At 70.2% G+C, this 113,420-nt stretch carries 105 protein-coding genes and 2 riboswitches (2 of these 107 cut by a window edge); of the genes, 39 read left to right on the top strand and 66 right to left on the bottom strand.

The window, feature by feature from the left end:
- Positions 1-391 carry the start of a sugar ABC transporter ATP-binding protein gene (locus ABZS69_RS03835; RefSeq protein WP_355365966.1) on the bottom strand. Its footprint begins 1,112 nt before the window's first position, so 391 of the gene's 1,503 nt are visible here — the first part of the coding sequence; the start codon lies at positions 389-391; its stop codon lies off the left edge, out of view.
- 90 nt (positions 392-481) lie between these two features.
- On the opposite strand from ABZS69_RS03835, the gene ABZS69_RS03840 reads away from it, so the two are divergent.
- A complete protein-coding gene (locus tag ABZS69_RS03840; RefSeq protein ID WP_355365969.1) occupies positions 482-1,462 on the top strand; it encodes a hypothetical protein in 981 nt (326 codons plus the stop codon).
- 78 nt (positions 1,463-1,540) lie between these two features.
- On the opposite strand, the gene ABZS69_RS03845 is transcribed toward ABZS69_RS03840, so the two are convergent.
- The 4 genes from ABZS69_RS03845 to ABZS69_RS03860 all read right to left on the bottom strand — a co-directional run bounded on the left by ABZS69_RS03845 (position 1,541) and on the right by ABZS69_RS03860 (position 4,720).
- Positions 1,541-2,680, bottom strand: a complete 1,140-nt coding sequence (locus tag ABZS69_RS03845; RefSeq protein ID WP_355365972.1) for a monooxygenase — start codon at positions 2,678-2,680, stop codon at positions 1,541-1,543.
- A gap of 115 nt (positions 2,681-2,795) precedes the next feature.
- A complete protein-coding gene (locus ABZS69_RS03850) occupies positions 2,796-3,464 on the bottom strand; it encodes a hypothetical protein (RefSeq protein WP_355365975.1) in 669 nt (222 codons plus the stop codon).
- Between the two features lie 6 nt (positions 3,465-3,470).
- Positions 3,471-4,403: a hypothetical protein gene (locus tag ABZS69_RS03855; RefSeq protein ID WP_355365978.1), complete on the bottom strand. Its 933-nt coding sequence runs from the start codon at positions 4,401-4,403 to the stop codon at positions 3,471-3,473.
- Complete coding sequence (locus ABZS69_RS03860; protein WP_355365980.1) at positions 4,400-4,720, bottom strand: hypothetical protein; 321 nt, start codon at positions 4,718-4,720, stop codon at positions 4,400-4,402. Before ABZS69_RS03860 ends, ABZS69_RS03855 begins: the two co-directional genes overlap by 4 nt.
- A gap of 140 nt (positions 4,721-4,860) precedes the next feature.
- On the opposite strand from ABZS69_RS03860, the gene ABZS69_RS03865 reads away from it, so the two are divergent.
- Positions 4,861-5,247, top strand: coding sequence for a YbaB/EbfC family nucleoid-associated protein (locus tag ABZS69_RS03865; protein ID WP_355365983.1), 387 nt, complete (start codon positions 4,861-4,863; stop codon positions 5,245-5,247).
- A gap of 14 nt (positions 5,248-5,261) precedes the next feature.
- A complete protein-coding gene (locus ABZS69_RS03870) occupies positions 5,262-5,639 on the top strand; it encodes a YbaB/EbfC family nucleoid-associated protein (protein ID WP_355365986.1) in 378 nt (125 codons plus the stop codon).
- 41 nt (positions 5,640-5,680) lie between these two features.
- On the opposite strand, the gene ABZS69_RS03875 is transcribed toward ABZS69_RS03870, so the two are convergent.
- Positions 5,681-6,760: a histidine kinase gene (locus tag ABZS69_RS03875; RefSeq protein ID WP_355365989.1), complete on the bottom strand. Its 1,080-nt coding sequence runs from the start codon at positions 6,758-6,760 to the stop codon at positions 5,681-5,683.
- Between the two features lie 92 nt (positions 6,761-6,852).
- Positions 6,853-8,796, bottom strand: coding sequence for a family 10 glycosylhydrolase (locus ABZS69_RS03880; protein WP_355365992.1), 1,944 nt, complete (start codon positions 8,794-8,796; stop codon positions 6,853-6,855).
- A 267-nt stretch (positions 8,797-9,063) separates the two neighbouring features.
- On the opposite strand from ABZS69_RS03880, the gene ABZS69_RS03885 reads away from it, so the two are divergent.
- The gene (locus ABZS69_RS03885) at positions 9,064-10,578 is read left to right on the top strand and encodes an N-acetylmuramoyl-L-alanine amidase (RefSeq protein WP_355365995.1); all 1,515 of its coding nucleotides are present in this window, start codon (positions 9,064-9,066) and stop codon (positions 10,576-10,578) included.
- 59 nt (positions 10,579-10,637) lie between these two features.
- Here ABZS69_RS03885 and ABZS69_RS03890 read toward each other — a convergent pair whose 3' ends face one another.
- From ABZS69_RS03890 to ABZS69_RS03910, 5 genes are all read right to left on the bottom strand, one after another.
- Positions 10,638-11,396, bottom strand: coding sequence for an SDR family oxidoreductase (locus ABZS69_RS03890; RefSeq protein ID WP_355365998.1), 759 nt, complete (start codon positions 11,394-11,396; stop codon positions 10,638-10,640).
- A gap of 20 nt (positions 11,397-11,416) precedes the next feature.
- Positions 11,417-11,995, bottom strand: coding sequence for a TetR family transcriptional regulator (locus tag ABZS69_RS03895; RefSeq protein WP_355366001.1), 579 nt, complete (start codon positions 11,993-11,995; stop codon positions 11,417-11,419).
- A gap of 37 nt (positions 11,996-12,032) precedes the next feature.
- Entirely contained in the window at positions 12,033-13,253 is a 1,221-nt protein-coding gene (locus ABZS69_RS03900; RefSeq protein WP_355366004.1) for a hypothetical protein, read from the bottom strand.
- Positions 13,250-13,759 (bottom strand): SigE family RNA polymerase sigma factor, encoded by a 510-nt coding sequence (locus ABZS69_RS03905; protein WP_355366007.1) that lies wholly within the window; start codon positions 13,757-13,759, stop codon positions 13,250-13,252. The genes ABZS69_RS03900 and ABZS69_RS03905 overlap by 4 nt, the downstream gene beginning before the upstream one ends.
- Before the next feature lie 72 nt (positions 13,760-13,831).
- Positions 13,832-15,367 (bottom strand): IucA/IucC family C-terminal-domain containing protein, encoded by a 1,536-nt coding sequence (locus tag ABZS69_RS03910; protein WP_355366010.1) that lies wholly within the window; start codon positions 15,365-15,367, stop codon positions 13,832-13,834.
- Between the two features lie 81 nt (positions 15,368-15,448).
- Here ABZS69_RS03910 and ABZS69_RS03915 point away from each other — a divergent pair, with 81 nt between their 5' ends.
- Positions 15,449-16,948, top strand: a complete 1,500-nt coding sequence (locus ABZS69_RS03915; protein WP_355366013.1) for an IucA/IucC family protein — start codon at positions 15,449-15,451, stop codon at positions 16,946-16,948.
- 4 nt (positions 16,949-16,952) lie between these two features.
- On the opposite strand, the gene ABZS69_RS03920 is transcribed toward ABZS69_RS03915, so the two are convergent.
- Complete coding sequence (locus tag ABZS69_RS03920; RefSeq protein WP_355366016.1) at positions 16,953-18,041, bottom strand: sialidase family protein; 1,089 nt, start codon at positions 18,039-18,041, stop codon at positions 16,953-16,955.
- 168 nt (positions 18,042-18,209) lie between these two features.
- Between ABZS69_RS03920 and ABZS69_RS03925 the strand changes: the two genes are divergently transcribed.
- Complete coding sequence (locus ABZS69_RS03925; RefSeq protein ID WP_355366019.1) at positions 18,210-19,616, top strand: NAD(P)/FAD-dependent oxidoreductase; 1,407 nt, start codon at positions 18,210-18,212, stop codon at positions 19,614-19,616.
- A 22-nt stretch (positions 19,617-19,638) separates the two neighbouring features.
- Here ABZS69_RS03925 and ABZS69_RS03930 read toward each other — a convergent pair whose 3' ends face one another.
- The 4 genes from ABZS69_RS03930 to ABZS69_RS03945 are packed head-to-tail and all read right to left on the bottom strand — an operon-like array spanning position 19,639 to position 22,938.
- Positions 19,639-20,061, bottom strand: a complete 423-nt coding sequence (locus tag ABZS69_RS03930) for an STAS domain-containing protein (protein ID WP_355366022.1) — start codon at positions 20,059-20,061, stop codon at positions 19,639-19,641.
- A gap of 50 nt (positions 20,062-20,111) precedes the next feature.
- Entirely contained in the window at positions 20,112-20,609 is a 498-nt protein-coding gene (locus ABZS69_RS03935) for a MarR family transcriptional regulator (RefSeq protein WP_355366025.1), read from the bottom strand.
- A 41-nt stretch (positions 20,610-20,650) separates the two neighbouring features.
- A complete protein-coding gene (locus ABZS69_RS03940) occupies positions 20,651-21,649 on the bottom strand; it encodes a hypothetical protein (protein ID WP_355366028.1) in 999 nt (332 codons plus the stop codon).
- Positions 21,646-22,938 carry a hypothetical protein gene (locus tag ABZS69_RS03945; protein WP_355366031.1) on the bottom strand — a complete coding sequence of 431 codons (1,293 nt, stop codon included), beginning with the start codon at positions 22,936-22,938 and terminating at the stop codon, positions 21,646-21,648. Before ABZS69_RS03945 ends, ABZS69_RS03940 begins: the two co-directional genes overlap by 4 nt.
- Positions 22,939-23,234: 296 nt before the next feature.
- On the opposite strand from ABZS69_RS03945, the gene ABZS69_RS03950 reads away from it, so the two are divergent.
- The 5 genes from ABZS69_RS03950 to ABZS69_RS03970 all read left to right on the top strand — a co-directional run bounded on the left by ABZS69_RS03950 (position 23,235) and on the right by ABZS69_RS03970 (position 29,618).
- Positions 23,235-25,373: a transglycosylase domain-containing protein gene (locus ABZS69_RS03950; protein ID WP_355366034.1), complete on the top strand. Its 2,139-nt coding sequence runs from the start codon at positions 23,235-23,237 to the stop codon at positions 25,371-25,373.
- A gap of 201 nt (positions 25,374-25,574) precedes the next feature.
- On the top strand, positions 25,575-26,546 hold the full coding sequence (locus ABZS69_RS03955; RefSeq protein ID WP_355366037.1) for a LacI family DNA-binding transcriptional regulator: 972 nt from the start codon (positions 25,575-25,577) through the stop codon (positions 26,544-26,546).
- Positions 26,533-27,795, top strand: a complete 1,263-nt coding sequence (locus tag ABZS69_RS03960) for a serine/threonine-protein kinase (protein ID WP_355366040.1) — start codon at positions 26,533-26,535, stop codon at positions 27,793-27,795. The genes ABZS69_RS03955 and ABZS69_RS03960 overlap by 14 nt, the downstream gene beginning before the upstream one ends.
- 243 nt (positions 27,796-28,038) lie before the next feature.
- Positions 28,039-29,094, top strand: a complete 1,056-nt coding sequence (locus ABZS69_RS03965) for a lytic polysaccharide monooxygenase (RefSeq protein WP_355366043.1) — start codon at positions 28,039-28,041, stop codon at positions 29,092-29,094.
- On the top strand, positions 29,091-29,618 hold the full coding sequence (locus ABZS69_RS03970) for a hypothetical protein (RefSeq protein ID WP_355366046.1): 528 nt from the start codon (positions 29,091-29,093) through the stop codon (positions 29,616-29,618). The genes ABZS69_RS03965 and ABZS69_RS03970 overlap by 4 nt, the downstream gene beginning before the upstream one ends.
- A gap of 114 nt (positions 29,619-29,732) precedes the next feature.
- Here ABZS69_RS03970 and ABZS69_RS03975 read toward each other — a convergent pair whose 3' ends face one another.
- The 3 genes from ABZS69_RS03975 to ABZS69_RS03985 form a co-directional block, all read right to left on the bottom strand.
- Positions 29,733-31,316 carry a cellulase family glycosylhydrolase gene (locus ABZS69_RS03975; protein ID WP_355366049.1) on the bottom strand — a complete coding sequence of 528 codons (1,584 nt, stop codon included), beginning with the start codon at positions 31,314-31,316 and terminating at the stop codon, positions 29,733-29,735.
- A gap of 65 nt (positions 31,317-31,381) precedes the next feature.
- Positions 31,382-33,877, bottom strand: coding sequence for a glycoside hydrolase family 9 protein (locus ABZS69_RS03980; RefSeq protein ID WP_355366911.1), 2,496 nt, complete (start codon positions 33,875-33,877; stop codon positions 31,382-31,384).
- A gap of 8 nt (positions 33,878-33,885) precedes the next feature.
- Positions 33,886-36,831, bottom strand: coding sequence for a glycoside hydrolase family 48 protein (locus ABZS69_RS03985; protein WP_355366052.1), 2,946 nt, complete (start codon positions 36,829-36,831; stop codon positions 33,886-33,888).
- Positions 36,832-37,097: 266 nt separating this feature from the next.
- Between ABZS69_RS03985 and ABZS69_RS03990 the strand changes: the two genes are divergently transcribed.
- Entirely contained in the window at positions 37,098-39,452 is a 2,355-nt protein-coding gene (locus ABZS69_RS03990; protein WP_355366055.1) for a glycoside hydrolase family 6 protein, read from the top strand.
- Between the two features lie 129 nt (positions 39,453-39,581).
- Here the strand turns inward: ABZS69_RS03990 and ABZS69_RS03995 are convergent, their stop codons facing one another.
- The 5 genes from ABZS69_RS03995 to ABZS69_RS04015 form a co-directional block, all read right to left on the bottom strand.
- The gene (locus ABZS69_RS03995) at positions 39,582-39,977 is read right to left on the bottom strand and encodes a DUF1992 domain-containing protein (protein ID WP_355366058.1); all 396 of its coding nucleotides are present in this window, start codon (positions 39,975-39,977) and stop codon (positions 39,582-39,584) included.
- A 10-nt stretch (positions 39,978-39,987) separates the two neighbouring features.
- Entirely contained in the window at positions 39,988-40,887 is a 900-nt protein-coding gene (folP, locus tag ABZS69_RS04000) for a dihydropteroate synthase (protein ID WP_355366061.1), read from the bottom strand.
- Between the two features lie 45 nt (positions 40,888-40,932).
- Positions 40,933-41,403, bottom strand: a complete 471-nt coding sequence (locus ABZS69_RS04005) for an ATP-binding protein (RefSeq protein ID WP_355366064.1) — start codon at positions 41,401-41,403, stop codon at positions 40,933-40,935.
- A gap of 84 nt (positions 41,404-41,487) precedes the next feature.
- Positions 41,488-42,543, bottom strand: coding sequence for an NAD-dependent epimerase/dehydratase family protein (locus ABZS69_RS04010; protein ID WP_355366067.1), 1,056 nt, complete (start codon positions 42,541-42,543; stop codon positions 41,488-41,490).
- Between the two features lie 52 nt (positions 42,544-42,595).
- Entirely contained in the window at positions 42,596-43,777 is a 1,182-nt protein-coding gene (locus tag ABZS69_RS04015; RefSeq protein WP_355366070.1) for a zinc-dependent alcohol dehydrogenase, read from the bottom strand.
- Between the two features lie 209 nt (positions 43,778-43,986).
- On the opposite strand from ABZS69_RS04015, the gene ABZS69_RS04020 reads away from it, so the two are divergent.
- The 4 genes from ABZS69_RS04020 to ABZS69_RS04035 all read left to right on the top strand — a co-directional run bounded on the left by ABZS69_RS04020 (position 43,987) and on the right by ABZS69_RS04035 (position 49,649).
- Entirely contained in the window at positions 43,987-45,030 is a 1,044-nt protein-coding gene (locus tag ABZS69_RS04020; protein ID WP_355366072.1) for a polyprenyl synthetase family protein, read from the top strand.
- A gap of 12 nt (positions 45,031-45,042) precedes the next feature.
- A complete protein-coding gene (locus ABZS69_RS04025) occupies positions 45,043-45,984 on the top strand; it encodes a 4-hydroxy-3-methylbut-2-enyl diphosphate reductase (protein ID WP_355366075.1) in 942 nt (313 codons plus the stop codon).
- A gap of 30 nt (positions 45,985-46,014) precedes the next feature.
- Positions 46,015-47,433, top strand: a complete 1,419-nt coding sequence (locus ABZS69_RS04030) for a family 2B encapsulin nanocompartment shell protein (protein WP_355366078.1) — start codon at positions 46,015-46,017, stop codon at positions 47,431-47,433.
- A 68-nt stretch (positions 47,434-47,501) separates the two neighbouring features.
- Positions 47,502-49,649 carry a terpene synthase family protein gene (locus ABZS69_RS04035; protein ID WP_355366081.1) on the top strand — a complete coding sequence of 716 codons (2,148 nt, stop codon included), beginning with the start codon at positions 47,502-47,504 and terminating at the stop codon, positions 49,647-49,649.
- Here ABZS69_RS04035 and ABZS69_RS04040 read toward each other — a convergent pair.
- Both ABZS69_RS04040 and ABZS69_RS04045 read right to left on the bottom strand, forming a co-directional pair.
- Positions 49,634-49,975, bottom strand: coding sequence for an STAS domain-containing protein (locus tag ABZS69_RS04040; RefSeq protein ID WP_355366084.1), 342 nt, complete (start codon positions 49,973-49,975; stop codon positions 49,634-49,636). The genes ABZS69_RS04035 and ABZS69_RS04040 overlap by 16 nt on opposite strands.
- Positions 49,976-50,258: 283 nt before the next feature.
- Positions 50,259-50,525: a hypothetical protein gene (locus tag ABZS69_RS04045; protein ID WP_355366087.1), complete on the bottom strand. Its 267-nt coding sequence runs from the start codon at positions 50,523-50,525 to the stop codon at positions 50,259-50,261.
- A gap of 452 nt (positions 50,526-50,977) precedes the next feature.
- Here ABZS69_RS04045 and ABZS69_RS04050 point away from each other — a divergent pair, with 452 nt between their 5' ends.
- Complete coding sequence (locus ABZS69_RS04050) at positions 50,978-51,475, top strand: C40 family peptidase (RefSeq protein ID WP_355366090.1); 498 nt, start codon at positions 50,978-50,980, stop codon at positions 51,473-51,475.
- Between the two features lie 182 nt (positions 51,476-51,657).
- Here the strand turns inward: ABZS69_RS04050 and ABZS69_RS04055 are convergent, their stop codons facing one another.
- Positions 51,658-51,924: a hypothetical protein gene (locus tag ABZS69_RS04055; RefSeq protein ID WP_355366093.1), complete on the bottom strand. Its 267-nt coding sequence runs from the start codon at positions 51,922-51,924 to the stop codon at positions 51,658-51,660.
- A gap of 406 nt (positions 51,925-52,330) precedes the next feature.
- On the opposite strand from ABZS69_RS04055, the gene ABZS69_RS04060 reads away from it, so the two are divergent.
- A complete protein-coding gene (locus ABZS69_RS04060; RefSeq protein WP_355366096.1) occupies positions 52,331-52,795 on the top strand; it encodes a hypothetical protein in 465 nt (154 codons plus the stop codon).
- Between the two features lie 187 nt (positions 52,796-52,982).
- Here the strand turns inward: ABZS69_RS04060 and ABZS69_RS04065 are convergent, their stop codons facing one another.
- Together ABZS69_RS04065 and ABZS69_RS04070 are read right to left on the bottom strand one after the other, a co-directional pair.
- Positions 52,983-53,441: a MarR family winged helix-turn-helix transcriptional regulator gene (locus ABZS69_RS04065; RefSeq protein WP_355366099.1), complete on the bottom strand. Its 459-nt coding sequence runs from the start codon at positions 53,439-53,441 to the stop codon at positions 52,983-52,985.
- Positions 53,438-54,055 carry a type 1 glutamine amidotransferase family protein gene (locus ABZS69_RS04070; RefSeq protein WP_355366102.1) on the bottom strand — a complete coding sequence of 206 codons (618 nt, stop codon included), beginning with the start codon at positions 54,053-54,055 and terminating at the stop codon, positions 53,438-53,440. Before ABZS69_RS04070 ends, ABZS69_RS04065 begins: the two co-directional genes overlap by 4 nt.
- 61 nt (positions 54,056-54,116) lie before the next feature.
- On the opposite strand from ABZS69_RS04070, the gene ABZS69_RS04075 reads away from it, so the two are divergent.
- Both ABZS69_RS04075 and ABZS69_RS04080 read left to right on the top strand, forming a co-directional pair.
- Positions 54,117-55,463, top strand: a complete 1,347-nt coding sequence (locus tag ABZS69_RS04075; RefSeq protein ID WP_355366105.1) for an NERD domain-containing protein — start codon at positions 54,117-54,119, stop codon at positions 55,461-55,463.
- The gene (locus tag ABZS69_RS04080; RefSeq protein WP_355366108.1) at positions 55,460-55,978 is read left to right on the top strand and encodes a GNAT family protein; all 519 of its coding nucleotides are present in this window, start codon (positions 55,460-55,462) and stop codon (positions 55,976-55,978) included. The genes ABZS69_RS04075 and ABZS69_RS04080 overlap by 4 nt, the downstream gene beginning before the upstream one ends.
- On the opposite strand, the gene ABZS69_RS04085 is transcribed toward ABZS69_RS04080, so the two are convergent.
- Positions 55,975-58,677 carry a BTAD domain-containing putative transcriptional regulator gene (locus ABZS69_RS04085; protein WP_355366113.1) on the bottom strand — a complete coding sequence of 901 codons (2,703 nt, stop codon included), beginning with the start codon at positions 58,675-58,677 and terminating at the stop codon, positions 55,975-55,977. The genes ABZS69_RS04080 and ABZS69_RS04085 overlap by 4 nt on opposite strands.
- A gap of 109 nt (positions 58,678-58,786) precedes the next feature.
- On the opposite strand from ABZS69_RS04085, the gene ABZS69_RS04090 reads away from it, so the two are divergent.
- Positions 58,787-59,683, top strand: coding sequence for a M23 family metallopeptidase (locus ABZS69_RS04090; protein ID WP_355366116.1), 897 nt, complete (start codon positions 58,787-58,789; stop codon positions 59,681-59,683).
- Positions 59,684-59,742: 59 nt separating this feature from the next.
- On the opposite strand, the gene ABZS69_RS04095 is transcribed toward ABZS69_RS04090, so the two are convergent.
- Positions 59,743-60,549, bottom strand: coding sequence for an FKBP-type peptidyl-prolyl cis-trans isomerase (locus ABZS69_RS04095; RefSeq protein WP_355366119.1), 807 nt, complete (start codon positions 60,547-60,549; stop codon positions 59,743-59,745).
- Positions 60,550-60,663: 114 nt separating this feature from the next.
- Between ABZS69_RS04095 and ABZS69_RS04100 the strand changes: the two genes are divergently transcribed.
- The gene (locus ABZS69_RS04100; protein ID WP_355366122.1) at positions 60,664-61,695 is read left to right on the top strand and encodes a DUF2293 domain-containing protein; all 1,032 of its coding nucleotides are present in this window, start codon (positions 60,664-60,666) and stop codon (positions 61,693-61,695) included.
- On the top strand, positions 61,692-62,072 hold the full coding sequence (locus ABZS69_RS04105; RefSeq protein ID WP_355366125.1) for an MmcQ/YjbR family DNA-binding protein: 381 nt from the start codon (positions 61,692-61,694) through the stop codon (positions 62,070-62,072). Before ABZS69_RS04100 ends, ABZS69_RS04105 begins: the two co-directional genes overlap by 4 nt.
- Here ABZS69_RS04105 and kynU read toward each other — a convergent pair.
- From kynU to ABZS69_RS04130, 5 genes are read right to left on the bottom strand one after another with little or no spacing between them, the layout of a single operon-like run.
- Positions 62,065-63,261, bottom strand: a complete 1,197-nt coding sequence (kynU, locus tag ABZS69_RS04110) for a kynureninase (RefSeq protein ID WP_355366914.1) — start codon at positions 63,259-63,261, stop codon at positions 62,065-62,067. The two genes, ABZS69_RS04105 and kynU, sit on opposite strands and share 8 nt — an antisense overlap.
- Positions 63,262-64,350 carry an ABC transporter substrate-binding protein gene (locus ABZS69_RS04115; RefSeq protein WP_355366128.1) on the bottom strand — a complete coding sequence of 363 codons (1,089 nt, stop codon included), beginning with the start codon at positions 64,348-64,350 and terminating at the stop codon, positions 63,262-63,264.
- Positions 64,351-64,379: 29 nt separating this feature from the next.
- Entirely contained in the window at positions 64,380-64,811 is a 432-nt protein-coding gene (locus ABZS69_RS04120) for a RidA family protein (protein ID WP_355366131.1), read from the bottom strand.
- Positions 64,808-65,605, bottom strand: a complete 798-nt coding sequence (locus ABZS69_RS04125; RefSeq protein ID WP_355366134.1) for a fumarylacetoacetate hydrolase family protein — start codon at positions 65,603-65,605, stop codon at positions 64,808-64,810. Before ABZS69_RS04125 ends, ABZS69_RS04120 begins: the two co-directional genes overlap by 4 nt.
- Positions 65,598-67,007, bottom strand: a complete 1,410-nt coding sequence (locus ABZS69_RS04130) for an aldehyde dehydrogenase family protein (protein ID WP_355366137.1) — start codon at positions 67,005-67,007, stop codon at positions 65,598-65,600. The genes ABZS69_RS04125 and ABZS69_RS04130 overlap by 8 nt, the downstream gene beginning before the upstream one ends.
- A 125-nt stretch (positions 67,008-67,132) precedes the next feature.
- On the opposite strand from ABZS69_RS04130, the gene ABZS69_RS04135 reads away from it, so the two are divergent.
- The 3 genes from ABZS69_RS04135 (at position 67,133) to ABZS69_RS04145 (ending at position 69,334) form a co-directional block, all read left to right on the top strand.
- Positions 67,133-67,846 carry a dienelactone hydrolase family protein gene (locus tag ABZS69_RS04135; protein ID WP_355366140.1) on the top strand — a complete coding sequence of 238 codons (714 nt, stop codon included), beginning with the start codon at positions 67,133-67,135 and terminating at the stop codon, positions 67,844-67,846.
- Between the two features lie 40 nt (positions 67,847-67,886).
- Entirely contained in the window at positions 67,887-68,429 is a 543-nt protein-coding gene (locus tag ABZS69_RS04140; RefSeq protein WP_355366143.1) for a VanZ family protein, read from the top strand.
- A 152-nt stretch (positions 68,430-68,581) separates the two neighbouring features.
- Positions 68,582-69,334 (top strand): GntR family transcriptional regulator, encoded by a 753-nt coding sequence (locus ABZS69_RS04145; RefSeq protein ID WP_355366146.1) that lies wholly within the window; start codon positions 68,582-68,584, stop codon positions 69,332-69,334.
- Between the two features lie 628 nt (positions 69,335-69,962).
- Here ABZS69_RS04145 and ABZS69_RS04150 read toward each other — a convergent pair.
- Positions 69,963-70,934, bottom strand: a complete 972-nt coding sequence (locus ABZS69_RS04150) for a hypothetical protein (protein ID WP_355366149.1) — start codon at positions 70,932-70,934, stop codon at positions 69,963-69,965.
- A gap of 150 nt (positions 70,935-71,084) precedes the next feature.
- On the opposite strand from ABZS69_RS04150, the gene ABZS69_RS04155 reads away from it, so the two are divergent.
- Positions 71,085-71,606: a gamma carbonic anhydrase family protein gene (locus ABZS69_RS04155; protein WP_355366152.1), complete on the top strand. Its 522-nt coding sequence runs from the start codon at positions 71,085-71,087 to the stop codon at positions 71,604-71,606.
- Here ABZS69_RS04155 and ABZS69_RS04160 read toward each other — a convergent pair.
- On the bottom strand, positions 71,578-72,480 hold the full coding sequence (locus ABZS69_RS04160) for a hypothetical protein (RefSeq protein ID WP_355366155.1): 903 nt from the start codon (positions 72,478-72,480) through the stop codon (positions 71,578-71,580). The two genes, ABZS69_RS04155 and ABZS69_RS04160, sit on opposite strands and share 29 nt — an antisense overlap.
- 53 nt (positions 72,481-72,533) lie before the next feature.
- Here ABZS69_RS04160 and ABZS69_RS04165 point away from each other — a divergent pair, with 53 nt between their 5' ends.
- On the top strand, positions 72,534-73,859 hold the full coding sequence (locus ABZS69_RS04165; RefSeq protein ID WP_355366158.1) for a hypothetical protein: 1,326 nt from the start codon (positions 72,534-72,536) through the stop codon (positions 73,857-73,859).
- Positions 73,860-74,341: 482 nt separating this feature from the next.
- Here the strand turns inward: ABZS69_RS04165 and ABZS69_RS04170 are convergent, their stop codons facing one another.
- From ABZS69_RS04170 to ABZS69_RS04200, 7 genes are all read right to left on the bottom strand, one after another.
- Complete coding sequence (locus tag ABZS69_RS04170; protein ID WP_138670633.1) at positions 74,342-74,623, bottom strand: metal-sensitive transcriptional regulator; 282 nt, start codon at positions 74,621-74,623, stop codon at positions 74,342-74,344.
- 42 nt (positions 74,624-74,665) lie between these two features.
- A complete protein-coding gene (locus tag ABZS69_RS04175) occupies positions 74,666-75,733 on the bottom strand; it encodes a glycosyltransferase (protein ID WP_355366161.1) in 1,068 nt (355 codons plus the stop codon).
- Positions 75,730-76,536 carry a hypothetical protein gene (locus ABZS69_RS04180; RefSeq protein ID WP_355366917.1) on the bottom strand — a complete coding sequence of 269 codons (807 nt, stop codon included), beginning with the start codon at positions 76,534-76,536 and terminating at the stop codon, positions 75,730-75,732. Before ABZS69_RS04180 ends, ABZS69_RS04175 begins: the two co-directional genes overlap by 4 nt.
- 148 nt (positions 76,537-76,684) lie before the next feature.
- A complete protein-coding gene (locus ABZS69_RS04185; protein WP_355366164.1) occupies positions 76,685-78,790 on the bottom strand; it encodes a (Fe-S)-binding protein in 2,106 nt (701 codons plus the stop codon).
- A gap of 138 nt (positions 78,791-78,928) precedes the next feature.
- Positions 78,929-79,513, bottom strand: coding sequence for a TetR family transcriptional regulator (locus tag ABZS69_RS04190; protein ID WP_355366167.1), 585 nt, complete (start codon positions 79,511-79,513; stop codon positions 78,929-78,931).
- Positions 79,510-80,280, bottom strand: a complete 771-nt coding sequence (locus ABZS69_RS04195; RefSeq protein WP_355366170.1) for a class I SAM-dependent methyltransferase — start codon at positions 80,278-80,280, stop codon at positions 79,510-79,512. The genes ABZS69_RS04190 and ABZS69_RS04195 overlap by 4 nt, the downstream gene beginning before the upstream one ends.
- Entirely contained in the window at positions 80,277-81,086 is an 810-nt protein-coding gene (locus tag ABZS69_RS04200) for a sugar phosphate isomerase/epimerase (RefSeq protein ID WP_355366173.1), read from the bottom strand. The genes ABZS69_RS04195 and ABZS69_RS04200 overlap by 4 nt, the downstream gene beginning before the upstream one ends.
- A gap of 84 nt (positions 81,087-81,170) precedes the next feature.
- On the opposite strand from ABZS69_RS04200, the gene ABZS69_RS04205 reads away from it, so the two are divergent.
- The 5 genes from ABZS69_RS04205 to disA all read left to right on the top strand — a co-directional run bounded on the left by ABZS69_RS04205 (position 81,171) and on the right by disA (position 85,309).
- A complete protein-coding gene (locus tag ABZS69_RS04205; RefSeq protein ID WP_355366176.1) occupies positions 81,171-81,869 on the top strand; it encodes a class I SAM-dependent methyltransferase in 699 nt (232 codons plus the stop codon).
- 181 nt (positions 81,870-82,050) lie between these two features.
- Entirely contained in the window at positions 82,051-82,419 is a 369-nt protein-coding gene (locus tag ABZS69_RS04210; RefSeq protein WP_355366179.1) for a MerR family transcriptional regulator, read from the top strand.
- Positions 82,420-82,421: 2 nt separating this feature from the next.
- On the top strand, positions 82,422-82,727 hold the full coding sequence (trxA, locus tag ABZS69_RS04215) for a thioredoxin (RefSeq protein WP_355366182.1): 306 nt from the start codon (positions 82,422-82,424) through the stop codon (positions 82,725-82,727).
- Positions 82,728-82,785: 58 nt separating this feature from the next.
- Positions 82,786-84,192, top strand: a complete 1,407-nt coding sequence (gene radA / locus ABZS69_RS04220; protein WP_355366185.1) for a DNA repair protein RadA — start codon at positions 82,786-82,788, stop codon at positions 84,190-84,192.
- A 40-nt stretch (positions 84,193-84,232) separates the two neighbouring features.
- Positions 84,233-85,309 (top strand): DNA integrity scanning diadenylate cyclase DisA, encoded by a 1,077-nt coding sequence (gene disA, locus ABZS69_RS04225; RefSeq protein WP_355366188.1) that lies wholly within the window; start codon positions 84,233-84,235, stop codon positions 85,307-85,309.
- A gap of 126 nt (positions 85,310-85,435) precedes the next feature.
- Here the strand turns inward: disA and ABZS69_RS04230 are convergent, their stop codons facing one another.
- Together ABZS69_RS04230 and ABZS69_RS04235 are read right to left on the bottom strand one after the other, a co-directional pair.
- Positions 85,436-85,960 carry a hypothetical protein gene (locus tag ABZS69_RS04230; protein WP_355366191.1) on the bottom strand — a complete coding sequence of 175 codons (525 nt, stop codon included), beginning with the start codon at positions 85,958-85,960 and terminating at the stop codon, positions 85,436-85,438.
- 96 nt (positions 85,961-86,056) lie between these two features.
- Positions 86,057-86,731, bottom strand: coding sequence for a hypothetical protein (locus tag ABZS69_RS04235; protein ID WP_355366194.1), 675 nt, complete (start codon positions 86,729-86,731; stop codon positions 86,057-86,059).
- Between the two features lie 79 nt (positions 86,732-86,810).
- Here ABZS69_RS04235 and ABZS69_RS04240 point away from each other — a divergent pair, with 79 nt between their 5' ends.
- Positions 86,811-87,692 (top strand): A/G-specific adenine glycosylase, encoded by an 882-nt coding sequence (locus ABZS69_RS04240; RefSeq protein ID WP_355366197.1) that lies wholly within the window; start codon positions 86,811-86,813, stop codon positions 87,690-87,692.
- Here ABZS69_RS04240 and ABZS69_RS04245 read toward each other — a convergent pair.
- The gene (locus ABZS69_RS04245) at positions 87,685-88,101 is read right to left on the bottom strand and encodes a cupin (RefSeq protein ID WP_355366200.1); all 417 of its coding nucleotides are present in this window, start codon (positions 88,099-88,101) and stop codon (positions 87,685-87,687) included. The two genes, ABZS69_RS04240 and ABZS69_RS04245, sit on opposite strands and share 8 nt — an antisense overlap.
- Positions 88,102-88,161: 60 nt before the next feature.
- Here ABZS69_RS04245 and ABZS69_RS04250 point away from each other — a divergent pair, with 60 nt between their 5' ends.
- A complete protein-coding gene (locus ABZS69_RS04250) occupies positions 88,162-88,626 on the top strand; it encodes a MarR family winged helix-turn-helix transcriptional regulator (RefSeq protein ID WP_355366203.1) in 465 nt (154 codons plus the stop codon).
- A gap of 314 nt (positions 88,627-88,940) precedes the next feature.
- Here ABZS69_RS04250 and ABZS69_RS04255 read toward each other — a convergent pair whose 3' ends face one another.
- From ABZS69_RS04255 to ABZS69_RS04280, 6 genes are all read right to left on the bottom strand, one after another.
- Entirely contained in the window at positions 88,941-89,879 is a 939-nt protein-coding gene (locus ABZS69_RS04255) for a TIM barrel protein (protein ID WP_355366206.1), read from the bottom strand.
- Between the two features lie 717 nt (positions 89,880-90,596).
- A complete protein-coding gene (locus ABZS69_RS04260; protein WP_355366209.1) occupies positions 90,597-93,098 on the bottom strand; it encodes an ATP-dependent Clp protease ATP-binding subunit in 2,502 nt (833 codons plus the stop codon).
- 1,095 nt (positions 93,099-94,193) lie between these two features.
- Positions 94,194-94,526 carry an Lsr2 family protein gene (locus tag ABZS69_RS04265; RefSeq protein ID WP_355366212.1) on the bottom strand — a complete coding sequence of 111 codons (333 nt, stop codon included), beginning with the start codon at positions 94,524-94,526 and terminating at the stop codon, positions 94,194-94,196.
- 515 nt (positions 94,527-95,041) lie between these two features.
- Positions 95,042-95,530: an RDD family protein gene (locus ABZS69_RS04270; RefSeq protein ID WP_355366215.1), complete on the bottom strand. Its 489-nt coding sequence runs from the start codon at positions 95,528-95,530 to the stop codon at positions 95,042-95,044.
- A gap of 110 nt (positions 95,531-95,640) precedes the next feature.
- The gene (locus ABZS69_RS04275; protein WP_355366218.1) at positions 95,641-97,038 is read right to left on the bottom strand and encodes an RDD family protein; all 1,398 of its coding nucleotides are present in this window, start codon (positions 97,036-97,038) and stop codon (positions 95,641-95,643) included.
- A gap of 85 nt (positions 97,039-97,123) precedes the next feature.
- Complete coding sequence (locus ABZS69_RS04280) at positions 97,124-97,693, bottom strand: amino-acid N-acetyltransferase (protein ID WP_355366221.1); 570 nt, start codon at positions 97,691-97,693, stop codon at positions 97,124-97,126.
- 276 nt (positions 97,694-97,969) lie between these two features.
- Positions 97,970-98,119: riboswitch (cyclic di-AMP (ydaO/yuaA leader) on the top strand.
- A 5-nt stretch (positions 98,120-98,124) separates the two neighbouring features.
- On the opposite strand from ABZS69_RS04280, the gene ABZS69_RS04285 reads away from it, so the two are divergent.
- The gene (locus ABZS69_RS04285; RefSeq protein WP_355366224.1) at positions 98,125-99,165 is read left to right on the top strand and encodes a C40 family peptidase; all 1,041 of its coding nucleotides are present in this window, start codon (positions 98,125-98,127) and stop codon (positions 99,163-99,165) included.
- 26 nt (positions 99,166-99,191) lie between these two features.
- Here ABZS69_RS04285 and ABZS69_RS04290 read toward each other — a convergent pair whose 3' ends face one another.
- The 3 genes from ABZS69_RS04290 to lysX all read right to left on the bottom strand — a co-directional run bounded on the left by ABZS69_RS04290 (position 99,192) and on the right by lysX (position 102,061).
- Entirely contained in the window at positions 99,192-99,404 is a 213-nt protein-coding gene (locus ABZS69_RS04290) for a LuxR C-terminal-related transcriptional regulator (RefSeq protein ID WP_043615366.1), read from the bottom strand.
- A gap of 662 nt (positions 99,405-100,066) precedes the next feature.
- On the bottom strand, positions 100,067-100,468 hold the full coding sequence (locus ABZS69_RS04295; RefSeq protein WP_355366227.1) for a helix-turn-helix domain-containing protein: 402 nt from the start codon (positions 100,466-100,468) through the stop codon (positions 100,067-100,069).
- Positions 100,469-100,579: 111 nt separating this feature from the next.
- On the bottom strand, positions 100,580-102,061 hold the full coding sequence (gene lysX, locus ABZS69_RS04300) for a bifunctional lysylphosphatidylglycerol synthetase/lysine--tRNA ligase LysX (protein ID WP_355366230.1): 1,482 nt from the start codon (positions 102,059-102,061) through the stop codon (positions 100,580-100,582).
- A 147-nt stretch (positions 102,062-102,208) separates the two neighbouring features.
- Here lysX and ABZS69_RS04305 point away from each other — a divergent pair, with 147 nt between their 5' ends.
- A complete protein-coding gene (locus ABZS69_RS04305; RefSeq protein WP_355366233.1) occupies positions 102,209-102,700 on the top strand; it encodes a hypothetical protein in 492 nt (163 codons plus the stop codon).
- Positions 102,701-102,754: 54 nt separating this feature from the next.
- On the opposite strand, the gene ABZS69_RS04310 is transcribed toward ABZS69_RS04305, so the two are convergent.
- The 6 genes from ABZS69_RS04310 to ABZS69_RS04335 all read right to left on the bottom strand — a co-directional run bounded on the left by ABZS69_RS04310 (position 102,755) and on the right by ABZS69_RS04335 (position 109,073).
- A complete protein-coding gene (locus tag ABZS69_RS04310; RefSeq protein WP_355366236.1) occupies positions 102,755-103,537 on the bottom strand; it encodes a type III pantothenate kinase in 783 nt (260 codons plus the stop codon).
- Between the two features lie 3 nt (positions 103,538-103,540).
- Entirely contained in the window at positions 103,541-106,066 is a 2,526-nt protein-coding gene (locus ABZS69_RS04315) for an L-aspartate oxidase (protein WP_355366239.1), read from the bottom strand.
- A gap of 63 nt (positions 106,067-106,129) precedes the next feature.
- Positions 106,130-106,636, bottom strand: coding sequence for a DUF6624 domain-containing protein (locus ABZS69_RS04320; RefSeq protein ID WP_355366242.1), 507 nt, complete (start codon positions 106,634-106,636; stop codon positions 106,130-106,132).
- A gap of 19 nt (positions 106,637-106,655) precedes the next feature.
- Entirely contained in the window at positions 106,656-107,492 is an 837-nt protein-coding gene (gene panC, locus ABZS69_RS04325; protein ID WP_355366244.1) for a pantoate--beta-alanine ligase, read from the bottom strand.
- A gap of 23 nt (positions 107,493-107,515) precedes the next feature.
- Positions 107,516-108,406: a DUF2520 domain-containing protein gene (locus tag ABZS69_RS04330; RefSeq protein ID WP_355366246.1), complete on the bottom strand. Its 891-nt coding sequence runs from the start codon at positions 108,404-108,406 to the stop codon at positions 107,516-107,518.
- Between the two features lie 439 nt (positions 108,407-108,845).
- Positions 108,846-109,073, bottom strand: coding sequence for a chaplin family protein (locus ABZS69_RS04335; protein ID WP_355366248.1), 228 nt, complete (start codon positions 109,071-109,073; stop codon positions 108,846-108,848).
- Positions 109,074-109,260: 187 nt separating this feature from the next.
- On the opposite strand from ABZS69_RS04335, the gene ABZS69_RS04340 reads away from it, so the two are divergent.
- Positions 109,261-110,223, top strand: a complete 963-nt coding sequence (locus tag ABZS69_RS04340) for an SAM-dependent methyltransferase (protein WP_355366251.1) — start codon at positions 109,261-109,263, stop codon at positions 110,221-110,223.
- Here ABZS69_RS04340 and ABZS69_RS04345 read toward each other — a convergent pair.
- Together ABZS69_RS04345 and ABZS69_RS04350 are read right to left on the bottom strand one after the other, a co-directional pair.
- On the bottom strand, positions 110,207-111,400 hold the full coding sequence (locus tag ABZS69_RS04345) for a cytochrome P450 (protein WP_355366254.1): 1,194 nt from the start codon (positions 111,398-111,400) through the stop codon (positions 110,207-110,209). The two genes, ABZS69_RS04340 and ABZS69_RS04345, sit on opposite strands and share 17 nt — an antisense overlap.
- Positions 111,401-111,409: 9 nt before the next feature.
- The gene (locus ABZS69_RS04350) at positions 111,410-112,150 is read right to left on the bottom strand and encodes a TerC family protein (protein WP_355366257.1); all 741 of its coding nucleotides are present in this window, start codon (positions 112,148-112,150) and stop codon (positions 111,410-111,412) included.
- Positions 112,151-112,262: 112 nt separating this feature from the next.
- Positions 112,263-112,378: riboswitch (SAM riboswitch) on the top strand.
- Between the two features lie 45 nt (positions 112,379-112,423).
- Here ABZS69_RS04350 and ABZS69_RS04355 point away from each other — a divergent pair.
- Positions 112,424-113,420, top strand: the 5' portion of a protein-coding gene (locus ABZS69_RS04355; protein WP_355366260.1) for an aminotransferase class V-fold PLP-dependent enzyme. 296 nt of this gene lie beyond the right edge of the window; 997 of the gene's 1,293 nt are visible here — the first part of the coding sequence; it begins with the start codon at positions 112,424-112,426; its stop codon lies off the right edge, out of view.

Consider the following 113,420-nt stretch of genomic DNA (forward strand, 5'->3'; position numbering starts at 1 on the left):
CGCCGACCCGGTCCAGGAGGCCCTGGGCCTGCCGCTCCATGCGCCCGGTGGCCACGAACCCGAACCTGCGCGGCGGGCGGCCGAGCGCGAGGTTCTCGGCGACCGAGAGCTGGGGGACCAGGTTGAGCTCCTGGTAGATGGTGGAGATCCCCAGCCGCCGCGCGTCGCCCGCGGTGCGGAGGCGCACCGGGTGACCGTCCATCAGGACCCGGCCCGCGTCTGGGTGGTAGGCGCCCGAGAGAATCTTGATCAGCGTGCTCTTGCCCGCGCCGTTCTCGCCCAGCAGGACGTGCACCTCGCCGGTGCGCAGGCTCAGGTCCACGCCGTCGAGGGCGACCACGCCGGGGAAGGTCTTGCGCAGCCCCTCGGCCTTGAGAATCTCCTCGCTCACGTGGTGGTCCCTATCCGCTCACGAGGCCGCCGAACCCAACGAAAGCCCAGGTCAGGGTTATTGTCCTGCTGGCTGGGGAGTGAGGATGGGATGACGTCCCACGCCTCGCGACTCCGCATCGGGGTGCCCGTTTCCCTGTCGGGGAAGCACGCCCGTTTCGGCGTGCAGGTCCAGATCGGGCTGGAAGTGTGGCAGTCCCTCGACCCGTCCGTGGAGCTGGTCGTCGAGGACGACCACAGCGAGCCCGGCTCCCTGGACGTCGTGCTCCCCCGGCTGGCCGGGCAGTGCGACCTGCTGCTGGGGCCGTACTCGACGCAGCTCATGGGGCGGGCGGGCCGCATCGGCGCGGCGCTCGACCGGCTGATCTGGAACCACGGCGGTTCGGGGGACGACGTGCAGGCGGCCAACCCCGGGCACGTCGTCTCCGTCCAGACGCCGGCCGGCCGCTACGCCGAGCCGTTCGTCCGCCATCTCGCGGAGAGCGGCGACCTCAGCCCGCTCCGGATCGTGAGCGGCAAGGGGCGCTTCGCCCTGCAGGTCGCGGAGGGCGCCGCGCGGACCGCGCACGAGGTGGGCATCCCGGTGGTCCTCGGCGGCCCGGTGGAGGACTCCTGGAATCTCTTCTGCGCCGGGACCTTCGACGAGGACGTCGAGGTGGTCCGGCGGGCCCGCCGCCCGCGGGTCGTCTGCGCCGTGGCCGCCGGGGTGCGGGAGTTCGGCCCGGCCGTCGGCGACCCGCGCGGGATCTACGGCGTCGGCCAGTGGTTCCCCGGCAGCGGGGGCGAGGTGGCCATCGGGGTCTCCGAGGGGGAGTTCGTCGCCGCCTACGAGAAGAGGACCGGCGTGCCGCCGAACTACCTCGCCGTCCAGGGGGTCGCCGCCGCGATCATCGCGACGCACTGCGCCGTCCGGGCGGGCGGCACCGGGCGGGAAGAGCTGTGGTCGGCCGCCGCCGGCCTGGAGACGGCCACCCTGTTCGGCGACTTCGCGATCGACCCGGGCACCGGCCTGCAGACCGGGCACCGGGCGGTGCTCACGCGATGGGAGGAGCAGGGGCCCGTCGCCGTCTGAGGGGGGTGTATCCCCGCCGCCGGGGCGAACCCGGCAGCGGGGCGTTCTCTCTCCGCTCGCCGCCTCGGCAAGGGAAGGTCACGCGGCGCCGGGCGTCACGACGGCGATGCCCAGGCACATCTCGTCGCTGGTCCCGTCGCCCCACACCACGTACCGGGGCGGCAGCTTCTGCAGCTGGGGCAGCTGGGCGCGCAGGCCCGCGTCGTGCGTGCACGTCACCCGTACGACGTCGCCCCGCTTGACCGTGACGGGCTTGGGCAGGACCCGCAGCGCCTGGTCGTCGAAGTTGTACTCGGGCACGTCCAGGAGCGTCTGCGCCTTCGCGGTGCCGGGGTTGAGCTCGACCTTGATGGAGCGGCCGAGCAGGTGCATGTGGCCCGCCATGGCCTGCACCGTGGCGGTGCCCTCGACGGGCATGTCGCAGTGCTGGGTCGGCCCCGGTTTGGTCGGGCCGCAGTACTTGCCGAGGATCGCCACCTGCTTCGTGAGCTCCTCGCCGAACCTGGCGCCGACGTCCTTGACCGCGGCGGCCCGGTCGCAGAGCGGTCCCGACTCCTTCGGCGTGCAGGGCAGCTCGACCGGGGCCTGGAACAGGGCGGTCTCCAAGGGCTGCAGGGTCTGGTCCGTCACGCGGAGGCGGATGCCCGAGCGGTCGGTGCCCGGCTTGCCCTCCACGCCCAGCAGGTTGTAGTGGACCTGCATGACAAGCCGGCTGCCCGGCGGCAGCTCGTAGCCGTACTTGGGGTTGAGCAGCGTCTCGCTGGTGCCGGGGGCCCAGTGCGCCACCCACGCGGAGTCGCCGACGCCGTCGTCGCCGAAGCACGTCCAGCCCTGGCCGGGGCTGCGCTCGTCGATGGCGCGCGCCTGGGCGGCGCGCTCGGGGGCGACCCTGAAGAAGATCGCGTGGTGGACGAGGTCGAGGTTCTGGGGCTGGAACTGGGCGCCGGTCAGGAACACCTTGCCCGTCAGCTTGGGGTCGATGAGGAAGCAGCGGTAGTCGTCCGTGCCTCCGTTGGGCGGGTTCGGCGTGTACGGCTCCGCCATCGTGAGGTTGACGAACCGTTCACCGGCCCGCAGCGGGGCCGCCGCCGCCGTGGCCTTGGCGGCGTGTCCCGTATGACCGGTGTGAGTGGCCGGGGGGACAGTGCCCCCGGCCCCGCACGAGGCGAGCAGAACGACCGCGAGAAGGAGCACGGCCGTCCGGGCGAGTCGATTCATAGGTCAACACTCGCCCGCGGAGCGGCTCCGGGGCATCCTTCCACAGGACGCTTCCGATCGTTCCCTGGTAGGACTCCGGCATCCGACCCAGGTCTCCCCCTGGGACGGGGCAGGCTCAGTCCGACCCGCTCAGCCACCTCTGGGCGAACGTACGGATCTCCTCGTCCTCCGCGTTGACCGCGTGCTCCAAGAGGCCCGTGTCCTCCTCGGACAGGCGCCCGGCGGCCGCCGCGGCGAACAGCCGGGCCGTCGGGTCGGGCCCTTCGAGCCGGGCGAGGACCTCACGCGGGTCGGGCTCCTCGTCGTCCAGGCGGACCAGCCATCCGGCCAGTTCCTTGACCGGACCGGCCTGCAGGTTCGCCGCCCCGGCCGCCAGCTGGTCCGTCGAGGCGGAGGCCAGGAAACCGAGCACCTGCCAGCGGACGCCGGTGTCGTAGTCCGTGCTCAGGTTGATGACCCGCGCGATGGCCGGGCCGTGCCGGGCCTCGCCGTTGACCAGGACGACTTCGACCGCGTAGAACCGCACCTGGGCGGACGGGTGGGCGAGCAGGACGGGGATCTCGTCCATCATCGGGGCGGCGAGCTCTCCCAGCTCCGACAGCAACCAGGTCGCCGTCCGCACGGCCGCGTCGTCGCCGCTGTGCAGGAGCCCGGCGAGGTTCCCGACAGGGTATCCGTCGTACAGCTCGCCCAGCAGGTCGTTGGCCGCCGGCCCGACGACGTCGTCCTCGCGCGAATGCGCGCGGATGCGCTGGATCAGGTCGTCGCCAGTTTGCGTCTGCATCGGCTGTTACTTTCCCCCCAGGAAGCGCTTGAGCATGCCAATTGCCCCCTTCTCCTCTTCAACCCTGTGCACGTGCCCTGCATCGCCGTCGTTGTACCACTTCAGCTGCAGCTCCCGTTCACTGACGCTCTGTTCCAGTTTTGCCTTGAGCGCCTCCGCCTCCTCTTTCGTCATGTTGTCCGTGTTTTTGGGGACTTTTCCATGGAATTTGATTCCGTCGCTGTCGCTCCAGCCGCCACGGCCCCCACCGCGGCCCCCGCCGCCCCGCCTTCCCCCGCGGGCCATCTGGGCCATGCCGTCCTGGACGGAACGGGGGCCCGACGTGCCCGGCCGGAGCGGGACGGTCCGCCCGCCCGCCCCCGCGAGCGCCGGGCGCGGCCCGCCCGGACCTCCGGGACGGCGCAGGTCGTCGAGGACGCGGCGCATGGGATCGGTGATGCGGCGGCGCACGATGGGGGCGATGACCTTGCCGGTGCCCTCGCTGCCCTCGCGCAGGATCTTCCCGACGACCTTGCGGCGCATGAGCACGCGCGCGGTGGCGGCGGTCACTCCCAGCGCCCCGCCGAACGCCAGCAGCCTGGTCAGTTCGACCGAGGTGTAGACCGCCTGGGTGCCCGCCGCGACCTTCACCGCCGACACCACCGCCGCGGCGCCTTCGAGCACCGCGGGAGCCAGCTTCAGCGCGGCGTTGGCCTGGGCGACGTGGCCGTTCTGCCCCGCCCCCGTGCGATCCCAGTGGCCCTGCATGGCGGCGGCGGACTCGCCTCGGTAGACCTGCTGCGTGGCGCGTACCGACGAGTCGGCCCCCGCCGCGGCGGGCACCGAGTTCGCGTGGGCCAGGCGCACCGCGCCGCCCTCCCGCCTGGCGTCGTCCTCGTCGAAGGTCGGGTACGGCCCGAGCATCTGCATGACCCCGGCGGCCTCCGGGGGAAGCGTCACACCCACGTGCGGCCCAGGTTCTGCACGGCCTCGACGTTGGCGGCCTCGGTCTCGCCGGTGTTCTTCACCACGGCCTGCAGGCCCTCGCCGGTCGCGGCCATCTCCTGGGAGAGCCCGGAGAGCGCGGCCATGGACACCGCGCGGGATTCGGCGTACGTGCTGGTGAAAACGGCGAAGAGGCCGTCGTCCCCCCAGGACGACACGCCATCCCCACGTCCGTGCATCGGCGCGAGAGCCGCGCCGTAGTCCTCCCCGTGGGTCCTGATCCGGGAGGCTTCCTGCCCCACCGCCCCCAGAGCTATCTCAAGTCCCGTCATGCCAAATGACCATATAGGGGCATATCGCCGCACGTGCAACAGTTCTTGTTAATGAGACCTACATCGCTCAGTAATGATCTTGTCGGTGTATGTCTAGACTTGGCGGCCTGGTTTCCTCTCCTGACCACCCGGAGGTCGCCATGTCCGTCCCCTCACCCGACCACGACGCCGAATACCTGGAGGAGTACGCCGCCCAGGGCCAGCGGGTCATCCGCGACCTGCGCGCGGCGCAGGCCGCGATCCGGCAGGTGGAGGGCCTGGCCAGGAGCAAGGACGGGCTGCTGGAGGCGGCCGCCGACGGCCAGGGCGGGCTGACACGCCTGCGCATCGACCCGCGCGTTCTGCGGCTCGACGAGGCGACGTTCGGACGCGAGGTGACCGCCGTGCTCCAGGCGGCCCAGGAGGACGCGGCCCGCAAGGCGCAGGAGATCGCGGACGAGGCCATGGGGGCCGCGGACCTGCCCGAACCCCTCGACGAGACGTTCGTACGCCAGCGGGTCGAGCAGGCCGCCCGCGATCTTCTCTAGGCTCGGAGGCAAGCGTGTACCGCCATCCCTACGACCCGGCCGACATCAGGGAACAGGACCTGGACGAGGTCGCCCGGCAGGGTGAGCAGTTGCTGGGCTGGCTCGAAGCCGCCCAGGAGGACCTCGACAAGATCGTCGGCACCGGCGAGGCGGCCTCCGGCCAGGTCAAGGCGATGGTCGACGTCAACGGGCGCGTCCTGAACGTCCGGTACGGCCCTCGCGCGACCCGCCTGGGCAGCCAGGAGCTGGCCGAGCAGACGCTCGCCGCGGTGGGCGAGGCGTGCGCGGACGCCCAGCGCCAGACCCACGCCCTCATGCGCGAGGCCCTGCCCGGCTACGACCCCGCGGAGGCGAACGCCCAGTTCGAGCGCCTGCTGAACGGCTGGAGCTGACCCGTCGGCTCACCCCGTCGTTGACGCGGGCGCAGGGAACGTCACGCGGGCGTAGGGAACGTCGCCTCGACGCGGAAGCCGCCGTCCCGGTCCTTCCCGGTCTCCAGGGTGCCGCCCACCAGCTCCACCTGCCGCCGCAGGTCCGGCAGCCCCATCCCGGGCCCGGCGCCGCCGACCCAGGCGTCCGGCTGGCCGGGGGTGTTGCGCACGGCGATCCGTACCGACCCCGGGAGATAACGCACCCGCACCCGCGCCTCCGCCCCGGGCGCGTGCTTGCGGACGTTGGTGAGGGCCTCCTCGACCATCAGGTACGCGGTACGCCCCACCACGCCCGAGACGGGCACCGGCGTGCCGTCCACCACCAGCTCGGCCGGCACGCCCGCGCAGGCCGACTCGGTCACCAGCGGCCGCAGGTCGGGCAGCGGCAGCCCCAGGTCGAACCCCTCCCCGGTGCCGCGCCGCAGCAGCGCCACCATGTGGCGCAGCTCGTCCAGCGCCTCGAACCCCGTCGCCCGGATCTCCTCCGCCGCCGCCCTCGCGCGCTCGTCACCTGACGCCATGGCGAGCACCCCGGCCTGCAGGACCATCCGGCTGACCCGGTGGGTCACGACGTCGTGCATCTCGCCCGCCAGCCGTTCGCGCTCGACCCGCTGGGCCCGCTCCGCCAGCTCGCGGCGCAGGCGCTCCCTGACGGCCACGTACATGCCGTACAGGGTGGCCAGGGCGAGCGCCGTCTCGGTGCGCAGGATCAGCGGGAGGCGGTCGGGGAGGGACAGGACGGCCAAGGCCAGGATGATCACCGGCAGCCAGCGCTGGATGCCGCGGTATCGCCCCGCCGCGTACGCCATCGCGCCGTACGCGGCGAAGGCGCACGTCGGCGGCCAGATCGGCGCGCCGTCCGGCAACGGCACGTGCCAGATCACGGAGAGCACGGGCAGGGCGATCGCCGTGCCCGCGCTGACCCAGGCGACGGTGAGCGGCGCCCGGCGCGTCCAGAGCACCGGCACCGCCGCCGCGAGCAGGACCACGAGGACCGGGCCGGTGTAGCCGGTCGCCAGCGTCAAGCCTCCCGCGGCCAGGACCGCGACCGCGTCGATCGGCCGCGGACGGACACCGTCCACCGGCTCATCGTACGATCACGCACCGGCCCTGCCCAGCCTCCAACCGGGTCCCTCCAACCGGGTCCCTCCAACCGACCCTCCAACCGACTGGGTCAGGTCTTGGTGATGCGGACGGCGTCGGCGATGACGTACCCCGTCCCCGAGGTCCACCGGCTCACCCCGACCACGTTGTACGTGCCCGCCGCCAGCGTGTACGTGCCCAGCACCCGCCACTGCCCGCCGCCGGTGCGCTGGTCCACGGTGACCGTCTGGTTCCCGCCGGAGGCGGCCACGATGTACGGCGTCGCGCTGTTGTAACCGGCGTCGGCGGGATGCCACACCTCGACCCGATACGTACCGGCGCTGGGGATGGTCGTCTGGTACCAGGCGGGATCGCTGGCCGAGACGGGGTTGGCGAAGCGGTAGTCGGTGCCGTGCAGCTGCCCGGAGAAGGCGGAGGTGCCCCAGTTCGTACTGGCGGTGAAGCCCGCGTCCGAGTTGTCGATCACGACGCTGAACGCGTCGCCGGACGACCCCACGGGCTTGCCCGCGCTGGGCTGGCTCTCCTGGTTCGTGCGGTTGAGCGCGGTCACGTAGTAGGTGAACGCCCCGGTGGCGGCGGCCGGGTCGGTGAACGACGTCTTCCTGGTCGTCGTGACCAGGTTCCGGGCGTCGGCGAAGAAGCACGGGTCCGCGGCCGACTGCGACCCGCTCACCCGGTACACCGCGTAGGAGGTGCCCGAGCCCGTCCACGCGAGCTGGACGCCGCCCGAGCCCTGGGTGGCCGAGGTGATCGCGGGCGCCGCCGGCGCCGCCGCCGAGCCGCGGGCGGGCAGCAGCGCGGGCCGGGTGTAGTGGGCGTTCATCACGCGGGTGAACGACCCGATCCGGTCCGCCTTGACGTCCTTCGCGCTGAAGTAGATGTCCCCGGCCACCTCGGGATGCCGCCGGTTGTCGGTCAGGTGGTCGCTCAGCTCCGCCGGGTCCTGCCAGGCGGCGTCCTGCCCGGAGGCTCCGGCGCGGTAGGCGGCCTGGCCGACCACGAGCTGCACACCGGTGCCCCGCACCTGGTCGGACCACCAGGCGGTGAGCACCTCGTAGGCGGCGGCGGAGAAGCCGATGTGCCAGTAGATCTGGGGCGCGATGTAGTCCACCCAGCCCTGCTTGACCCACTTGCGGCTGTCGGCGTAGATCGCGTCGTACGACTGCAGCCCGGACGTACGCGAGCCCAACGCGTCGGTCCCGGAGTTGCGCCAGATGCCGAACGGGCTGATCCCGAACGACACGTGCGGCTTCGCGGTGTGAATGCGCTGGCCCAGCTCCTGCACGAGCAGGTTGACGTTGTTGCGCCGCCAGTCCGCGACGTTGCCGAACCCGCCGCCGTACTGGGCGAAGGTGCTCGCGTCTGGGATGGTCTGGCCGTCGACCGGATAGGGGTAGAAGTAGTCGTCGAGGTGCACGCCGTCCACGTCGTACTTGGAGACGGCGTCCATGATCGCGTCCTGGATGAAGGCGCGTACCGCCGGGATGCCCGGGTTGTAGTAGAGCTTCCCGCCGTACGCGAAGCGCCAGTCGGGGTGTTGCCGCGCCGGGTGCGTGGCCACGAGCTTGTTCGGGTCGGCGTGGTTCGCGATCCGGTACGGGTTGAACCACGCGTGGAACTCCAGGTTGCGGGCATGCGCCTCGTTGACCATGAAGGCCAGCGGGTCGTACCCGGGGTTCCCGCCCTGGGTGCCGCTCAGCCACTCCGACCACGGCTCGAACGGCGACGGCCAGAACGCGTCGGCCGTGGGCCTGATCTGCACGACCACGGCGTTCATGCGCTTCTGCACGGCCAGGTCCAGCCACGCCTTGAACTCGGCCTGCTGCTTCGCCGCGCTCAGCCCGGTGGCGCTGGGCCAGTCGATGTTCGCGACCGACGAGATCCACATGGCCCTGAGCTGGCGTTTCGGAGTGGCCGGGTCGGTCGTGCAGGCGGCTGCGGCGGCGGAGGAGGTGGAGGTCACGAGATGGGCGAGTACGGCGAGGGCCGCGAGAGCGGTGCGCAGCGCGATCACGAAAAGAAGTTTCAGCGTCTTCAGATAAAAGCGCAACAGTCTTCACAACTTCGGAGGGGCCCAATCTCGGGACTCCGCACCGCGCCATGCCAGGCGGGACCGAACCACCGCCGTCAAGGGGGAGAAAAGTTTCACCTAACACGCCAGTAATGTCAATTATCGACATAAGTCAGGACGTGCCATACGGTGGGCGCGTCTAGCGGTCCACCGGAGGTAGCGGTCCCGCGCGCCTACGGTGCACGCGCTTACCACCAACGAGGAGCACCCATGACTCTCGTCCGCACGCGATTAGCGGCCCTTGCCACCTCGATCCTCGCCGTCGTCCTCATCTCCGCAGGCCAGCCCGCCCTGGCGGTGGCCAAGGACAGCCCGCTCCAGGCGGCGTTCGCCAAGGCGGCCGCCGCGCAGGACGTCCCGCGCGACGTGCTCGTCGCGCTCGCCTACGCCGAGACCCACCTCGACGGTCACAAGGGCGAGCCCAGCGCCAGCGGCGGATACGGCGTGATGCACCTGGTCAGCAATCCGACCAACCACTCGCTCGAGAAGGCCGCCGAGCTGACCAAGCTCCCGGTCGACAAGCTGAAGGCCGACGACGAGGCGAACATCCTCGGCGGCGCGGCCGTGCTGCGTGCCCACGCCGACGGGCTGGGCCTCGACGAGACGGCCAGGAAGGACGCCGGGCGCTGGTACCAGGCCGTGGCCAAGTACGGCAACGCCTCCTCGCCCGAGCTGGCCCGCCTCTACGCCGACGCCGTGTACGAGCAGCTCGGCCTCGGCATCGACATCCGCGGCGTCCAGGTCAAGCCGCAGGAGATCACCGCCGACCGCGGCGAGCTCGCCAAGGCCCGCCAGCTGAACGCGCAGGCCGAAGTGGCCAGCCCCGACTACCCGCCGGCCGCGTGGGTGGCCGCCAGCTCCAGCAACTACACCGCCTCCAGCCGCCCGTCGGCCTACGCCATCGACCGGGTGATCATCCACGTCACCCAGGGCTCGTACGCCGGCACCATCTCCTGGTTCCAGAACTCCGCCGCGCAGGTCTCCGCCCACTACGTGGTCAAGTCCTCCAACGGCGCCATCACCCAGATGGTGCGTGACAAGGACATCGCCTGGCACGCCGGCAACTGGAGCTACAACACCAGGTCCATCGGCATCGAGCACGAGGGCTTCGTCGACGACGCCTCGTGGTTCACCGACGCGATGTACCGGGCTTCCGCGGCCCTGACCAAGGCCATCTGCGACAAGTACGGCATCCCGAAGGACCGCAGCCACATCATCGGCCACAACCAGGTCCCGGGCGCGACCCACACCGACCCGGGTTCGAACTGGAACTGGACCACGTACATGAACTACGTGACCGGTGGCGGCACCCCGTCGTGGTCGACGACCATCGACAACACCACCTCCGGCCAGTTCACCGCCAGCGCCAACTGGGGCACCTCCACCTACTCCAGCCAGCGCTACGGCGACGACTACCGCTTCGCCGACCCGGTCGCCTCCAGCGACCCGGCCTGGTACTCGGCGACCATCCCCAGCGCGGGGACGTACCGGGTCGAGGTCTGGTATCCGGATGATCCCGGGTACAACAGCTCGGCGCCGTACATCGTGGCGGCGTCGGGCGGCAACCAGACCGTCTACGTCGACCAGCGTTCCGGTGGAGGGGCCTGGAAGAGCCTGGGCACCTTCTCGCTCAACGCCGGCACGTACAACGCCGTCGGCGTGAGCCGCTGGACCTCGGGCACGGGCTACGTCATCGCCGACGCGGTCCGCATCAGCCGGGTCTGAACCCTTTCATGCGGCTCGCGCCCTTCATCGGGGGGCGCGAGCCGTACTGCTGCCCCGGTTCAGGCGGTGGCGCCGCCGTCGATCACGTGGTCCTGGCCCACGACGAAGCTCGACTCCGGCGCCGACAGCCACAGGGCCGCCGCGGCGACCTCCTCGGGCGTGGCGACCCGGCCGATCGGCAGCGCGCCCCGCATGCGCTCGTCCCGCTCCTCCCGGGTCTCGCCGGGCCGCGTGGCCATGGGCGAGTCGATCGGGCCGGGGCTGACGGCGTTGATCCGTACGCCGTCGGCGATGTGGTCGCGGGCCGCGGTGCGGGTCAGGTAGCTCACCCCGGCCTTCGAGGCCGCGTACGCGGCGGCCCCCGGCAACCGCCAGTGCGCGCCGAGGTTGGAGGCCACGTTGACGATGGTCCCGCCGCCGTTGGCGCGCATGTGGGCGATCTCGTGCTTCATCGACAGGAACACGCCCTTGAGGTTCACGGCGAGCGCGGTGTCCCAGACCTCCTCGTCGTAGTCGGCCAGCGGGGCGAGCATGCCGAAGACGCCGGCCGCGTTGAGCGCGACGTCGAGCCCGCCGTGGCGGGAGACCGCGGCCTCGACCATGGCGGCGACCTCCGCCGACCGGGTGACGTCCACGGCGAACGCGCTCGCCCGCCCGCCCCGCTCCTCGATCAGCTTCACGACCTCGGCCAGCCTGGCCTGGTCGCGCCCCGCGACCAGCACGGCAGCGCCCTCACCCGCGTACGCCAGCGCCGCGGCCCGTCCCAGGACCCCGCTCGCACCGGTCACCAGGGCGACCTTGCCTTCAAAACGACTCATCTATTCGATACCAATCGTTCTCAAATTTGGACGGCCACCATGGCCTGGTCGACCGCGTCACGCAGGCGGCGCGGATCGGGGTCGGCCCTGCCGAGCACCCTGATGCCCTGGAGCAGCACGAGCAGGAACCTGGCCAGCGCGTACGGGTCCTTGCCCGCCGGGATCTCGCCCTGGGCGCGCGCCCTGACCAGGGTGGCGGCGAGCACGGCCTCCAGCCCCGCCCAGCTCTCCGTCACCTTGCGGGACACGGCGGCGTCGCGCGCGGCGAACTCCACCGCCGTGTTCACCACCATGCAGCCCCGTCGCAGCTCGTCGGCCAGGCATTCCGCGACGTAGGAGTCGAGGAAGGCCCGGACGGCGGGCAGCGCGGGCCCCGGCCTGGCCAGCCGCTCGACCACGTTGTGCTGGTCCAGGTAGCGCTCCAGGGCCTTCAGGTAGAGCTCGCGCTTGCCGCCGAAGGTGCCGTAGATGCTCGCCCGCGCGATCCCGAGGTGCTCCACGAGGTCCGCCATCGACGTCGCCTCGTATCCGCGCTCCCAGAACAGCTCCAGAGCCTTCTGCAACGCGACCTCGGGATCGAACTCCTTGCTCCTCGCCACGGCACCAAGCTAGCACATTCGAGAACGATCGATCCAGTTATCTGGGGGTGAGCACCCACCGCCAGGAGCCGTCCTGGTCGGACCGGCGGTTCGCGCCGAGCTGCGTCGTCCGCTGACCGTCCACGCTGACCAGGACCAGCCCGTTGTTGAACTCGCTCTCGCACGACCCGGCGCACCCCATGGCGATGACGTTGTCGTCGTCGGCCCAGGCGTGCAGCTGCAGCACCCGCTGCCGCCCGACGGCCTGGCCCGTACCCACGTCCGTGATCTTGGTCGGCAGGCCGTCGGGGCCCAGGACCAGCCGGCCGTTCGGGGAGAGCGCCGAGATACGCGAGTAGTTCACGTACCGGTCGCCCTGGGGCGCCTGCGCCGGCTCGCCGTCGAGGGTGTAGAAGACCCGGTCCGGAGTGGTGCTGGTAGGCGCCCAGAGCAGCGTGCCGTCCAGGCTCCAGCTGAGGTCCTGGCGGCCGTTGACGTTGAAGGGCTTGTCGTCGTTGTGCAACCCGTCGCCCATCGGCGGCAGCTCGTGGTAGTCGGCCGTGCCCGCCTCGACGTCGACGATGTAGTAGCCGGTACGGGGGCTGTTCCCCATCGAGGCCGCCTGGTCGCCCTTCCCCTGCAGGATGTCCGGGTAGCCGGAGTACGCCGTGGCCAGGACCTTGGTGCCGTCGGGGGACCAGGCGACCGACCCCACCGGGTGCTCCAGGTCGATCCACTTGAGGATCTGCCGGGTGTTCAGGTCGAGGATGCCCAGCCGCCTGCTGATCAGCTCCCCCTCCAGCACGGCGGCGACCTGCAGCCCGGGGGCCACGTCCACCCAGACGTACGAGGTCTCCTCATAGCCGTCGGTCCGCGGGTCGTACAGCGACCACGTGCGCAGGACCCGTTGCTCGTTGTCCGAGACCTGCTCCCGCCGGACGGTGTTGTACGCGGACACGGCCATGCGTCCCGCGGCGATCAGCTTGACCGGCGGGCTGTGCTCCGTGTCGGTCCGCACGTCGGTCGGCGCGGGTGACGGGCGCGGGGGCAGCGTGACGCCGGTGGCCGCGCGCATGGTGGCCTGCGGGTCGCGCACGTCCGGCCCGGTGCCGCGCAGGCCCACGGCGAACACCGCGACCGCCGTCACCAGCCCCACGGCCAGCACCGCCATGCCGACGGGCTTCCAGGCGCGCCTCCGCAGCGCCCGGTCCGCCAGATCGTGCGGCACCTTGGTCTCGTCGGCCCACTCCCGCAAAGTGTCGCGAAGCAGGTTCGTCACTTGGCCACCTCCAGTTCCTGGGCCAGTTCGGGGGCGATCTCGCGCAGGCGGGCCAGCGACCTGTGCGCCGTGCTCCTGACCGTTCCGACGGAGCAGCCCAGCGCCCGCGCCACTTCCTGCTCGGGCAGGTCCTCGAAATACCGCAGCACCAGCACGGTGCGCTGCCGCGCCGTGAGCCGCGCCAGCGCCGACCTCAGCACCATGCGCAGCTCGCTCTGGTGGTTGAGGTCCCGCTCGGCCGGCTCGGGCAGCGCCGCCTGCACGACCTCGCCGCGCCGCGTGCTCGCCCGCCACCAGCTGATCTGCTGGCGGTACATGATCTGCTTGGCGTACGCCTCGGGCGCCTCCACCCGCCGCCACTTGGCCGCCAGCTTCGCCAGCGCGGTCTGCACCAGGTCCTCGGCCGCGTGCTGGTCACCGCCGGTGAGCAGGAACCCGAGCCGCATGAGTGCGGGAGAGCGTGCTGAGACGAACTCGCGGAAACGTCGCTCGTCCGCGGCGTCCACGATCACCTCCAGGGATAGACGTCACCCTCTCAGACGCCTCCCCGCGGCCCCGCTATGCGTCCCGGCGCCGGGTCACTGAGCCAGCGGGTTGGGCACGGGCACGGCCCTCATGTCACCGCCCCCGGCGTTCAGCCAGCGCAGCAGCAGGTTGGCCTTGGCCGGGATGTGCGTGGCGGCCAGCAGATCGCGCAGTTGGTCGGGGTCGCCGTGGTCCTTGGCGCACCCGGTGAACACGGTCCTGGCCCGTGCCCACAGCTCCCCCCTCATCCCGGGGTGGCGCTCGGCGAGGGCTCCCGCGATCTCGCAGAGGTTGTTGGTCACCAAGCAGTACACCAGCCGCTCCCACGCCTGCACCCCGCCGACGCCCTTCAGCAGCGGGTGCCGCTCCGCGACGAGCTTGACGCCCTCGTGGTCGCGGAGGACGGCCTGCGCGGGAAACCCCTGCTCGTCCACCGCGATCAGCACGTTCTGCAGGTGGCACTCCAGCATGACCCCGTGGCGGAAATAGGCGTGCAGGAGCGGGGGCACCACGTGGTCGAGGTAGCGTTCCCACCACACGAGCGCCTGTTCCTCGCCCAACCCGTCGAGCGGGTTGCCGGGGAAGCCCTCGCTGATCCCCGCCGCGAGCAGCACCGTCAGCCCCGGGCGCACGTGCTCGCGCAGCCCGTCGCGGACGATCACCGCCAGCGCCTCGCCGCCGTCCCCGTCCAGCTCGGCGCTGCGGTAGCCGCGGTCGCGCAGCACGGCGGGGCGCGCCACGTGGTCGGGCAGGTCCTCGAACGCCTGCCCGACGACGTCGGCGACCGCGCTCAGCCTGGCCAGGTCGCGCAGCCACAGCCGCCGCACGTCGTTCGTGATCCGCACGTCCAGGCTGAACTTGCAGAACAGGTCCAGCTCGGGCAGGTACACCGTGCGGATCGACGAGGTCGGCGACGCGAGCACCCGGGCGACGCCCACCTGGCGCAGCGGCGGGCCGCCCAGCAGCTCCAGCTGCCAGGGATGCGCGGGCAGCAGCGCCAGGCCGTCGCCGGGAGGCGGCCCCAGCCGGTCGAGCGCGTCCGTCTCCCCCACCTCCACCAGTTGCCCGGCCGGCACGCCGAGCAGCGGCAGCGCGAAGCTCGCGTACGCCTCCGGCGAGTACGGGAGCCAGGCGGCGGGCCCGGACCCGCCGCGGGCCTTGGGCGCGGGGTGGTAGCGATGGCCGGCGACGAGGGCCTGTTCGGAGCGCAGGTAGAGGTCAGCGGGCGGCGTCGCGGCCCGCCTGGCGGCCAGCAGGGCCACCATGACGTCCCGGCTGTGGGTGATCTCGGCGGGCAGCGAGTCGTTGTCGACCCCGGTCCCCGCACGCAGTTCGGCGGCCGTCAGCTCGACCAGGTCGTCCAGCGAGAGCGGGCGCCAGCCGCCGGGCGTCCGCTGCTCGGCCCGGTCCGGGAACCGCCCTCCGGCGACGCGCAGGACCTGATCGGTCGCGGGCAGCAGGAAAGCGCCGGCCCGCGCGGGCCGGGCGACTTCGCGGATCAGGCAGTTGAGCAGTGCCGTAGTCGCGAGGTTCGCGGCGTCTGTCTGTACCTCTCGCGGGAGAGGAAGAAGGCCGTCGGTAGGAGCCATGGCGACCTTATCCCTACCCTTTGTCCCTATTGGTGCCAACAGGGTAGCTACTGGGCGTGTTTCCTGGAAATGGTGGGAATTATGAGGCGTTGGGAGGCGGAATTCGCGGCCGACCTTTCCCTGGTGCGCCCGGAGCTCTCGGCGGCGTACAACGCGGCCCTCCCGGACGCGCGGGCCGCCGTACTCGGCCGCCTCTGGCGCAGCCTCCTCTACGAACCGCTCCCCGGGCTCCTGCGGGGACGGGCCCGCGTCGAGCTGGCGGACGGCCGCGTGCTCACCGGGCCGGCGCGGGAGCCGTACGACCTCGGGGGCGAGCCGGCGCTCTGGCTGGACGGCCACCCCTATACCCACCCCGCCGAGCTGCTGGCCGCCCTCGGCCTGACCGGCACCGCCGAGCTGGTCGAGGACCTGGACAACAGTGTGGCCTCGCTGGCGCTGTCCCGCGCGGAGCCCGCCCGCGTCCCGGCCACCCCCGAGGAGTACGAGCAGAGCGTGGTGGACGGCCATCCGTACCACCCGGGCTGCCGCAGCCGCCCCGGCGTCTCCGTGGCGGAGCAGCTCGCGTACATGCCGGAGCACCGCGCCGTCGTCCGCCTGGACCTGCTCGCGCTGCCCGCCGCGGACTGCCTGGTCTCTGGCCCGTGGCCGGCCGCGCTCATGGACGGCGACCGGCTCCTGCTCCCCGTGCACCCCTGGCAGAGCGCCCACGTCCTGCCCGCGCTGGGCCTGCGGCCGCACGTCACGGGCGCCGTCCCGGCCCGCCCGCTGATGTCCGTACGGACCCTCGCCCCCCTCGACGGCGGCCCGCACGTCAAGACGGCCTTCAGCACCCGGATGACCTCCGGCGTCAGGGACATCTCCCCCGGCTCGGTCCGCGACTGCGTCCACCTGTCGGACCTGCTCTCCACCCTGTCCGCCCGGCTGGGCGGGCGGCTCGGCATCGCCCGCTACCTGGCCGGCGCCGCCGGGAAGGTGAACGGCGAGCACAGCCCCGACGTGTCCGCCATGCTCCGCGAGCCGACCGGGAACGCGATCCCCGTCGGGGCCGTCACCCGCGCGACGGTGCGGGACCCGGCGGCCTGGCTGGCCGCGTTCGCCCGCCTGGTCTGGCGGGAGGCCCTGGGCCTGCTGGCGCTCGGCGTGGCGCTGGAGGCGCACGGCCAGAACCTGCTGGTCGAGCTCGACCGGGACGGCCTCCCGTGCCGGCTGGTCTACCGCGACCTGGCCGACGTCAGGATCAGCCCGGCCCGGCTCGCCCGCAACGGGATCGAGGTGCCACCGGTCAGCGCCAGGCTGCTCACGGACGACCCGGGGACGCTGCACGCCAAGCTCTTCGGCGGGCTCGTCGGCACCACGTTCAGCAGCCTGATCGCGCTGTTCTGCCAGGGCGACCGGGCCGCCGAGTCCCGGCTGTGGGACGTCGTGGCCAAGGCCGCCCGCTCCGCGGAGTTCGCGTGCGCCGAGGACCGCGAGGCCCTGTTCGGCCCGCATCTCACGGTCAAGGCCCACCTGCTGTCCCGCCTGGAGGGCGCGCCGCCCGGTGACAGCTGGACCAGGCTGCCCAACCCGCTCGGCGCGTGAGGAGTCAGGGGGCGAGCTCGGCGATGGGGAGGCGGCGGAAGGCGATGCTCTCGTACGCGCCGAAGTCGCCGGTCTCGAACAGCAGGCCCACCGTGTCCCCGTCGACCCGGACCAGGTCGGAGTAGGCGGCCGGCAGGCCCGACACCGTGTGCGCGACCCGCCAGGTCACGCCCAGGTCGTCGCTGGCGCGTACCGTCATCAGGGCCCGCGCGTCCGGGGCGGCCGGGCCCGAGAACAGGAGCACGTCCGGCGACGAGCACCACAGCGTGCTGCTCTCCACCACCGGCCCCACCAGCCCCGCCTGCGGCCGGAAGGGCAGCATGAGCGTCTGTCCGCCGTCGGCGGAGTAGGCGTCGGCCCTGGTGCCCGGGGCGGTGGACTCGGTGCGCGTGTTGAGGTAGAGGCGGCCGTCGGGCAGCTCGGTCGCCGTGGTCTCGTTGACGTTGATGTACCCGTCCGGGTTGTCGTCGACGTACCCGATGCGCCAGGTCTGGCCGCCGTCGTCGCTCAGCAGCCCGTGACCGCCGTTGTACTTGCCCTCGGTCCCGTTGTCGGCCCCGGAGGGCGGCAGCGAGTGGTTGGCGGGCACCACGATCCGGCCGCTGCGCAGCGCGACGGCGTGCCCGGGAGCGGTCGCGTACCAGCGCCACTCGGAGCGCTTCACGCTGCCGGTGATCTCACGGGGCGCCGGCCAGGTGACCCCGTCGTCCGAGCTGACCTGCACGAACACCCGCCGCCCGTCGGCCGCCGCCACCTGGCCGCGCCTGATCTTGTCCTCGGTGGCCTGCGGCCCCTGCCGGACGAAGACGAGCACGATCCGGCCGTCGGCCAGCGCCGCCGGCGCGGGGTTGCCCGCGGTGCCCCGGCGCGACTCCGTGGCGACCACCTGCAGGGGCCCCCACGTCCTGCCGCCGTCCGTGGACCTCCTGAGCACGACGTCGATGTGACCGGAGTCGCCGGCCGAGGCATGCCGCCCCTCCGCGAACGCCAGCACGGTGCCCGCCTTCGTCACCACCGCCGCTGGGATCCGGTACGTGTTGTAGCCGTCCGTCCGCTGCCGGTACGGCACCGACGTCGGGTAACGATCCGCCATGCGGGCACGCTACGACCCCTGGGTGAACGACACGTGAAGACGAATGTGACAGGCGGTGGAGGGGGGATGTAAGCGACAGAGGAGGCGCCGAACGGCCCGTCTTGAGCGAAGTCCCGGCGGAGGGCATGAAAGAGTTCATCTCATATAGCGAGTGCTTCTGGAGGCGTGGTGGCTGACGAGTTCGACGTCATCGTGATCGGTGCCGGTCCCGCCGGCGAGAACGTCGTTGACCGGGCCGTCCGCGGCGGCCTGACCGCGGCGATCGTGGAGGACCGGCTGGCCGGCGGCGAGTGCGCCTACTGGGCGTGCGTCCCGAGCAAGGCGCTGCTGCGGCCGGTCGACCTGATGGGCGAGGTGGCGCGGGTCCCCGGGCTCTCGCTGGGCCCCGTCGACGCGGAGGCCGTGCTGGCCCGGCGCGACGAGACCGTCTCGAACTACAACGACGCCGGGCAGGTGCAGTGGATCGAGAGCGTGCCGGCCGAGTTCGTCCGCGGGCACGGGCGGCTCGACGGCCCCAAGCGCGTACGCGTCACCACCGAGGACGGCGGCGAGCGGGTGCTGACCGCCCGGCAGGCCGTCGTCCTGGCCACCGGCAGCACGGCCGCCCTCCCCCGGGTCCCCGGGCTGGTCGAGGCGGAGCCCTGGACCAGCCACGAGGTGACCGCGGCCCGCGCCGTCCCCGAGCGGCTGGCCGTGCTCGGCGGCGGCGTGGTCGCCTGCGAGATGGCCCAGGCCATGCACGGTCTCGGCGCGCGGCAGACCACCGTGCTGGTACGCGGCGGCGGGCTGCTGGCCAGGATGGAGCCGTTCGCGGGCGAGCTGGTGGCCGAGTCGTTCGCGGAGGCGGGCATCGAGGTGCGCACCCGTACCGACGCCGTCAGGATCGAGCGCCCCGAGCCCGGTGGGAAGGTGACGGTCCACCTGTCCGAGGGGCCCCCGGTGGAGGCGGACGAGCTGCTGGTCGCGACCGGCCGCCGGCCCGCCACCGGCACCGTGGGCCTGAGCACGGTCGGCCTGGCCGACGGCGCGTACGTCGAGGTGGACGACAGCATGCGGGCGACCGGCGTCCCCGGGGGCTGGCTGTACGCCGTCGGCGACGTCAACGGGCGCGCGCTGCTCACGCACATGGGCAAGTACCAGGCCAGGATCTGCGGCGACGTGATCGCTGCACGGGCGCGTGGCGACGAGCTGCCCGCGATGCGGGATCTGGCCGACGGGTTCGGCGCGCCGCAGGTCGTCTTCACCGACCCGCAGGTCTGCGCGGTCGGCAGGACCGAGGCGGTGGCCCGGGAGGACGGGTTCCGGGTGCGCGTGGTGGACTACGACCTGGGGTCGGTCACCGGGGCCTACCTGCTGGGCGACGGCTACCGCGGCCGGGCCAGGGCCGTGGTGGACGAGGACAGGAAGGTGCTGCTCGGCGTCACGTTCGTCGGACCGGGCACGGCCGAGCTGCTGCACAGCGCCACGATCGCGGTGACGGGCGAGGTGCCGCTGGAGCGCCTCTGGCACGCCGTCCCGTCGTTCCCGACGGTCAGCGAAGTGTGGCTGCGCCTGCTGGAGGCGTACGGCCTCTGAGGTCCTTTCGAAGCCGCGGGGGTCAGGGGCTTGGGCCGGGGGCGGGGAAGCGCGATCGGGGGGACTCCGGCGAGCCGGGGGCTTCCGATCGCAGCATCAGCTCCGCCACCGTCTTCTCGACGCTCTCCCGCAGCTCCACCCGCGGCAGCAGGTCCGTCAGCCGCAGCACCGACAGCAGGTGGTCCGACGGCCGGACCAGGATGATCCGGCCGCTCCCCTGCTCCTCCATGCGCTGCATCGCCATCGCCAGCACCCCGATGACGGACGAGTCGTAGAAGTCCAGATCCGCCAGGTCGAACACGAGTACGGGCCCCGCCGTCCAGTCCCACACCGCGTTGATGCAGGCGCTGAAGCGGACCCGGCCCGCGTGGTCGAGCTCGCCGCTGGCGCGCAGGACCGTGCAGTGGAGGTGCCGGATCGTCTCTATGCGCAAGCCGTTCGTCACATGAGAATGACTTCCCCTTGGGCGGCGATATCACGGATTATCGCCAACTTTTAGACCTCCCGGCCTAGCGGCCCCTCCAGCAGCTTGCGCAGGATGGCGGCCAGGGCCTCGGTGTCCTCGGGAGTGAGCGGGGAGGCCAGGCGGGCCAGGTTCGCGGCGTGCTCGGTGAGCGTCTCGTCGATGACCCGCAGGCCCTCCTCGGTCAGCCGGACGCGGAAGCTGCGCCGGTCGGCGGGGTCGAGACTGCGCTCGACCAGCCCCGCCGCCTCCAGCCGGTCGAGCCGGTTGGTCATCCCGGCCCGCGACATCATCAGCACCGCCGACAGCTCCGACGGGATCAGCGTGTACGGCGGCCCGGCCCGGCGCAGCGCGGCCAGCACGTCGAACTCGCCCTGCCGCAGCCCGCGCTCGGTGAGAACCCGGTCGACCCGCGGCTCCAGGACGCGCATCACCTGGGCCAGCCGCCCGAACACGCCCATGGCCGTCAGATCGAGGTCAGGCCGCTCGCGCCGCCACTCCCCGAGGATCCGTTCGACAGCGTCGCCCATGACCCCGCAGTTTATTCGAGCCGGGATAGTTCACACCCGTACTAGTGCGTGGCGGCCGACTCCAGCGTCGGCAGCGCGCCCAGGCACTGACCCATGACCACCAGGAACGGCGAGCTCGTGGGGCTGGGCAGCATGAGCTCGGTGATGTTGCCGTCCGTGCGCTGCTCGGGCAGCTCCACGTCCCCGTCCCTGACGCTGATGACGCGCTCCACCGGCGGCGCCGCCATGCCCAGCAGCTTCCTGGTGGCGTGGCGCATCCAGCGCAGCTCGCTGTTCACCCGCCGCCACGTCGCGGGGATGAGGCTGGCCGGCTCCGCCTTGGTGCCCAGCCTGAACGTGACGCGGCCGCTCGACCCGAACGTGTCCTTCAGCACCGGGTTGACCACGAACATGCCCGAGCGCAGCACGCGCGCGCCCTGCCGGTTGCGGTTGGCCACGCCGCCCGCGCTGATCAGCGAGGACGCCTCGCAGCGCAACCCGTCGAGCGTGTCGGGGTCGAAGTCCACCGTCGGCGGCTCCTCGAACACCACCTTGTCCAGCCGCAGCCCGGCCACGCCGTCGGGCATGACGTGGCCCGACACGGCCTCGCGCGCCTCCTCGCAGACCCCGTCGCCCTCCATGATGTCGAGCACCTCGACGCAGATCAGCCCGTCGTCGGGGATCTCCTCCGCCGTCAGGTCGAAGGCCACCTGGCCGTGCGCCCGCCGCCCCCTGAGCAGCAGGCACTGGCGCAGCCGCCCCTGGGAGCGGACCTGCACCAGACGCGGCTGCAGGCCGACCAGGTCGGTCTTGCCGGCGTCCCCGCCGCTCAGCGAGCGGTCGTCGGTCGACAGCGACACCAGCACCCGGAGCGAGCGCCCCTGCGCCGAGACCTTGAACCCGGCGAGCCCCGAGGTCTCGAACCTGCCCACGATCGAGGTGCCCCGCTGCAGCCTGTCGGTCACCTGCAGCGCGGGGATCTGACCGCTGCGCACGTGGACGGGCGGGATCGCGGGGAGGATCAGCTGGTCCAGCTCGGTGGCGGATCCTGGGGTGCTCATGGGGTGCTCCTCGTGAATGACGACTCTTCCTGGTCGTGGAAGCTGCTCATGGGGTCTTCCTCGTGGCGGACGACATCGCCGAACCGCGGGAACCGGTCGAAGCCGTTCCTGATGAACGGCCCCGCCGGGTCGTGGAAGTCGAAGCGCGTGAGCATGGGTTCGCGCCTGGTCCACATGCGGGCGACCGCGCTGTAGAGCGGGTCGCCGTCGCGCTCCACGTGCCACAGGTTCACGGCGAGCGCCCGCGGGTAGTCGACGCCGTACTCCCAGTGCGGCAGGAGCTGGGTGGGCACGTCGGCGCCGCAGCGGCGCAGCCAGAGCCACAGCCGGGCGCGGTCGCGCTGCTCTTGCTCCAGGATGGACTCGCCCTTCTCGTGCTTGGCGATGGCCTCGTCCAGCCACAGGCGGATGTCCGACGCGTCGCGGGCCACGTACGTGGCGCCGCAGGCGCTCCCCACCGACCAGCCCGCCTGGACAACCGGGATGCCGAACGCGGGCAGGTCGCTGTCGCTGAAGGTGACGCAGACGTCCGCCATGCTCCAGAGGAGGTTCGTGGACAGGGCGCCCGTCACGCACCGCACCCGGGAGTGCGGGTAGCCGACGGGGTCGAGGAACAGCCAGTTCGCCGACGGGTCCGACGAGGCGTAGTCCACCGTCGACCGGAACAGGTCGGTGTCCTCCCCCGGCGTGTGGCCGAGGACCGCGATGGTCGGCCGCCGCGGGTCCAGGCCCAGGCGGGCGCAGCCGTAGTCGCGCAGCTGGCGGCGTTCGGTCTCCGTGCGCACCTGGTAGCCGCTCTTGGCCCGCCAGGCCGTCCGCTCCGCGCCCGGCCTGATCGTGTCCCTGAACGGCCACACGTGCCGCTCGAAGAACGCGCCGACCCTGGCGGGCAGCTCCTCGCGGAACGAGCAGGGCCCCTGGTCGGGGAAGATCGCGTACGCCTTCAGCGACCCCGTCCCGTGGACGTGCACGACCGGGATGTCCCTGGTCACGTACGGGTCCGCCCGGCTGGTCACCAGCGCGGCCGGCGGCACCCGCGGTCGCCCGTCCCCCTCGGCGCCGAACACCTCCGCCAGCCGCCGCCACTCCGGCTCGACCAGCGCGAACAGCCGCGCAGAGAGCAGCTCGCAGACCGCCTTCGCGACCATGAGCGTCCGTACCACGACTCTGATGTCCTGGTCGAACGCCTCGGCCACGACGCAGCTCTCACCGCTGGGGCTCTCGCCCCAATATGTCCTGGCAGCGGCGAGCAACCGATCGAAATGCTCGCCATCTCCGACACGACGCATAAGTCCCCCCACCACGACCGGCAGGGAACAGACATTGCCAGACCGGTGGACACCCACCCGCTCGTCAACACGCTTCTTTGCCCGCACCTGGCAGAAACTGAAGATCGTCACACGTGCCGCAGGGGCCCCACCCTGCACGATCCGGCGCTTTGCGGCCAGAGTTAGAAAAAACGGGCTTCCGCGCGAACAAACCGGCCGCGAACAGCGTCCAAGCTTTTACCGAGAGCACGTCATGGCGGGGTTTAGGATGCACCCTAATGCCACGAGGGGAAGGTTTTACCACCATGGGTTCCCGTTTGTCGAGTATCGCACGCCTGACCGGGGCGGCGGCAGCGGCCGGTGTAGTGGCCGCGGCCATCGCGCTGCCCGCGGTCGGAGGCACCGGCGCGATGTTCGTCTCGGCGTCGGAGGACCTAGGCCTCAAGGCGCGGGACCTCAAGGAGCCGCCCCTCGCGGAGAAGACGACGGTGCTCGACGCCAAGGGCAAGCCGATCGCGACGTTCTACGAGGAGTACCGCGAGAACGTCAAGCTTGACGACATCGCCGAGATCATGAAGACGGCCATCATCTCGATCGAGGACTACCGCTTCTACGAGCACGGCCCGATCGACATCGAGGGCACCGTCCGCGCCCTGGCCAAGAACCTCACCTCGGGCGGCATCGCCCAGGGCGGCTCGTCCATCACCCAGCAGTACGTCAAGCAGGTGCTGCTCAACTCGGCCAGCACCACCAAGGAGAAGAACGCGGCCCTTGAGGCCAGCTACGCCCGTAAGCTCAACGAGCTGCGGTACGCGATGGCGATCGAGGAGAAGTACACCAAGAACGAGATCCTCGAGAAATACCTGAACATCGCGTACTTCGGCGCCCGGGCCTACGGCATCGAGGCGGCCGCCAAGCGCTTCTTCGGAGTCAAGGCCGCCGACCTGACCCTGGCCCAGGCCGCCACGCTGGCCGGCGCCGTGCAGGACCCGCTGCAGACCGACCCCAGCCGGGGCAAGGAGTTCAAGGAGCGGCTGCTGTTCCGGCGCAACGTCGTGCTCGACCGGATGGCCGAGCTGAAGAAGATCACGCCGGAGCAGGCCGCCGAGGCCAAGAAGACCAAGCTCGGCTACAAGGACACCGCGCTGCCCGGTGGCTGCGAGGCCAGCGACTACCCGTACTTCTGCATGTACGTCCGCAACGAGATCCTCAGCAACCGAGACTTCGGCAAGACGAAGAAGGCCAGGACCGCGTTCCTCAATCGGGGCGGCCTGACCATCCAGACCACGCTGGACACCACGATGCAGAAGGCCGCCGAGCAGGCCATCAAGAAGCACGTGTTCGCCTCCGACAACCCGGTCGCCTCCGAGGCGCTCGTCCAGCCGGGCACCGGCGCGATCAAGGCCATGGCCGCCAGCCGCAAGTACGGCACCAGCAAGCGCAAGAACGAGATGTCCTACAACCTCGTCGCCAACGCGGTGCACGGCGGCGGCACCGGCTTCCAGGCGGGCTCGACGTTCAAGACGTTCACCCTGCTCACCGCCCTCAAGCAGGGCATGAAGATCAACGACGGGATCTCGGTGGGCAGCGGCTACCGCGCCCCCGCCTACTGGTCGTTCAAGAACTGCAAGGGCCAGAACATGGGCGAGCCCACCTTCACCGTCACCAACGCCGAGGGCGGCGGCGGCGGCTTCAAGTCGCTGGCCACCGGCACCTGGGGCTCGGTCAACACCTTCTTCATGGCGCTGGAGCAGAAGGTGGGCCTGTGCAACGTGGTCAAGACGGCCAAGTCGCTGGGCATCGAGCGCTCCGACGGGCTGCCCCTGCAGGAGTACGAGACGTTCACGCTCGGCATCAACGAGATGGACCCGGTGACCGTCGCCAACGCGTACGCCGCGATCGGCGCGCGCGGCAAGTACTGCGAGCCGATGGCCATCTCCTCGATCAAGGACCGCGACGGCAAGGTCACCAACTACAAGCCGAAGTGCAAGCAGGCGCTCGACCCTGAGGTCGCGGACGCCGCCTCCAGCATCCTGTCCGGCGTGTTCACCAAGGGCACCATGAAGGGCGTCGGCGGCATCGGCCGGCCGGCCGCCGGCAAGACCGGCACCACGGACGAGCAGTCCACCGCCTGGTTCGCCGGGTTCACCCCCGACCTCGCGGGAGCGGTCAGCATCGGTGACCCGCGCGGCGCGGTGACGCACAAGCTGAACAGCATCACCATCGGCGGCCGGTACTACGGCTCGGTGTTCGGGGCCTCCATCCCCGGGCCGATCTGGAAGGACACCATGCTGTCCGCGCTCAAGGGCATCCCGGCGACGGACTTCACCCCGGTGAACAGCGCGCGCTTCGGCGGCTGCGGCGCGAGCTGCCAGCCCCAGCAGCGCCCCGAGCCGGACGACAACACGGACGGCGGACTGGACGAGGCCCAGATCGACACGACGGTGACCCACTGACCGGATACGGAGAAATCAGACACGCAAATATTGCGTGATCAAAGTTCGGCGCAAAAACAACTTTCGGTTACCAGGGCCTCTAGCTGAGCAAATTCGGAGTGCGTCCGTACAGTGGGACGCACTCCTTGCAAAGGCCCTATTAACAGCGCCGAAACATTGGTAACGTGGGAGCGCTCCCAGGATCTTTCCGCGAGGTGCTCCATGACCGAGCAGCCCACACTGGCACAGGTGGCGGCCGCTGCAGGGGTTTCCCCCGCGACCGCCTCTCGAGTCCTCACGGGCTCGGTGCGGGTCAGTACCTCGACCCGCCGGCAAGTCTACGACGCCGTGTCCCGCATGGGATACGTCCGCCAACGAGCCCCCCGGGGAACGGCCGCCAAGACCTTGGCCGACGGCGTCACGGCGGTGATCTGCGACCACCTCCCACGCCTGTTCTCCGAACCCTACTACGCACGACTCCTGTCCGCCGCGGGAGCCGTGATCGCCGAACATGGCACCCACCTGATGGTGACCACCGTCACGCCCACATCGTCCACGCTGCCCGCGCTGTCGGGCGCGGTGCTGATCGTGGGCGCGCGTGAGCGCCATCCCCTGGCGATCAAGTTATCCACCTCGGGCGTCCCCGTACGCAACATCGGCCGCCCGCCCCACGACCTCAAGCTCCCATACGCCGACGTGGACAACCTCGACGGCGGACGACAGGCGGCCGAGCATTTCCTGCTCACCGGCCGCCGTAACGTCGCCGCCATCGGCGGACCACCGTCCTTACCCGGCGCCCGCGACAGATTAGAGGGCCTGATACGCACCCTGCAGTCGGCGGGCGCGCCCGACGTGCCCGTGGCCTACGGGGACTTCACCGCGGCCTCCGGCACTCACGCCATGCAGTGGCTGTTACGCCACGCCCCAGGTCTGGACGCCGTTTTCGTCGCCTCCGACCTGATGGCGGCAGGCGCGATCCAGGCACTGCGCAGAGCCGGGCGCAAGGTGCCGGCGGACGTGGCGGTGATCGGGTTCGACGACGCCCCGGTCGCCAGGCACGTCGCCCCGGCCCTGACCACCATCCGCCAGCCCGTCGAGGAGCTCGCCACCGTCGCCACCCGGCTGCTCCTGACGGGCGCCGCGGGGATCGACCCTGTACTCCCCACGGAACTGGTCGTCCGTGAGTCGGCTTGAGCCGGGGGACATACTGGCCCGCAGGTATCTGTTGCTGGATCCGCTGGCCCGCGGGGGCATGTCGGTCATCTGGCGTGCCTTCGACCAGTCGCTGCACCGGATGATCGCCGTCAAGGTGCTCACCGCCTCACTCCACGCCGGCGGCGGCGAGCGCGTCAGCGCCCGCAGCGAGGCGCGCGCCGCCGCCCGGTTCATCCATCCCGACTCCATCGACATCTACGACTACGGCGAGACCGTCACCACCAACGGCGGCGTCGCCGCCTACGTGGTGATGCCGCTGCTCGACGGCACGCCGCTGGCCGAACGCATCGAGCAGGGGCCGCTGCCGTGGACCGAGGCAGCGGCCATCGCGCTGCGGCTGGCCCGGGTCCTGATGGCCGGGCACGCCCGTGGACTGGTCCACAGGGACGTCACGGCCGAGAACGTGCTGCTCACCGCCGACGGTCCCAAGCTGCTCGACTTCGGGATCGCGGCCTGGGCCGGGGATCCCGACGACGAGCGCGGCACCCCTCCCTACGTCGCCCCCGAACGGCTGCTCGGCGCGCCGACCCATCCCGCGGTCGACGTGTACGCCCTCGGCGTGCTGCTGCACACCATGCTCACGGGGCGCCGGCCGTACCCGGAGACGACGTGGGAGGAGATCGAGGCGGCGCGCAGGACGTATCCACCGCCCCGGGTCGCCGGCGTGCCGTACTCCGTGGCCTCGCTCTGCCAGCGCTGCCTGGCGAACCAGCCGGGCCGGCGGCCGACCGCCGCCGAGATCGTCTCGGCGCTGACCTCGGCGCTCGGGGCGGCGAGTCTGGGGCGGCACGTCAGACGCGGCCTCACGGTCGCCGGCTCGGCGGCCATCGCGCTCTCCGCGCTGCTGTGGTTCCAGCAGACGGGGCTCCAGCACCAGCAGCAGCCGACGGAGACGGCGGTCAGGACGTCGCCGACCGCCCGGCTGATCGAGAGCACGCCCGTCCAGAGCGCGCCGCCCTCGGCGAACACCGTCGAGCAGGCCGTGGACGACTTCAAGACCGTGCTGGAGGCCAAGACGCCGTGCGGCGCGACCGACGCCGACGTGGTGCTGGACCTCAAACAGGTGCTGCACGCCGCGGTGGGACCGCACGGCCCTTCGGTGTCCAGGACGGACAACCTGCGGCAGAAGCTGTCCGTCCGCTTCGGCGAGGGGCGGCTCGCGCCGGCCTGCCTGAGCGAGCTGCAGGCCAGGCTCGACGACATCGACGCCGCGCTCGACCGGGATTGAGGAGGGGTACGGCAGCACCTGCCGTACCCCTCTAGTCCGCGGACCGTACCCCTCGCAAAGTACGCCGCGTGCCACATCCCCTGATGGGAGCGCTCCCAGACTAGCGCCTGCAGGGGCCATGACCAAGATCGAATGAAAGTTTCACAGCGCGTTGTCCAGGCCGTGCGCCGCGTGATTCAATGCGCTGGCCGGGCGGGCCGCTCGTGGGCAGGTTTCCTCAGTCGTCAGCGCAAGGGAATCCCCATGAGGTTATTCAAGTCGGCGGCGATCACCGCCGTCATGGTTCTGATCACAACTGTCCTGATGGTGCCCACGCAGGCACTGGCGCACGGGGTGTCGATGTTCCCCGCGGCGAGGACGTTCCTGTGCTGGCAGGACGGCCTGCGGGAGAACGGCCAGATCATCCCCTACAACCCCGCGTGCGCGGCGGCCGTCGCGCAGAGCGGCACGACCCCGCTGTACAACTGGTTCGCGGTGCTGCGCTCCGACGGCGCGGGCCGGACCACCGGGTTCATCCCCGACGGGCAGCTCTGCAGCGGCGGCACCGGCGGTCCCTACGACTTCTCGGCCTACAACGCGGTGCGCAGCGACTGGCCGCTGACCCACCTGACCTCGGGCGCCACCATCCAGATGCGGCACAGCAACTGGGCCAAGCACCCCGGCGCCTTCAACTACTACATCACCAAGAACGGCTGGAACCCCAACGGGCCATTGAAGTGGTCCGACCTGGAGCCGTTCGGCAGCGTCACCAACCCGCCGGACACCGGCCCCGCCGGCGCGCTCAACTACTACTACTGGAACGCCCAGCTCCCGTCCGGCAAGACCGGCCGGCACATCATCTACACGCACTGGATCCGCTCCGACAGCAACGAGAACTTCTACAGCTGCTCCGACGTCACCTTCGACGGCGGAAACGGCGAGGTCACCGGCGTCGGCCCGGGCCAGAGCACCCCCACCGCGACCCCGACGGTGACCCCGACGGTCAACCCCGGCGCCTGCACCGCCACGTGGAAGGCCACGGACACCGGCTGGGCCGGCCACTTCCAGGGCGAGGTGACCGTGAAGAACACGAGCACCTCCTCCATCAACGGCTGGACCGTCAAGTGGACCTACTCCGGCGGCCAGGGATTCGACGGCTCGCCATGGAACGGCGTGCTGTCCGGGCAACCCCCCAATGTGGTGGTCAAGAACGCCACCTACAACGGGCAGCTCGCGCCGAACGCGACCACCACGTTCGGATTCAACGCCACCGGTTCGATCCCCAACCCGGCTCCGGCCCTGACCTGCACCAGCCCGTGATCAAGTCACGTCGCGGGCTTGCCGCGGCACTCGTCACCCTGGCCAGCCTGACCCTGGCCGGGGTGATGTTTTTCGCCGCCCACCAGCCGTCGGCCCAGCTGAACAAGGAGCTCGCCGCCCAGGTGACGCGCATCCTCGAACAGTCCTCGCCCGACGAGCACCACGCGCACGGCCACGACTTCGACTCGCGCGTCGTGTGCGCCGTGGAGCCCTTCGGCTTCGATCCGCCCGAAGCCACCTCGCTCGTCGAGGTGAAGTGGGTGTACGCCCGCCACATGTGCGCGGTCACCGGCGCGGGCACCGACTGGGCGACCTCCGTGCGCGCCGCGGGCCCGATCGCGGTACGCATCGGCATCCCTCCCCTGGTCCGGGTGCCGGAGGCGGGCGTGGGCTATCCGGACCGCGTCAGGCGGCTCATCCCCGCCCGCTACCACGAGGCGGCCTTCGCCGAGTTCCAGGACGAGGACGCCATCGACGCGGCCCGGCAGAGGTTCGCCGAAGCCACGAAGACCCAGGCCAAATAACGGACGCGGCCGACTGGAGGTATCGGCCGCGTCCGTCCCATCCGGGCGGGATGGTCGTTGGGCAGGGATGTTCTTCCGCCTCACCTCCTCATACGCAGCGGTTGGACGGGCGGTTCAGTTGGCGCAGGTGTAGCCGGACGGCACGGACGTGTTGCCGCTCGGGCGACTGGCCTGCACCCCGAAGCTCGTGCTGGCGTTCGGCGCCAGCGTGCCGTTGTAGCTCAGGTTCTTGGCCGTCACGGTCTGGCCGCTGACCGTCACCGCGGCGTTCCAGGAGCCGGTGAGCGTGTGACCGGCCGGCAGCGTGAAGGTGACGGTCCAGCTCGACTTGGTCGAGGTGCCGGTGTTGGTCACGGTCACGGGCTGCACGACGTACCCGGTGCTCCACTGGCTCTGCACGGTGCCGGCGGCCGTGCAGCCGCCGCCGGTGCCGCCGCCGCTGAGCGTGGTGAACGACGCCGTCGGCGACGCGGCGGACTGGTTGCCGGCCGCGTCCCTGGCCTTCACGTACACCTGGTACGCGGTCGCCGGCGACAGCCCGGTCAGCGTGATCGAGTTCGTCGCGGTCGAGCCGAGCGAGGTGCCGGTCGAGGTGTAGACGTCGTAGCCGGTCACGCCCACGTTGTCCGTGGAGGCCGTCCAGGACAGGTTCGCCCCCGACGAGGTGATGCCGGACGCCGACGGCGTGCCGGGCGTGCTCGGCGGGGTCGGGTCGGCGGTGCCGCCGCCGTAGATCGAGGCCTGCTTGGAGGTGGCGGCGATTCCGTTGGCGCCGTTGAACAGCCGCTGGCCCCAGGAGGTGAGCTGGGTGACGTCGAAGTTGGTGACCTGGTCGAGGTATTCGACGCCGCCCCCGTTGCCGCTCCAAGACCAGCCGAGGTAGCCGAGGCCGCGGCTCACGGCCTGGGCCATGATCGTGTCCTCGTCCGGGTTGCCGTCGGAGTGGTTGAAGCCGAACTCGCCGACGACCAGCGGCAGCCCCGCGGTCTTGAAGGCGTCCATGTACGCGTTGATCTCCGCGGCCGTGTCGAAGACGCCGTACATGTGGATGGAGAAGATCGTGTTCTTGGCCGGGTCGCTGTCGAAGACCGCGCGCGCGTTGTCGCGCATGCCGAACTGCCAGTCCTGGCCCCAGTTGGGCGCGTCCACCATCAGCGCGTGCTGGAAGCCGTTGCTGCGCAGCTTCTGGATCGCGGCCGTGGTGGCGGCGGCCCAGCCCGGGGTGACGGCGTTGTTGCCGATCGGCTCGTTGCCGATGTTGACGATGACGTAGTCCTCCTGGCCGACCAGGGCGGACTTGACGCTGATCCAGTAGTTGGCGGCCTGGTCGAGGGTGTAGGCGCCGCTCTGCTCGCCGTACCCGGTGGTGTCGTGGTTCTCCAGCACGCAGATGAGCTTGTTCTGCTTGCAGAGGGAGACGACGTTGGCCACGTCGGAGACGCTGTTGGGGGTCCAGCGGCCGCCGCTGAGCACGACCCGCACGGTGTTGGCCTTCAGCGACTTGATGTCCGCGAACGCCTTCGTCTGCGTCGCGTACCACGTGTGCGCGTGGCTGGTGCCGCGCATGACGAACTCCTGGCCGTTGGACTCGACGATCTTCGCACCGCTGACGTGGATGCCGACGGCGGCGTTCGCCGGGGCGACAGGGGCGACGAAGAAGGCGAGGAGGCAGGCCAGCGCGGTGATCAGTGGTCTCATGTGCTGCCTTTCACTGAGCTGTGGAACCGCCCCCGCCGCTACTGCGGCGGGGGCGGGGTCTTCACTCAGGCGGGAGTGCAGGTGACGGGGTCGGGGACGGTGGGTGTGCCGTTGGCGATGAAGCCGAACGTGGTGGTGGCGCCCGGAGCGAGCGCCCCGTTGTACGCCTCGTTCTTGACGGTGACGCCGGAGCCCGACTGGGTGTGTTTACCGCCCCAGAGCTGGGTGATCTGGTTCGCCGACGTCCAGGACACCGTCCATCCGGTGGTCGCCGAGGTGCCGTTGTTCTTCACCGTCACCTCCGCCTGGAAGGCGCCGCTCCACGAGCTCGTCACCTTGTACGCCGCCGCGCACCCGCCGGTGGGCGGCGGGGTCGTGTTCGTCGTGGTGAACGAGGTGCCGTCGGACGGCGCCGAGGTGTTGCCCGCCGCGTCCCGCGCCACCACGGAGGCGGTGTAGGAAGTGGCAGGGGTGAGCCCGCTCAGGTCGAAGGACGCGCTCGCGGCCGTGCCTACCTTTTGGGACCCCAGGTAGACGTCGTAGCCGCTCACGCCCACGTTGTCCGTGGAGGCGGCCCAGCTCAGCCTGGCGGTCGAGCCCGTGACCTCGGATGCCGCGGGCTTGCCCGGCTTGCTGGGCGCGGTCGTGTCCTGCTCCTCCGGACCCGGGGGCTCACCCCAGATCTTGGTCGCGCCGCTGTAAAGGGTGATGTTCCCGGTGCGCACCGGCGTCGCGCCGGGCGTGGTGGGGATGTTCCGGTACGACCAGTCGTTCGCCGGGTCCCACGACCCCGCGCTGGCGATCCTGAACTGCACTTCCCTGCGGTGCTGCGACTGCCCGGCCGGGGCGATGGCCTGCCCGGAGCAGTCGATGTTCACGTAGTACGTGGTACCGCCCGCCTGGTGCAGCGTGGGCGCCTTGCACTGCGTGTAGGCCGACGACACGGTGATCTGCGAGGCCGTCGTCGTGCCGTCGAGCGTGAAGTAGTAGCGGAACGAGCCGTCGGACAGGACCCTGGCGGGCCAGGCCGACTGGTTGCGGACGATGGCCTTGATCTCCGTGAAGCCGGTGCCCGCGGCGTTCACGCCCGCCTCGACGAAGAGCTCGGGACCGTCCGGGGTCTCCGCCACCGGGAAGTTCGCCGCGGGAGCGCCGCCGTACTCCTTGTAGAGCCGGGCCAGCGCGCTGGTGAAGCCGGCGTTGTAGTCGGTGGCGACCTCGTTCATGACGTAGTCGTCGCGCTTGTCGGTGTAGGCGTCGTTCGGGTCGGGCGGTCCGCCGACGAGCGCGCCGTACAGGGTGTGGCGGGTCTGCTCGGGGTTGGTGATCTGGTCGGTCCACGAGCCGTGCGCCGTGCGGTGGTGCGGGTTCTTCGGCGGGTTGGCGCCGAACCCGATCAGGTACGAGGAGTTGCGCGGGTTGTCACCGAGCGCGTAGTTGATCTGCCGCACCGCGAAGTCGTGGTAGCGGGCCTTGCGCGTGGCGTCGGTGACGGTGTCGCTGTGCACGAGCGCGGCGAACGAGGTGTTGGCCGCGTACCGCAGCGAGCCCCACCGGTCCAGCACGGCCTGGCCGCCCGGCGAGTACGCCACCTTCGCGCCGTTCACGCCGACCGTCCACCAGTCGAGCCAGCGGTTGGCGTCGTCCAGGTAGCGCTGCTTGCCGGTCAGCTTGTACAGCAGCACGTACGCGCCGTACGACTTGTCGTCCCACGCGATCGTCCACTTGTACGACTTGGTCGTGGTCTGCGGCTCGTTGCCGAGATTGTCGTACCCGGTCTCGGCCTTGGCCAGGTAGGAGGCGTCGTTGGTGGCCCGGTAGAGCCAGATCGCGCCCCACACCAGCTCGTCGTTGTAGCCGCTCCACGAGTTGTAGTAGCCCTGCGCGTCGGTGATGCAGTCGGTGTACTTCTTCCTGACGGTGTCGGCGAAGGAGTACAGCTGCTTGGCGTGCGTCAGCAGCGTGTCGGCATAGGCCGGATTCGTCGGGCGGAAGACGATCGAGGAGGCGGCCATCGCCGCCGCCGTCTCGCCCGCCAGGTCCGACCCGCCGCACGACGCGTCGATCTTGTACGCGGGCCGTGACATCTGCATGGCCTCGGCCGGGCCCCACCAGGCGTGGTCCGTGCCGCCGTTGCCGACCTGGCCGTAGAGCACGTTCGGCGACGGGTGGGCCTTGATGAAGTAGTCGTTGACGTACCTGAGGTTGTCGAGCAGGTGCGTGAGCTGGCCGGAGCCCGCGTACGCGTCGCGGTACTCGACCGCGCCCCAGGCCAGCATCGTGGTGGAGAACGCCATCGGGAAGCCGAACTTGACGTGGTCGCCCGCGTCGTACCAGCCGCCCGTGAGGTCCACGCCCACGTCCTTGCCGTCGTTCATGCCGGAGTCGCCGCGCCAGCCGACGCGGTTCCAGCTCGGCAGGTCGCCCGACTGCTGGGCCTCGTAGAACCACAGCGCCTTCTGCAGCGCCTCGCCGTACGCGAACGCGGGCGCGGCGGCATGGGCCGCCGGCCCTGCCCCTGCGAAACACAGGGGCAGGACCAGCGACGCCACGGCGATCAGTGCCTTTCTCACGGGAAGAGCCGTCCGTACTCGCCCAGGGCGACGGCGACGTCCACCTGCGCCCAGAACCGGTGGTAGTTGAAGACCGGCGCGGGGCCCGTGCCCTTCAGGAAGGCGTCGACCTTCGGCCAGTCCGGGTCGTTCTTGTAGAAGGACCTGATCGAGATGAACGTCGAGCTGGAGTTGATGGTGTCGCCGTTGGGCATCTTGCCGCTCCAGCCGGACGGCACGTAGACCGGGTCGTCCACGCGGTTGTAGTCGGTCTTGGTCTCGGGGACCGACACGCCCTTGGCGTCACGGTTCTTCCACACGCCGTCGAGCAGCGCCTTGGCCATGTTCTTGGCCGCCGTGTTGTTCGCCTTGGCCGCGTAGTACATGAGCGTCTTGGCGTACGCGCCGGCCACGCCCACGTCGTTCGTGTAGTCGGCGATCGTCACGTGCAGGCCGGAGTTGGCCGGAGGCATCCCGGAGGTGGCGGTGAAGTCGCCCGCGGGCTGACCGGTCCACCGCAGCGTGGACGGGATCTGGTACGAGCCGTCCGCGTTGATCGTGGTGTTGGCCATCGCCCAGGTGACCCACTTGTCGAGCAGCGCCTTGGCGTCGGTGTTGCCCGAGGCGTAGTACAGCTCGGCCACCCGCTCCATCGTCCACGCCTGGAAGCCGAACCACTGGTTCGATGGCGGGTCGTGGTAAACGGGCTGCCAGTCATAGGTCAGGCCGTGGAACTTCGGCAGGCCGCTCGGCGGCGCCGCGTAGTGGCCCTCCCAGCTGTTGGTCGCGCCACCGGCGATGGCGCCCTCGGCCGACTGCAGCCAGCCGTAGAACTGCAGCTGCCGGGTGAGGCTGGTGCTCCAGTCGGCCACGCCGGTGCTGCTCTTGGGCTTGAGCTCGGTCACGTTCGCCAGCGCCCAGGCCGCGAGCGGGTTCTGGTAGCCGGAGTGGTTGTGGCTGGAGCCGATGCGCCACGCCCAGCCGGCGCTGGAGTCGGTCGCGCCGCCCCAGGCGTAGTACCAGCTCATCAGGTAGTTGGAGGCGTCCTTGCCGGTGCCGGCCGCGCACTGCGGGCTCGTGCAGCCGGGCTTCTTGAAGTACTTGTCGTACATCGCGTAGCGCAGGTAGTCGCCCATCTTCGCGGCCTTGGCGACCGACCCGGAGATCTGCGACTCCTTGCCCTGCGCCTTGGCCCACGTCTGCGCCCAGTACGCGGCCTGCACGGCGCGCGCGTCGGCGTCGGGGGCGTTGGTGTACTTCCACTGCTTGGCGTAGGAGCTGTCCTTGATGAACAGGTCCAGGTAGCCGTTGGTGCCGCCGTGCTTGAAGGTGTCGCAGGACGGCTGCGGGATCGTCTCGAAGACCGACTCCTCCGGGCCGCGCTGGTAGGTGTTGATGTAGGCGGGCTTGGTGGTGCCGTCGCCGCAGCGGCCGAAGCCGTAGGTGTTGTCGACGTCGAGCAGCCAGTGCATGCCGTAGATGTCGCGGGTGCCGTACGCGCTCTGCAGCTCGCTCGCGATCGGGTCGACGCCGGGCGTGACGCCGGAGTCGAGCGCGGTCGGGTAGTTGCTGATCTGGTTCCACTCCGGCGCGTACGTGGCCGGCTTGTTCGGCGTGTAGAAGGAGTTCGTCGGCTGGTCGGCCGTGGCCGGGATGATGTACTTCTCCATCGAGGTCCACGCGTTGTTGAACTTCGTCCAGTCGCCGGTGACCTGCCCGTAGACCGCCTCCAGCCACAGGTAGTAGCTGTAGGCCTCGGACGTGGTCTCGTGCCCGTGGTCCGGCGCCTCGACCATGAAGGTCTCGATCGAGTGGTACGGCACGCCCTCGGGCGAGAAGTAGCCGTTCGCCGGGTCGTGGAGCTCGTTGTACATCTCGACGAAGCGCTGGACGTAGGTGTTGTTGCCGCCGACGTCGTCGTCCGCCTCGGTGGCGGTCACGTCGACCGCGGTGTAGCCGGTGGCGCTCACCCGGAACACGCCGGAGCCGGCGGTCGTGTCGGAGTCGTTGGCCGCCGCGAGCGTGACGTTCTGCGCGGTGTTCCAGTTGGACGGCGTGAAGGTCAGGCTGGCGCCGGCCGAGACGGTCAGGTCGGTGTCGCCGCTGGCGCGGGCCGTGGTGACGGTCACGTTGGCCGAGGGCGCCTGCGACAGCTTCACGCTGAAGCTCGCGGTCCCCGCCTCCGGCACGGACAGGGTCGTCGGGCTCACCACGAGCGCGGGGCCCGTGTTCTGCGAGACCGTGATCCCGACCGGCGCCGAGGTGGTCGTCGCGCCGCCGTTGTCGGTCGCCCGGGCGGTGATCGAGTAGCTGCCCGCGGCCACGTTCGTCCAGCTGTAGCTGTACGGCGCGGAGGTGTCGGTGCCGAGCAGCGTGGTGCCCTGGTAGAAGTCGACCTTCGAGATCGTGCCGTCGGAGTCGGCGGCGTTCGCCGCGATCGGCACGGTGGCCGGGGCGGTGAACGTCTGTCCCGCGGTCGGCGAGGTCAGCGACACCGTGGGCGCGGCGTTGGCGCCGCCGCAGGTGACCCCGTTCACGCTGAACGTGGTCGGGTTCGGGTTGGTGCCGGTCCAGGTGCCGTTGAAGCCGATGGACACGGACCCGCCGGTGGCCAGGCTGCCGTTGTACGGCATGTTCGTCCCGGTCACTCGGGTGCCTGACTGGCTCCAGTTGGCACCCCAGCCTGTCGGGGTGTACTTCTGGCCCGTGGTCGGGAAGTCGAAACCCAGGTTCCACGAGGTGATGGGGTCACCGGTGTTCTTCAACGTGATGCTCGCGGTGAAACCGCCCTGGCCGGGGCTGCTCGTCCATTGATTGGCCGTGTACGTCACATCGCACGCCACGGCCGCCTGCGCGGGCCCGGCCGCCACGGCCGAGGTCACACCGGCCACGAGGACAAGGGTCGCGGCCACGGCCAGCCGCCGTGATAAGCGGGAGAGGAGGGTAGGAGGTCTGTACTTCACGGGGTCTCCATGGGAGTAGAGGAGTGGGAGCGCTCCCAAACGGGATTGTGGGTGCCCTCACGCGTATGTCAACGGAATGGCGGTCCGGTAACCCCCGTGTTTCCTCTCACCAGGCTGCCCGGGATGAAAGTTTCATCCGCGTTCCGGGGCATTCAACGAGCATGCGGGGCGGCGGACACCTCCGCGAGTGTCGCCCTCTGTACATGGATGGAACCACGACAGACCATGGGAGCGCTCCCACCCTCTAACACTGGAGATGATCGCTCGTGAGACTCCAACGCGGCCTCCGCAAATGGGCCGTGACCGTGACCGCCGCGAGTGTCGCGGCCTTAGGGCTCGTCGTCGGCCAGAGCACGGCAGCCAACGCCGCCGTCGCCTGCGACGTGACCTACTCTGCCAACTCGTGGACGAGCAGCCCCGGCCAGGGCGGTTTCACCGCGAGCATCACGTTGAAGAACACCGGCGACCCGATTACGTCGTGGAATCTGGCCTTCGATTACCCGACCACCGGTCAGAAGTACACCCCCACCGGCTGGGGCGCCAACTGGAGCCAGTCAGGCACCCGAGTGACCGGGACGAACATGCCGTACAACGGCAGCCTGAGCACCGGCGGCTCGGTCTCCATCGGCTTCAACGGCACCTGGACCGGCACCAACCCGAACCCGACCGCGTTCACCGTGAACGGGGTCACCTGCGGCGGCGGCGGGAACCCGACCACCCCGTCGGTGGTCACCTCGGCCAGCGCGGTCGCGGTGAACGAGGGCGGCACCGCCACGTTCACGGCCAGGCTCTCCTCGGCCCCGTCCGCCAACGTGACCGTCACCACCACGCGGACCAGCGGTGACACCGACCTGTCCGTCAGCGCGGGCGGCTCGCTGACCTTCACCCCGTCCAACTGGAACACCGCCCAGACCGTCACCCTGGCCGCGGCCCAGGACTCCGACACGACCGCGGGCACCGCCTCCTTCACCGTCGGCGGCACCGGCGTCACCCCGGCCACGGTCTCGGCCACCGAGGTGGACGACGACGCCGTGGTGGAGCAGTCGATCATCGTGACGCCGACCGCGGTGACCGTGCCCGAGGGCGCCACCGCCTCGTACACCGTGCGCCTGGCCGCCGCGCCGACCTCGAACGTGACCGTCACCTCGACGGCGGGCACCGGCGACACCAACATCACCGTCTCCAGCGGCGGCAGCCTCACCTTCACGCCGTCCAACTGGAGCATCGCGCAGACGGTCACCCTGGCCGCCTCCGAGGACTCCGACACGGCCAACGGCAGCCGCACCATCACCGTCGCCTCCACCGGCCTGACCTCCAGGACGGTCACCGCCACCGAGGCCGACAACGACGGCGGCACCACCCCCGGCGGCCACGTCGAGAACCCGTACGCCGGCGCCACCGGCTACGTCAACCCTGACTGGAAGGCCAAGGCCCAGGCCGAGCCCGGCGGCTCCGCGGTGGCCAACACCTCCACCGCCGTCTGGCTGGACCGCATCGCGGCCATCGCCGGCTCCTCCTCCGCCATGGGCCTGCGCGCCCACCTGGACGAGGCCGTCAGGCAGGACGCCGCCAACGGCTCCGCGCCGCTGACCGTCCAGTTCGTCATCTACGACCTGCCCAACCGCGACTGCTCGGCGCTGGCCTCCAACGGCGAGCTGCTCATCTCCGAGAACGGGCTCAACCGCTACAAGGCCGAGTACATCGACCCGATCTCGGCGATCATGAGCGACTCCGCGTACTCGAACCTGCGCATCGTCACGATCATCGAGCCCGACTCGCTCCCCAACCTGGTCACCAACCTCAGCTTCGCCAAGTGCGCCGAGGCGAACTCGACCGGGGCCTACGTCGAGGGCGTGCGCTACGCGCTGAACAAGCTGCACGCCATCACCAACGTCTACACCTACGTCGACGCCGCCCACCACGCCTGGCTGGGCTGGGACTCGAACTTCAACCCGTCCGTCAACATCTTCTACAACACCGCCGCCGGCGCCACCGCCGGCGTGGACAGCGTGGACGGCTTCATCGTCAACACCGCCAACACCTCCGCGACCACCGAGCCGTACTTCACGATCAACTCGACCGTGAACGGCACGTCGGTCCGGCAGTCCAAGTGGGTGGACTGGAACTGGTACGTCGACGAGGCGACGTTCGCCACGGCCCTGCGCAGCGCCCTCATCTCCAAGGGCTTCAGGAACGGGCTCGGCATGCTGGTCGACACCTCGCGCAACGGCTGGGGCGGCTCCGCCCGTCCGAGCGGGCCGAGCACCTCGACCGTCCTGGACGACTTCGTCAACCAGTCGCGCACCGACCGCCGCATCCACGCCGGCAACTGGTGCAACCAGAGCGGCGCGGGCCTGGGCGCGCGGCCGACCGCCAGCCCGGCGGCCGGGTTCGACGCCTACGTCTGGATCAAGCCTCCGGGCGAGTCGGACGGCGCCAGCTCGGACATCCCGAACGACGAGGGCAAGAAGTTCGACCGGATGTGCGACCCGACGTACCACGGCAACAACCTCAACGGCAACAACCTGTCGGGCGCGCTGCCCAACGCGCCGCTGTCGGGGCGCTGGTTCTCGGCGCAGTTCCAGGAGCTGCTGAGGAACGCCTACCCGCCCGTCAACTGACCACCGTCACCGCCGGGGGCCTCGCCCCCGGCCTGAGCCCGAGCGACCCGCCTGACCCGGGTCTCTCGGAGGGACCCGCCTGACCCGGGTCCCTCGACCACCCGAAGGGGCCCCGCACGCGGGGCCCCTTCACCTCTGCGCTCTGCGCCACTCCGAGACGATCTCATCAACGTCGAAGGGCATCAGGTTGAGCGGCGGGCCCGACAATCCCGTCCTGATCGCCTCGCGGATCTTCTGGTTGATCTCGTCGAGGATCCGCCGCACCTCGGTCTCCGACCTGGCCCCGCGCGCGTGGGCCAGCGCCTCCTCCGCCTCCTTGCGCAGCGCCAGCGTGGGCGGCAGGGGCATCGTCAGCCCCTCGCTCTCGACCTTCTGCTTGATCCACCACATGTCGTCGTGCGGCCGGTCGGGCAGCGGCTTTCCGGCCCCCGGCAGGTCGTCGAACTCGCCGCGCTCCTGCGCCTCGCGGATCTGCCGGTCGATCCAGCTCTCGAACGGCATGCCCAGGGGTTTCCGTTCGGTCAAAACGACCTCCTCAGGCCAGATTGTGACTCGGGGTCAGCGGGCCACGCCAGCCGAGCATGGCCTCGGTCATGCGTACGGACGCGACGGTGGCGGCCACGTCGTGCACCCGCAGGATCCGGGCGCCCTTGACGATGGAGAAGACGTTGGCGGCGATCGTGCCCTCCTTCCGCTCCCCCTGGGGGCGGTCGAGCGTCTCGCCGATGAAGTCCTTGTTGGACAGGGCCACCAGCGTCGGGTAGCCGATCGCGGTGATCTCCTCCAGCCGCCGGGTGATCTCCAGGGAGTGGAAGGTGTTCTTGTTGAGGTCGTGGCCGGGGTCGATGATGATCCGGTCGGGGGCGATGCCTGCCGCCAGCGCGAACGCGACCCGCTCGCGCAGGTAGCCGGCCACCTCGGCGACGACGTCGGCGTAGCTCGGCCGGAACACGCGCCTGCCGGGGCCGCCGAGGCTGTGCGTGACGATCACGCTGACCCCCGACCCGGCGGCGAACTCCGCCATGCCGGGCTCGCGCAGGCCGTTGGTGTCGTTGATCACGTCCGCGCCGGCCTCGACGGCCGCCCGCGCCACCTCGGGCCGGTGGGTGTCGACGGAGATGACGGCGTCGGTGGCCTTCCTGACCTCCGCGATGACCGGGGCGACCCGGTCGATCTCCTCGTACGCGCCGATGTGCGCCTGAGCCGCGCTGAAGGCGAACCCGCCGATGTCCACCCAGTCGGCCCCGTCGTCCACGGCCCGGCACGCGGCGGCCACGGCGCTGTCGAGCTCGAACGTACGGCCCTGGTCGTGGAAGGAGTTGGGCGTCCTGTTGACGATGGCCATGATGGCGACCTGACGCGCGAAATCGAACTCCCGCCGGCCGATGCGCCGGACGGGCGAGATGATCCCGGAGGAAAGCGTTTCGCCGCTCACGTAGTGAGCCTACCTGCCCCCCACCCACCCCATCCGCCCGAGGGGTCAGGCGGTGAAGCGGCCGAAGGGGCGGCAGCCGGCCATGACCCGGATGCGTTTCATGGCCTCGTGGGTGACGCGATCAGGCCCGCTCGGCAGCCGCATGGTGAGCAGGACCGTCGTCCCGCCGGGCCCGGTGTCGAAGTCGGCCGTGTCGCACAGCCGCTGGATGAGGTAGATCCCCCTGCCGCCCTGGGCGAGGTCGAGCGGGCTGATGCCGCCGTCGACGTAGCCGTCGGGGATGCCCGTCCCCCGGTCGGAGGTCTCGGAGCGGATGACGCCGTTCACCGTCCACAGCTTGAAGTACCCATGCCCGCCCCCGTGCTCCACGGCGTTGACGACGCTCTCGTGCACGGCCAGGACGAAGTCGTCCAGCCGAGGGCTGCTCAGCCCGCAACCCCTGGCACACTCGGCCACGGTGCGGCGCAACCTGGTGACGTCGTCGAGGGTGAAGGGCTGGGCCATCAGGGTCCGCATGCGCTCCCTCCGTGTCGTCCGACAGGGTGACGGTCGCGCTTCAGGACCTCGCGTCGTGTGTCACGTTCCCCCGGAGGAGACGACTTACACCCCGGACGCCCCAGCGACACCGGCGGCGAGCTCCTTGACGCGGCCCACGGGCCCGCCGTCGGGGGCCAGCGGGACGGTGTCCATGCCGGCCCCGTCGTGCAGCCCCTCGAACAGCTCCCGCACGGCCTCCCACGACGGGTGCCGCGGCGCCCACCCCAGCACCTCCCTGGCGCGGTCTGTCTTCATGATCGGGACCCGCAGGACCAGGTCCAGCAGGCCGGGTGCGGCCGGCAGGAGCCGCAGGTGCCAGGCCGCCGCCATGACCGCCCTGGCCACGGTGGGCGAGACCGCGACCGTACGGGTGCCGAGCAGCCTGGCCAGGTCGGGCGGGTCGAGCACGGGCGCGGCGGCGAGGTTGAACGGGCCCCGCACCTCCTTGGTGACGGCCAGCCGGTACGCCTCCGCCGCGTCCTCCGCGTGCAGCGCCTGCAGCCGCAGGCCCGGGATGTCCGGCACGAACGGGATCCGCCCCTCCTTGATCAGCCGTCCCGGCAGGAACGGCCCGCCGAACAGCCTGCGCTGCTCGGTGGCGGCCACCCGCTGGAAGACGAACCCCGGCCGCATCCGCACCACCCGGATGCCCGGGTGATCGTGCTCGAAGACGTCGAGCACCCGCTCGACGTACGCCTTCTCCCGCCCGTACGCGGCCCCCGGCCAGCCGTGCGTGGGCCAGCTCTCGTCCACCGGCCGGTCCTTGGGCCCCGGCGAGTACGCGCCCACGGACGAGGCGTGGACGAGCGCGGGCACCCCCGCCTCGGCGACGGCGCGGAAGACGCGCATGCTGCCCAGGACGTTCGCCCGCCAGGTCGTCGCCGGGTCTCTGGTGGGCTGGAACAGCCACGCGAGATGGACGACCGCGTCCGCCCCGTCGAAGATCCGCGTCAGATCCGCGGTCGCGACGTCCGCCTGCCGCCAGTCGGTGCGGTCGATCCGCCAACCGGGCAGCCGACGGGCCACCCCGACGACCGAGGTCACCCCGTCGTCGGCGGCCAGCGCGCGAACCACGCTGGTGCCGACGTTCCCGGTTGCCCCCACCACGACAACTCTCATGCGAGCTTCGCTGCCCGCCCACCGGGCAGCGAAACTCCTCTGACCTGCCGCATTACGGCTGGAGCAGGATCTTGACGGCTCCGTCGGACTTCTTCTGGAACATCTCGTACGCCATGGGCGCCTGCTCCAAGGGCAGCCGATGGGTGGCGAGGTCCGTCACGCCGAGCGGATCCGACTCGTCGGTCACCAGCGGCATCAGCACGCTGGTCCAATGCCGGACGTGGGCCTGCCCCATGCGCATCGTGATGCCCTTGTCGAACATGCGCAGCATGGGCATCGGGTCCGTCATGCCCCCGTAGACGCCGACGACGGAGATGACGCCGCCGCGCCGTACGGAGTCGATGGCCTGGTTGAGGGCGGCGAGGCGGTCGACGCCCGTGTGGGACAGCAGCGGCGCGGCCACCGCGCCCGGCAGCATCGTGGTGAGCGTCTGGGCCAGCTTGGCGGCCGGGGAGCCGTGGGCCTCCATGCCGACCGCGTCGATGACCGAGTCGGTGCCGCGCCCCGAGGTCCGCTGACGGATCTCCTCGGGGACGTCGCTGACCTCGCTCGCGTCGATGACCTCGGCGCCGTGGCGGCGGGCCATCTCCAGGCGCTGCGTGACGCCGTCCACGCCGATCACCCGGTAGCCGAGGTGGCGGGCGATGCGGCAGCACATCTGGCCGATGGGGCCGAGACCGAAGACGGTGACGCTGCCGCCCTCGGGGATGTGCGCGTACGCGACGGCCTGCCAGGCGGTCGGCAGCACGTCGGACAGGTAGATGAAGCGCTCGTCCGGCGGCCCCTCGGGCACCTTGATCGGGCCGAACTGGGCCTCGGGCACCCGCAGGTACTGGGCCTGCCCGCCGGGCACCTGGCCGTAGAGCTTGGTGTAGCCGAACTGGGCCGCTCCCGTGCCCTGCTCGCGCACCTGCGTGGTCTCGCACTGCGCGTAGAGCTCCATGTCGCACATGTGGCAGTGGCCGCAGGAGATGTTGAACGGGATGACCACGCGGTCACCCGGCTTGATGTTGTCGATCGCGGAGCCGACCTCTTCGACGACGCCCATGGACTCGTGACCCAGGATGTCGCCCTCGGCCATGAACGGCCCGAGCACCTCGTACAGGTGGAGGTCGGCGCCGCAGATTCCGGTGCTGGTCACCCTGATGACCGCGTCGTTCGGCTCCTTGATGGCCGGGTCTGGGACCTCCTCGACCCGGATGTCGCGCTTTCCGTGCCAGGTGACTGCCTTCATGGTGTCTCCTTCGAAGTAGGCACAAATGCCGCATACCCCCACATAAGCCATCAAATCGGCACCTGCTCCGGACAGCATCCCGACACGCCCAGATTCGGGGACCGGTCCAGCAAAGGCCGAACGCTCCACACCAAAGTGCTTTACACGCTCTGTATTGGGTGAGTAACTATTGGTAGCTGACGCCGACCGAAGGAGCCGCGCGCATGCCGGTGAGCTTCACTCAGCACAACGTTGGATCACGCATAGACCGACGCCTGGCCGGTTTTCTCGAGACCTGGCGAGCTCCCGTCGACGACCCCGACGTCGAGGCGGCGTACCAGTTGCTCACCGAGTTCATCCTCAACGGCGGCAAGCGCGTCAGGCCGCAGCTGTGCTACTGGGGCTGGCGGGGGGCCGACGGAGGCGACGGCGAGGAGATCATCACCGCCGCCGCGTCCTTGGAGCTGTGCCACGCCGGGCTGCTCATCCACGACGACATCATGGACGGCAGCGAGCTGCGGCGCGGCCGGGCCACCGTGCACAAGAGCCTGGCCGGGCTGCACCGCGGCCCGGGCTCGGACGCGTTCGGGCAGGCGGGCGGCATCCTGCTCGGCACGCTGAGCCTGGCCTGGTCCGACACCATGTTGTCGTCGTGCGGGGTGGAGCCGCACCGGCTGCGGGCCGCGCACCACGTGTTCGACACCATGCGCACCGAGGTCATCAGCGGCCAGTACCTCGACGTCCTGGCCCAGCTCCGCTCGGGCGCGAGCGTGGAGGAGGCGCTCACGGTGATCCGGTTCAAGACCGCCAAGTACACCGTCGAGCGGCCGCTGCAGATCGGCGGCGCGCTGGCCGGGGCCTCGATGGAGCTGCTGGAGTCGTACTCGCGCTTCGGCCTGCCGCTGGGCGAGGCGTTCCAGCTCCGCGACGACGTGCTCGGGACGTTCGGCCTGGAGTCGGAGACCGGCAAGTCGGCGCTGGACGACCTGCGCGAGGGCAAGCACACCGTGCTCATCGCGCATGCCGTGCGGCGGGCCACGCCCGGCCAGCTCGCCCATCTCAGGAACTGGCACGGCAACCCGGAGCTGACCGAGGAGCGCGCCGAGGAGGTGCGGCAGATCCTGCGCGACACGGGAGCGCTGGACGAGGTCGAGGAAATGATCGAAGACCGGGTGCGCGAGGCCGTGACCGCGCTGGCCGCGGCTCCGATCGAGCCGGAGACGGCCAGAGCGCTGGCCGTGCTGGCCGACCAGCTCGCGCACCGCACCAAGTAGGGGGTTCCCCAAATGGGACAGGTACTTCTTGCTGCCCCGCGCGGCTTCTGCGCGGGTGTCGAGCGCGCGATCAACACCGTCGAAGAGGCGTTGAGCCGCTTCGGCCCACCGGTCTACGTGCGCAAACAGATCGTCCACAACACGTACGTGGTCGACGACCTCACCCGGCGCGGCGCGATCTTCGTCGAGGAGCTCGACGAGGTCCCCGACGGCTCGCTGGTCGTCTTCTCCGCCCACGGCGTCGCGCCGGCGGTGAAGGACGCGGCGGGGCTGCGCGGCCTGCGGACGATCGACGCCACCTGCCCGCTGGTCACGAAGGTCCACAAAGAGGCCGTGCGCATGGCCGAGGCCGGCTACGAGATCGTGCTCATCGGCCACGCCGAGCACGAGGAGGTCGAGGGCACGTTCGGCGAGGCCCCCGACCGCATCCACGTCGTGGACCCGGCCAGGCCCGACGAGGTGACGGCGAGCGGCGAGCGCCCGATGAGCTGGCTGTCGCAGACCACGCTGGCCGTGGACGAGACCATGCAGGCCGTCGCCGAGCTGCGCAAACGCTTCCCCCAGCTGGTCGACCCGCCCAGCGACGACATCTGCTACGCCAGCCAGAACCGCCAGGAGGCGATCACCAGGATCGCCCCGCGGTGCGAGCTGGTCATCGTCGTCGGCTCGGCCAACTCGTCGAACTCGCGCCGGCTGGTCGAGGTGGCCCTGGGCGCCGGCGCGGGCGCGGCGTACCTGGTCGACAGGGCCGACGACGCCGACGAGCGCTGGCTCGACGGCGTGCGGACCGTCGGGGTCAGCTCCGGCGCGTCCGTCCCCGAGCGGCTGGTCGAGGAGTTACTCGGCTGGCTCGCCGCCCACGGATACGACGACGTGGAGCCGGTGACCGTGGCCAAGGAGACCCTCACGTTCTCCCTTCCGCTCGAAATCCGATCCACCCGCAACCCCGGCTAGGTCCCAAACCCAGATTGGTGGTGCAGCACGATGACCGAAACGACCAACTCGAGCACGCCCGAGGCCGTCAACGGCAACGGACAGCTCAGCCTCAGCACCGACGCCGCCAGACAGCTCGCGACCACGACCAAGACGCCGCCGCAGATGCAGGAGATCACCTCCCGCTGGTTGCTGAAGCTGCTGCCGTGGGTGCAGTGCTCGGGCGGCGTGTTCCGGGTCAACCGGCGGCTGACGTACGAGCTGGGTGACGGCCGCATCACGTTCAGCACGACCGGTGCGGACGTGCGGGTCATCCCTGCGGAGCTGACCGAGCTGCCCATGCTGCGCGGCTTCGACGATTCGGAGGTGCTCGGGGCGCTGGCCGACCGCTTCGCCCAGCGTGAGGTGGAGGCGGGCGAGGAGATCGTCTCCGAGGGCCGCCCCGTTGACCGGCTGGTGCTGATCGCCCACGGCCGGGTGGCGAAGGTGAGCCGCGGCGCGTACGGCGACGAGCAGAACCTCGGCGTCCTGGCCGACGGCGACTATCTCGGCGAGGCGACACTGACGAGTGGTGGCCAGTTCGACTTCACCGCGCGGGCCAAGACCAAGACCACCGTGCTCACGCTGTCCAAGCAGGACTTCGAGCAGCTCGCCGACCAGGCGCCCGGCCTGCGCGAGCACCTGGACCGCTGGCTTTCGGCGAGTGGAGAGCACGCCCAGAACGACTATGGCGAGGCTGCGATCGACCTGTCGGCGGGCCACAGCGGCGAGCCGGTGCTGCCCGGCACGTTCGTGGACTACGAGCAGAGTCCGCGCGAGTACGAGCTGAGCGTGGCGCAGACGGTCCTGCGGGTGCACACCCGGGTCTCCGACCTGTACAACCAGCCGATGAGCCAGCTCGACCAGCAGCTCCGTCTCACCATCGAGGCCCTGCGCGAGCGGCAGGAACACGAGATGGTCAACAACAAGGAGTTCGGCCTGCTCCACAACGCCGACTTCAGCCAGCGCATCCGCACCCGCGCCGGCCGCCCCACCCCCGACGACCTCGACGACCTGCTGTCCACGGTGTGGAAGGACCCGGCGTTCTTCCTGGCGCACCCGCAGGCCATCGCGGCCTTCGGCCGGGAGTGCAGCAAGCGCGGCGTCTACCCGCAGTCCATCGAGGCCTTCGGGCACAAGGTGCCGTCCTGGCGGGGCATCCCGATCTTCCCGTGCAACAAGATCCCGATCTCCTCCTCGCACACGACGTCGTTCCTGCTCATGCGGACCGGCCAGGAGAACCAGGGCGTCGTCGGCCTGCACCAGACCGGCATCCCCGACGAGTACCAGCCGAGCCTGTCGGTCCGGTTCATGAACATCAACGAGAAGGCGGTCATCTCCTACCTGGTGAGTGCGTACTACTCGCTGGCGGTGCTCGTGCCTGACGCGCTCGGCGTGCTGGAGGACGTCGAACTCGGCAGGAACGGCTGAGCTAGGGACCGGACGGCCGGCACCGCGTGCGCGCGGTGCCGGCCTGCTACGCACGTGAGGGAGTTGCCATGAGTCAGCCGTTCGAGCTGCCGGACTTCTACATGCCGTACCCGGCGCGGCTGAACCCGCATCTCGAAGAGGCTCGCGCGCATTCCAGACAGTGGGCGCGCGAGCTGGGCATGTCCGAAGGGTCGGGCATCTGGGAGGAGGCCGACCTCGACGCCCACGACTACGCGCTGTTGTGCGCGTACACGCATCCCGACTGCGACGCCGAGGAGCTCTGCCTGATCACCGACTGGTACGTGTGGGTCTTCTTCTTCGACGACCACTTCCTGGAGGTCTTCAAGCGCAGCGGTGACCTGGCGGGCGGCAAGGCGTACCTCGACCACGTCGCCCGGTTCATGCCGATGGGCGATGACCTGACCATGCCCGAGCCCACCAACCCGGTCGAGGCCGGACTGGCCGATCTGTGGGCGCGTACGGTGCCCAGCAGGTCCGCGGACTGGCGGGCGCGCTTCGCCGAGAGCACCCGGAACCTGCTGAACGAGTCGCTCTGGGAGCTGGCCAACATGAACCGGGGGCGGGTGGCCAACCCGGTCGAGTACATCGAGATGCGCCGCAAGGTCGGCGGGGCGCCCTGGTCGGCGGGGCTGGTCGAGCACGCGGTCGGCGCCGAGGTGCCCGCCCGGCTCGCCGGGACCCGCCCGCTGCGGGTGCTGAAGGACGCCTTCGCGGACGGGGTCCACCTGCGTAACGACCTGTTCTCGTACGAGCGGGAGGTCGGGGACGAGGGCGAGCTGAGCAACGGCGTGCTGGTGCTGGAGAGGTTCCTGGGGTGCGGCACGCAGGAGGCCGCGGACGCGGTCAACGACCTGCTGACCTCGCGGCTGCAGCAGTTCGAGCACACGGCGCTGGGCGAGCTGGGCCCGCTGTTCGTGGAGTACGGCGTCGACCCGCTCACCGCGACCGGCGTGCTGGCCTACGTCAAGGGCCTGCAGGACTGGCAGGCGGGCGGGCACGAGTGGCACCTGCGCTCCAGCCGGTACATGAACAAGCGGGTCGCCGCCCGCAAGCCGCTGGGCATGCCGTCGATCGTCAACCTGCTGGGGGCCAAGCGGCTGCGCAGCTTCACGTACGTGCCGTACCAGCGGGTGGGGCCCTCGCGGATCCCCGACCTGGACGTGCCCTTCCAGGTCCGGCTGTCGCCCCATCTCGACACCGCCCGGCGCAACACCGTGGCCTGGTGCGGGGAGATGGGGATGCTCGACTCGACCCTGTGGGACGAACAGCGCCTGGTCGACCTCGACCTGCCCCTTTGCACCGCCGGCCTGCATCCCGACGGCAGTGCCGAGGAGCTGGACCTGGCCTCGTACTGGATGGCGTGGGGCACGTACGCGGACGACTACTTCCCGGCCGTCTTCGGCCGGTCCCGCAACCTCGCGGCGGCCGCGATCGCGGTGGAGCGGTTCTCGGCGTTCATGCCGCTGGACGGCTCCCCTGCGCCCGCACCCGCGAGCGTGCTGGAGCGGGGCCTGGCCGACGTCTGGGCGCGTACGGTGGGGCCGATGCCGCCGGAAGCGCGCCGCGAGCTCCGCGAGGCGGTCGAGAGCACGTGCCTCGCCTGGCTGTGGGAGCTGGGCAACCAGTTCGCCAACCGCATCCCCGACCCCGTGGACTTCATAGAGATGCGCAGGCAGGCCTCAGGCAGCGAGCTGACCACGGGCCTCAGCCGGCTGCGGGACGGCCGGCGGCTGCCCCGTGAGCTGCGCGAGAGCGGGCCGATCCGGTCGCTGGAGAACACCGTCGCCGACTGCGGGACGCTGATCAACGACGTCTTCTCCTACCAGAAGGAGATCGAGTTCGAGGGGGACCTGCACAACGGCATCCTGGTGGTGCAGCACTTCTTCGACTGCGACTACCCGACGGCGCTCGGCATCGTGACCGACCTGCTGGCCTCGCGGGTGGGCCAGTTCCAGCACATCGTCGAGCACGAGCTGCCGGTCCTGTGCGACAACCTCGATCTCGACGCGGACGCCCGGCAGGACCTCGACGCGTTCGTGGACGGGCTGCGGAACTGGGTGGCCGGGATATTCCACTGGCACCACCACTGCTCCCGGTTCGACGAGGACTCGCTGCGCCGCCACAACCGGGTGCCCGAGCGGCGGCTGGGCGGGCCGACCGGCCTCGGCACCTCGGCGGCCTACGCGGGCAGGTGATGGGTGCGGGGTTCGTAGAACCAGCCCATCATGCGGAGCAGGCGGCGCTGGTACGGCGTGACATTGTGCAGGCGGATCCATCGCTCCGCCGGCGGCAGGGTGGGCATGACGAGCACGCGCAGCCCGGAAACGTCGATGAAGGTCAGCTCGCCGGTGTCGACGAGGATGTACGCGCCCCGGCGGCACCCCTTCAGGGCGTCGGCCACCGCGGGGCTGTTGGAGGCGTCGATCTCGCCGACCAGCGCCACGGACGGCGCTCCAGGCGCCGCGCGCACGGTGATCGTCAGCTGCCCATCCTGATAGAGCAACCGCTCTTGGACGCTCACGCTTCTTCGCCCCCCAACACGCACGCTCTGGGGGTGTAATCCTGCGACTGGCCTGCTCTGGCAAATAACCAGAACCCAGGTTACACGAAGTATGTTTGGCTATGTAATTTTCGCCGGAAAATGACCGAATTAGGGAGAAATTATGAAGGGCACGGCATGGCCGTGCCCTTGACTGTCGCGGAAGCTCCGACGCGGACGGCGCCCACCCGCCCGGGGAGCGCTCCGGCAAGGTGCCGCCACGGGGCCGTGGCTGCCGGAGCACCCTCAGGTCAGGCGTACGCGCTCAGTTGTTGTCGCCCACGTGGGACTGGTTGTTGAGCAGATTGATGTCGATGTCCTGCAGGTGGCCGATGGTGGCGGCGTCGATGTACTTGATGGAGTCGTTGAGGACGTCGTTGCCCAGCGTGAGGTCGTCGAGGAGGCTCAGCTGGCTGAGGATCTGCTGCTTCTTGTTGAACGCGTTGGGGCCGACGTCGGCGGATGCGCTCGTGGCCGAGAACCCGAGCAGGCAACCCGCGATCGCTGCACCAGCGAGAATGCGACGCATCATTTTCTAGTTTCTCCTTCGTCGGAACTGGCGCGGGATGCGCGTCATCGTGAATCACTCGCACCGGGCTGCGAGATTCCAGGTGCAACATTCTCGCGGCGTCTCAACGGGTCGCAACCCGACTGTGCTAAGCGGGAGTCAAATGCGCGCACCATTTTCTTGATTGTTGATCATGGATCGTCCAGACATATACGACTTAATTGGATTTGCCATGGGGTGCCATGGAGGCGGTTTTTCAGCTTATGGCTATACGGACACCCCGTATGCCCAAAGTCCGTTTTATCGCTATAGGGAAGGAGGAATGTTATGGGAGAACGGTCTGGCGGTGGCGCGTCGACGGGAGCACTGAATATCTCATGAATGGACTACGGCGACTGCTGCCAATTGCACTGGCAGCGGCGATTCTGTATGCTGCCCCGGCCATTCCCGCGGAAGCCCGGAGGTCGGCGGGCGGGATGATCGCGGTACGCGCGGCGATAGAGATGATCGGCGTCCCTTACTCGTGGGGCGGCGGCGGGGTGAACGGCCCCGGATTCGGCATCGGGAAAGGCGCCAAAACGTGGGGCTTCGACTGCTCGGGGCTCGCGGAATATGCCTGGGCACAGGCCGGGGTGAACGTCGGCACGACCACGCGGGAGCAGTGGCGCTCCGGTATCCGGATACCCAGGGAGCAGGCGGAGCCCGGGGATCTGGTCTTCTACGACAACGACTCTCACAGTCCCGGACCCGAGCACGTCGGCATCGTCGTGGACGCCACGCGGATGGTGCACGCCCCGTACAGCGGGCAGTCCGTACGGGTGGACCCGCTCGCCAGGCGTACCTTTCTCGGCGTGGTCCGGCCGAGCGGCACCGGCATGAACGGCCATGCGCTGAACTCCGCGGCCACGGACGACGGCGGCGCCCCGGGCTCCGCTGCCTCGAACGGCCACGCGGCCCAGGCCTTCCTGCAGTGATCGACCTGGGCCGCGGGACACGGAGGGCCCGGTGCGCACCGGGTCCCGTGCCGTGGATTCGCGAATCTCCACGGCCCGTTCTGCGGTTCACCTCAAGGCACCAGGAAGACGAACTTGGCCTGGGCGCGCTCCCTCCCGGAGAGGCGCCGATCGGCTTCCTGCCTACGCCATGCGAGGAGCCGTCAGTTGTTGTCGCCCGTGTTCTCCTGGTTGTTCAGGATGTTGGCGTCGATGTCCTGCAGGTGGAGGAGGGTCAGGATGTCGACGTACTTCACGGAGTCGTTGAGGACGTCGTTGAGCGCGGTCAGGTCATCGAGTGCGCTCAGCTGGCTCAGAATGGACTGCCCGCTGTTGTGCGGGTTGGGCCCGACACTGGCCGAGGCGCCCGTTGCGGTGAAGCCGAACGCGGTGACCGCGATTGCTGCACCGGCCAGAATACGACGGATCATGTGTGGTTTCCTCCATGGATCGGCGCGGAAATTCCGGCGCCTGGTCGTTTGTGCAGGGCTGTGAGGTGCCGGAAATAACCATCGCGGCAGGCGGCCGGAACTGCAACTCGAAAAGCTATCCCCGTGGTCAAGGCGGGACCTCGCTTTCTTGGCGCCGAGTTTTCATTCCCGTCGACGAAGTGCTACGCACACGCGAACGCGGCTGCCCGGACAGCGGGATTTAGTTTGGCTCGGCACGCACCTGATGGGCCGACCGTGCACCGCCTTTTAGGGAACGATCACCCGAAACTTGAGAATCGCTCCTACGCCTCCCGGCGTACCCGCAGCGCCCTCCTGAGGCTGACGCGCGGGGCGAACAAAACGGCGAGGATGGCCGCCGAGTTCCCGCAAAACGGAGGTGAGATCGATGCGGCCGCGTATCCGCAAGACGGTCATGGTTATCCATGTCATCGCGTCCGTGGCGTTGATCGGCGAGGTGTGGGGCCTGGTCGTGCTGAATACGGCGGCGGCGCTGACAAAGGACGCGGAGCTGGCGCACGCGGCCTATCGGCTGATGCCCGCGTTGGTCTTCGCGGGCGGCATACCGCTCAGCCTCACCGCATTGATCACCGGCATCACACTGGGTCTGACCAGCCATTGGGGGCTGTTTCGCTATTACTGGGTGGCGGCCAAGCTGGTACTGCTGGTGGCCGTGATCTGCGTGGGCATGTTCCTGTTCGATCCCGAGGGAATGGCGGCCGCCACCGAAGGCGGCGCCGCGGTCCCCGCCACTCGCCAGTGGGGGCAGGTGGCCGCGCTGGGGACGCAGATCGCCATGCTGATGACCGCGACCACACTGTCGGTCTTCAAACCCCGGCGCAAACTCGGATGATGGTTGTACGTGCGCCGGGATACAAAAACGACCATGAATTCCACCCCACCACCCACCTCCCCATCCACCCCACCACCCAATTCCCCATCCGCCTCCCCATCCGACCCGCCACTTGACCCGCCACCCGGCCCGTCACCCAACCGGCCACCCACCCCGCCGTCGGCCGCCTCCGCGCCACCCTGGCCGCTTACGGCGGGGTGGTGAGGTGGTCCAGGGCGGTGGAGAGGCGGTGGAGGGCGGCGAGGCAGTCGCGGGCCGCGTCCGCCCCCAGCTCCTCCACCAGCCGATCGGCGAACGCCTGGTGACCGGGCGTGATCTTGGCGATGGCCTCGCGCCCGGCGGGCGTGGGCTGGAGGAGCTTGGCGCGCCGGTGCGCCGGGTTGGGCTGGTATTCGGCCAGCCCCCGCTCCACCAGCAGGTCCGCGATCCGCTGCACCCCCTGCCTGGTCATCCCCATGACGCGGGCCACCCCGGCCACCGGGAGCGGATCCCGCAGGACCGCCCCGAGCACCTGCCACCAGGCCGCCGTCATCTCCGCCGGGCGGGCCAGCCCCTCCGCCACCTGGAGGAACTGCCCGTTGAGCCGGAAGGAGCCCAGCGCCAGACCCGAAAGCAGCTCCGCCGAGGACGAGGACGAGTCGGTCATGCCGCCATCAACACCTCGAACGCCGACGCGTCGCTGCTCCCGAACAGCCGGAACCACGCATCCAGCACCTCCGGACGGTAGACGTCGAGCCGGCGGAAGATCTCCCGCGCGAACGCCACCGGCTCCGTGGGACCCGCCGTGACGAGGTCGCCCCCGAGCACCGCGTCCCGGTCGAGGTAGTGCTCGGCGCCCCCGTAACCCTCCTGCGCCGCCAGATACTGCAGCACCGCGCTCGTGTGGTCGCGCCCGTCCAGCAACCCTTCGCGGGCGAGCCCGGCGGTGGCGCCGCAGATGGCCGCCACCGGCACGCCCGCGGCCAGGAACTCCCCGGCCTTGGCGGCGAACGGCGCCAGCGAAGGGCCGGCGTCCCACAGGTCGGCCCCGGGCAGGATGAGCAGCGCACTCGACTCGGGTGAGAGCTGGTCGAGCGCCAGGTCAGGGGTGACGCGCAGCCCGCCCATGCTGACGACGGGGTCCGTGGTGAGGCCCACGGTGACGATCTCGTAGCCGCCCGGCTCGCGCTGGTAGCGCCCGTTGCGCAGGTGCGCGGTCGCGTGCCCGGTCTCCCAGTCGGCGAACGTGTCATAAACGGCGTGGTGCACGATTCCCTTCATGACAACATCTTGTCATTACGACAGCATACTGTCAACGCGCAATCGTGGGAGGATACTCCTCATGGCAGAGATCGTCGGCGGGGGACGTCCGGTCAACGACGCCGAACGGCGGGTGATCGCTTATCTGCGCGACCAGGCGCCCGCCGACTGGCTGCTGCTGCACAACATCGAGGTTCCGCGCGGCCACGACGTCTTCGAGGTCGACCTGATCGTGCTGACGGGCCACTCGATCGTGGTCGTCGACGTCAAGGGCACCAGGGGCCGCATCGAGGTGTCGGGCACGCGCTGGTTCCCGCCGCGCAGGGAGGCGTTCGGCTCTCCTGTGGCCAAGCTGCGGGGCACCGCCAAGGCGCTGAAGGGCCTGCTGGTGTCCAAGGCCACCCAGCTGGAGCGGGTCTACGTCGACAGCCTGGTCGTGCTCTCCTCGCCCGACGCCGAGCTGATCGACCCGGCCGGGCGCGACGCGGTCAACGTCACCGACCTGCCCGGCCTGCTCGCCACGCTGAGCGACGTCTCCAGGGTCAGGCGCGGCTGCAGCCCGCACGCCAAGCCGTACCTCACCGCGATCCTCGACGCCCTCAACCAGACCGTACGCCGCAGCACCGCGCCGCCGAGGTTCGGCAACTGGGAGGTCGAGGAGCAGCTCGGCGGCGACACCAAGATCACCGAATATCGCGCGTTCAACGTCACGCTGCCGGGCAGCGAGACCGTATTGCTGCGCGTCTACCAGGCCGACCCGCTGGCCGACCACCACGCGCGGGCGGCCGAGCGGCAGCGCATCGCCAACGCGTACCAGACCCTGGCCAAGATCCCCCCGCACCCGTGCGTGGTGCGCTCGCGCGACTTCTTCGCCATCGACGACGAGAGCCGGTTCGTGCTGGTGCTGGACGACGTGCACGGCGAGGCGCTGCAGCTGTCGCTGGGCCAGGGCGACCGGCTGGGCGTGATCCAGGACCTGCTGCGCGGACTGGCCCACGCCCACGCGCACGGCGTCGTGCACCGGGCCCTGACCCCCGCCTCCGTGCTGGTCACCGACGACGGGCACGCGGTGCTGACCGGGTTCGACTACGCCAAGCCGGGCCCGCGCAACTACACCGTCGCCCACGAGCTGGGCAACGTGCTCGACGCGCACTACGTGGCGCCCGAGTGCCAGGAGCGGCCCGACCTCATGACGACCGCCTCCGACGTCTACGCGGCCGGCGCGATCGCCTACCAGCTCCTCACGGGCCAGTTCCCGACCAGCGCCGACGCCCACGGCCCCGACGTGCCGGAGGTCGTGCGCAGGATGCTCGACCACTCCCCGGCCAAGCGCCCGACCGCCGCGGAGGCCCTTGACGCCCTTGAGGCCGCGCCGCTCCAGGAGTCCCGGCTCAAGCGACTCGTACGTCGTCTAGTGTCCCGATCATGACCGTTCGCCTGCGTCCCGTCGAAGAGGACGACCTGCCTTTCCTGCGCCGCCTCACGAGCGACCCCGACAGCACGGGCGAGTTCCAGTGGTACGGCTTCCAGAACCCCCGCAACCTGAGCAAGCGCTGGGCGGACAACGGGATGCTGGAGGACGACCGCGGCATGTTGATCATCGCTGACGGCGACGACCGGGTGGGGTTCGTGGCGTGGGGCAAGCAGGTCGCCAACCGCGCCAGCTACTACTGGTCGATGGGGTTGGTCGTGGCGCCGGAGCATCGTGGCCGGGGCCACGGCACCGAGGCGCAGCGGCTGCTCGCGCGCTACCTGTTCGACCACTCGACGGCCAACAGGATCGAGGCGTCCACGGAGATCACGAACGTGGCCGAGCAGCGGGCGCTGGAGAAGGCCGGGTTCACCCGCGAGGGCGTCATCCGCGGCTCCGGCTTCCGTGCCGGGCAGTGGCACGACGGCGTGCGCTACAGCATGATCCGCTCGGACCTCGACGAGAAGCACTAGACGGGGAGGCTGCGGCGCAGCGCGCTGGCGTGGCTGAGATAGGTGCGCGCCAGCCCCGTGCGACCGGCCGAGCGGTACAGCTCGCCCAGCAGCTGCGTGGAGGACGCCTCACCGCTGAGGTCGCCGAGCTCGTGGAAGATCTCCAGCGACCGCTCCAGCCCGGTGGAGGCCCGCGCCAGGTCCCCGCGCGCCGCCTGCAGCCCGGCCAGGCTCTGCAGCGCGTACGCCCCGCAGTGCCGGTCCCCCAGCGACTCGAAGATCTCCAGGGCGTGCTGGTGGAACGACATCGCCTGGTGCAGGTGCCCCATCTGGAGGCACACGCAGCCCTCCCGATGGGCGTCCCCCAGCTCCTGGGCCAGCCGCATGGCCTGGCCGAGCGACTCCGACGCCTGCGCCAGGTCCCCCGCCTTCAGGCAGGCCCGGCCGATGGCCTGGCGGGCGAACGCCTCGCCGTGCCGGTCCCCGGTGGCCAGGAAGATGGACAGCGCGTCCCTGAAATGGGAGAGCGAGAGCGCGGGCCGGCCGCGGAACTGGGTCACGGCCCCGAGCCCGCAGATGGAGGTGGCCTCGGCCCGTCTGTCCCCCAGGTCGGCGAATATCCGGCGGGAGCGGGTGAAGCCCTCGGCCGCCTCCTCGTACCGGTCCTGGTAGAGGCTGACCTGCGCCAGGCCCCTGAGCATGGCGGCCTCGCCGTACCTGTGGCCGGCCGCGCGGGCGGCGGCCAGGGCGGCCGTGTGGGTGCGCCGCCAGGTGCCGAGATGGCAGTGCAGGTCGAGGTACGGGACCATGGCGGCGGCCAGCCCCCACGCCGACTCCGCGAGCCCCGTCTCGGCCGCCACGTCCACCGCCTGGGCCAGCGTCTCGTGCTCGGCCTCGAACCACGCGACCGGGTCGGCGGTCAGCCGGTCGAGCGTGCGACCGGGCAGCCGCCAGCGCGGCGCCCTGGCGGCGGTGAGGCTGAACACGGTGGTCGGCAGCCGCGCCATGGCGTGCTCCGCGGTCGCCGTCCACGCCGCCAGCACCCTGCCCACCGCCTCCAGCCGGGGCCCGCCGCCCTCCCGTCCGAGCGCGAGTGACCGGCCGCGTTCGAGGGCGTGGCGGCCGACGAGGCCGGGGACGCGGTAGCGCGGCTGGCCCACCGCGTCGGTGCCGACCAGGTCCAGCAGGTTGACGTCCACCAGCAGGTCGGTCACGTCGTCGGCCCCGTGCCGCCCGAGCGCCGCGTCGACCACCCATCCGGGCTGCGCGGGCGTGCCGAGCAGGCCGAACGTCGCGAGCGTGCGGGCGGCCTCCGCGGGCAGGCGCGCGTACCCGTCGTCGAAGCTGACCCGCACGTCCCGCAGCTCGCCGAGCCAGTCGTCCTCCAGCCGCTGCCTGAGCACCGACAGCGACCATCCGGGCCGGGCGGCCAGGCGGGTGCCCGCGTTCCTGACGGCCAGCGGCAGCCCGCCGCAGGCGGCCACGATGGCCAGCGCCGCCTCGCGCTCGCGGGCCACCCGGTCCCCGCCCGCGATGGAGCCGATCAGGGACAGCGCCTCGCCGGGCGCCAGCGGTCCGAGCTGGACCAGCACCGCGCCCGGCAGCTCGGTGATGCGGCGCCGGCTGGTGACGATCACCGCGCTGCCGTTGCCGGGCAGCAGCGGGCGCACCTGGTCCGCGTCGCGGGCGTCGTCGAGCAGCACCAGCATCGGCCGCCCGGCCAGCAGCGACCTGAACAGCGCGGACCGCTCGCCCACGGTCGGCGGCAGGCCGGGAACGCCGAGCGCCCTGAGCGCCTCGGCCAGCAGGTCACCCGGCTCCCGGAGGCCGAGCTCCAGGTGGAGCTGCCCGGAGGGGTAGGCGTCGCACAGCGCGTGCGCCGCCTGCACGGCCAGCGCCGACTTGCCCGACCCCGGCGGCCCCGAGATCACCGCGACGGCGAACGGCCGGCCCAGCGCGCCCATCTCGCCGGCCCGGCCGGTGAAGTCGGGGAGGCCGGGCGGGAGCTGACGGGGCACCGCGGGCAGCGCCTCGTCCGCCAGGATCAGCTCGTACGCCCCGCGCAGGTCGGCCCCCGGCTCGACGCCGAGCTCGTCCACGAGCTGGGCCCTGACCGCGGCGTAGGCGCGCAGTGCCTCGGCCTTCCTGCCGCCCCTGTGCAGGGTCAGCATCAGCCGCCCCCACAGGTCCTCGCGGTACGGGTGCTCGGCCAGCAGCCCGCGCAGCTCGGACACGGCCCCCTCGTGGTCCCCGCGTTCGATCCGCCGCCCGATCAGCGCCTCGGCGGCACGCAGGCGCACCTGGTGGACGGGTTCGAGGCGGCGGTCCCAGACGGGGCTGCCGGGCAGGTCGGACAGCGGCGCCCCGCGCCAGAGCGCGAGCGCCTCGGCGAACTCGCCCCGGTCCACCAGGGCCTCGAACTCCAGCAGGTCGAGCGCGCCGCCGCCCACGTCGATCGCGTAACCGGCCCCGTCGGCCCGTAAGAGCGAGGGCCCGAGGTCGGAGCGGAGCGAGCTGACGTACGTACGGAGATTCGCCTGGGCGGAGCGGGGCGGGCGGTGCGCCCAGAGCACTTCGGCGAGCCGATCGGCGCCGACCACGCGGCCCGCGTCGAGCAGCAGCGTCGCCAGCAACATGCGGGGCTTCCTGCCGGAGATCCGGACGGGACGGCCATCGCGACGGACCTCCAGCGGCCCGAGCACGTGGAAGGTGACCGACACATCGGCTCCTCTACGGAGGTCTGACAACTTCCTGTATCGGTTCTGGACGATTCATGTGCGCTTTGTCCAGACCCTGGGTCTCAGAGATCCCACGGGAAAGGATCACCCCATGAAGCTCAGCGCAGCAATGGTCGCGGGCCTCGCCTTGTTACTCAGCCTCGGTACGACGTCAGTCGCCGCGGCCGACCCCGTGCCGGGGGCGGACGCGCAGATCCTGGCCACGAACTTCCAACTGCCCTTCCCCTGCAACCAGACCTGGACGGGCAACTCCAGCAACAGCAGCGCGCACCAGTCGTGGGAGATCGACTTCAACCGGGGCAGCACCGCGGACGCCGACCTCGGCGACACCGTGGTGGCGGCCGCGGCGGGAACCGTGGTGATCTCCGCGCACCAGGGCTCGACCAACGGTTACGGCAACCTCGTCAAGATCGACCACGGCGGCGGCTGGACCACCTACTACGCCCACCTGAACAGCCGTACGGTCAGCGAGGGCCAGGCGGTCTCGCAGGGCCAGCAGATCGGCACGGTCGGCAACACCAGCAAGCCGGGCAACAACATCAGCCCCCACCTGCACTACGAGGTGCGGCTGGGCACCGACTACCCGGCCAACATCCAGAAGGCCGTCTTCAACGGCGTCACGTTCGGGTATCCGCAGCAGTCGGTGACCTCGAAGAACTGCGGCAACCCGCACACCCCGACGGAGGTCTGCGGCTCGGGCTACGACGTGATCGACTCGGCCACGCTCGGCACGGACGGCGCCGTCTACCTGCTCTACAACTCATCCAACGGCAACAACTGCGTGACCACGCTGAAGTACAAGAACGTCGGCACGGCCACCGCCACGTCGGCCTACCTGGAGGTGGAGGGAAGTACGAGAAAGACCGACTCGGGCAACTTCGGTTACTACGCGGGACCGGTGGTCGCCTCGGCGGCCGGCAAGTGCGTGAAGTGGGGCGGCAAGGCCGGCTCCTCGACGTACGACAGCCCGTTCGAACACTGCGGCTGACAAGAGCAGAGGGGCCGGGGGAATAGTGAAGTCCACGGGATTCTCCCTCCCGGCCCCCCTCATACGGTAACCGTACCCAGTACATCTATCACGTAGAGTGACGGTTCGTCGCCGAACGAAGAAACCGCTATCCGGCTCCCGACCCGCTGGCCCACGAGCGCGTTCAGCCACCCGTCGGGCACGTCCCCTTCCTTCAGCGTGAACGCGCTCGGCCCGCCCCTCCGGTAGGACGAGTCCACGACCTTCCGCCCGGGCCATGACGCGGTCACGTACTGGACCACCACCTTCGAACCGGCCACGACGTCCTCGCCGGAGCCGTCGATGAGCGTGCGCGGCGGCGAGCCCGGCACGAGGTCCGCCGGGATCACCGGCAGGGTGCGGCCGACCAGCCGGGCGTCGGGCGGGTAGCCGCCCAGGATGTCGAAGACCAGCACCAGCGTGTCGGTGGGCGAGAGATCGGTCGGCGTGAGCGGCGCGTCCGGGCCGAGGGCCTCGCCCGCGGGGCTGACCAGCATGACCCGGCTGCCCGCCGGCCGGCCGATGAGCGACTGCCGCCAGGTCTCCGACACCTGCCTGCCGTCGAAGACGACCGAGGTGGGCTGGTGGCCGTCGTACGTGCTCAGGTACGGCTGGTTGCCCGACCAGCGCCGGATGTCCACGTCGGCGAGGACCACGTCACCCGGCAGCGTGCGCCGCCCGCTGCCCGTCGACAGCACGGTGATCCGCGGGGTGGGGCCCGGACTGCCCTTGGGAATGGCCACGACCGGCTTGGTCCCGAACGCGCCCGTGACGACGGGCTGCGTGCCCTCCTCAGCCAGGCCACATGAGGTGGCGAGCATGAGCACGGCCGGCAAGAACAGGCGCACGATATCCTCCATGGCCGCACGGCCGATGATCCGAACGTGTTACTTGCCGCAATGGGCAAAAGCAAAGCTGCCGGTCTCCCCATCTCACGACAAAGGCGCGGGAGACTGGTGCCCATGAGCAAGCCCAATCTGGCGCGGAGAGTCGCGGAGGCGGCCGAGGTCGCGCTGACCACGCGGAAGTACGTGACGTTCATCGACGTGGTGACGGGCCTGCGCTGGCTGCACTCCAGGCACGTGGACACCTGGCGGCAGGGCCGGGCCGCCACACTGGCCGAGCTCGCGGCAGTCGACGAGGACCGTCTGCGCACGACGGCCGCCCTGCTGAAGGAGTGGGCGCTGGCCAAGGGGCTCAGGCCGGTGGACTCCCCGTACGTGGCCGGCACCCGCGACCGCCGCGACCTGCGCTTCACCTCCGGGGACGGCCAGGAGCCGTTCCGCGTGCACTGGCTCGCGCCCGACCTCAGCGAGGCCAGGGTCCGCAAGCTGAGCGAGCCCAAGGTGCCCGACCTGGTGGCGGTGGCCCCGCTCACCGCCTGGACGTGCGCCTCCTGCGGCGACACCGGCCCCTACCTGATCGTGGAGGAGGACGAGTCGCACTGCCTGACCTGCGCGGACATGGACCATCTGGTGTTCCTGCCGGCCGGGAACGCCGCGCTCAGCCGCCGGGCCAAGCAGGAGAGCGGCCTGGCGGCGGTGGTCGTGCAGTTCAACCGGCGGCGCAAGGTCTACCAGCGCCTCGGCCTGCTGGTGGAGGAGGCCGCGCTGGCCGCCGCGGAGGAGCGGTGCCTGGCCGACGAGGAGGTGCGCGAGCGCCGCCGCGAGCGCGACCGCGTCCGCAGGGCCGAGCAGGACGTCGACTTCCAGGCCAGGATGGCGGCCGAGATCGCCCGGCTGTTCCCCGGCTGCCCCCGGGAGCGGGCCCGGGAGATCGCCGAGCACGCGGCCCAGCGCGGCAGCGGCCGGGTGGGCAGGACGGCGGCGGCCAAGGCGCTCGACGAGAACGCCATCACGCTGGCGGTCATCGCCTCCATCAGGCACCTCGACACCGACTACGACCGCCTGCTCATGTCCGGCGTTCCCAGGATGGAGGCCAGGGAGAGGATCAGGGGAGGCATCGAGCGCAAACTGGAGGAGTTCCGCGGATGAGCGACTGGCACGACGTACGGGAAGAGCTGCGCGCCTTCGCGCTCGGGCTGCCCGAGGCCCACGAGGAGCACCCGTGGGGCGAGACCGTCATCAAGGCGAACAAGAAGGTCTTCCTCTTCCTCGGCATCGAGGAGCAGACCGAGAAGTGGGACCCGATGTTCAGCGTGAAGCTGCTCTCGGAGGCCCACGGCCACGCGCTGACCGTCGAGGGGGCGGCGCCCACCGGCCACGGGCTCGGCAAGGCCGGGTGGGTGACCGTGCCGTTCCTGGCGGAGCTGCCCGAGACGGACGTGCTGCTCGACTGGGTGGAGGAGAGCTACCGGGCCGTCGCCCCGAAGCGGGCGGTCAGGCAACTGGACGAGAACCCGGTCAGGTGACCGCCAGGCGGGTGGCGTACCGCTCGTCCCGCCACAGCTCCTTGTCCAGCACTTCGAGCAGCGTGGTCGCGGCGTGGTGGACGTCGGCGTAGCCGATGTAGAGCGGCGCGAAGCCGAACCTGAGGATGTCCGGCGCCCGGAAGTCCCCGTGCACGCCCCGGTCGATCAGCGCCCGCATCACCGGGTAGCCGTCGGGGTGGCGGAAGCTCACCTGGCTGCCGCGGGCGGCGGCGTCGGCGGGCGAGGCCAGCTCCAGCGCGCCGCCGACCAGGTCCACGAAGAGCGAGGTCAAGGCCATGCTCTTGGCCCGGACCTGGTCCATCGGCACCCGCTCCCACACGTCGAGCGCCGCCTCCAGCGCCGCGAACGACAGCACGTGCGGGGTGCCCACCGAGAACCGCCTGACGCCCTCGGCCGGGCGGTAGCCGGGCTCGAACGCGAACGGCTCGGCGTGCCCGTGCCAGCCGGACAGCACGTTCTCGGCGGCGGCGTGGTGGCGCGGGTTGACGTAGAGGAAGGCGGGCGCGCCCGGCCCCGCGTTGAGGTACTTGTACGTGCATCCCACCGCGAAGTCGGCCCCCGAGACGTCCACGTCCATGGCGCCCACGCTGTGGCACACGTCCCAGACCATCAGCGCGCCGGCCTCGTGCACCCGGGCGGTGACCGACGGCACGTCATGGCGGGCCCCGGTGCGGTAGTCGACCTCCGACAGCAGCACCACAGCCGCGTCGTCGAAGCGCCCCTCGCTGAAGTCGCGCACCTCGTAGCCGCCGAGCAGCCCGGCCAGCCCCTGGACCATGTAGTGGTCGGTGGGGAAGTTCCGGAGGTCGGAGACGATCACCCGGCGGTCGGGGCGCAGCCGCAGCGCCGCCGCCACCGCCTGGAAGACCGCGATCGAGGTGGTGTTGCCCACCACGACCTGCCCGGGGCCCGCGCCGATCAGCGGGGCCAGCCGGTCGCCCGCGGTCAGCGGCTGCGCGTACCAGCCGGCCTGGTTCCAGCCTCCGACGAGCTGTTCGCCCCACTCGTCCTCGACCGTCTGCCGTACCCGCTCGGCGGTACGGCGGGGCAGCGCGCCGAGCGAGTTGCCGACGAGGTAGACGACCCCCTCCGGCAGCACGAACTCGTCCTTGAATCCCCGCAGCGGGTCGGTGGCGTCGAGGGCGAGGCACTGTTCGCGATCCACGATTCACTCCTGTTGCGGGGGGATGGTGGCGACTATCCGGTTCACGCCATTCTGGTACTCGCGGACGTACCAGTTCTGCACCGGGTCGTGGTTCGCGTCCAGCCGGAACAGCCCGCGCGGCCCGCCCAGCTCGCCCACTCCCGCCAGCCCTCCGTTCGCGGCCAGCCCCCGGTCGATGAGCCGCATGGCGTCCCAGCTCTGGAGCGCGACCGCGGACGGGTTGCGGCCGGTCTTGGCCCGCCACCGGGCCACGAACGCGGCGTTGTCCGGGTTGTCCAGCGCGGGCGAGTACATGCCGACCGTGGTGATGCCCTCGGCCTCCCTGCCGACGGCCCGCAGGACGTCCTCGTCCGTGAGGTTCTGGCAGCCCAGTAACGTGATCTTGGAGGCGTGCTGCCGGTACCCCTTCAGGAACTCGACCGCCTCGCCGCCGGCGTAGAACGCGTACAGGAGCTTCGTCCCGGGCGGGATCTGCGCGAAGTACGGCTCCAGGTCGGTGACCCTGCCGTAGGGCGTCAGGATGCGTTTGAGCGGCTGCGCGCCGTATCCCTCGGTGAAGCCCCTGAGCGTCTCGGCGCCCGCGGAGTAGTCGGAGGCCATGAGCACCACGCCCTCCTTGCCGTAGCGCTCGGCGGCGTACCGGCCGGCCGCGTAGCCGTGGGCGTGGTTGGTGTACGAGACGCGGTAGACGTCGGGCCCGCCCAGCGCGTCGGCGCCCGCGTTGGCGATCACCACGGGCGTGCGGCCCGCCACCTTGACCACCGACTCGGCGACGGGCGAGGCGATCAGCCCGGTGATCACGTCCACGCCCTCGTCCTCGATGAGCCGCCTGGCCTGCTTCTGGCCCTCCTCCGGGTTGCCCGCGTCATCGGCCACGACCAGCCTGGCCGGCCGTCCGGCCAGGCGTCCCGCGTGGTCGTCCAGGTAGAGGCGCATGGCGGCCTCCATGTCGTCGCCGAGCACGGCGTACACGCCGGTCTGCGAGATGATCGCGCCGACCTTGACCGGAGCCTCGCCCGCGGCCGAGGACGGCACCGCCCCGCCGCAACCGGCGGCCATCAGCACCACCAATCCCAGGACGGATGCGCGCATGGTTCACTCTGCGCGGGCCACGACGGGGATCATGGCCGCTCCTGCGGACGGTAGGCGACGGCCTGCATCTCGATGAGCAGGTGGGGGTGCGGGAGTTGGTGCACCGCGACTGTGGCCCGCGTGGGGCCCTCCTCGTCGAAGAACTCGGCGTAGACCTCGTTGTAGCCGTTGAAGTCGTTCATGTTGACCAGATAGGTGGTGATTTGTACGAGGTCGCCGAGCGAGCCTCCGGCGGCCTTGAGGATGTCGCCGACGTTCTCGATGACCGCCCTGGTCTGAGCGCGGATGTCCAGGTTCGCCGAGCCGTGCCTGTCCACTTCCACGCCCACGAAGGTGCCGTCGGTGCGCCGGCAGTTCGTGCCCGAGACGTACAGGAGGTCGCCTGCCCGCTTGACGTGCGGGAACCTGCCCCGGGGCGTGGCCTTGCCGGGCACCCGGAACCCTCTGGTGCTTTCGATCACTTCGAGAACACCGCCCGGACGGAGCCCAGTCCCTCGATGTGCGCCTCGAACACGTCCTCCGGGCCGACGGGCACGATCGGGCCGAGCGCGCCCGTCAGCACCACGTCTCCGGCGCGCAGCGCGTAGTCGGTGCGCCCGAGCCGGGTGGCGAGCCAGACGGCGGCGTTGAGCGGGTTGCCCATGACCAGCTCGCCGGAGCCGGTCGAGACCTCCTCGCCGCCCCGGGTCATCGTCATCCGGGCCGCCCGCAGGTCGAGCCCGGCCAGCGAGACCGGGGTGCTGCCCAGCACGAACGCGCCGGCCGAGGCGTTGTCCGCGACCGTGTCGGCCAGCGAGATGTCCCAGTCGGCGATCCGCGAGTCGGCGATCTCGATGGCGGGCAGCGCGAACTCCACGGCCCTGAGCACGTCGGCGGCCGTGAACGGCCCGCCGGCCAGGTCCTTGCCGAGCACCAGCGCGACCTCGGCCTCGGCCCGCGGCTGCAGGAACCCGTCCACGGGCACGGCGAGCCCGTCGCAGTGGGACATGTCCGCGAAGAGCATGCCGAAGTCCGGCTGGTCGATGCCGAACTGGCGCTGCAGCAGCAGGTTGGTCACGCCGACCTTCCTGCCGACCAGCCGCCGCCCCGCTTCGAGCGCCCGCCGGGTGTTGATCTCCTGAATGGCGTACGCCTCGGCCACCGTACTGACCAGGTCCCTGATCGGCGGACACGGTTTGCCGGAACTCGCGGCCTCGGTCAGCCGGTCGGCGACCTGGGACCGCATGTCCACGGCCTGGGACCATTCGTCATGCATCGGGCTGCTCCAGTCTGATGGTGATCGTGGTGGGTTGGGAGTAGAAGTCGAGTGACTGGACGCCGCCCTCCCTGCCGATGCCCGACAGCTTCACGCCGCCGAACGGGGTGCGCAGGTCCCGCAGATACCAGGTGTTCACCCAGACGAGACCCGCCTCCAGCCGCTGCGCCACCCTGTGGGCGCGGTCGAGGTTACCCGTCCAGAGCGTGGCGGCCAGGCCGTACTCGCTGCCGTTGGCCAGATCGACCGCCTCGGCCTCACTGTCGAAGGGGGCGACATGGCACACGGGGCCGAAGATCTCTTCCCTGTTGAACCTGGACCACTCCGATAAGCCTGCCACCACCGTCGGTTCTACGAAATATCCAGAATCGCGGTTGTCGCCGAACGCGGGGACGCCACCCCCTGTGAGCACCTTGGCTCCCTCCGAGCGGGCCAAGGCGTAGTAGGAGAGCACCTTCTCGCGGTGCTCCTTCGAGATCATGGGCTGCGGCTCGAACTCCTGCGCGCGGGCGGCCAGCCGGGCGCAGAACTCCTCGAAGATCGACCGCTGCACATAGACCCGCTCGGTGCACAGGCACACCTGGCCGCCGTTGGTGAAGACCGACTTCGCCGTGCCCTCGACCGCCCGGTCGAGCCGGCAGTCCTCGAAGACCAGCCCCGCGTTCTTGCCGCCCAGCTCGAACGAGATCGGTTTGACCCGCTCGGCCGCCGTGCTCATGATCGCGCTGCCGGTCCTGGTGGAGCCGGTGAACGTCACGGCGTCCACCCCCGGGTGCTCGACCAGGAGGTGGCCGGAGGGGCCGTACCCGAAGATGACGTTGACGACGCCCGCGGGCAACCCGGCGTCCGCGCAGATCTCGGCGAAGATCGCCGCAGAGCCCGGCGTGTGCTCCGACGGCTTGACCACCACGGTGTTGCCGGCGACGAGGGCGGGCGCGAGCTTCCAGGTCATCAGCAGGAACGGCAGGTTCCACGGGACGATCACCGCGACCACGCCGAGCGGCCGTCGCACGGTGTAGCTGAGCATCCCGGACAGGTGGAAGGCCTCGTCGGGGCGCTGGGCGGCGATCTCGGCGAAGGCGCGGAAGTTGGCGATGCCGCGCGGGACGTCGAGCGTGCGGGTCTGCTCGATCGGCTTGCCCGTGTCGGCGATCTCCGCGTCCACCAGGTCGTCGAAGCGGGACTCGATGCCCTCGGCCAGGCGGCGCATCCACCCCGCGCGCTCGCCGACGGGCATCGCCGCCCAGTCGCGGGCCGCCTCCCTGGCCGCGCGCACCGCGCGGTCCACGACTTCCGGGTCGGCCTCGTGCACCTGCCTGATCACCGCACCCGTCACGGGGTCGTGGACCGGGAACGCCTTACCCGCGCCCACCGGCTCGCCACCGATGAAATGGGTCAGCACAACACTCTCCTCTTCTCCCTCTGTATAGATCGCCGGGCGATCGGCGGACAACGGGTGCGTCGGGACCTTCCTGATCGCATCGTCTCCCCGGAACGCGGCCCGCGCCATGCGCGATGCTGTTGCACATGCGAACCAGAACCGATCAGGTCGCTGCCCACGACGGCAGCTTCGACGTCCGCCTGTGGTTTCCCGAGACCGGTACGGGCCCCGGCATCCTCCTCGTCCAGGAGATCTACGGGGTGGGGCCCTACATCGAGAAGGTCGCGCTGGACCTGGCCGCGCGCGGCTACGTGGTGGCCGCGCCGGACCTGTTCTGGCGCCTGCACCCCAACTGGCGGGCCGAGCACACCCCCGAGGGCACGGCGGCCGCGATCGAGCTGGCCGGCGGGTTCGACTTCGCGCAGGGGGTGGCCGACTGCGCGCTCACGGCGGCCCACCTGAGCGAGCTGCCCGAGGTGGCGGGCGGGGTCGGCACGGTCGGGTTCTGCCTGGGCGGCTCGATCGGCTACATGCTGGCCACGCAGGTGGAGCTGACCGCGGTCCTGTCCTTCTACGGCTCCGCCGTGCCCGACTCGACCGGGCTCATGGACCGCGTCACCGCGCCGCTCCTGCTGGTGTTCGGCGGCAGCGACCCGTACATCCCGCGGGACCGGGTGGCCGTCGTCGAGCGGGCCGCCGAGGGCAGGCCGAACGTGGTCATGCACGTCGAGGAGAAGGCCGGGCACGCCTTCCACAACAGCGAGGCCCCGATGTTCCACCACCCGGAGGCGGCCGCCCGCACCTGGGAGGTGGCGACGGCCTTCCTGTCCGAGCACCTGCCGGTGACCCTGTCCAGATAGACATCTTCCGGTACCCCGGATCGATCGTCATCATGGTCGGATGGCGCGGACGTGGGAATTGTGGGGAAACGTCATTATTGCTGGTACTTTTGCACTTCCGCTGGCCTTGCTAGCAATCTTGCTGCTCTCCCGCCACCGCGCCCACGCCGTCCACCCGGCGCCACTGCGCACAGCTATCGCAGATGTCGGCATAGTGGTCGGCACGGCTCCGTGGATCTGGATGACCCTCACCCCGTCGAACGGTCAGACCGGAGTCAGCCTCGTCCCGTTCAAAGATCTCATCGACCTGGTCAGCGCGCCGTGGGAGGCGGTGTTGGTGCAGGTCGGAGGCAATCTGCTGGTGTTCGCCGCACTGGGTGCGCTGCTCCCCGTACGCAGCCGCGCGATGTCCTCTCTCGCGCGCGTTGCGGCGGTGGCTGCCGCATTTTCGGTCATCGTCGAGATCCTCCAGCACGCCTTGCGACTAGGCCGTTTCTCCTCCGTCGACGATGTGCTCCTGAACACGGCAGGCGCTGTGATCTTCGCTTTGGTTACTCGCCGCTGGTGGGCCGATCGGGTACCGGCCGGGACCGTTCCACGATAACGGTCTGCTAAAACCCGCCGGAATTCACCACTTGGGCACGATCCGCTCAAAAGAAGGCCGCGACCAACCATTCTATCTGTGCGATCGTGGACAAGACGGGGCAAGTTCTCTGGAGACGCCACAGCCCAGTTGGTGACAGAGGGTGATCAAAGTTGTCTGAATCCCCGGTACCCCACGAGCCCCCTATCTATCGCCGCATCGCCGACGGCCTCCGCGCCCGGATCCTGTCCGGCGAACTGCGCGACGGGGACCGACTACCGGGCGAGAACGCGTTGATGGCCGAATACGCAATCGCACGAGCCACCGCCAGGCAGGCGCTTGCCGTACTGATCAACGAAGGGCTGGCGGTGCCCAAACGAGGTTCGGGGGTTTACGTGCGGCTGTTCAAACCGATCCGCAGGCACGGCTCACGTCGCCTGTCGAGAGAGCAGTGGGGTCAGGGCCGGGCCATCTGGGACGCCGACACGCGTGGCCGGCCTTTCACGGTCGACCTGGTGGAAGTGGTGTTGGAGCGAGCCAGCGAGGAGGTGGCGGGCGTCCTCGAGAGCGGCGAGGTATGGGTACGCCGCCGCCGCTACTCGGTCGACGCCAGGCCCGTGCAGCTGGCCACCTCGTATTTCCCCGCGCACCTGGTCGAAGGCAGCGCGATCACCCTCGCGGACACCGGACCCGGTGGCGTCTACGCCAGGCTGGGCGACCTCGGCGTCTCCCCGGCCCACTTCACCGAGGAGGTACGGGCCCGGATGCCCTCACCCCGCGAGATCACGCTGCTCGACCTGCCGGGGGGCACGCCGGTCATCGTGATCGCCAGGACCGCGTACACGTCGGGCGGGCTGCCCGTCGAGCTCAACGAGATGGTGCTCGACTCCGCCGCATACATACTCCAGTACGACTTCGATGCCTAGTTCAAGGCAAGGTGGACCTGTCCACCACGATCATTGACGTCTCTAGAGAAGTGCCGCATCGTCGAAGGAGATGGAAACCTCGCCTGGGGCCCGGGAAAGGCTGACAGCGATGTCCTTTGATCGGCACCTTGCCGAGATCGCCCGGGAATACCCCCAATGGACCATCTGGCGGAGCGACGCCGGCCGCTGGTGGGCCACGAGACACCATCCGCTCAGCGCGACGCAGCGTGACGCCGGATGTGCGATGACCATCGACGCGGACGACCCGGACGGCCTGCGCGGCCAGCTCCGGGACCAGGAGAGGCGGGCCGGTGGGCAGCACCCGCGGAGAGCCGGGCCCGCACCTCCATGACGCCGGCCGTGGCGCGTCCCACGGCCGGCGTCCAAGAGCAGCCCGGTGCCGTGTCCAGCGTCTCGGCGGCCCCGGCACCGGGCCACCAACAGGAGGGGCCACAGACGCGGAAGCCTCCGACCCAATCGGGGGCGGGGGCTTCCGCTCGGTGGACCGCCTGCACCTCCGGGCCGCGCGCCCCTTCCCCAGCGCGGTCAGGAGGCTTTCACCGCCCGCTCGGCTGTGGGGCGGTCCCAGCCGGGCGGGCACGCCTCCAGTCGTGCCCGCCTGGGTGGCCTACTTGCGCACCTCGGACAGCCGGACGATGTGGATGTCGGTGTCGTCGGAGACGCCGCCCTCCTCCAGGGGCTTCTCCTCCTCTTCCTCCTCCACGATGACCCGCACGTCCTCCTGCGGCGAGACCGGGGGCGAGACCGGGGGCGCTGCCGCGTCGGGCACCAGCGGCCCGGCCGCCGACTCGGTGCGCATGAGGTCGCCGAGCACGGAGCTGACCTCGGTCAGCCGCCGCACGACCTCCGTGTGCGTGTTGGTCAGATATTCGACCCGCCGCCCCGCCTGCTCGTCGAGCGCGGCGGTGCGCTGCTGCGCGGAGGTCAGCATCGACTCCGACTCGTTCCGCGCGCCGGTCACCAGCTGCTCGGCCTGCGTGTTGGCGGACTGCATGATCTGCTCGGACTCAGTCTGGGCCGCCGAGACCAGCCGCTCGGACTCGGCGCGCGAGTCGCGCAGCAGGTCGTCGGCCTCGGTGCGGGCCGCCGCGAGCTGCTCCTCCGCGTCCGCGCCCGCCTGGGCCAGCATCCGCTCCGCCGCCTGCGTGGCCTCGTTCACGCGCCGCTCCGCCTCCGACTGCGCGGAGGTGAGGATCTTGTCGGCGGTCTCGCGGGACGAGCCCAGCAGCCGGTCGGCCTCCGACTTGGCCGCGTCGCGCACGCTGGCGGCCTCGGCCTCGGCGTCCTCCCGCTTGGCCGCGGCCTCCTCCTCGCCGAGCCGCAGGATCTGGGCGAGCCTGGGGCTGAGATCGTCGTAGCTCTGCGGCGCCTCGACCATGCGCCGCCTGGCCTCCGCCAGCTCGATGCGGCCCTGCTCGGCCTGGTCGATCGCCCGGGCCAGCCGCTCTTCCAGATCCCTTACCTGGTTACGGGTCCGGATCATGTAGTCGTGAACCTGACGGCGGTTGTAGCCGCGCATCACGACCTCGAAGGTGTCCTCTTGCATCAGATCGGGAATGCTCTCGTGCTGGTTCATCATGGGGGTTACCTAAGGGTGGTTTGCGTGAGGCGGGGGAAAATTGCGGGTTGTGAGGGTCTGACGACGAGACGTCAGGAAACGACTTTCCTGCCATCTGCCCACGTCCGCAACCGGAACGCCACAGCCGGACGGGGAATTACGATGGCTCGGATGTACATCGCAGCGTTGGATAACGGGGCAGTCCCGGACATACACCGTGAGGCCTTCATAGCCCCCGGTGCCGTCGTGGTCGGCCGCGTGCGGGTGGGCCGGGCGTCCAGCATCTGGTACGGCTCCGTTCTCCGAGGGGACGACGAGCGGATCGAGATCGGCGAGGAGTGCAACGTACAGGATCTGTGCTGCTTGCACGCCGACCCGGGCGAGCCGGCGATCCTGGAGGACCGGGTCAGCCTGGGCCACAAAGCCATGGTCCACGGCGCCCACGTGGAGACCGGCGCGCTGATCGGCATCGGCGCGATCGTGCTGGGCGGCGCCCGCGTCGGCGCGGGCACCCTGGTGGCCGCCGGCGCGCTCGTCGGGCCGGGCAAGAAGATCCCGTCCGGCGTGCTGGTGGCCGGCGTTCCCGGAAAAATCGTACGCGAACTCACCGACGACGACAGGGCGTCCTTCGCCCGCACGCCGGACAACTACATGGCCAAGGCGCTCAGGCACCGGCAGGCGTCATCGCTTTGATCAGGACCTCGTCCGACACCGAGGCGGTGTTGAGCGCGTCGGCGTACTCGGGCAGCTCAGGTCGCAGGAAACGGACGAAGTCGACGGTCAGCTTCAGGTCGGGCACGCCCTTGACCAGCTTGGCGTTGGCCTTGGTCGCGTCCTTCTTGAGCAGGTTGTAGCTGTCCCAGTCGGTGTAGGCGGTGATGCCCCACTGGAGCACGTCGGGGAGGTTGGACGGCCAGCGCCGGCCGACCTTCCACTTGCCGCCGTCCTCCCGGTAGAGCGCGACGAAGACGCGGCCCACCCGGCCGAGCGCCAGATCCACCCAGCCGCTCTTGACGGCCAGCTCCTGGGGTTTGGAGCTGCCGTCCTGGGTGTACTTCACCTCGACCTGGCCGCTCTGGTCGGCCGTGCCGGTGGTGACCGACACCCAGTTGGGCTTGGCGTACGAGCCGGGCTGGCGGGCCATCAGGCCCCCGAGCGAGAACTTCCGCTTGGGCTGCCCGCCCTTCTTGCCCTCGACCTTGACCCTGGCGTACATGAGGACGTCGCCCGCCAGCTCCTGGTACACGAAGGGGCCGCGGAAGCCGTCGAACCAGGCCGAGGTCCTGGGCTCCAGATACAGCGAGCCCTTCGCGGTCTTGTCGACGTCGAGCTTGGCGATCCGGTCGACGTCCTTCTCCGTCTCGCTCAGCTTGGTCCACATGGACATGTCCGTCGCGTTCTGGAACTCCGTGGACGCCTCGCCCACCTCACCGCCGGGCTCCGGTGCCTTGGCCTTGGCCAGCGTGAGCACGCCGGCACCCGTCGGGGTCGGCTGTGCCGTCGTGGTCGTACCGCACGCGGAGAGCGCGCCGGCCACTGCCAGCACCCCCACTACCTTCGCCCTCATAACGGTCATTCTGCCGTGAAATGCCGATGGATGATTTGGCTGCTCCCAGTACGATGGCGCCCGTGCGACCCTGGGATGCGTTCACCTCCGCCGAGGCGGAGGTCCGAGCGATGGTCGCGGACCCGCGCTGGCAAGGGCTTTCCGTCCCCGACCGGGCCCACGTGCTGGCCGCCAGAATACTTGTGACCCCAGATGGCGACAGGTGGCTCTTCGGGGTCCACGCACGCTGGCACCTGCACGATCCGGCCGACGGCCGCTGGCATCTCGCGCCGCCGCCGAGGGGCACCCGGGTGCGCCAGGTGCAGCATCCCGCCGCGGTCCTGCCGGAGGACGTGATCCCGTACGGGCCCGACTTCCACGCCGAGCCCGGCTCCACCCAGGCGTTCATCGGCCCGGACGTCTCGGAGGACCTCACCGAGCGGCTCAGGGTGCTCCTGCGGGCCAGCGGGCTCAAGTCGGAGCTCGACTACCCGCTGACGGCCTTCGACGAGATCTTCGGCTCAGACGTGCCGAGCACGGTGGCGGCCGTCTGGGGCACGATCATGTGGTGCGCGTACGCGCCCGCGTTCGACGGCAACGAGCGGCTGATCACGGTGTTCGGCGAATACCTGCGCCGGCCGCTGCCCGGCGACGAGTGGGTGCGCTGGCTGCCCGCGCCGCCGCTGCTCGACCTCGCCACGCTCGTGACCGAGCGGCTGCGGGCCGGACAGCCGCGGGCCGCGCTCAGGCTCGCCGCCACCATGGCGGACGCGGCCCAGATCCTGATGTCCGACACCCGCTTCAGGCCACGGGCGCTCGCCCTGCTGACGATGGTCGAGCCCATGCTGCGCCGGCCGGGGCTCGACGACACCCACGCGGACGCCGAGGCCCTGCGCGCGGCTTGGCTGGAGCGGTGCCCGCGGCGGCTGTGCCGGGCCCTGCTGGTCGAGAACGACCCGGAGGCGGCCTTCTCGCACGCCGTCTACGACCTGGTGGAGGCGCTGGCTTTCATGCCCGACCCGCCCATGGCCGCCGCCACGTTCCTGGCCGACCTGTCGGACTCCAGGGGGCGGTTGCCGGCCCGGCTGGACCACCGGCTCCGGCGCGCGTACGAGGAGCTGGAGCGCGCCGGGCTGACCGGCACCTCGGCGAGCGAGTCGACCGAGCCGGACGGCTTCCCCGTACAGGGTCAGGTGCTGACCAAGCCCGCGGCGGCGCTGGAGGTCGCGCCGCCGGACCGGACGAGCACCGCGGCCGTGCTCGGGGCCGCGTACGCGACGGGGCTCGCGTGGGGCAGGCTGACGGGGGCCAGGGTGCCGGAGCGGGGGCTGGCCGGGCAGACGGCGCTCGTGCGCAGGCTCATCCACGAACGCGACGACAACCACACAGACCCCACCTAAACCACAAATATCGATATTTATCCCTTACTTCGCCTATATCGTTCTAACACTTGAGTAACAGGTCATTCTCCGAATTGTGATCTCGCAATCGGGAAATGATCCCGGCGGGGGCCCGTAGCGCGGAAAGGAATGACTCCGATGGGCCATGTCGCCAGAAGGGTCGCCGCCGTAACCTCGTAGAGGGTGTGGGCTGCGGAAGGAAGGACGACGCGGTGGGGCACGATGACCTGGACTCTCGGGTCCACGACCGTGTCGCGTTGGACGAGATTGCGCTCTACGCCGAGGTGCTCACGGCCGTGGCTGTCAGCGAGCGGCGGCTGACCTTGGACGAACTCGACGACGCGCTCGGATTGCGGACTTCGGCGAGCCGCTGAAGGATCAACTCGATTACTAGCCCCGGAGACCTAGTTAGAAGGTTTCCGGGGTTTCCCATAACTAGTTAATCCCTCGGTACGTCCTCCTTCAGAAGGAGGACCGCCGCACTATGAGCGGACGAGGCGCGCGATGGCCGCCGACGCCTCTTTGACCTTCGCGTCGGCCTCCGGCCCGCCACTGTTGATCGCGTCCGCCACGCAGTGGGAAATGTGCTCCTCCAGCAGCCCCAGCGCGACCGCCTGGAGCGCCCGCGTGGCCGCGGAGACCTGGGTGAGCACGTCGATGCAGTAGGCGTCGTCATCGACCATGCGCTGCAGGCCCCTGATCTGACCCTCGATCCGCCTGAGACGCGTCAGATACGCCTGCTTGTCTCCGCTGTACCCATGCATGCTTCTAAGGTACCCGTAACGGGTGGGGGGTGCCCTGGTCGCTCAGCGCAGGTCCCTGATGAGCTTCTCCCACTGCTCGGCCACCTCGTCGGGCGCGTGGCGGACCGCGGTGTCCAGCGCGCCCGCCGCGAGCGAGCGCCGCCGGCGCTCGTCGTCGATCAGCGCCAGCAGGGCCGCCGCGAACAGCTCCAGGTCACCCTCGGTCTCTGGCACCAGCACCCCGTTGTAGCCCGTCGCCACGAACTCCCTCGGCCCCCTGGCCCCCTCGAAGGCCACCACGGGCACCCCGCAGCCCATGGCCTCCAGCACCGCCATGCCGAGGTCGTCGCTGATCGCGGTGGTGGCCACGATCGACGCCTTGGCGAACTCGCCCGCCAGGTCGGGCGTCGTGCCCATGAAGTAGACGTGGTTGTGCAGGCTGAGCTCGCGCACCAGCGCGCGCAGCCGCCGCTCCTCCGGCCCACCGCCGTACAGGCGCAGCCGCCAGTCGGGGCGCTTGTCCACCACGATCGCGAACGCCCTGATCAGCCGGTCGTACGCCTTGACCGGCACCCACCGGCCGCCGGCGGCCACGATCCGGTTGTCCATCCGCGAGCGCGGCCACGGCCCCTTGGGCAGCGCGTCCAGCACAGAGGTCACACGGGGCCCGTCGGTGAGGAGCTTGCTCCACTCCTCCTCGGCCGACTCCGTGGCCGTCACGACGGCGTCCAGGCGCGGGTAGAAGCGTTTCACCGGCGCGGGGACGGCCGGCCGGCCCCACTCCCTGGCGATCTTCAGGGTCTCGCGCGGAGCGTGCCGCGCGGCCTGGACGCCGAGCCCCGGCCTCGTCGTGATCAGCACGTCGGACTTGAGGTTGCGCAGCAGCCGCCACAGCGCCACCTCCGCGCGGACCTGCCCGCGCGGGAACAGGTGCCGGACGCCCGGCCGGGCGTCGATCAGGCTGCGCATGGTCACCTTGGGCCCGACGGCGAAGAACGGCTTCTCCCTCTGCCGCCTGACGCTGATCACCTCGACGTCGTGCCGGTCGGACAGGGCGGTCGCGAGGTTCAGCGTGGCGTGCACGTCACCCCTCATCGCGTACGCGGAGGCGAGGAGCAGGCTGACCTTCATCCGCCGACCTCGATCCGCAGCTCGTCGTCGGCGGTGTAGCAGGGTCTGATGGGCACCCCGTCCACCGTGGCCGAGGGATAGTGCAGCCGGCGTCTCTTGCCGTCGACGTCGTCGAGCCGCGAGCCCAGCTTGAGCGGCGTGGGCACGCCCTCGACCTCCAGCGCGGGCTCCCAGGTGCCGGAGCTCGCCGCGGCGTCGTGGTCGGCGCCCACCACGTCCACGAGCGACACGGCGGCGTGGAAGCGCACGCCCTGCACGGTGGCGGTGGCCGAGAGCCGCGCGCTGGTCTGCCTGCGGTCCAGTCTCAGCACGGCCTCATGGCGGGAGTCGTCGTCCTCGAGCCCGGTGTACGCCAGCAGGCCCATCACCTCGAAGCGCCCCTCCCTGAACCAGATCGAGCGGACCTCGGCCACCGGCTCGGCATCGGAGATCTTCAGCGCCAGGAACCCGTTGCGCGTGCGGTACGAGCGGTAGGCGAGGGTCCGCTTGCACAGGGCGTACGCGTCGAGGTGGTCCAGCGAGAAGCCCGGATCGACGCTGCGCAGCCTGCTGCGCTTGCCGCCCGCCCCCCGCAGGTAGGCGTCCCAGCGTCCGGTCGTGAGCTCCAGCGGCGCGAGCGAGACCGCGACCGTGGCCTCGCGCGCCCGAGCGCCTGGCGTGCCGAGCCGCACGTCGCGTTCCACCCCCGTGGTGCGATGCCTGAGCACGAGTTCGGTGCCGTCTTCCAGTGGTGCGTCGATGGCGAGCCGGAGGGCGAGGATGTCGGCCAGAGTGACTTCGGCGTCCGTGACGACGACGCCCATCACGAGCCCCCTCCCCGTCGAATAGAGCCATGCGACGTTGAGGTTACCGTGATTTTCCCGTTATGTGGATGCTGGATTTCGCGCAGTTGACCTGCGTGACGTGCGAAACTCCTCCACAAGGGCTGTGGAGGAGTCCGACATCGCACGGTCAGGAAGCGCCCTTGACCGATTTGATCAACAGCTGGGCGACGTCCACGACTTCGAGCGATTCCTTGGCCTCGCCGTTGTTCTTCTTCTCGTTGATCGCGTCCCCGAGCATGACCATGCAGAACGGGCAGGCGGTCGAGACGGTGTCAGGATCGGTCGTCAGCGCCTCGTCCACCCGCTCGGTGTTGATGCGCTTGCCGATGCGCTCCTCCATCCACATGCGCGCGCCGCCGGCGCCGCAGCAGAACCCGCGGTCCTTGTGCCGGTGCATCTCCTGGGTCCGCACCCCCGGCACCTTGGACATGATGTCGCGGGGCTGGGAGTAGACCTTGTTGTGGCGGCCCAGGAAGCACGGGTCGTGGTAGGTGATCTTCTCCTCGATCGGGGTGATCGGGGTCAGCAGGCCCTCGTCCACGAGCTTCGACAGCAGCTGCGTGTGGTGCACCACCTCGTACGTGCCGCCGAGCTGCGGATATTCGTTGGCCAGGGTGTTGAAGCAGTGGGGGCAGGTGGCGACGATCTTCTTGACGCCGGCCTCGTTGAGGGTCTCGATGTTCTGCTGGGCCAGCATGTTGAACAGGTATTCCATGCCCAGGCGGCGGGCCGGGTCGCCGGTGCACGCCTCCATCGGGCCGAGCACGGCGAACTTCACGCCCGCGATGTGCAGCAGCTCCGCCACGGCCTTGGTGGTCTTCTTGGCCCGGTCTTCGAGCGCGCCCGCGCAGCCCACCCAGAACAGGTATTCGGCGTCCTCGGGCATCTTGTCCTCGACGAGCTCGACCTCAAAGTCGAGCTCCTCGATCCAGTCGGCCCGCTTCATCTCGGACATGCCCCACGGGTTGCCCTTGTTCTCCAGGTTCTTCACCATCACCCCCGCCTCGGACGGGAACGACGACTCCACCATCACCTGGTAGCGGCGCATGTCGAGGATGTGGTCGATGTGCTCGATGTCCACCGGGCACTGCTCGACGCAGGCGCCGCAGTTGGTGCAGGACCACAGCACATCGGGGTGGATCACGCCGTCCTCGCCGACCAGCGGCTTGTCCAGCAGCGCGAGCACGTCGGTGTCCTTGTGCTCGACGCCCTGCTGGGCGGCCAGCAGGTACGGGGCCACCTTGAAGGCGTGGTCGCGCTGGTCGAGGATGAGCATCTTCGGCGAGAGCGGCTTGTCGGTGTTCCACGCCGGGCACTGCGACTGGCAGCGGCCGCACTCCGTACAGGAGTAGAAGTCCAGGAAGCCCTTCCACGTGGTGTCGGCGATCTTGCCGCGACCGAGCTTCTCCGGGTCGAGGTCCTCGTCCTCGAAGTCGACGGCCTTGCCCGCCACCCGCATCTCCGGCGCGCCGCCCAGGCCGTCGGGACGGCGCGAGAAGAGCACGTTGAGGGGCGCGGTGAAGATGTGCAGGTGCTTGGAGTTCACCACGATGACCAGGAACACCAGCATGAAGCCGATGTGCAGCAGCAGCGCGATCTCCTCCAGCAGCGGGCTGTCCGGCAGCACGTCGCCGAGCGCGAGCGAGACGAACGCGCCGGAGGAGTAGGGGAAGTTGCCGTTGGCCGCCGAGGCGCCCCTGGCCAGGAAGAGCGTCCAGATGATGTTGAAGATCATGAACAGGACGAGCCACGCGCCGCCGAGGTGGGATCCGGAGAAGCGCGAGCTCCGGCCGAGCTTGTCGGGCGAGTTCTTGATCCGGATGACCGCGAAGGCGATCAGGCCGAGCACGCAGGCGACCGCGATGAAGTCCTGCAGGAAGCCGAGCACGCCCCAGGTGCCGATCAGCGGGATGTGGAAGTCGGGCGTGCCGGTGATCGCGCCCTGGATGATCGCGCCGTACGCCTCGATGTAGACGGTCAGCAGGATGAAGAACGCCCACATGACGAAGAAGTGCGCGACCCCGGACGGCGTCCACTTCAGCAGCTTCTTCTGCCCGAACACCTCGACCAGCTGCGCCTTGACCTCGTCGGCCGCATGGGTCTTGGCGTACTCGATCCGCTCCGGCGCGGGCGGCCCCACGGTCGCCAGCTTGAACAGGAACAGCGCCCTGCGGCCGGCGACGGCCACCGCGAGGACGGTCATCACGAGCCCGATGATGGCTACCCAGAGCACAGGGTCCTCCCACAGACGACGTTGGCTGTCAGCGTACGGTCACCCGTCCCACAAACCGTTACCCGGATCCTACCCGCGAGTAACATTTCCGGCGTACGCGACATACCCTATGGTCATCGCTCTGTGCAGAACAATGCTCTAGCCAGTGAAGTACCTCTGGACGGTCGGCGCGAGCAAGGCCACGAGCTCGTCGTGACCGGCGCTCGCCATCGGCTCCAGCTTGATCACGTAACGGGCCATGACCATGCCGAACATCTGGGCGAACGCCGCCTCGACCCGCAGGTACGGCACCTCCAGCCGGTCGGCCACCTGGAAGAGCAGCGCGTTCGTGAAGAACTCGCGGACCATCGTGACCGCCTGCTCGTTCGTCATGGCCGAGCGGATCAGCGCCAGCATCGGCTCGCGCGTCTCCGGCGAGGCGGTGACCTGGAGCAGCATGCGTACGAGCCGCTCGCCGACCTCCTCGCGCGGGCCGTTGACCAGCACCAGGACGATGTTCTCCGGCGAGAACGGCAGCCGCATGGCCGCCGCGAACATGCCCTCCTTCGTCTCGAAGTAGTGGTGCACGAGGGCGGGGTCGACCTTGGCCTCGCGGGCGATGCCGCGCACGGTGGCCTTGTCGAACCCCTTCTCCGCGAACACCTTCCTGGCCGCGGCCAGGATCTCCCCCCGAGTATCGGCCGCCCCCGGCCGCCGCCCAGGGCGTTTCCTGTCGACCGTCACCGGCCCACCGCCAGGTAGACGCGCAAGGGGACGGAGAGCACGCCTTCGGGGAACTCCTTGCGCAGCTCGACGCGCTGCCGCTCGACCAGCTCGTCGGCGACGTGCGGCGGCAGGGCCGCCATGTAGGAGTGGGAGCGCAGGTCGAGCAGGAAGTCCTCGATGCCGACCAGCCGGGTCCAGGGGATCCAGCGCTCCTCGACCACCTCGAAGGCCGAGGCGATGGGCGGCGCCGACCACTGCTCGACCGCCGGGCCGTAGTAGGAGGGCACCGCCTCCGCCAGCCGGGCCTCGTAGGCGGCCAGCCAGTCGGCCTGCGCCGCGTGGTTGAAGTTCCAGCAGCCCACGATGGCCCCCTCGGGCCGCAGCACCCGCCTGGCCTCAGCGATCGACACCACGGGGTCGAGCCAGTGCCACGACTGCGCGTACGTCACCAGGTCGGCCACGCCGTCGCCCAGCGGCAGCGCGTTGCCGTCGCCCAGCAGGGCCGCGACGCGGGGCGTTCCGCCCTCCGACCGGGAGACCAGGCGGGCCAGCATCTCCGCGCCCGGGTCGACCGCGATGACGTGGGAGCCGCGCGCCCTGAGCGCGCGCGTCATGATGCCGGTGCCCGCGCCGACGTCCACCGTGGTCGCGCCGTCGAGGTCGACGCCGGACACCTCGGTCAGCGCGCGGTACAGCTCGTCGGGATAGTGGGGCCGGCCCGCGTCGTACGCGTCGGCCACCCGATCGAAGATCCTGCCCAGTCCTTTGATGGGTCCTCTGTTCATGAGTTCGCCGCCAGGTGCAACCGGGCGAACGCCAGCCCCTCCGCCAGATCGTCGATCCGCTCGGTGCGGCTGGCCGCCTTGCGGGTGTTGACCTCCAGCACCACCAGCCCCGAGTAGCCGGTGCCAGCCAGGCGCTCCAGCATCTGGGCGCACGGCTGGTTGCCCCTGCCGGGCACGAGGTGCTCGTCCTTGTTGGTCACCCCGAGGCCGTCGGCCAGGTGGAGGTGGGCCAGCCGGTCGCCGAGCTTGACGGCCATCTCCATGGCGTCGGAGCCGGACACGGCCGTGTGCGACAGGTCGAGCGTGACCTGCGGGAAGTCGTAGTCGATCGGGTTCCAGTCGGGCGAGTAGGGCACCACGTCGTTGCCCCTGGCCTTCAGGGGGAACATGTTCTCGACCGCGAACGTCACGTCCGTCTCGTCACGCATCCTGGCCAGCCCCGTCTCGAACTCGCGGGCGTACTCGCGCTGCCAGCGGAACGGCGGGTGGACCACGACCGTCGAGGCGCCCAGCCGCTCGGCGGCCTTCTGCGCCTTGACCAGTTTGGCCCAGGGGTCGCGGCCCCAGACGCGCTGGGTGACCAGCAGGCAAGGGGCGTGGATCGCCAGGACGGGCACATGGTAGTGCTCGGAGAGCCGCTCGATCACGTCGATGTCCTGGCTCACGGGGTCGGCGCCCACCATGATCTCGACACCGTCGTAACCCAGGCGCGCGGCCAGCTCGAACGCGTCGGGAGTACGTTCCGGATATACCGAAGCAGTGGACAATGCGATCTTCGCATTGGGCACGCGGATGACATCAGCCACGCTGCCAGCCTAAGCCGGTGGAGCCGATCTGGCGCGAAAGCCCCTTTGGTGAGCCGCGTCCGGGGGCTGGCTTAACTTTGGGACATGCCACGGATAGCGAAGGGTGCGATCCCCAGCCCGAACATCTGGAACACGCCTCAGATCTACGAACTGGAGAACCGCGCAGTCGACCCCGAAGGCGCGGCCGACGCGGCGATGCGCGCCCTGCGCCCATGGAACGACGCCACCGTGCTCGACATCGGCTGCGGCACCGGGTTCCACCTGCCCGTGCTCGCGTCCGAGGCCGCGCAGGTGATCGGCGTGGAGCCGCACGGCGACCTGGCCACGCTCGCCAGGCGCCGCTGCGCCGCCCTGGCCAACGTGGCCGTCCACGCCGCCACGGCCCAGAACCTGCCGCTGCCCGACGCGAGCGTGGACGTGGCCATGGCGCGCTGGGCGTACTTCTTCGGTCCTGGCTGCGAGCCGGGCCTGCGCGAGCTGACCCGGGTGGTACGCCGGGGCGGGGCGGCCTTCGTCCTCGACCTCGACGCCACGCGGGGGGCGTTCGGCCGCTGGTTCTCGCGTACGGTGCCGACGTACTCCGCCCGGGAGGTCGAGTTGTTCTGGGACCGCCAGGGCTGGCAGCGGCGGCCTGTGGACCTCAGGATGGCCTTCGAGCGGCGGGCGGACCTGGAGGCGGTGCTGCGCATCGAGTTCACCCCCGAGGTGGCCGAACAGGCCATCGCCGAGACGCCCGGCCTGGAGCTCCCCTACCCGAACGTGCTGCGCTGGCGCTACTACTGAGCTCACGGCCGCACTCCGTCCGTGTTCATGGCCTCCGCTCCGCAGAGGCGGCTCGGTCGCTGGAGAGCCGCCGCCTTCCCTCGTCGCTCTGGTCGCTCCGCTCCCGCCGCTCCTCAGTCCAGGCGACGGCGCTCCCTCGCGGCTTGACATTGACGTCGGTGTCAACGTTTACCTTGGAGGCATGCGCATCGGAGAGCTGGCGGAACGCACGGGGGTGAGCACTCGCTCGCTTCGCTACTACGAGCAGCACGGGCTGCTCAAAGCCCGTCGCGGGTCCAACGGCTACCGAGACTACAGCGAGGACGACGTCAGGCTGGTGTCCGAGATCCGGGCGCTGCTCAGCATCGGCTTCACGCTGGAGGACACCCGGCCGTTCGTCGACTGCCTGCGCCGGGGGCACAGCTCGGGAGGCTCGTGCTCGGAGTCGGTCGAGGTCTACGAGCGCAAGCTCAACGAGATCGACGAGGAGATCCGCGTCCTGCTCGCCCGCCGTGCCGAGGTCGCCACCCAGCTCGCGCAGTCGTGCCCAGGTTGCTTCGTAAGGGGATAGACATGATCACGCTGACCACCGAGAACTTCGAGGAGCAGGTGCTCAAGAGCGACAAGCCGGTGCTGGTCGACTTCTGGGCGGAGTGGTGCGGGCCGTGCCGCATGGTGGCGCCGGTGCTCGACCAGATCGAGGCCGAGCACGGGCTGACCATCGGCAAGCTCAACACCGACGAAAACCCGGAGATCATGGCCCGTTACGGCGTGATGGGCATCCCGACGCTGCTGCTGTTCGAGAACGGCGAGCCGGTCAAGCAGGTCGTCGGCGCCAAGCCCAAGCGCATGCTCGTCTCGGAGCTGGGCCTGGCGTAGCCCCTGCCGGGCCCGTGCCTGTCGAAGATTGTCGGCTCGTCCCGCTAGCCTGCTCGACATGGCCAAGACTGCCCAGAAGCCCGGATACCGCTGCGCCGAGTGCGGGTGGCGCACCACCAAGTGGGTGGGCAGGTGCGGCGAGTGCCAGGCGTGGGGCACGGTCGACGAGGAGGGCGCGCGCGCCGGGGCCAATGTCGTCCAGGCCGGCGCCACCACCGGGCCCGCGGTGCCGATCGGGCAGGTCAAGGCCGAGGTGGCGACCGCCCGCACGACCGGCGTCGGCGAGCTCGACCGGGTGCTCGGCGGCGGCCTGGTGCCGGGGGCGGTGGTGCTGCTCGCGGGCGAGCCGGGCATCGGCAAGTCCACCCTCCTGCTCGAGGCCGCGGCCAGCATCGCCGAGCGCGAGACCGTCCTCTACGTGACGGGCGAGGAGTCGGCGGCCCAGGTGCGGCTGCGGGCCGACCGCATCGGCGCGATCCGCGACCGCCTCTTCCTCGCGGCGGAGACCGAGCTGTCGGCCGTGATCGCCCACGTGGAGAAGGTCGAGCCCACGCTGCTGGTGATCGACTCGGTGCAGACGATCGGCTCGGCGCAGGCCACCGGCGTGCCCGGCGGGGTGACGCAGGTGCGCGAGGTGGCCGCCAACCTGGTCCGCCTGGCCAAGGAGCGCAACATGGCCACCGTGCTGGTCGGCCATGTCACCAAGGAGGGCTCGATCGCGGGCCCGCGCACGCTGGAGCACCTGGTCGACGTCGTGCTCAGCTTCGAGGGCGACCGCCACTCCAGGCTGCGCATGGTGCGCGCGATCAAAAACCGGTTCGGGCCCACCGACGAGGTCGGCTGCTTCGACCTGCACGAGCGCGGCATCGAGGGCATCACCGACCCGAGCGGTCTGTTCGTCTCGCGGCGCAGCGAGCCGGTGCCCGGCACCTGCGTCACCGTCACGGTCGAGGGCACCCGCCCGCTTCCCGCCGAGGTCCAGGCCCTGGTCGCCCGCACCGAGGCGCAGCAGCCCCGGCGCACGTCGTCGGGCCTCGACACCTACCGCGTGCAGATGATCCTCGCGGTGCTGGAGCGCCGGCTCAACGCCCGCCTCGGCGGCTGCGACGTGTTCACCGCGACCGTGGGCGGCATCAAGCTGGCCGATCCGGCCGTCGACCTCTCGGTCATGCTCGCCGTCGCGAGCGCCGCCGGCGACAAGCCGCTGCCGCCCGGCCTGGTGGCGCTCGGCGAGGTGGGCCTGGCCGGCGAGCTGCGCCCGGTCAAGGACGTACGCAGGAGGCTGACGGAGGCGGCCAGGCTCGGTTTCAAGCGGGCCCTCGTACCGTCCGGATCGCTCGAAGAAGGCACCCGCAAGCGCAACGGACAGCGTGCTCTGGTGCCAGTGGGGCCGGTGGCGTTCGCGCCCGGGTTCGAGGTGGTGCAGGCGGAGAACGTCTGGGACGCTCTCACGCACGTGACATAGCACGGCTAAGCTGAGCGTGACCGATCGACACGGGGGTCAGGTGGATAGGAGTCTGGACGACCGCCGTCGCGAGGCCTTGGCCGCGGTGGCCCCGGGCACGCCTCTGCGCGACGGCCTGGAGCGGATCCTGCGCGGGCAGACCGGCGGGCTGATCGTGCTCGGCTACAACAGGGTCGTCGAAGAGCTGTGCAGCGGCGGTTTCGAGCTCGACGTCGACTTCTCCGCCACCAGGCTGCGCGAGCTGGCCAAGATGGACGGCGCGATCGTGCTGAGCGGCGACCACAAGATCGTCCGCGCCGCCGTGCACCTGGTGCCCGACCCGTCCATCCCCACCGACGAGTCCGGCACCCGCCACCGCACCGCCCAGCGCGTGGCCCGGCAGACCGGCCTGCCCATCATCGCCATCAGCAAGTCGATGCGCATCATCGCCCTCTACCTCGACGGCATCCGCTACGTGCTGGAGGAGTCGGCGGCCATCCTCTCCAAGGCCAACCAGGCCCTGGCCACCCTAGAGCGCTACAAACACCGCCTCGACGAGGTCTCCGGCACCCTGTCGGCGCTGGAGATCGAGGACCTGGTCACGGTCAGAGACGTGTCCGCGGTGGCCCAGCGGCTGGAGATGGTCCGCAGGATCTCCGACGAGATCAAGGGCTACGTGGTCGAGCTGGGCACGGACGGCCGCCTGCTGTCCCTGCAGCTGGACGAGCTGGTGGCGGGGGTCGACTCGGAGCGGGAGCTGGTCATCCGCGACTACCTCCCCGCCCCCTCGGGCCGCCGCCAGCGCCGCCTGGTCGAGGCGATGCACGACCTGGACAAGCTGTCGGGCAGCGAGCTGCTCGACCTCACCGCCGTCGCCCACGTCCTGGGCCACACCGGCGCCGACAAGCTGGAGAGCCCCGTCAGCCCCCGCGGCTTCCGCCTCCTGGCCAAGGTCCCCCGCCTCCCGGCCACGGTGGTCGACCGCCTGGTCAACCATTTCGGCGGCCTGCAGAAGCTGCTGGCGGCCAGCATCGACGACCTGCAGGCGGTGGGCGGGGTCGGGGAGTCACGCGCCCGCAGCGTCCGCGAGGGCCTCTCCCGCCTGGCCGAGTCCTCCATCCTGGAGCGCTACGTCTGAAGCCTCGCCTCCGCCCTTGGGGCGCTACGCGCCATCCGCCTGCTCAGGCCGCGCTCCGCCCCGTTTCCACCGCCCTCGTCTCATGGACGATCCAGCGTTCGCCGTCCAGGACGTCTGGGCCCTGGTTCAGACCCTGAGGCAGTCCTGCTTGGTCAGCACCAGGCTCATCTCGACCACTTCGCCCTTGCGCTGGTTGAAGAGGTAGTACGCCTTCTTGTTGCCGGGCACGGTGGCGGCGGGGTAGCCGCCCGGGCCGCGCCGCAGATTGGGGTAGGCGGCCTTGAGCTGCGTGCTGGTGGAGCCGATGCCGATGCCCTTGGGGGTCCGGGCGCCGGCGGGTGCGACGATCACGACCACGCCCAGCTTCTTCGAGATGTACATGCCCACCCGGTACTCGTTGTACGGGCTCTCCTTGAGGTCCCACGTCGTGCACCTGGCCGAGTCTCCGTCGGGCTTGCGAACGATCCGCCCGGTGGCCCTGGCCTTCGCGGCGGTCATCCCGAGCTTCAGGTTGCCGTACCCGAGCGGCCCGAAGGCCGGCTTCCGCGCGGCGGCGACCGCCGAGGATGCGACGCCGACCGGCACCAGGCCCGCTGCCAGCGCCACCACCAGAACCGAACGGCCGATCCGCCCGGCTGCCGTCTGCCTCATAACGACTCCTCCATGATCACATGACCGGCTCACTCTACTGTGAGTCCAGATCATGTGTGGAGAAATCACGACATAGTGTGCAGGCTCCTCGGGTCGTCAGCGGAGGTGGAAGACGCCCTTGACGGTGCGGAGCTGGCCCATGCGTACCGTGGCCACGTACGTCCCGGGCAGCGCCGCGGTCGGGGTGGTGCGGCAGTCGGTGCTGGAGCGATGCCGGTCCCATTCCAGGGACCGGACGAACGGCACCCCGCGCTGCAGTTCCTTGACCTCCGAACCCGCACCGCTGACGCAGTCGGCGGTGGACCAGATGCGGTCGGCCCCCGAGGTGATGCGGATCTCCATGGCACGCGGCCCCACGTCGGTGGTGCACATCACGGTGCCCGTGTTCACCAGCGTGACCAGGAACGTCGGCCGGGCTTCGCCGGTGTAGATCGGCTCCCTGCCCCCCTGCATGCTGAGCACCAGGTCCTGCTCGGCGCAGGGGTCGCCGGGGCGTTTGGGGAGCGCCGGAGGGGTCGGCTTGGGGATGGACGGGGACGGGGACGGGCTGGCCGTGCCCATCGCGAGCGTACGCAGCCCCGCCAGCAGGGGATCGACGGCAGGCGTCGCGCTCGGTGAAGATTTCGCGCTGGACGTGCGTTCCGGCCCGCTGCCCCCGCTGGAGCACGCCCACGCCACGACGGCCACCACGACGAGCACCGCCACCAGCACGCTCATCCGGCGCCGCCAGTAGACGTCACCGCCGTCGCCGCGCATAGTATCCGGATCCATAGGCACAGGATGGTAGCCGTGCGGCTACAACGAGTGACGACACGCCGGGGGGCCCGATTCTCCGAATACGCTTGACCGCGTGGTTGAGCCGAACCTCCTGCACGTCCCCGTTCTGGACTGGTACGAGGACAACGCCCGAGACCTCCCGTGGCGCGCCGCTGACGCGACCCCGTGGGGCGTGCTGGTGAGCGAGATCATGCTCCAGCAGACCCCGGTCGTACGCGTACTGCCCATCTGGCACGAGTGGATGGACCGCTGGCCCACCCCCGGGGCACTGGCCGCAGAGCAACCGGGAGAGGCCGTACGCCACTGGGGGCGGCTCGGCTACCCGCGCCGGGCGCTGCGCCTGCACGCCTGCGCCAAGGCCATCACCGACGAGCACGGCGGCGAGGTGCCCTCCGACCACGAGACCCTGCTGTCCCTGCCCGGCATCGGCGAATACACCGCCGCCGCGGTCGCCAGCTTCGCGTACGGCGGCCGCCACGCCGTCCTGGACACCAACGTACGGCGGGTCTTCGCCAGGGCGGTACGCGCGGAGGAGTACCCTCCCACGGCCACCTCAGCGGCCGAACGGCGGCTGGCGGAGGCCCTGCTGCCCGAGTTGGGCGCCGCCCGCTGGGGCGTGGCCGTGATGGAGTTGGGCGCCCTCGTCTGCACGGCCCGCTCCCCGCGCTGCGCCGACTGCCCGATCAGCAGCGTGTGCGCCTGGCGCCTGGCGGGCAAGCCGCCGCACGCCGGCCCCGCGCGCAAGGGCCAGACGTACGCGGGCACCGACCGGCAGTGCCGGGGCCGCCTGCTGGAGGTGCTGCGGAAGGCCCACGGCCCGGTGCCCAAGGCGGCCCTGGACGTGGTGTGGGACGACGCCGTCCAGCGCGAGCGCGCCCTCGACGGCCTGATCGCCGACGGCCTGGCCGAGCACCTGGACGACGGCACCTACCGCCTCCCCCACGCGACTACCTGACCCAGAGCGGCACGATGCGCTCCGTGTCCTTGGGCGCCAGGTCGCAGGCGTCCGGCTCCGACACCCCGCTCGGATTGTAGGCCCGCGCCCCGGCCGGGGCGGCCACGATGGACACGAACCCCCGCTCCGGGTCCGCGAACATCTGGCGGCTCACGTCCGCCGGCAGCACCATGGTGTCTCCCGGGCCCACCTCGACCCGCTCGCCGCCCAGCTCGACCACGGCGGACCCGTCGAGCCAGGTCCACACCAGCTCGACGTCGAACGCGTGCACCGGCCCCACCATGCCCGGCTTGGCGTCGACCCGCCACACGGCCTGGCCCGCCCCGCCCTGGGTCGGGGAGGCGAGCGTGGTCATGACGCCGTTGGGCGTCTCGGTCTTGCGGGAATCGGCGGCCATGACAACAGACATCCCTGAACTCCTCTAAGATAGGCAACTACGTTGTCTATATAGTTAACCAGGTTGTCTATCATGTCAAGTCCAGGCTTCGAACTTCCGCTGCGTCTGCTGCTCGCGTTCAGGGTGCTGATCGACGAACTCCATGCCGAGCTCGCCCGGCAGGGGCATCCGGACATGCGGCCCATGCACGGTTTCGTCATGCAGGCGATCGGCCCTGAGGGCACCACGGCCGTCGATCTGGGCCGCACGCTCGGAGTGTCCAAACAGGCGGCGGGGAAAACCATCGACACCCTGGAACGCGTCGGCTACGTGGAACGCACCGCCGATCCCCATGACACCAGACGCAAGATCGTCCGGCTCACCTCGTACGGGATGGACGCCCTGAACCGGTCGGCCCGCATCTTCGACACCTTGCGCGCCCGCTGGGCCGCCGAGCTAGGTGAAGACCGTCTGCAGGCCCTGGAGTCGGACCTGCGCAAAATGACCCCGGCCAACCTCTGGCGCCTCGACACCCCCGGCTGGTTCGGCACCTTGTGACACACGGAGGACCGCCCGCAGACGCTCGGAGGACTACCCGCACAGGCGTGCCGCCTCCGACCGCTCCGGCAACCCACCGACGCACGCCGTCCCCGCCCGGCTCCACAGCCGTCGAACGGGCACTGCCCCCGCGGCCCGTTCGACGGGCTCCAGCGCGTGCCTTCGCGACACCCTCGGCGGCCCTCAAGCGGGCGCGGGTCCTGAAAAGTACGAGCCCAGGGCCCAGGCGCGGCGCCCAGGCGGTTGCGGACCTCGGAGGCGGCGCCCAGGCGGTCGCTGGGCTCGGAGGCGGCGCCCGGGCAGGCGGGCTGGGCTCAGGCGGCCAGTTGGAGGCCCAGGCTGGTCAGGTTCGTACGGGCCCAGGCCAGCTCTTCGGCCAGCAGCGAAACCAGGGCCCCCGGCCCCTTGGCACGCCCGGGAACGGTCAGGTTGTGCGTCTCGACCTCGATGTGCGCGCTGCCGCTCACCGCGCCCGACAGCATCGCCGTCAGCGTGTCGTGCAGCACGGCCCCCGTGCTCGGCGTCTCCCCCGTGTGGTTGTGCACGTGCCCCAGCTTGACCACCGGCGCACCGGCCTTGGCCAGGCCCTTCAGGGCCGCGCCCGGCTCCTCGGCCCCGCAGGCGAGGTGGCAGGCGTCCAGGCACACGCCCAGGTGCTCGGAGTCGATGCCGCCCACCCGCTCAAGAGCCTGCTCGGTGGTCTCCAGCACACACCCGGGCCACGGCTCGAACCCGACCCTGATGGTCTTCCCCGTCACGCTGTAGATGCCGCGCAGCTCGCGCGCCAGGCGCTCCAGCCGGCGGGTGGCGATCGAGTGCAGGTCGGCCGGCCAGTCGCGGCGCCACCCGATCGGGATCGTCGAGATGCTCCCGAACCGCACGTCCTCCGGCAGCAGGAACGCCAGGATCTTGGCCAGCGCCATGGTGTAGCGGTAGCGCTCGGGCTTGGCCCAGTCGGGACCGGGAACCTCCTGGTTGCGGCCGCCGGTGCCGTTGAGGCTCACGACCTCCAGGCCGCGCTCCTCCAGGGAGCGGCGCAGCCGTACGAGCTCGATGCGGTCGGCCGTGAGGTGGTCGGCCACGCTCGGCGAGAGCCACAACCCGATGCCCATCCGCTCCACGCCCAGCCGCTTGCGCACCGGAACCGCGTAGCGGGTCAGGTGGGCGATCAGGTTCTCCAGGTCCTCGGCGGGGTGGATGCCCGCGTTGTAGGCGAGGTGAACGAGCGTTCCGTCATCGTGACGCAGGCGCATCGGGTTCCTCCACGGCTTACTCGTTGTGTTCCGTCGCCCGCCTAGGACGTTGCTGACCCTTGTGAGCATGGCTGCTCGGTCGGGGGTCGCGCGTCCGCCCTGAGTTGATTCCGCACTACTCCCCAGGGAGCAGGCCTCAGCCTAAGAACACGATCTTGTGATTCGCTTGGATGCGACTTTGGCGAAGCTCTACACAGTGTAGTACTACTCGCGGTGGCGGTACACCCGGTACTTCAACAATTACGCAACGACCGCGTGAGGCCACCGCCGAGACATGCGGCGCAAGGGACGCCGGCCGAGCGAAGGGCCGAGGCGACTGCCGACCTTACCGGGTCACCATGGGCCATGCGGGCGTCATACGGGCAAAAGGCCTACCGCGCCGTGAAGCCCCAGGAACGCCAGGCGGACACGGCGACAAGGACGCCACCCCCAACCTCACGGGGACGCGAACACCGGGCGGACAGGACACCGAAACCCCGAGAGGCTCAGCGACTCCCTGACTGCCAGTGGCACCCAGGCGCCGGGGGCCCGGGGCTGGGGGCCAGGGCTGAGGCGAGGGCCGGGCGGGGGCCGTGGGGCCGGGGGTGGGGGCGCGTCGAAGGAGCGGCAGGGGCGCGTGACGGGCCGTGGCTGGAGTCGGCACCACCAAACCCCCGAGGCAGGCGGACATGGAAAAGCCCCCGCGTGAGGGATTCACACGGGGGCTTTCGAGATCCGTCAGTGCTGGATCGGAGCCGCGATGGCGGCGGCCGAGTCGGGGACCTTGGAGGCGGACTCGCCCTTGAAGATGAACTTGGCGTTGTCGCCCTCACCCTCGATGGTCACCTTCACGACCTGCCCCGGCCGGAGCTCGCCGTACAGGATCTTCTCCGACAGCGAGTCTTCGAGCTCGCGCTGGATCGTACGGCGCAGCGGACGGGCGCCCATGACCGGGTCGTAGCCCCGGTCGGCCAGCAGCTGCTTGGCCTCGGGCGAGACGTCGAGCCCCATGTCGCGGTCCTTGAGCCGAGAGTCCACCTGGGTGAGCATCAGATCGACGATCTGGATGATCTCCTTCGGCGTGAGCTGGTGGAAGACCACGATGTCGTCGACACGGTTGAGGAACTCGGGCCGGAAGTGCTGCTTGAGCTCCTCCTGCACCTTGGACTTCATCCGGTCGTAGTTGGAGTCGGCGTCGTTGGACTTCGCGAACCCGACCCCGATGCCCTTGGAGATGTCGCGGGTGCCGAGGTTGGTGGTCATGATGATGACCGTGTTCTTGAAGTCGACCACGCGGCCCTGGGCGTCGGTCAGGCGACCGTCTTCCAGGATCTGCAGCAGCGAGTTGAAGATGTCGGGGTGGGCCTTCTCGATCTCGTCGAAGAGGACCACGGAGAACGGCTTGCGCCGCACCTTCTCGGTGAGCTGGCCGCCCTCCTCGTAGCCGACGTAGCCGGGAGGCGAGCCGAACAGCCTGGAGACGGTGTGCTTCTCCATGAACTCCGACATGTCCAGGCTGATCAGAGCGTCTTCGTCGCCGAAGAGGAACTCCGCCAGAGCCTTGGACAGCTCGGTCTTACCGACACCGGAGGGGCCCGCGAAGATGAACGAGCCGCCGGGACGGCGCGGGTCCTTCAGCCCGGCGCGGGTGCGCCGGATGGACCGCGACAGACCCTTGATGGCGTCGTCCTGGCCGATGATCCGCTTGTGGAGCTCGTCCTCCATGCGGAGCAGGCGCTGCGACTCCTCCTCGGTCAGCTTGAAGACCGGGATGCCGGTGGCGGTCGCCAGAACCTCTGCGATGAGCTCCTGGGTGACCTCGGCCACGACGTCCATGTCGCCGGCCTTCCACTCCTTCTCCCGCCGCTCGCGCTTGAGCTGGAGCTGCTTCTCCTGGTCGCGGAGGGCAGCCGCCTTCTCGAAGTCCTGCGCGTCGATCGCGGACTCCTTGTCGCGACGGACGTTGGCGATCTTCTCGTCGTATTCGCGCAGGTCCGGCGGAGCGGTCATCCTGCGGATGCGCATCCGGGAGCCGGCCTCGTCGATGAGGTCGATGGCCTTGTCGGGAAGGTAGCGGTCGCTGATGTAGCGGTCGGCCAGCTGCGCGGCGGCCACCAGCGCGTCGTCGGTGATGGACACGCGGTGGTGCGCCTCGTAGCGGTCGCGCAGACCCTTGAGGATCTCGATCGTGTGGCTGAGCGAGGGCTCGGCCACCTGGATCGGCTGGAACCGGCGCTCCAGCGCGGCGTCCTTCTCGAGGTACTTGCGGTACTCGTCGAGCGTGGTCGCGCCGATCGTCTGCAGCTCGCCGCGCGCCAGCATGGGCTTGAGGATGCTGGCCGCGTCGATCGCGCCCTCCGCGGCGCCCGCGCCGACGAGCGTGTGCAGCTCGTCGATGAACAGGATGATGTCGCCGCGCGTGCGGATCTCCTTGAGCACCTTCTTCAGGCGCTCCTCGAAGTCACCGCGGTAGCGGGAGCCGGCGACCAGGGCGCCGAGGTCAAGCGTGTAGAGCTGCTTGTCCTTCAGCGTCTCGGGCACCTCGCCCCTGACGATCTTCTGCGACAGGCCCTCGACGACGGCGGTCTTGCCGACGCCGGGCTCGCCGATGAGAACCGGGTTGTTCTTGGTCCTCCGGGAGAGGACCTGCATGACCCGCTCGATCTCCTTCTCGCGGCCGATGACCGGATCCAGCTTGCCCTCGCGGGCCGCCTGGGTCAGGTTGCGGCCGAACTGGTCGAGCACCAGGGAGGTCGACGGGGCCGACTCCTGCGGGCCGCCTGCCGCGGCCGGCTCCTTGCCCTGGTAACCGTGGAGCAACTGGATGACCTGCTGCCGCACACGGTTGAGATCAGCTCCAAGCTTGACCAGCACCTGGGCGGCCACACCCTCACCCTCGCGGATGAGCCCGAGCAGGATGTGCTCGGTGCCGATGTAGTTGTGACCCAGCTGCAAAGCCTCACGGAGCGACAGCTCGAGGACCTTCTTGGCCCGCGGGGTGAACGGAATGTGCCCCGACGGAGCCGACTGGCCCTGGCCGATGATCTCCTCGACCTGCTGGCGCACACCCTCAAGGCTGATCCCAAGGCTCTCCAGAGCCTTGGCGGCCACGCCCTCACCTTCATGGATCAAGCCAAGAAGAATGTGCTCAGTGCCGATGTAGTTGTGGTTGAGCATCCTGGCCTCTTCTTGGGCCAAGACGACAACACGCCTCGCTCGGTCGGTGAACCTCTCGAACATCTCGTCGCTCCTCACAGAGCGGTCAGTCAGGTCCGGTAAATCCGGGCCCGTCATCCCGCATGCTAGCCCTGGCTCGGCGAACCGTGCCCACTGCCACTGACACGCTCTATAGCAGAGACGTTCCCCGAGAGCAGGGCGTTCACCCTCCATCCAACTACTGTTCGGGGGTGACGTGTTCCCGATACGCCGCAAGCGAACGATGTTTAGGACGCTTCGCGGAAGCGTCGAAAAATTGCCCGCTGCGGCGCGTGCGGACACACGGATCGGCCACCGGACGCGCCGGGCGGAGTCGGCGTTGGGGCGCCACTTCGCCCGCACATCCCAGATGCCGCGTCCGTATCGTTACGCAATCATCCTACGTAGCGGAGGGCCACCGTCCAAACGCCCGTCCTACGCCCTGAGCACAACGCGGCACAGGCGGCGCAGGCGGCGCACCGGGGCGAATCTTGCATCCGGTCAGCCCGGTTACCAACTTCATCTCGCATGATGAGACCACGCCCCGCCGGGCGCACGGGATTCACGCCACTTCTACGCAGTTGAGAAGGCACGGCATTGTGCGTAGATGCCGGGGAACGAGGATTGTCCGAGCCGTGCTCGGGTTCGCGGGTTTTGCCCGCCGGACGGGGATCCCGGCGCCGGCGGTATTGCCCGCCTCCGGGCATCCCCTCCGCCACGGCTTTACCCGGGAGCCGGTCACGGGTTTACGCTCGGTGAGATCACCGGTATAGAAGCGGTGCCGCCCGTAGATCGCTCCAAGGCTATACGGCGCCGGGCTTTCCGCTATGGCGCGTTCCATGAGCGCGAAGGAACGCTCATGACGTACGGACGCGAGCGTACGTTGAATGGGGTATGACCGCCCCACACGGCTTTCGGCGCGCGACTGCGGCGCCATCACATATGCGGACGCCCGCCGCCGAAACAGCGCCGCGGGCGGAGCCGGAACATGCAGCCAAAACGCCCGCATATGTACGCATGGAAGATCACCATCCGGGCGTCCGGCTTTCGAGTTCCGGGCCCGGATAACGATCATGCGCTTATGGCGGCCGCCGGGGTCCTAGGCGAACGGCATAAGCGCATGGTCGATCGTTGACTCGCTCAGTGAGCCGCTTCGTACTTCTCGACGACCGTGGAGGCGATCCGCCCGCGCTCGCTGACCGGCAGGCCGTGAGCCTTGGCCCACTGCCGGATCTCCGAGCTCTTCTCGCGGCTCATCGCCCTGCTGCCGCCGCGACCGCGGCGACGCGTGGAGATGGCGCCCGCCCTGCGCGCGTGCTGCACGAAAGGCGTGAGCGCGTCCCTCAGCTTCTTCGCGTTAAGGTCGCTGAGGTCAATCTCATAGGACGAGCCGTCAATAGCGAAGCTGACCGTCTCATTGGCCTCGCCCCCATCGAGGTCATCGATGAGAATCTCCTGGATCTGCTTGGCCATCTACGCAATCCTTTCGCGGAGCATTGTTTCATTCGCCTGCCCAAACATATACCCGGAAAGGCGTGGAGACAATTCAGCGCAGCGGGGATTCGGCTGACTAGCCGATCAGTTCTGGCTCTCGGCCTGATCCTCGCGGTTTCGGCGGCCGCCCAGGGCCTCGGACCGGACCAACTTCACTACGCCAAAGATGAAGGCGCCGCCCACCACCACAGGGGGGATGAGCGCTGACAATACGTCTGTTAGGGCTTCCATTCGTCCTCGCCTCCACGGCTAGCGGGGTTTGGGGGGCGCATTATGCGGATGGGAGCGCGCCCAGGAGGAGCGTTGCGGCCCTCACGGCGCGCTAGGTGACTACCGTTCGCACCCGACCATAGCGGCGCACAGATGCCCTGCGCCTCGCGGGGCACCAACATCCGGCAACCCGGACGCCCCATAGCCTAATGCCAGTCTCTCCAGGCTCCTTACCGGATCAAGAGAAAATTTTTGGAATTGGCGTCCTGCCAGGCACGGATGGGTCAGCGAAGATCTTTTACCACGCGCGTTCCGGCCAGCCTGTCGTGTGGACCGCGCTCCAGGGGCTTGTCGATCAGGATGAGCAGCCCCACGCAGAACAGGAGCATTCCGGCGAGCAGATTGACCACGGGAATGCCCATGAGCATGACAGGGCCCGGATAGACCAGGGACCGTTTGAGCAGCGCCCTGGCGGAGACGTGGGCCGGTGCCAGGCGAATCCCCATGATCGCCTTGCCGAACGTCCTGCCGCGCCGGTAATGGGCCGACCAGTCGTAGCCCGTATAACCCAGCCCCGCCACCAGCCACGCGAACACTCCGGGCAGCCGGCCGTCGAACGCCTCCAGCATCCCGACAGTTCGGAAGATGCCCCACAGCGCGATGAACAGAATGTAAAAGAACACTCCGAAGACGAGCGCTTCAATCGCCCGGGCGGCGAGCCGTTCCCACCATTCCGCGGGCGGCGCGTCCGCCCGCGGCGGCGACCCGGCCATAACCCCCACCTCGCGTCATCGGCGGCCCAGGATCCCCATTTTGGTACGGCCCCCGCACACAAAACAGGGACCGGCACGAAGCCGGCCCCTGCTTTTACCCGACGCTTGGACTACTTGATCTTCACCACGACGGTGTTGGCGATCTTGTCCGCGAAGGTCTGCTGCAGCGGCTTGTCCCAGAGCTGCGAGGCGCCGTTGACGCCTACAGCGGCGTAGGCGAGCAGCGAGCTGAGGAAGCCCAGCGGGAGGGCGCCGAGCACGTAGCCGCCCCAGGTGATGCCGGCCCGCTTGAGCGCGGCATCGGTCGGCAGGCCGTCCTGCGACAGGGCCTGGCCCACGGGGACGACCTTGATGCCCATGACCATCTTGCCGACGGTCTGGCCCTTCGCCTTCAGCAGGAAGAAGTCGTAGCCGACCCATAGGGCGGTCACGATGATCGTGATCAGGATGCCCACGACCACGCTCGGGAAGAAGCCGCTGCTGGCGCCGCTGCCCGAGACGTAGCTGGCCACGAGGATCGCCGTCAGGATGCCGCTGATGACGAGGTTCACGACGAAGAGGATGACTCCGTCGATGAGCCTGGCCACCAGACGCTGCCACCACTCCGCGAGCGGTGCCGGCGCGCCGGGGGGCTGCACGCCCACCGGTCCGGGCTGACCGTAGGCCTGGCCGTAGCCGGGCTGGCCGTACTGCTGCGCCTGCCCGTAGCCCTGCTGCCCGTACTGCTGGTCGCCGTAGCCCTGCTGGGCGTAGCCGGGCTGCGCCTGCTGGCCGTAGCCCTGCTGCCCGTACTGGCCCTGCTGGCCGTAGTCGGACTGGGACTGGGGCTGCTGGCCGTACTGCTGCTGGCCGTAGTCCGCCTGGGACTGCGGCTGCTGACCGTACTGCTGCTGGCCGTAGTCCGGCTGCGACTGGGGCTGCTGGCCGTACTGCTGGCCCGAGGGCTGCTGCTGGCCGTAGCCCTGCTGCCCGTAGCCCTGCTGGGAAGCCTGCTGCTGGCCGTAGCCCTGCTGGCCGTAACCGGGCTGGGACTGCTGCTGCTGGCCGTACTGCTGGCCATAGCCCTGCTGGCCCGACTGCGGCTGCTGGCCGTAACCCTGCTGGCCGTAGTCAGGCTGCGATGCCTGCTGCTGGCCGTAGCCCTGGCCGTAGTCAGGCTGGGACGCCTGCTGCTGGCCGTAGCCCTGCTGCCCGTACTGGCCCTGCTGGCCGTAGTCGGGCTGGGACTGCTGCTGCTGGCCGTACTGGGGTTGCTGGCCGTACTGCTGCTGCCCGTACTGGGGTTGCTGACCGTACTGCTGCTGCTGGCCGTACTGCTGTTGCTGGCCATAGCCCTGCTGACCGTAGGGGGGCTGCTGCCCGTAGGCATCGTCCGCCCGGTAGCCGATCACAGTCGCATCCGGGTCGGGCTCGCCGGGGTGGCGGCCCGGGTTCTGCTGCCCGTACTGGGGGGGCGCAGAGTTGTCGCCGGATTCGTTCTGTGGATACGGCGGCTGTCCGGTACTCACCGTGTCACCTCGCTTCGAGTGCGCATGTGGCACGTGTCAGGACACATGCCTGTGCTGCCCAACGTATCGACATAGGTATCAACAATCACCTTTCCATCTGGTCAAGGTCCGCGTCACCCGATGTCAGGTGGAGCAGCATGCGGGTGTTGCCGAGTGTGTTCGGCTTGACGTGTTCAAGATCCAGAAACTCCGCCACACCCTCGTCGTACGAGGCCAGCAGTTCGGCGTACACCTCAGGGGAAACAGGTGTGCCCTGAATCGGGCGGAACCCTAGTCTCGCGAAGAAGTCGACCTCAAAAGTAAGACAGAATACACGCCGCAGACCCAAATCCTTAGCCTGCTGGATCAGTGCGGAGACGATCCGGTGGCCTACGCCCATCCCCCGGCACTCGGGATCCACGGCCACCGTGCGGACCTCGGCGAGGTCCTCCCAGAGCACGTGGAGCGCGCCGCAGCCGACGACCTGCCCGCCCCGCTCGGCCACCCAGAACTCCTGTACGTCCTCGTACAGCGTCACCGTGGCCTTTTCCAGGAGCCGCGGACCCGCGCCCGCATAGGTGTCCACCAGGCGCCTGACCATGCGCACGTCGCGCGTGCGGGCACGCCGGACCACCACCGCGGTCTCGGGCACTGTCAGTTCGGCCACCTGCTCCATGGTTCTCCAGGGTACAGATCTCATTACGGCTCAGCCCTAACTCCCATGTCTCGGCCCATCTTGTTACATCTTGTGGCCAGATCGGCACGGGCCCTGGCCTCCCACTCTCGCCCGTCGAAAGCGCGGACAAATAGGGCATAGGACCTCTTCCGCACGGGTGCCCACGAGATCACCTTGTGACCCTTCGGTTGTGAAACCTCTACAGACTTGGCAGTTCTGGTTGAGCAGGAACCCGGAGTGCATTAGTGTCCAGCGACAATGCCCTCCGCGTATCGCGCGGGAGGCACGCCCAATTCTCGCAAGGGAAGCCGGGGAACCGCCGGTGGCGACCTCCGACGCCACCACTGGGGTGAATCCGAGCCTCTCGGTAGGGCTGCTCCGGCCCGAACCCGTCAGCTAACCCGGTAGGCGTCTACGAGAGGAGCTGGTTGGTGAAGCGCACGCTCAGCGGTGGGGAGAAGTCGGCGGGCAAGCACGCCCGCCCTTGGGAACGGGCTCGGCGACCGCGCCGCTTCGGTGTGGTGAGTCTCACAGTCGCCGCGCTGCTGTTCGCCATCCCCGTCGGCTCGGCGTCCGCGGACCCCAAGCCCACGCTGAAGGATCTCGCCGACCAGGCCACGAAGCTGCACACCGACATCGAGACGCTGAGCGAGCAGTACAACGGCCAGCGGGAGAAGCTCAAGACCGCCAAGAAGGCCGCTGAGGCCGCGGAGAAGACGTTAACCAGCAGCGAGTCGGACCTGGCCGCCAAGCGCGCGAAAACCGCCATGCTGGCCCAGAACGCCTACATCACCGGCGGCCTGAAGACCCTCGCCTTCACCACCTCCGACGACCCCGAGGGCTTCCTCAACCGCGCCGCGACCTCGTACGCGATGCAGACCGAGCAGGGCGAGGAGATCAACGCCCTCACCAGGGCCATGGACACGGCCACCCGCGCCAGGCAGAGCGCCAAGGCCCGCATCGACGAGGTCCAGAAGCTCGTCACCGACCTCGACACCAAGCGCACCAGGATCACCAAGCTGGTGACGAAGGTCGAGAGCAGCCTGTTCACGCGGGCTCTGGGCGAGGCCGGGCGCCCCGGCACGCGGGCCGTGCGCGTCAACCTCCCGATCCCCGGCTCCGGCAAGGCGGCCGAGGCCGCGCGGTGGGCCCTCACGCAGCAGCTCAAGCCGTACGTCTGGGGCGCCGAAGGCCCCAGCTCCTACGACTGCTCCGGTCTCGTCATGGCGGCCTTCCAGCAGGTGGGCATCTCGCTGCCGCACTACACCGGCGACCAGTGGACCGCCGGCAGGCACATCTCACGCGAGGAGCTCCGGCCGGGCGACCTGGTGTTCTTCTACAGCGACCTGCACCACGTGGGCATCTACATCGGCGGGGGCATGATGGTGCACGCCCCGCAGACGGGCGACGTCGTACGGATCGCGTCGATCGCGAGGCGGCCGTTCGCCGGCGCGGTGCGCATCGCCGACTGAACCGCGGCCCCGGCGGCCCGCCGCGGCTAGATCAGCTGGCGACGGGCCGCCCAGGCCACGGCCTCGATCGCCGTGGCCACGCCTATGCGGTCACAGATGCCCCGCAACCTGCGGCGTACCGTGCGCCCGCTGATATCCAGCCGTCGCCCCACCCGATCAACCGTGACTCCCTTGGCCAGCTCCGCCAGCAGCGCCAAATCAGCATGGCTGAGCTCAACGCCTTCAGTGAGCACATCCATCGGGAGCCCTCCCCCCAACAGCAGAACTCGGACCTCACAGATGGGCCAAAGCCGCTCCTCGCAGACGGTAAACGCATCCTGGAAAGGTCGTCAAGCACGACAATCGCCGCACTTGACGAACGCTATTGACATGACCCGCTATATATGACGCACTCGCGATATGTCAGGACGGTGAGTGATCACATTGGGCCCTCCGGAATAGCCCTGACCAGCCTTCCGGTTTTCGATCTGTTCGGTATGAATATTCCGCATGATCGATAAGCTCGATATCGCGGGGAGCGCGTCTGTGGCGCGATCTTTCCGGCGCGCGACAAGCCACCAATCGCTCGCTTTGTACGGCACCGCCATACGATCCGCACACCCAGGTCAGGCGGCCGGTTAGGCCAATTTGATCAATCCGGCGAGACAATTGCCGCCGAGGGCCTCGACCGGCGGCCCGCCGCCCGGCGGGTGGCCCGCCCAGTTCACCGGGCCGGGCGACCTCGTTTCCCGGTGCCCGTACGCGGCGTGCAATGAGGCGATCACAGAGGCGCACGGGGCGCCGTGGACGCTCCGGGACGCGGAGCGGGACCCGCCTCCGCGGCCTTGACGCGATGCTTACAAGCGTCCTCTGATCGGAAACCGGGCGGCCCGGAAGCCGGATTCCCGACAGCGGTGATCGCTCAACCGGCGGCGGAGTCGTAGCGGTCCCTGGCGGCCTCGACGTCCCCGATGTGCGCCTCGGCCCAGCTCTTGATCGCGGCCACCAGCGGCATCAGGCTCTCGCCGAGCGGGGTGAGCGCGTAGTCCACGCGTACCGGCACCGAGGGGGTGAGCGTGCGCGAGACCAGGCCGTCGCGCTCCAGGCCGCGCAGGGTCTGCGTGAGCATCTTCTGGCTGACGCCCGCGACGCGCCTGGACAGGTCGCCGTAGCGGCGCGGGCCCTCCGAGAGCGCGGTGAGCAGGAGGGTGACCCATTTGTCGCTGAGGGTGTCGAGCAGCTTCCTGGAAGGGCATTGGGCGAAGTACGCGTCGAAGGTCTGCCTGGCCTCGTCGCGCCGCTCCGCCGCCGTCTTCGTGGCCACCCGATCGCCCCTCTCCGGCCCCTTACTTACTCCGAGAGAGTAACTCCCCCACAGAGATGGGCGTGCGGCGGGCCCGTTGGGGCGCCGCCGCACGCGCGAGCCGAGCGTGGCTCAGTGGGTGGGCTTGACCAGGGGGAAGAGGATGGTCTCGCGGATGTTCTTGCCGGTGAAGGCCATGATCATCCGGTCGATCCCCGCGCCCATGCCTCCCGTCGGCGGCATCGCGTACTCGAGGGCCTGCAGGAAGTCCTCGTCCAGCTGCATCGCCTCAAGGTCGCCCCCGGCGGCCAGGAGGGACTGCTCCATCAGGCGGCGGCGCTGCTCGATCGGGTCGATCAGCTCCGAGTAGGCCGTGCCCAGCTCCGTGCCGAAGCCGATCAGGTCCCACTTCTCCGTCAGCAGCGGGTTGTCCCGGTGCTGGCGGGTCAGCGGCGAGGTCTCCAGCGGGTAGTCCATGACGAACGTGGGCTGGACGAGCGTGTGCTCCACCAGAGCCTCGAAGATCTCCTGCACCAGCTTGCCCGAGCCCCACTTCGGGTCCCAGTGGATCTCGCGCCGGTCGGCGATCTTGCGCAGCTCCTCCAGGGAGGTCGAGGTGGTGATCTCCTCGCCCACGGCCTCGGACACCGCGCCGTACAGGGTGATGCGCGGCCACCGGGCGATCCCGAGGTCGACCTCCACCCCGTCGTGGACGACCACCGTGGTGTCCAGGGCGGCCACCACGGCCTTCTGGTACATCCGCTGGGTCAGGTCGGCCATGTCGTTGTAGTCGAGGTAGGTGCCGTACGCCTCGAGCATCGTGAACTCGGGGTTGTGCGTGGAGTCGGCGCCTTCGTTGCGGAAGTTGCGGTTGATCTCAAAGACCTTCTCGATGCCGCCGACCACGAGCCGCTTGAGGTAGAGCTCGATCGCGATGCGAAGGTAGAGCTCCATGTCGTAGGCGTTGATGTGGGTCTTGAAGGGCCGTGCCGTCGCGCCGCCGTGGATGGGCTGCAGCATGGGCGTCTCGACCTCGAGGTAGCCCTCCTCGTGCCAGAAGTCGCGCACCGCGCGCACCGTGGCGCTGCGCACGCGGGCCATCTTGCGCGCCTCGTCGTTGACGATGAGGTCGACGTAGCGCTGGCGGACGCGGGCCTCCGGGTCGGTGAGCCCGACGTGCTTCTCCGGCAGCGGGCGCAGGCACTTGGCGGTGATCTGCCAGCTGTCGGCGAGGATGGACAGCTCGCCGCGCCGCGAGGTGATGACCTCGCCGATCACGCCCACGTGGTCGCCCAGGTCGACGTCGCGCTTCCACGCGGCCAGCGACTCCTCGCCCACCTTGTCGAGCGAGATCATGACCTGCAGGTCGGCGCCGCCGTCGCGGAGCGTGGCGAAGCAGAGCTTGCCGCCCACGCGGTTGAGCATGACGCGCCCCGCGACCGCGACCGTGTCGCCGGTGGCGGTGTCGGGCTCCAGGCCCTGGTATTTCTCCCTGACCTCGACGTTGGTGGCCGTACGGGGGAAATTCACCGGGTAAGGATCGACGCCCTCGCTGCGAAGGCGGTCGAGCTTCTCCCTCCGGATGCGCATCTGCTCGGGAAGTTCGTCGCTCACAACATCAAAGGGTAGGGGATATGGCGACCTGCAAGGGTTCGTCGGCGCGCTGCAGGACCCCTGCAAGAACCCTCTCTTATCAATATCTCACGAGCTCAAGGGGGGATCCGGTACGGAGCCGGTCCAAGGGGAGCTCAAGGAGAGAAGATGTTCAAGAAGATCGCGACAGGCTTCCTCGCCGTCGCCGCCACCAGCGCTCTGGCCCTGTCGCTGCCTTCCGCCGCCAACGCCAGCACGGCCGCCGCGCCCCACTCCGACGACGACTACTCCGACTACTGGGGCCCCGTCTACGCCAAGAACGGCCTGGCGAAGTCGCAGGGCTGGATCGGCGTCAGCTGGGACGAGGACGGCGAGTCGAACGAGGTCACCGTCAAGGGCCGGCTCTACGACCTGGACAACCGCGACGAGGACGAGGGCGGCAAGTGCGCGTTCGTGAAGTTCGAGGCCAGCGACTTCGACCACGACTGGTCCCCGGTCTACTCCAAGAAGTACTGCGGCTTCCCCGGCTACAAGAAGTTCACCTTCTCGGAGAACGACGTCAACAGCGTGCGGGTGAAGGTCTGCCAGATCGGCCAGTACAGCAACTACCCCACGAAGTGCGGCCCCTGGTCGTACCTCTACACCGCCGAGAGCGAGTGACGAATCGTCCCCGGACGTGCAGGCGGCCTCCCACCCGAGCGGGAGGCCGCTTTTTCAGGTCGTGTTCCTGTTGTAGATCAGGCGCAGGCCCATGAGCGTCAGCCACGGCTCGTGCACGTCGATGGAGCGCGACTCGCCCACCACCAGCGCCGCGTGGCCGCCCGTGGCCACCACCGTCACTTCGTCGGGGTCGTCGGCCAGCTCGGCCGCCATCCGCTCCACGATCCCGTCCACCTGGCCCGCGAAGCCGTAGATGATGCCGGCCTGCAGGGCTTCGACCGTGTTCTTGGCGATCACCGAGCGCGGCCTGACCAGCTCCACCTTGTGCAGCTGGGCCCCGGCGGCGGCCAGCGCGTCGACCGAGATCTCGATGCCGGGAGCGGTCACCGCGCCGACGTATTCGCCCTTGGCCGACACCGCGTCGAACGAGGTCGCGGTGCCGAAGTCGACGATGATGCAGGGGCCGCCGTACTGGTCGATGGCCGCCAGCGCGTTCACGATGCGGTCGCTGCCGACCTCCTTGGGGTTGTCCATGCGTACGGGCACCCCGGTGCGGATGCCCGGCTCCACGATCACCGCCGTCACGTCGCCGTAGTAGCGGCGGCACATCTCGCGCATCTCGTTGAGCACGCTCGGAACGGTGGAACAGATGGCGATGCCGTCGATGTCGGCCCCCTTGAGCAGCGGCGACTGTGCCAGCAGCCCCTGGAGTACGACCGCGATCTCGTCGGCGGTGCGGCGGGCGTCGGTGGCCAGCCGCCAATGCTCGATGACGTCCTCGCCCTCGAACAGCCCGAGCACCGTGTGCGTGTTACCGACGTCGATCGTGAGCAGCATCAATTACCCCCGCAGATCCAATGCGATGTCCAGGGCCGGCGCGGAGTGCGTCAGAGCTCCCACCGCCAGATAGTCAACGCCAGTTTCGGCCACACGACGAGCCGATTCCAAGGTCAATCCCCCGCTGGCTTCAAGCGCAACCCTGTTTTCCGCCCGATTTTTCACGACATATACGGCACTGGCCGTGTCCTCGATCGTGAAGTTGTCCAGGAGGATCTCCTCGGCTCCCTCGTCGAGCACGGCCTCCAACTGGTCGAGCCGGTCGATCTCCACCTCGATCGGCAGGTCGGGGTAGCGCTCCCTGACCGCCCTGAACGCCTCGGCCACCCCACCGGCGGCCACGACGTGGTTGTCCTTGATCAGCGCGGCGTCCGACAGCGACATCCGGTGGTTCACGCCGCCGCCGCAGCGTACCGCGTACTTCTCCAGCGCCCGCAGCCCCGGCAGCGTCTTGCGGCTGTCGCGCACGCGCGCCGCCGTGCCGCTGATCGCCTCTACCCATCTGGCCGTCAGCGTGGCCACCCCGGAGAGGTGCGTGAGCAGGTTGAGCGCGGTGCGCTCGGCCGTCAGCAGGGCCCGCACCGGCCCCTCGACCGTCATCAGCACGTCTCCGGCCCGCACGCGCTCGCCGTCCTTGGCCCTTCTCTCGGTACGGGCCGCGCCCAGCCGGACGAACACCGCCTCCGCCACCGCCAGCCCGGCCACGACGCCGTCCTTGCGGGCCACCACGTCGGCCGCCGCACGCTGCCCCGCCGGGATCGTGGCCAGGCTCGTCACGTCGCCGGCCTCCTGCAGGTCCTCGGCCAGCGCCCGGTCGATCAGCGCGTCCACCTCGGCCGGGTCCAGCCCGGCGGCGGTGAGCTCCTGCACCAGGCGCGGCGGCATCGCGTCACCGTGCGGCGTGTACGTCATGCTGAGACCCTCCTCGGTCAGGGTCACGTCCAGGTGACCCAGCCATTCGTTGTCGTCGCGGGTGTCGTGGTCCTCGCGCCAGTGCGAGCCGCGGGTCTCGAGCCTGGCCGCCGCCGCGCCGGTGAGCACGGTGGCCACGGTGAGCAGGTTGGTGGCCTCCCAGGACTCGGTGCAGGCGGGCACCTCGACCGGCGTCCAGCGGGCCTCACGCAGCGCCCTGGCCGTGGCCAGCAGCGACTCGCGGCTGCGCAGCACGCTCGCGCCGGTGCTCATGTGCGCCTGGATCCTGGGCCTGACCCTCGGGTCCGCCAGCCCCGAGGGCGCGCCGCTCTCGACCGGCTCACCCGGCGCGGGGCGTGCCGCCTGGATGTCCTCGGCGATGCGCTCGGCGAAGACGAGCCCTTCGAGCAGGGAGTTGGAGGCCAGCCGGTTGGCGCCGTGCACGCCGGTGCAGGCCACCTCGCCGCACGCGTACAGCCCCTCGATGGAGGTACGGCCGCGCAGGTCCGTCATGACGCCGCCGCTCGCGTAGTGGGCGGCCGGGGCAATGGGGATCGGCTCGACGGCCGGGTCGATGCCGTGCTCGCGGCAGACGGCGTAGATCGTGGGGAAGCGGGTCTCCCACTTCTCCCGGCCGAAGTGGCGGCCGTCGAGGTACATGTGGTCGCGGCCCGTCTCACGAATCCTGCGCATGATCGCCTTGGCCACGACGTCGCGCGGCGCCAGGTCGGCCAGCTCGTGCGCGCCCCGCATGAACCGGACGCCCTCGTGGTCGACCAGGTACGCGCCCTCGCCCCTGACCGCCTCGGAGATCAGCGGCTGCTGGCCCGTCGAGCCCTCGCCGAGCCACAGCACGGTCGGATGGAACTGGACGAACTCGATGTCGCGCACCACGGCCCCGGCCCGCAGCGCGAGCGCGACCCCGTCGCCGGTGGAGACGGCGGGGTTGGTGGTGGCCGAGTAGACCTGGCCCATGCCGCCGGTGGCCAGCACCACCGCCCTGGCGCGCACCGCGCCCACCCCGTCGCGGGCGCCCTCGCCCATGACGTGCAGCGTCACTCCCCTGGCCCGGCCCCGTGCGTCCTTTAGCAGGTCGAGCACCAGCGCGTGCTCGATCACCTCGATCTCCGAGGCGCGCACGGCCTCGATGAGCGCCCGCTGCACCTCGGCGCCCGTGGCGTCGCCGCCCGCGTGCACGATCCGGTCCCGCCGGTGCCCGCCTTCCCTGGTGAGCTGCAACTCCCCGTCGGGGGTGCGGTCGAAGCGGGCGCCGCGGGCGATGAGCCGCCGCAGCGCGCCGGGCCCCTCCGTGACGAGCGCGCGCACCGCCCCGACGTCGCACAGCCCGACCCCGGCGATCAACGTGTCGTTCAGGTGCTCGTCGGGGGTGTCGCGGGGATCGAGCACGGCCGCGATGCCACCCTGGGCCCACCGGGTCGAGCCTGCCGCCAGCACGTCCTTGGTGACGACCAGCACCTTGGCGGACGGTTCCAGCTCCGCGTGGCGCAGGGCCACGGTCAGGCCGGCGACGCCGGAGCCGACGACGACCACGTCCGCCTCGACAGTCCAGCCGGCCGCCGGCGCGGTCAACCGCAGGGGAATCGCCGGAGCACTCATCAGGGAACTCCTCACTGAGGGATTTCGTCAATATGACGATAACGCCTGGCGCGGAGTGGACGTTCAGCGGCCCTCTGTTTTCCTGATGAACGCCTCGTACTCGGCGAACGGCTCCAGCCCCACCGCCGCGCGGCGCTCGTCGAGCAGGTCAGGGTCCTCGATCGGCATGGGTTCCAGGCCGTCGACGCCGTCGTGGAACTGGGTCCCGTAGAGCTGGGGACGGCCCGAGCGCACGCGTACGCGGTCCTCCAGGTACGCGAAGTCGCCCGGCGAGGCCTCCTCACGCTCGACCGCCTCGGCCATCGCCTCGTGGAGGACCAGCTGCGCCCGGCGGGAGGTGGCGTGCTGGGCCAGCAGCCAGGCCGCCCGCGCGGCCCGGTGCCCGACCTGCGAGACCAGCGGCCAGCCGCGGGTGGCGACCACGGAGTGGAGCCAGACGGTGTTGCCCTCGTCGAGCTTCTGCAGCCGCGCCAGCCGCCGGTCGCCGGGAACGCCCTTGGCCGGGTCGCGCATCGCCCGGTCCATCTCCATGCGCCGGAGCAACTCGTCCCGCAGCTCCTCGTCGGTCATGAACCGACGGTAATCCGCCTCAGGCGGGATTCAAGGTGAGGGTGATGTTGTCGATCAGCCGGGTGGTGCCCACCGTGGCGGCGACCGCGAGCACGGCCGTCCCCGCGTACGACTCGTCCACTTCGGCGAACGTCGCCGGATCGACCAGCGCCAGGTAGTCGACCGCGATCCGGGACCCGGCCGCGTCGAGCACCTCCCCGGCCGCCGCGCGGACCCTGGCCGGGGTGAGCTCGGCCGCGCCCGCCCGCAGGGCACGGGACAGCTCCAGCGCCACCTGGCGGTCGTCGTCGGACAGGTAGCGGTTGCGGCTCGACAGGGCCAGGCCGTCGGGCTCGCGTACGGTCGGCGCCCCCAGGATCTCGATGGGCAGGTCGAGGTCGGCGACCATGCGGCGGATGACGGCGAGCTGCTGGGCGTCCTTCTGGCCGAAGACCGCCAGGTCGGGCTGGACCAGGTTGAACAGCTTGAGCACGACCGTCAGCACGCCGTCGAAGTGGCCGGGCCGGAAGGCGCCCTCGACGATCGAGCCCATGTGGCCCGCGGAGACGCTCACCTGACGGTCGGGCGCGTACATCTCCTCGGCGTCCGGATGGAAGACGACGTCCACGCCCTCGGCCCGGCACACGTCCAGGTCGGCGTCCCATGTACGGGGATAGCGTGAAAAATCCTCGTTTGGACCGAATTGCAGGGGGTTGACGAAGATGCTGACCACGACCTGATCGGCACGGGCGCGGGCCTGCCTGATCAGCGACCTGTGCCCCTCGTGCAACGCGCCCATGGTGGGCACCAGAGCCACCTCACCGGCCCGCCGCGCCTTGACCAGATCTTCCCGACCTCTGGCGACGATCAGCTCCATAAAAGCGCCCCTTAATCGCGTTGTCAGGTCCATATATTGCCCCCCAGCGCGTCGAGCAGCCGCTCCGCCTCCTCCGGTTTGAGCAGTCCGGCGGCCAGCGCGCGGTCGGCCGTGAGCCGGGCCAGCGCGATGTAGGCGTCGGCCGCCTCGGGCGCCGCCAGGATCAGCGCGTCCACGTGCCTGCGCACGGTGCCCGCGTCGCCGCGGACGACCGGGCCGGTCAGCCCGGCGATGCCCAGCCGCAGCACGTTGTCGAGCGCCGCGCCGAGCAGCGGGCCCAGCATCCGCCCCGGGTGCTCCACGCCGATGCGCCCCAGCAGCTCCTGCGACTCGGCGATGAGCGTGACCATGTGGTTGGCCGCCCCGGCCAGCGCCGCGTGGTAGAGCGCGCGGTCGGCGTCGGCGATCCAGACCGGCTCGCCGCCCATCTCGATCACCAGCGCCTCGGCGATCGGCCGCAGCATGTCGGGGGCGGTCACGCCGTACGAGATGCCGGTGAGCTTGTTGAGGTCGTCGTCCCGGCCCGTGAAGGTCATCACCGGGTGCAGCGCGAGCGGCAGCGCGCCGGCCCTGGCCGCCGGTTCGAGCACGGACAGCCCGTACGCCCCGCTGGTGTGCACCAGCAGCTTGCCCTGGAGGTCGGCCCCGGTCGTGGCCAGCCCGTTGACGAGGTCGGGCAGCGCGTCGTCGGGCACCGTGAGCAGGATGAGCTGGGCCGCCGCGACCACCTCGTCGGGCCTGGACGGCTTGACGCCCAGCCGGTCGGCCGCCCATCGCTGCGAATTGTCCGACACACCGCTCGCGGCCGCGATCCGGTGCCCCGCCTGAGCCAGCGCGGCGCCCAGGGCCGAGCCGACCTTGCCCGCCCCGAGTACGCCGACAGTCAGTCGTGCCGGGCGATCCCCTGCGTCCATGACGTCACACCCCTGACCTGCTGATGAGAAACCTGCAGGGCGGACCGTCGCCCTGGCCTCAACCAGGCACGACACACGGGATCGCGGTCCGACGAGCAGGCTTCTGTTGTGGCACTGCCGACCAGCGTAACGGCCCCTCCGAGTGGCGGACCGTAGGGCACGGTCCGCGACTTGCCCGGGGGCTCCCACGTGACCGCGGTTTTGCCACCCGTTGAGTTAACGACAAAAGCGACAAGGGGATACAAAAAGTGCACCCCCTGTCGGAAGAGATGAGGAGAGGGGTTCCATCGCATGGCAGCGGGCGCCGAGTCCCCTCATCCAGGACCCGACGCCCGCGGGATGTGACCTCTTGGAGGTGCGACCGGTTGGCCGCTCGCCGACCGACCAGCCGGGATTCGAGCCCGGGCCGGACGAGTGCCGGCCCGGACTCTCTCCTCTTTCAGTGGTGGCTCGGCACATAGGCGGTCGCGCCGCCCTTGCAGCCGGCGAACGCGGCGCCGATGACGGCGATGGCGTTGCCACAGATGTTGATCGGGATCGCGATGGGAAGGTGCAGCTGGTTGCCGCCGAGCACACTGCCGTTGCCACTGGTCGTGTCGGCGTGCGCCGGGGCCGCGAGCGACAGCATGGCGACGGCTCCTGTGACGGCAATGACCTTCTTCAGCACGAGGGCTCCTCTCAGTTTGGCGACCTGGGCCGCCGGTGCTTGCTCGGGAGCGATCCGCTGCGCCAATTGGGGGTTGGCGCAACGCGACCACTCGATGACATTGTGTAAACGTACCTCAAGTCGGCGACAATGAGTAGTCAAATGATGACGATGCGTGTCACGCGAAAGTCATGAGATAGTCCTGAGCATGTGGCTCACCTGGCGCGCCGCAACGGAACGTGCGCTGTACGGCGAGGACGGCTTCTACCTTCGCGAACGCCCCTCAGGCCACTTCCGGACCTCGGTCAGCGCCTCCCCGGCGTTCGCCGACGCGATGCTGGCGCTGCTGTCGAAGGTGGACGCCGAGCTCGGCGGTCCTGACGTGCTCGACCTGGTCGACATCGGCGCGGGCGAGGGCACGCTGGTCACGCAGGTGCTGGAGGCCGCCGAGCCGGCGCTGCGCGACCGGCTCCGCGTCACCGCCGTCGACCTCTCCCCCCGGCCGGAGGGCCTGCCCGAGCGGGTCGCCTGGCGGCGGAGCGTGCCCACCGGCATCACGGGCCTGGTCATCGCCAACGAGTGGCTCGACAACGTGCCGCTCGACGTGGCGGAGCAGACCGCGGCCGGGCCGCGCCTCATCATGGTGAACATCCGCACGGGCGAGGAGCGCCTCGGCGACCCGCCCGGGCCGGACGACCGCGCCTGGCTCGACCGGTGGTGGCCGCTGACCCGGACGAGCTCCCGAGCGGAGATCGGCCGCCCTCGCGACGAGGCGTGGGCCGCCGTCGTGGGGTGCCTCACGAGGGGCCGTGCGATTGCCGTTGATTATGCACACCCTGTGGATAACCGGCCGCTCTGTGGCACGTTGACCGGTTACCGCGACGGCGCGGTCGTTGCCCCGATCCCCGATGGGACCTGCGATATCACCGCTCATGTCGCTCTTGACGCGTGCGCCGAGGCCGGGCGCGGGGCCGGCGCGATATCCACAACCTTGTCCACACAGCGCGACGCGCTGAGGGCTCTGGGGATCACCGGCACCCGGCCGCCCATCGACCAGGCCCGCACCGATCCGCGTGCTTACATCCGGGCGCTGGCCAGGGCGTCGGAGGAGGGTGAGCTGATCGATCCGGCGGGGCTCGGCGGCTTCGGCTGGCTCAGCCAGCGGCGGTGACCTCCAGCGACCGCAGCCCCCGGATGATGTAGCCGGGCTTCCAGCTCGGCTCCTCCCGCAGTTCGAGCTTGGCCGCCCGGTCCAGGAGCGCGCCGTACGACTCCATGAGCTCGATGCGGGCCAGCGGCGCGCCCAGGCAGAAGTGGATCCCGGCTCCGAACGAGATGTGCGGATTGTCGGCCCGCCCCACGTCGAGCCGATCCGGGTCCTCGAACACCGCCGGGTCGCGGTTCGCCGAGCCGAACAGCAGCGCCACCTCCGACCCGCGCGGGAGCTCGACGCCGTGGACCTCGATGTCCTCCAGCACCCAGCGCTCGAACATCTGCAGCGGCGTGTCCCAGCGCATGACCTCCTCGACGGCCGTGGGCAGCAGCGAGCGGTCCGCGCGCAGCCGGGCCAGCTCGGAGGGGTTCCTGAACAGGGCCCACCAGCCGTTGCCCGTGACGTTCACGGTGGCCTCGTGGCCGGCGTTGAGCAGCAGCACGCACGTGCCGACCAGCTCGTCCTCGGTCAGCTCGTCGATCTGCGCCAGCGCGCTGACCAGGTCGTCGCCCGGAGCCCGGCGGCGCTCCGCGGCCAGGGCCTTGAGGTAGCCGGCGAACTCGGACGCCGCCCGTACCGCCGTGTGCTGGGCCTCAAGGCTCGGGCTGAGCTCGTACATGCCGCAGATGTCCGCCGACCAGGGGCGCAGCAGGTGGCGGTCGGCGTGGGGGATGCCGAGCATCTCCGCGATCACCGTCACCGGCAGCGGCTCGGCGACCTCGGCGAGGAGGTCGCCGCCGCCCTTCTCCACGAACGCGTCCACCAGGCCCTCGGCGATGGCGCGCACCCGGGGGCGCAGCGACTCGACCATGCGCGGCGTGAACGCCCTGGAGACCAGCCGGCGCAGCCTGGTGTGCACCGGCGGCTCCACGTCGAGCATGCCCGCCCTGATCACGCGCCAGAACGGCTCGTGGAACTCCGGCTCCGGCGGCCTGCCGAACTCCTCGTGGGTGGCCACGTGGAGGTAGGACCGCCCCAGGCGGCGGTCTCTGAGCAGGGCGTTCACGTCGGCGTGACGTGAGATCAGCCACTGGTTCGTCGGCTCGAAGTAGCTGACCGGCGCCTCGCGCCTCAGCTCGTCGTACACCCGGTACGGGTGAGCCACGAAATCCGGATCCCAAGGGTCAAAGCGCACTATTTCATCTTATGGAGTGGGATCCTCCTGCGGCACCGCCGCCCGCTTGCTCCGCACCCGGATGTTCAGCAGCTCGACGACGAGCGAGAACGCCATCGCGAAGTAGATGTAGCCCTTGGGGATGTGCTGGCCGAAGCCCTCGGCGATGAGCACCACGCCGATCAGCACCAGGAACGACAGCGCCAGCATCTTGATGCTCGGGTGCCGGTCCACGAACCTGCTGATCGGCCCCGAGGCGAACAGCATCACCAGCACCGACACCACGACCGCCGCGATCATCACCCCGAGCTCGTCGACCATGCCGACGGCGGTGATGACGGAGTCGAGCGAGAACACGATGTCCAGCACCATGATCTGGATGATGACCGAGGCGAAGGAGGCGACCGCGGCCTTCTTGCCGTCCTTGCCGACGGGGCCGTCCATGCTGTGGCCGATCTCGGTGACGCTCTTGCCCAGCAGGAACAGGCCGCCGAGCAGCAGGATCAGATCGCGTCCCGATATTTCGTGGCCGAAGACGGCGAACAGCGGCTCGGTGAGCTGCACCACCCACGACAGGGCCAGGAGCAGGAGCAGCCGGGTGATCAGGGCCGCGCCCAGCCCCAGCACCCGGGCTCTGTCCCGTTGTTCGGGAGGTAGCCTCCCGGCCAGGATGGAGATGAAGATGATGTTGTCGATCCCCAACACGATCTCCAGGGCGACAAGGGTGAAGAAACCGATCCAGATCTGCGGGTCGGTCACCCAGTCCAACATCTGCGCACCTCCATGGCATACGAGCGGGGTTTCCGGTAGCAACGAGCCGGACCCCGAAGAAGTTCGCCGACTTGCGATCGATGGAGGGGATTGGGTTATAGTCTGCGCCGTAGGTCATGAGTGCCAGCGACAAGCCCCGGCTAGCTGGCCGGCAACCCTCGCGTCCGCGGCGGGGTGCCCCGGGTGAAGACCTGGTCCGTCACGAGACGTGGCGGGCAAGCGCGGGCTCCGTGGGTGCTTCCAGGGGTCCGATGACCCTGAGGGAGATTTGCCGTGTCCACGCTGACGATCTTCAGCTCCGCCCCCGCTCGCGCCGCCGCCGAAGAGGCCCCCGCCGTCACGAGCCGGCCGATCCCCGCCGTGCTCGGGGCCGATCTCGAGGTGCCGGTCAAGGGCGGCCGGCTCGTCGGCTACGCCAACCTCGACTACGCCGCCAGCGCCCCCTGTCTGGAGCCGGTCAGCGCCGCCGTCACCGCCGCGCTCCCGGCCTACTCCAGCGTCCACCGCGGCGCGGGCTACGCCTCCCAGCTCACCACCGCCCGCTACGAGCAGGCCCGCCACACGGTACGGGCGTTCGTCGGGGCCCGCCCGGACGACGCCGTGATCTTCACCCGCAACACGACCGACGCCACCAACCTCCTGTCCCGCTGCCTGCCCGCCGGCACGACCACCGTGGTCTTCGACACCGAGCACCACGCCTCCCTCCTTCCCTGGCAGAAGTCCGTACGGCTGGCGCCGCCCGCCTTCCCCGGCGAGGCCGTCCGCGCCGCCGACGCGGCGCTGGCCGGCATCGAGGGGCCCAAGCTGCTCGTGGTCACCGCGGCCTCGAACGTCACCGGCGAGATCTGGCCCATCGCCGCGCTGGCCCACGTCGCGCACCGGCACGGCGCCCGCATCCTGGTGGACGCCGCGCAGCTCGTACCGCACCGGCGGCTCAACCTGACCGCGCTCGACCTGGACTACGTGGCCTTCTCCGGGCACAAGCTGTACGCGCCGTTCGGCGCGGGCGTGCTGGTGGGGCGGCGGGACTGGCTCGCGGAGGGCGAGCCGTACCTCAAAGGCGGCGGCGCGGTGCGGTCCGTGGGCGAGGACGCCGAGTGGCACGACGACCCGGAGCCGCGGCACGAGGCGGGCACCCCGAACGTGCTGGGCGCCATCGCCCTGGCCGCCGCCTGCGACGCGCTCACGGCCACCGGCTGGACCGCGCTGGTGCGCGAGGAGGAGCGGCTGATCGCGCGCCTGCGCTCGGGGCTGGCCTCGATCGAGGGCG

It is taken from the genome of Nonomuraea sp. NPDC005650, assembly GCF_040605375.1.
In the GTDB taxonomy this organism is placed as follows: Bacteria; Actinomycetota; Actinomycetes; order Streptosporangiales; family Streptosporangiaceae; genus Nonomuraea.

Excerpts from the sequence above, each read along its gene's own strand:
- ABZS69_RS03955 (WP_355366037.1), top strand. The coding sequence starts at position 25,575 with ATGACCGAGCAGCCCACACTGGCACAGGTGGCGGCCGCTGCAGGGGTT.
- ABZS69_RS04015 (WP_355366070.1), bottom strand. The coding sequence starts at position 43,777 with ATGAAGGCAGTCACCTGGCACGGAAAGCGCGACATCCGGGTCGAGGAG.
- ABZS69_RS04045 (WP_355366087.1), bottom strand. The coding sequence starts at position 50,525 with ATGATGCGTCGCATTCTCGCTGGTGCAGCGATCGCGGGTTGCCTGCTC.
- ABZS69_RS04315 (WP_355366239.1), bottom strand. The coding sequence starts at position 106,066 with ATGAGTGCTCCGGCGATTCCCCTGCGGTTGACCGCGCCGGCGGCCGGC.
- ABZS69_RS04115 (WP_355366128.1), bottom strand. The coding sequence starts at position 64,350 with ATGCGCGCATCCGTCCTGGGATTGGTGGTGCTGATGGCCGCCGGTTGC.
- ABZS69_RS04260 (WP_355366209.1), bottom strand. The coding sequence starts at position 93,098 with ATGTTCGAGAGGTTCACCGACCGAGCGAGGCGTGTTGTCGTCTTGGCC.
- ABZS69_RS04010 (WP_355366067.1), bottom strand. The coding sequence starts at position 42,543 with ATGAGAGTTGTCGTGGTGGGGGCAACCGGGAACGTCGGCACCAGCGTG.
- ABZS69_RS04195 (WP_355366170.1), bottom strand. The coding sequence starts at position 80,280 with ATGAACAGAGGACCCATCAAAGGACTGGGCAGGATCTTCGATCGGGTG.
- ABZS69_RS04205 (WP_355366176.1), top strand. The coding sequence starts at position 81,171 with ATGCCACGGATAGCGAAGGGTGCGATCCCCAGCCCGAACATCTGGAAC.
- ABZS69_RS04280 (WP_355366221.1), bottom strand. The coding sequence starts at position 97,693 with ATGGAGCAGGTGGCCGAACTGACAGTGCCCGAGACCGCGGTGGTGGTC.
- ABZS69_RS04030 (WP_355366078.1), top strand. The coding sequence starts at position 46,015 with ATGACCGAAACGACCAACTCGAGCACGCCCGAGGCCGTCAACGGCAAC.
- panC (WP_355366244.1), bottom strand. The coding sequence starts at position 107,492 with ATGGAGCTGATCGTCGCCAGAGGTCGGGAAGATCTGGTCAAGGCGCGG.
- ABZS69_RS04100 (WP_355366122.1), top strand. The coding sequence starts at position 60,664 with ATGAGCAAGCCCAATCTGGCGCGGAGAGTCGCGGAGGCGGCCGAGGTC.
- ABZS69_RS04080 (WP_355366108.1), top strand. The coding sequence starts at position 55,460 with ATGACCGTTCGCCTGCGTCCCGTCGAAGAGGACGACCTGCCTTTCCTG.
- ABZS69_RS04175 (WP_355366161.1), bottom strand. The coding sequence starts at position 75,733 with ATGAAGGTCAGCCTGCTCCTCGCCTCCGCGTACGCGATGAGGGGTGAC.
- ABZS69_RS03860 (WP_355365980.1), bottom strand. The coding sequence starts at position 4,720 with ATGACGGGACTTGAGATAGCTCTGGGGGCGGTGGGGCAGGAAGCCTCC.
- ABZS69_RS03920 (WP_355366016.1), bottom strand. The coding sequence starts at position 18,041 with ATGGCGGATCGTTACCCGACGTCGGTGCCGTACCGGCAGCGGACGGAC.
- ABZS69_RS04170 (WP_138670633.1), bottom strand. The coding sequence starts at position 74,623 with ATGCATGGGTACAGCGGAGACAAGCAGGCGTATCTGACGCGTCTCAGG.
- ABZS69_RS03845 (WP_355365972.1), bottom strand. The coding sequence starts at position 2,680 with ATGAATCGACTCGCCCGGACGGCCGTGCTCCTTCTCGCGGTCGTTCTG.
- ABZS69_RS03890 (WP_355365998.1), bottom strand. The coding sequence starts at position 11,396 with ATGAGTCGTTTTGAAGGCAAGGTCGCCCTGGTGACCGGTGCGAGCGGG.
- ABZS69_RS04125 (WP_355366134.1), bottom strand. The coding sequence starts at position 65,605 with ATGCATGACGAATGGTCCCAGGCCGTGGACATGCGGTCCCAGGTCGCC.
- ABZS69_RS03885 (WP_355365995.1), top strand. The coding sequence starts at position 9,064 with ATGACTCTCGTCCGCACGCGATTAGCGGCCCTTGCCACCTCGATCCTC.
- ABZS69_RS04150 (WP_355366149.1), bottom strand. The coding sequence starts at position 70,934 with ATGATGAACCAGCACGAGAGCATTCCCGATCTGATGCAAGAGGACACC.
- ABZS69_RS04055 (WP_355366093.1), bottom strand. The coding sequence starts at position 51,924 with ATGATCCGTCGTATTCTGGCCGGTGCAGCAATCGCGGTCACCGCGTTC.
- ABZS69_RS03840 (WP_355365969.1), top strand. The coding sequence starts at position 482 with ATGACGTCCCACGCCTCGCGACTCCGCATCGGGGTGCCCGTTTCCCTG.
- ABZS69_RS04140 (WP_355366143.1), top strand. The coding sequence starts at position 67,887 with ATGGCGCGGACGTGGGAATTGTGGGGAAACGTCATTATTGCTGGTACT.
- ABZS69_RS04265 (WP_355366212.1), bottom strand. The coding sequence starts at position 94,526 with ATGGCCAAGCAGATCCAGGAGATTCTCATCGATGACCTCGATGGGGGC.
- ABZS69_RS03850 (WP_355365975.1), bottom strand. The coding sequence starts at position 3,464 with ATGCAGACGCAAACTGGCGACGACCTGATCCAGCGCATCCGCGCGCAT.
- ABZS69_RS04105 (WP_355366125.1), top strand. The coding sequence starts at position 61,692 with ATGAGCGACTGGCACGACGTACGGGAAGAGCTGCGCGCCTTCGCGCTC.
- ABZS69_RS03915 (WP_355366013.1), top strand. The coding sequence starts at position 15,449 with ATGAGGCGTTGGGAGGCGGAATTCGCGGCCGACCTTTCCCTGGTGCGC.
- ABZS69_RS04155 (WP_355366152.1), top strand. The coding sequence starts at position 71,085 with ATGTACATCGCAGCGTTGGATAACGGGGCAGTCCCGGACATACACCGT.
- ABZS69_RS04350 (WP_355366257.1), bottom strand. The coding sequence starts at position 112,150 with ATGTTGGACTGGGTGACCGACCCGCAGATCTGGATCGGTTTCTTCACC.
- ABZS69_RS04255 (WP_355366206.1), bottom strand. The coding sequence starts at position 89,879 with ATGCGCCTGCGTCACGATGACGGAACGCTCGTTCACCTCGCCTACAAC.
- ABZS69_RS04250 (WP_355366203.1), top strand. The coding sequence starts at position 88,162 with ATGTCAAGTCCAGGCTTCGAACTTCCGCTGCGTCTGCTGCTCGCGTTC.
- ABZS69_RS04050 (WP_355366090.1), top strand. The coding sequence starts at position 50,978 with ATGATCGCGGTACGCGCGGCGATAGAGATGATCGGCGTCCCTTACTCG.
- ABZS69_RS04310 (WP_355366236.1), bottom strand. The coding sequence starts at position 103,537 with ATGCTGCTCACGATCGACGTCGGTAACACGCACACGGTGCTCGGGCTG.
- ABZS69_RS04065 (WP_355366099.1), bottom strand. The coding sequence starts at position 53,441 with ATGACCGACTCGTCCTCGTCCTCGGCGGAGCTGCTTTCGGGTCTGGCG.
- ABZS69_RS04025 (WP_355366075.1), top strand. The coding sequence starts at position 45,043 with ATGGGACAGGTACTTCTTGCTGCCCCGCGCGGCTTCTGCGCGGGTGTC.
- ABZS69_RS03965 (WP_355366043.1), top strand. The coding sequence starts at position 28,039 with ATGAGGTTATTCAAGTCGGCGGCGATCACCGCCGTCATGGTTCTGATC.
- ABZS69_RS04135 (WP_355366140.1), top strand. The coding sequence starts at position 67,133 with ATGCGAACCAGAACCGATCAGGTCGCTGCCCACGACGGCAGCTTCGAC.
- ABZS69_RS04210 (WP_355366179.1), top strand. The coding sequence starts at position 82,051 with ATGCGCATCGGAGAGCTGGCGGAACGCACGGGGGTGAGCACTCGCTCG.
- ABZS69_RS04245 (WP_355366200.1), bottom strand. The coding sequence starts at position 88,101 with ATGTCTGTTGTCATGGCCGCCGATTCCCGCAAGACCGAGACGCCCAAC.
- ABZS69_RS03945 (WP_355366031.1), bottom strand. The coding sequence starts at position 22,938 with ATGCGTCGTGTCGGAGATGGCGAGCATTTCGATCGGTTGCTCGCCGCT.
- radA (WP_355366185.1), top strand. The coding sequence starts at position 82,786 with ATGGCCAAGACTGCCCAGAAGCCCGGATACCGCTGCGCCGAGTGCGGG.
- trxA (WP_355366182.1), top strand. The coding sequence starts at position 82,422 with ATGATCACGCTGACCACCGAGAACTTCGAGGAGCAGGTGCTCAAGAGC.
- ABZS69_RS04075 (WP_355366105.1), top strand. The coding sequence starts at position 54,117 with ATGGCAGAGATCGTCGGCGGGGGACGTCCGGTCAACGACGCCGAACGG.
- ABZS69_RS04320 (WP_355366242.1), bottom strand. The coding sequence starts at position 106,636 with ATGACCGACGAGGAGCTGCGGGACGAGTTGCTCCGGCGCATGGAGATG.
- ABZS69_RS04005 (WP_355366064.1), bottom strand. The coding sequence starts at position 41,403 with ATGCGGACCCTGATGGCCCAGCCCTTCACCCTCGACGACGTCACCAGG.
- ABZS69_RS04160 (WP_355366155.1), bottom strand. The coding sequence starts at position 72,480 with ATGAGGGCGAAGGTAGTGGGGGTGCTGGCAGTGGCCGGCGCGCTCTCC.
- ABZS69_RS03940 (WP_355366028.1), bottom strand. The coding sequence starts at position 21,649 with ATGAGCACCCCAGGATCCGCCACCGAGCTGGACCAGCTGATCCTCCCC.
- ABZS69_RS04180 (WP_355366917.1), bottom strand. The coding sequence starts at position 76,536 with ATGGGCGTCGTCGTCACGGACGCCGAAGTCACTCTGGCCGACATCCTC.
- ABZS69_RS04060 (WP_355366096.1), top strand. The coding sequence starts at position 52,331 with ATGCGGCCGCGTATCCGCAAGACGGTCATGGTTATCCATGTCATCGCG.
- ABZS69_RS04070 (WP_355366102.1), bottom strand. The coding sequence starts at position 54,055 with ATGAAGGGAATCGTGCACCACGCCGTTTATGACACGTTCGCCGACTGG.
- ABZS69_RS04290 (WP_043615366.1), bottom strand. The coding sequence starts at position 99,404 with ATGGATGTGCTCACTGAAGGCGTTGAGCTCAGCCATGCTGATTTGGCG.
- ABZS69_RS03865 (WP_355365983.1), top strand. The coding sequence starts at position 4,861 with ATGTCCGTCCCCTCACCCGACCACGACGCCGAATACCTGGAGGAGTAC.
- ABZS69_RS04340 (WP_355366251.1), top strand. The coding sequence starts at position 109,261 with ATGTGGCTCACCTGGCGCGCCGCAACGGAACGTGCGCTGTACGGCGAG.
- ABZS69_RS03910 (WP_355366010.1), bottom strand. The coding sequence starts at position 15,367 with ATGGCTCCTACCGACGGCCTTCTTCCTCTCCCGCGAGAGGTACAGACA.
- ABZS69_RS04305 (WP_355366233.1), top strand. The coding sequence starts at position 102,209 with ATGTTCAAGAAGATCGCGACAGGCTTCCTCGCCGTCGCCGCCACCAGC.
- ABZS69_RS04330 (WP_355366246.1), bottom strand. The coding sequence starts at position 108,406 with ATGGACGCAGGGGATCGCCCGGCACGACTGACTGTCGGCGTACTCGGG.
- ABZS69_RS03935 (WP_355366025.1), bottom strand. The coding sequence starts at position 20,609 with ATGGGCGACGCTGTCGAACGGATCCTCGGGGAGTGGCGGCGCGAGCGG.
- ABZS69_RS04165 (WP_355366158.1), top strand. The coding sequence starts at position 72,534 with ATGGCGCCCGTGCGACCCTGGGATGCGTTCACCTCCGCCGAGGCGGAG.
- ABZS69_RS04090 (WP_355366116.1), top strand. The coding sequence starts at position 58,787 with ATGAAGCTCAGCGCAGCAATGGTCGCGGGCCTCGCCTTGTTACTCAGC.
- ABZS69_RS03975 (WP_355366049.1), bottom strand. The coding sequence starts at position 31,316 with ATGAGACCACTGATCACCGCGCTGGCCTGCCTCCTCGCCTTCTTCGTC.
- ABZS69_RS04270 (WP_355366215.1), bottom strand. The coding sequence starts at position 95,530 with ATGGCCGGGTCGCCGCCGCGGGCGGACGCGCCGCCCGCGGAATGGTGG.
- ABZS69_RS04235 (WP_355366194.1), bottom strand. The coding sequence starts at position 86,731 with ATGGATCCGGATACTATGCGCGGCGACGGCGGTGACGTCTACTGGCGG.
- ABZS69_RS04230 (WP_355366191.1), bottom strand. The coding sequence starts at position 85,960 with ATGAGGCAGACGGCAGCCGGGCGGATCGGCCGTTCGGTTCTGGTGGTG.
- ABZS69_RS04035 (WP_355366081.1), top strand. The coding sequence starts at position 47,502 with ATGAGTCAGCCGTTCGAGCTGCCGGACTTCTACATGCCGTACCCGGCG.